This window comes from Citrobacter sp. LUTT5 (assembly GCF_009905315.1).
Taxonomy (GTDB): domain Bacteria; phylum Pseudomonadota; class Gammaproteobacteria; order Enterobacterales; family Enterobacteriaceae; genus Citrobacter; species Citrobacter freundii.
Genome location: NZ_CP047606.1, coordinates 230,685 through 346,027, shown reverse-complemented (window position 1 = coordinate 346,027; position 115,343 = coordinate 230,685). Strand labels below are relative to the sequence as shown.

Annotated in this window: 102 protein-coding genes, 2 pseudogenes and 1 riboswitch (2 of these 105 cut by a window edge); of the genes and pseudogenes, 48 read left to right on the top strand and 56 right to left on the bottom strand. The window is 53.2% G+C overall.

The genetic code is table 11. The features are described 5' to 3' along the window. The 4 genes from igaA to hslO form a co-directional block, all read left to right on the top strand. Nucleotides 1–1,453: the 3' portion of an intracellular growth attenuator protein IgaA gene (gene igaA / locus GUC46_RS01595; RefSeq protein WP_057101800.1), read on the top strand. 683 nt of this gene lie to the left of the window's left edge; the window shows 1,453 of its 2,136 coding nt (coding positions 684–2,136); its start codon lies beyond the left edge, outside the window; it ends in the stop codon at nt 1,451–1,453. A 62-nt stretch (nt 1,454–1,515) separates the two neighbouring features. After that, nucleotides 1,516–2,184 (top strand): GMP/IMP nucleotidase, encoded by a 669-nt coding sequence (gene yrfG / locus GUC46_RS01590; RefSeq protein ID WP_003023533.1) that lies wholly within the window; start codon nt 1,516–1,518, stop codon nt 2,182–2,184. Between the two features lie 10 nt (nt 2,185–2,194). Next, the gene (hslR, locus tag GUC46_RS01585) at nt 2,195–2,596 is read left to right on the top strand and encodes a ribosome-associated heat shock protein Hsp15 (protein WP_121540509.1); all 402 of its coding nucleotides are present in this window, start codon (nt 2,195–2,197) and stop codon (nt 2,594–2,596) included. 24 nt (nt 2,597–2,620) lie between these two features. After that, on the top strand, nt 2,621–3,499 hold the full coding sequence (gene hslO / locus GUC46_RS01580) for an Hsp33 family molecular chaperone HslO (RefSeq protein WP_003023531.1): 879 nt from the start codon (nt 2,621–2,623) through the stop codon (nt 3,497–3,499). A 109-nt stretch (nt 3,500–3,608) separates the two neighbouring features. On the opposite strand, the gene GUC46_RS01575 is transcribed toward hslO, so the two are convergent. Next, nucleotides 3,609–5,327 carry a DUF4153 domain-containing protein gene (locus tag GUC46_RS01575; RefSeq protein ID WP_130715244.1) on the bottom strand — a complete coding sequence of 573 codons (1,719 nt, stop codon included), beginning with the start codon at nt 5,325–5,327 and terminating at the stop codon, nt 3,609–3,611. A 378-nt stretch (nt 5,328–5,705) separates the two neighbouring features. Between GUC46_RS01575 and pckA the strand changes: the two genes are divergently transcribed. Then, nucleotides 5,706–7,328, top strand: coding sequence for a phosphoenolpyruvate carboxykinase (ATP) (gene pckA, locus GUC46_RS01570; protein ID WP_003023529.1), 1,623 nt, complete (start codon nt 5,706–5,708; stop codon nt 7,326–7,328). Between the two features lie 74 nt (nt 7,329–7,402). Here the strand turns inward: pckA and envZ are convergent, their stop codons facing one another. After that, the gene (envZ, locus tag GUC46_RS01565; RefSeq protein WP_003837891.1) at nt 7,403–8,755 is read right to left on the bottom strand and encodes a two-component system sensor histidine kinase EnvZ; all 1,353 of its coding nucleotides are present in this window, start codon (nt 8,753–8,755) and stop codon (nt 7,403–7,405) included. Beyond that, nucleotides 8,752–9,471 carry a two-component system response regulator OmpR gene (gene ompR, locus GUC46_RS01560; protein WP_001157751.1) on the bottom strand — a complete coding sequence of 240 codons (720 nt, stop codon included), beginning with the start codon at nt 9,469–9,471 and terminating at the stop codon, nt 8,752–8,754. Before ompR ends, envZ begins: the two co-directional genes overlap by 4 nt. 225 nt (nt 9,472–9,696) lie before the next feature. On the opposite strand from ompR, the gene greB reads away from it, so the two are divergent. From greB to GUC46_RS01530, 6 genes and pseudogenes are all read left to right on the top strand, one after another. Continuing rightward, the gene (gene greB / locus GUC46_RS01555; protein ID WP_003023524.1) at nt 9,697–10,170 is read left to right on the top strand and encodes a transcription elongation factor GreB; all 474 of its coding nucleotides are present in this window, start codon (nt 9,697–9,699) and stop codon (nt 10,168–10,170) included. Between the two features lie 98 nt (nt 10,171–10,268). Continuing rightward, a complete protein-coding gene (locus GUC46_RS01550; RefSeq protein ID WP_160179684.1) occupies nt 10,269–12,602 on the top strand; it encodes a Tex family protein in 2,334 nt (777 codons plus the stop codon). Between the two features lie 375 nt (nt 12,603–12,977). Continuing rightward, on the top strand, nt 12,978–13,205 hold the full coding sequence (gene feoA, locus GUC46_RS01545; RefSeq protein WP_003023519.1) for a ferrous iron transporter A: 228 nt from the start codon (nt 12,978–12,980) through the stop codon (nt 13,203–13,205). Nucleotides 13,206–13,223: 18 nt separating this feature from the next. Continuing rightward, a complete protein-coding gene (gene feoB / locus GUC46_RS01540) occupies nt 13,224–15,542 on the top strand; it encodes a Fe(2+) transporter permease subunit FeoB (RefSeq protein WP_003023518.1) in 2,319 nt (772 codons plus the stop codon). Between the two features lie 11 nt (nt 15,543–15,553). Next, nucleotides 15,554–15,790 (top strand): [Fe-S]-dependent transcriptional repressor FeoC, encoded by a 237-nt coding sequence (gene feoC, locus GUC46_RS01535; protein WP_003023516.1) that lies wholly within the window; start codon nt 15,554–15,556, stop codon nt 15,788–15,790. A 161-nt stretch (nt 15,791–15,951) separates the two neighbouring features. Further along, nucleotides 15,952–16,695: pseudogene (locus GUC46_RS01530) on the top strand (Rpn family recombination-promoting nuclease/putative transposase); the annotation flags it as partial. Between the two features lie 43 nt (nt 16,696–16,738). Here the strand turns inward: GUC46_RS01530 and bioH are convergent. Beyond that, nucleotides 16,739–17,509, bottom strand: coding sequence for a pimeloyl-ACP methyl ester esterase BioH (gene bioH / locus GUC46_RS01525; RefSeq protein ID WP_130715247.1), 771 nt, complete (start codon nt 17,507–17,509; stop codon nt 16,739–16,741). A gap of 37 nt (nt 17,510–17,546) precedes the next feature. Here bioH and gntX point away from each other — a divergent pair, with 37 nt between their 5' ends. The 3 genes from gntX to gntT all read left to right on the top strand — a co-directional run bounded on the left by gntX (nt 17,547) and on the right by gntT (nt 20,549). Beyond that, the gene (gntX, locus tag GUC46_RS01520) at nt 17,547–18,230 is read left to right on the top strand and encodes a DNA utilization protein GntX (protein ID WP_003023511.1); all 684 of its coding nucleotides are present in this window, start codon (nt 17,547–17,549) and stop codon (nt 18,228–18,230) included. A 58-nt stretch (nt 18,231–18,288) separates the two neighbouring features. After that, nucleotides 18,289–18,864: a Fe-S biogenesis protein NfuA gene (nfuA, locus tag GUC46_RS01515; RefSeq protein WP_160179682.1), complete on the top strand. Its 576-nt coding sequence runs from the start codon at nt 18,289–18,291 to the stop codon at nt 18,862–18,864. A gap of 368 nt (nt 18,865–19,232) precedes the next feature. After that, the gene (gene gntT / locus GUC46_RS01510; protein ID WP_003023507.1) at nt 19,233–20,549 is read left to right on the top strand and encodes a gluconate transporter; all 1,317 of its coding nucleotides are present in this window, start codon (nt 19,233–19,235) and stop codon (nt 20,547–20,549) included. Between the two features lie 137 nt (nt 20,550–20,686). Here gntT and malQ read toward each other — a convergent pair whose 3' ends face one another. Together malQ and malP are read right to left on the bottom strand one after the other, a co-directional pair. Continuing rightward, nucleotides 20,687–22,774 carry a 4-alpha-glucanotransferase gene (gene malQ, locus GUC46_RS01505; protein ID WP_032937252.1) on the bottom strand — a complete coding sequence of 696 codons (2,088 nt, stop codon included), beginning with the start codon at nt 22,772–22,774 and terminating at the stop codon, nt 20,687–20,689. A gap of 9 nt (nt 22,775–22,783) precedes the next feature. Beyond that, nucleotides 22,784–25,177, bottom strand: coding sequence for a maltodextrin phosphorylase (gene malP, locus GUC46_RS01500; RefSeq protein ID WP_160179680.1), 2,394 nt, complete (start codon nt 25,175–25,177; stop codon nt 22,784–22,786). Nucleotides 25,178–25,795: 618 nt separating this feature from the next. Between malP and malT the strand changes: the two genes are divergently transcribed. Then, complete coding sequence (gene malT, locus GUC46_RS01495) at nt 25,796–28,501, top strand: HTH-type transcriptional regulator MalT (RefSeq protein WP_003848003.1); 2,706 nt, start codon at nt 25,796–25,798, stop codon at nt 28,499–28,501. Nucleotides 28,502–28,542: 41 nt separating this feature from the next. Here the strand turns inward: malT and GUC46_RS01490 are convergent, their stop codons facing one another. The 3 genes from GUC46_RS01490 to glpE form a co-directional block, all read right to left on the bottom strand. Continuing rightward, nucleotides 28,543–29,301 (bottom strand): DeoR/GlpR family transcriptional regulator, encoded by a 759-nt coding sequence (locus GUC46_RS01490; RefSeq protein ID WP_003023499.1) that lies wholly within the window; start codon nt 29,299–29,301, stop codon nt 28,543–28,545. Between the two features lie 95 nt (nt 29,302–29,396). Beyond that, nucleotides 29,397–30,227: a rhomboid family intramembrane serine protease GlpG gene (gene glpG / locus GUC46_RS01485; protein ID WP_130715250.1), complete on the bottom strand. Its 831-nt coding sequence runs from the start codon at nt 30,225–30,227 to the stop codon at nt 29,397–29,399. A 75-nt stretch (nt 30,228–30,302) separates the two neighbouring features. Beyond that, nucleotides 30,303–30,629, bottom strand: a complete 327-nt coding sequence (gene glpE, locus GUC46_RS01480; RefSeq protein ID WP_049003361.1) for a thiosulfate sulfurtransferase GlpE — start codon at nt 30,627–30,629, stop codon at nt 30,303–30,305. Between the two features lie 198 nt (nt 30,630–30,827). Between glpE and glpD the strand changes: the two genes are divergently transcribed. Beyond that, entirely contained in the window at nt 30,828–32,336 is a 1,509-nt protein-coding gene (glpD, locus tag GUC46_RS01475) for a glycerol-3-phosphate dehydrogenase (protein WP_003023494.1), read from the top strand. Nucleotides 32,337–32,426: 90 nt separating this feature from the next. Here glpD and glgP read toward each other — a convergent pair whose 3' ends face one another. The 6 genes from glgP to asd all read right to left on the bottom strand — a co-directional run bounded on the left by glgP (nt 32,427) and on the right by asd (nt 43,176). Beyond that, nucleotides 32,427–34,874 (bottom strand): glycogen phosphorylase, encoded by a 2,448-nt coding sequence (gene glgP, locus GUC46_RS01470; protein WP_003023492.1) that lies wholly within the window; start codon nt 34,872–34,874, stop codon nt 32,427–32,429. 19 nt (nt 34,875–34,893) lie between these two features. After that, complete coding sequence (gene glgA / locus GUC46_RS01465; RefSeq protein WP_003023490.1) at nt 34,894–36,327, bottom strand: glycogen synthase GlgA; 1,434 nt, start codon at nt 36,325–36,327, stop codon at nt 34,894–34,896. Continuing rightward, nucleotides 36,327–37,622: a glucose-1-phosphate adenylyltransferase gene (gene glgC, locus GUC46_RS01460; RefSeq protein WP_160179678.1), complete on the bottom strand. Its 1,296-nt coding sequence runs from the start codon at nt 37,620–37,622 to the stop codon at nt 36,327–36,329. The genes glgA and glgC overlap by 1 nt, the downstream gene beginning before the upstream one ends. Nucleotides 37,623–37,636: 14 nt before the next feature. Further along, entirely contained in the window at nt 37,637–39,613 is a 1,977-nt protein-coding gene (gene glgX / locus GUC46_RS01455) for a glycogen debranching protein GlgX (RefSeq protein WP_049014776.1), read from the bottom strand. Then, complete coding sequence (gene glgB / locus GUC46_RS01450) at nt 39,610–41,796, bottom strand: 1,4-alpha-glucan branching enzyme (protein WP_016151109.1); 2,187 nt, start codon at nt 41,794–41,796, stop codon at nt 39,610–39,612. Before glgB ends, glgX begins: the two co-directional genes overlap by 4 nt. Before the next feature lie 273 nt (nt 41,797–42,069). Next, nucleotides 42,070–43,176 carry an aspartate-semialdehyde dehydrogenase gene (asd, locus tag GUC46_RS01445; protein ID WP_003837862.1) on the bottom strand — a complete coding sequence of 369 codons (1,107 nt, stop codon included), beginning with the start codon at nt 43,174–43,176 and terminating at the stop codon, nt 42,070–42,072. A 191-nt stretch (nt 43,177–43,367) separates the two neighbouring features. Here asd and yhgN point away from each other — a divergent pair, with 191 nt between their 5' ends. Further along, a complete protein-coding gene (yhgN, locus tag GUC46_RS01440) occupies nt 43,368–43,961 on the top strand; it encodes an NAAT family transporter YhgN (protein ID WP_003023480.1) in 594 nt (197 codons plus the stop codon). A 1,129-nt stretch (nt 43,962–45,090) separates the two neighbouring features. Further along, nucleotides 45,091–45,537: a hypothetical protein gene (locus GUC46_RS01430; RefSeq protein ID WP_003846194.1), complete on the top strand. Its 447-nt coding sequence runs from the start codon at nt 45,091–45,093 to the stop codon at nt 45,535–45,537. 95 nt (nt 45,538–45,632) lie between these two features. Here the strand turns inward: GUC46_RS01430 and gntU are convergent, their stop codons facing one another. From gntU to GUC46_RS01405, 5 genes are all read right to left on the bottom strand, one after another. Beyond that, complete coding sequence (gene gntU / locus GUC46_RS01425; RefSeq protein WP_003023477.1) at nt 45,633–46,973, bottom strand: gluconate transporter; 1,341 nt, start codon at nt 46,971–46,973, stop codon at nt 45,633–45,635. After that, nucleotides 46,973–47,503, bottom strand: coding sequence for a gluconokinase (gene gntK / locus GUC46_RS01420; RefSeq protein ID WP_048218789.1), 531 nt, complete (start codon nt 47,501–47,503; stop codon nt 46,973–46,975). The genes gntU and gntK overlap by 1 nt, the downstream gene beginning before the upstream one ends. 141 nt (nt 47,504–47,644) lie before the next feature. Then, on the bottom strand, nt 47,645–48,640 hold the full coding sequence (gene gntR / locus GUC46_RS01415) for a gluconate operon transcriptional repressor GntR (protein ID WP_003023473.1): 996 nt from the start codon (nt 48,638–48,640) through the stop codon (nt 47,645–47,647). Between the two features lie 129 nt (nt 48,641–48,769). Next, on the bottom strand, nt 48,770–49,465 hold the full coding sequence (gene yhhW, locus GUC46_RS01410; RefSeq protein WP_003023472.1) for a quercetin 2,3-dioxygenase: 696 nt from the start codon (nt 49,463–49,465) through the stop codon (nt 48,770–48,772). A 123-nt stretch (nt 49,466–49,588) separates the two neighbouring features. Beyond that, entirely contained in the window at nt 49,589–50,626 is a 1,038-nt protein-coding gene (locus GUC46_RS01405; protein ID WP_003837856.1) for an oxidoreductase, read from the bottom strand. Nucleotides 50,627–50,684: 58 nt separating this feature from the next. Between GUC46_RS01405 and GUC46_RS24180 the strand changes: the two genes are divergently transcribed. From GUC46_RS24180 to GUC46_RS01370, 8 genes are all read left to right on the top strand, one after another. After that, nucleotides 50,685–50,816 (top strand): hypothetical protein, encoded by a 132-nt coding sequence (locus GUC46_RS24180; protein WP_256376250.1) that lies wholly within the window; start codon nt 50,685–50,687, stop codon nt 50,814–50,816. A gap of 226 nt (nt 50,817–51,042) precedes the next feature. Continuing rightward, on the top strand, nt 51,043–51,531 hold the full coding sequence (gene yhhY, locus GUC46_RS01400; protein ID WP_003023469.1) for an N-acetyltransferase: 489 nt from the start codon (nt 51,043–51,045) through the stop codon (nt 51,529–51,531). Between the two features lie 46 nt (nt 51,532–51,577). Continuing rightward, nucleotides 51,578–52,462: a hypothetical protein gene (locus GUC46_RS01395; RefSeq protein WP_032937247.1), complete on the top strand. Its 885-nt coding sequence runs from the start codon at nt 51,578–51,580 to the stop codon at nt 52,460–52,462. A gap of 272 nt (nt 52,463–52,734) precedes the next feature. Continuing rightward, on the top strand, nt 52,735–53,868 hold the full coding sequence (tssD, locus tag GUC46_RS01390) for a type VI secretion system tube protein TssD (protein WP_160179676.1): 1,134 nt from the start codon (nt 52,735–52,737) through the stop codon (nt 53,866–53,868). Next, a complete protein-coding gene (locus GUC46_RS01385; protein WP_087879330.1) occupies nt 53,865–54,119 on the top strand; it encodes a MarR family transcriptional regulator in 255 nt (84 codons plus the stop codon). The genes tssD and GUC46_RS01385 overlap by 4 nt, the downstream gene beginning before the upstream one ends. A 212-nt stretch (nt 54,120–54,331) precedes the next feature. Beyond that, entirely contained in the window at nt 54,332–54,592 is a 261-nt protein-coding gene (locus tag GUC46_RS01380) for a hypothetical protein (RefSeq protein WP_121572081.1), read from the top strand. A 37-nt stretch (nt 54,593–54,629) separates the two neighbouring features. Further along, nucleotides 54,630–54,908 (top strand): YrhB domain-containing protein, encoded by a 279-nt coding sequence (locus GUC46_RS01375; RefSeq protein WP_048232943.1) that lies wholly within the window; start codon nt 54,630–54,632, stop codon nt 54,906–54,908. A 22-nt stretch (nt 54,909–54,930) separates the two neighbouring features. Continuing rightward, nucleotides 54,931–55,167 carry a hypothetical protein gene (locus GUC46_RS01370; RefSeq protein ID WP_048232944.1) on the top strand — a complete coding sequence of 79 codons (237 nt, stop codon included), beginning with the start codon at nt 54,931–54,933 and terminating at the stop codon, nt 55,165–55,167. Between the two features lie 61 nt (nt 55,168–55,228). On the opposite strand, the gene ggt is transcribed toward GUC46_RS01370, so the two are convergent. Continuing rightward, nucleotides 55,229–56,974, bottom strand: a complete 1,746-nt coding sequence (gene ggt, locus GUC46_RS01365; protein ID WP_160179674.1) for a gamma-glutamyltransferase — start codon at nt 56,972–56,974, stop codon at nt 55,229–55,231. Between the two features lie 118 nt (nt 56,975–57,092). Here ggt and GUC46_RS01360 point away from each other — a divergent pair, with 118 nt between their 5' ends. After that, nucleotides 57,093–57,533 (top strand): DUF2756 family protein, encoded by a 441-nt coding sequence (locus GUC46_RS01360; RefSeq protein WP_032937241.1) that lies wholly within the window; start codon nt 57,093–57,095, stop codon nt 57,531–57,533. Here the strand turns inward: GUC46_RS01360 and ugpQ are convergent. The 11 genes from ugpQ to livK all read right to left on the bottom strand — a co-directional run bounded on the left by ugpQ (nt 57,530) and on the right by livK (nt 67,986). Next, the gene (gene ugpQ, locus GUC46_RS01355; RefSeq protein WP_044713911.1) at nt 57,530–58,273 is read right to left on the bottom strand and encodes a glycerophosphodiester phosphodiesterase; all 744 of its coding nucleotides are present in this window, start codon (nt 58,271–58,273) and stop codon (nt 57,530–57,532) included. The genes GUC46_RS01360 and ugpQ overlap by 4 nt on opposite strands. Then, the gene (locus tag GUC46_RS01350; RefSeq protein ID WP_044713913.1) at nt 58,270–59,340 is read right to left on the bottom strand and encodes a sn-glycerol-3-phosphate import ATP-binding protein UgpC; all 1,071 of its coding nucleotides are present in this window, start codon (nt 59,338–59,340) and stop codon (nt 58,270–58,272) included. The genes ugpQ and GUC46_RS01350 overlap by 4 nt, the downstream gene beginning before the upstream one ends. Nucleotides 59,341–59,342: 2 nt before the next feature. Then, complete coding sequence (ugpE, locus tag GUC46_RS01345; RefSeq protein ID WP_003837843.1) at nt 59,343–60,188, bottom strand: sn-glycerol-3-phosphate ABC transporter permease UgpE; 846 nt, start codon at nt 60,186–60,188, stop codon at nt 59,343–59,345. Then, nucleotides 60,185–61,072, bottom strand: coding sequence for a sn-glycerol-3-phosphate ABC transporter permease UgpA (gene ugpA, locus GUC46_RS01340; RefSeq protein ID WP_003837841.1), 888 nt, complete (start codon nt 61,070–61,072; stop codon nt 60,185–60,187). The genes ugpE and ugpA overlap by 4 nt, the downstream gene beginning before the upstream one ends. A gap of 100 nt (nt 61,073–61,172) precedes the next feature. Continuing rightward, nucleotides 61,173–62,489, bottom strand: coding sequence for a sn-glycerol-3-phosphate ABC transporter substrate-binding protein UgpB (ugpB, locus tag GUC46_RS01335; protein WP_003837839.1), 1,317 nt, complete (start codon nt 62,487–62,489; stop codon nt 61,173–61,175). A 246-nt stretch (nt 62,490–62,735) separates the two neighbouring features. Continuing rightward, nucleotides 62,736–63,017 (bottom strand): hypothetical protein, encoded by a 282-nt coding sequence (locus GUC46_RS01330; protein WP_160179672.1) that lies wholly within the window; start codon nt 63,015–63,017, stop codon nt 62,736–62,738. 102 nt (nt 63,018–63,119) lie between these two features. Continuing rightward, nucleotides 63,120–63,833 carry a high-affinity branched-chain amino acid ABC transporter ATP-binding protein LivF gene (gene livF, locus GUC46_RS01325; protein ID WP_003827581.1) on the bottom strand — a complete coding sequence of 238 codons (714 nt, stop codon included), beginning with the start codon at nt 63,831–63,833 and terminating at the stop codon, nt 63,120–63,122. A 17-nt stretch (nt 63,834–63,850) separates the two neighbouring features. Next, nucleotides 63,851–64,618, bottom strand: coding sequence for a high-affinity branched-chain amino acid ABC transporter ATP-binding protein LivG (gene livG, locus GUC46_RS01320; RefSeq protein WP_003023438.1), 768 nt, complete (start codon nt 64,616–64,618; stop codon nt 63,851–63,853). Then, nucleotides 64,615–65,892: a branched chain amino acid ABC transporter permease LivM gene (livM, locus tag GUC46_RS01315; protein WP_003023436.1), complete on the bottom strand. Its 1,278-nt coding sequence runs from the start codon at nt 65,890–65,892 to the stop codon at nt 64,615–64,617. Before livM ends, livG begins: the two co-directional genes overlap by 4 nt. Further along, a complete protein-coding gene (livH, locus tag GUC46_RS01310) occupies nt 65,889–66,815 on the bottom strand; it encodes a high-affinity branched-chain amino acid ABC transporter permease LivH (protein ID WP_003023435.1) in 927 nt (308 codons plus the stop codon). Before livH ends, livM begins: the two co-directional genes overlap by 4 nt. A 61-nt stretch (nt 66,816–66,876) precedes the next feature. Beyond that, entirely contained in the window at nt 66,877–67,986 is a 1,110-nt protein-coding gene (gene livK / locus GUC46_RS01305; protein WP_003023433.1) for a high-affinity branched-chain amino acid ABC transporter substrate-binding protein LivK, read from the bottom strand. A gap of 423 nt (nt 67,987–68,409) precedes the next feature. Here livK and panM point away from each other — a divergent pair, with 423 nt between their 5' ends. Both panM and GUC46_RS24205 read left to right on the top strand, forming a co-directional pair. After that, nucleotides 68,410–68,793, top strand: coding sequence for an aspartate 1-decarboxylase autocleavage activator PanM (gene panM, locus GUC46_RS01300; RefSeq protein ID WP_003846184.1), 384 nt, complete (start codon nt 68,410–68,412; stop codon nt 68,791–68,793). Next, nucleotides 68,778–68,905, top strand: a pseudogene (locus GUC46_RS24205) (hypothetical protein). The gene panM and the pseudogene GUC46_RS24205 overlap by 16 nt, the downstream one beginning before the upstream one ends. Before the next feature lie 83 nt (nt 68,906–68,988). Here the strand turns inward: GUC46_RS24205 and livJ are convergent. The 5 genes from livJ to ftsY all read right to left on the bottom strand — a co-directional run bounded on the left by livJ (nt 68,989) and on the right by ftsY (nt 74,721). Next, a complete protein-coding gene (livJ, locus tag GUC46_RS01295) occupies nt 68,989–70,092 on the bottom strand; it encodes a branched chain amino acid ABC transporter substrate-binding protein LivJ (protein ID WP_003023428.1) in 1,104 nt (367 codons plus the stop codon). Nucleotides 70,093–70,362: 270 nt separating this feature from the next. Further along, nucleotides 70,363–71,217 carry an RNA polymerase sigma factor RpoH gene (gene rpoH / locus GUC46_RS01290; protein ID WP_003023425.1) on the bottom strand — a complete coding sequence of 285 codons (855 nt, stop codon included), beginning with the start codon at nt 71,215–71,217 and terminating at the stop codon, nt 70,363–70,365. Nucleotides 71,218–71,472: 255 nt separating this feature from the next. Then, nucleotides 71,473–72,531 (bottom strand): permease-like cell division protein FtsX, encoded by a 1,059-nt coding sequence (gene ftsX, locus GUC46_RS01285; RefSeq protein WP_048217071.1) that lies wholly within the window; start codon nt 72,529–72,531, stop codon nt 71,473–71,475. Next, nucleotides 72,524–73,192, bottom strand: coding sequence for a cell division ATP-binding protein FtsE (gene ftsE, locus GUC46_RS01280; protein ID WP_003023420.1), 669 nt, complete (start codon nt 73,190–73,192; stop codon nt 72,524–72,526). Before ftsE ends, ftsX begins: the two co-directional genes overlap by 8 nt. A 2-nt stretch (nt 73,193–73,194) precedes the next feature. After that, a complete protein-coding gene (gene ftsY, locus GUC46_RS01275) occupies nt 73,195–74,721 on the bottom strand; it encodes a signal recognition particle-docking protein FtsY (RefSeq protein ID WP_096878568.1) in 1,527 nt (508 codons plus the stop codon). A 276-nt stretch (nt 74,722–74,997) separates the two neighbouring features. Here ftsY and rsmD point away from each other — a divergent pair, with 276 nt between their 5' ends. Both rsmD and GUC46_RS01265 read left to right on the top strand, forming a co-directional pair. Next, nucleotides 74,998–75,594 (top strand): 16S rRNA (guanine(966)-N(2))-methyltransferase, encoded by a 597-nt coding sequence (gene rsmD, locus GUC46_RS01270; RefSeq protein WP_130715254.1) that lies wholly within the window; start codon nt 74,998–75,000, stop codon nt 75,592–75,594. Further along, entirely contained in the window at nt 75,584–75,859 is a 276-nt protein-coding gene (locus GUC46_RS01265) for a DUF1145 family protein (RefSeq protein ID WP_003023415.1), read from the top strand. Before rsmD ends, GUC46_RS01265 begins: the two co-directional genes overlap by 11 nt. Nucleotides 75,860–75,911: 52 nt before the next feature. Here the strand turns inward: GUC46_RS01265 and GUC46_RS01260 are convergent, their stop codons facing one another. From GUC46_RS01260 to GUC46_RS01245, 4 genes are all read right to left on the bottom strand, one after another. Then, nucleotides 75,912–76,421 carry a DUF1240 domain-containing protein gene (locus GUC46_RS01260; protein ID WP_099975503.1) on the bottom strand — a complete coding sequence of 170 codons (510 nt, stop codon included), beginning with the start codon at nt 76,419–76,421 and terminating at the stop codon, nt 75,912–75,914. A 1-nt stretch (nt 76,422) separates the two neighbouring features. After that, the gene (locus tag GUC46_RS01255; protein ID WP_225990721.1) at nt 76,423–77,307 is read right to left on the bottom strand and encodes a hypothetical protein; all 885 of its coding nucleotides are present in this window, start codon (nt 77,305–77,307) and stop codon (nt 76,423–76,425) included. A 6-nt stretch (nt 77,308–77,313) separates the two neighbouring features. Next, entirely contained in the window at nt 77,314–77,793 is a 480-nt protein-coding gene (locus tag GUC46_RS01250) for an Hcp family type VI secretion system effector (protein WP_003837826.1), read from the bottom strand. 236 nt (nt 77,794–78,029) lie between these two features. Then, a complete protein-coding gene (locus GUC46_RS01245) occupies nt 78,030–78,389 on the bottom strand; it encodes a DUF2500 domain-containing protein (RefSeq protein ID WP_003837824.1) in 360 nt (119 codons plus the stop codon). Between the two features lie 141 nt (nt 78,390–78,530). Here GUC46_RS01245 and GUC46_RS01240 point away from each other — a divergent pair, with 141 nt between their 5' ends. After that, complete coding sequence (locus GUC46_RS01240; protein ID WP_003846172.1) at nt 78,531–79,157, top strand: lysoplasmalogenase; 627 nt, start codon at nt 78,531–78,533, stop codon at nt 79,155–79,157. Between the two features lie 74 nt (nt 79,158–79,231). After that, a complete protein-coding gene (zntA, locus tag GUC46_RS01235) occupies nt 79,232–81,430 on the top strand; it encodes a Zn(II)/Cd(II)/Pb(II) translocating P-type ATPase ZntA (RefSeq protein WP_160179670.1) in 2,199 nt (732 codons plus the stop codon). A 93-nt stretch (nt 81,431–81,523) separates the two neighbouring features. On the opposite strand, the gene tusA is transcribed toward zntA, so the two are convergent. After that, a complete protein-coding gene (gene tusA / locus GUC46_RS01230) occupies nt 81,524–81,769 on the bottom strand; it encodes a sulfurtransferase TusA (RefSeq protein ID WP_003023404.1) in 246 nt (81 codons plus the stop codon). 168 nt (nt 81,770–81,937) lie between these two features. On the opposite strand from tusA, the gene GUC46_RS01225 reads away from it, so the two are divergent. Beyond that, nucleotides 81,938–82,603 carry a 7-cyano-7-deazaguanine/7-aminomethyl-7-deazaguanine transporter gene (locus tag GUC46_RS01225; protein ID WP_003837818.1) on the top strand — a complete coding sequence of 222 codons (666 nt, stop codon included), beginning with the start codon at nt 81,938–81,940 and terminating at the stop codon, nt 82,601–82,603. A gap of 72 nt (nt 82,604–82,675) precedes the next feature. After that, nucleotides 82,676–83,233, top strand: coding sequence for a DcrB family lipoprotein (locus GUC46_RS01220; RefSeq protein ID WP_003837816.1), 558 nt, complete (start codon nt 82,676–82,678; stop codon nt 83,231–83,233). Nucleotides 83,234–83,236: 3 nt separating this feature from the next. Here the strand turns inward: GUC46_RS01220 and GUC46_RS01215 are convergent, their stop codons facing one another. Next, a complete protein-coding gene (locus GUC46_RS01215; protein ID WP_016151126.1) occupies nt 83,237–84,454 on the bottom strand; it encodes an MFS transporter in 1,218 nt (405 codons plus the stop codon). A 133-nt stretch (nt 84,455–84,587) separates the two neighbouring features. Between GUC46_RS01215 and GUC46_RS01210 the strand changes: the two genes are divergently transcribed. From GUC46_RS01210 to nikR, 3 genes are all read left to right on the top strand, one after another. Continuing rightward, entirely contained in the window at nt 84,588–85,637 is a 1,050-nt protein-coding gene (locus GUC46_RS01210) for an AI-2E family transporter (protein ID WP_160179668.1), read from the top strand. Nucleotides 85,638–85,699: 62 nt separating this feature from the next. After that, the gene (gene acpT, locus GUC46_RS01205) at nt 85,700–86,278 is read left to right on the top strand and encodes a 4'-phosphopantetheinyl transferase AcpT (RefSeq protein ID WP_130715256.1); all 579 of its coding nucleotides are present in this window, start codon (nt 85,700–85,702) and stop codon (nt 86,276–86,278) included. Nucleotides 86,279–86,327: 49 nt separating this feature from the next. After that, nucleotides 86,328–86,729 (top strand): nickel-responsive transcriptional regulator NikR, encoded by a 402-nt coding sequence (nikR, locus tag GUC46_RS01200; RefSeq protein ID WP_003023387.1) that lies wholly within the window; start codon nt 86,328–86,330, stop codon nt 86,727–86,729. Nucleotides 86,730–86,824: 95 nt separating this feature from the next. Here nikR and GUC46_RS01195 read toward each other — a convergent pair whose 3' ends face one another. The 3 genes from GUC46_RS01195 to GUC46_RS01185 are packed head-to-tail and all read right to left on the bottom strand — an operon-like array spanning nt 86,825 to nt 91,760. Continuing rightward, entirely contained in the window at nt 86,825–87,949 is a 1,125-nt protein-coding gene (locus GUC46_RS01195) for an ABC transporter permease (RefSeq protein ID WP_003837801.1), read from the bottom strand. Then, nucleotides 87,949–90,696: a ribosome-associated ATPase/putative transporter RbbA gene (rbbA, locus tag GUC46_RS01190; RefSeq protein ID WP_130715257.1), complete on the bottom strand. Its 2,748-nt coding sequence runs from the start codon at nt 90,694–90,696 to the stop codon at nt 87,949–87,951. The genes GUC46_RS01195 and rbbA overlap by 1 nt, the downstream gene beginning before the upstream one ends. Then, entirely contained in the window at nt 90,693–91,760 is a 1,068-nt protein-coding gene (locus tag GUC46_RS01185; RefSeq protein ID WP_160179665.1) for an HlyD family secretion protein, read from the bottom strand. Before GUC46_RS01185 ends, rbbA begins: the two co-directional genes overlap by 4 nt. 401 nt (nt 91,761–92,161) lie before the next feature. Beyond that, a riboswitch (M-box (ykoK) riboswitch) is annotated at nt 92,162–92,345 on the top strand. Between the two features lie 55 nt (nt 92,346–92,400). On the opposite strand from GUC46_RS01185, the gene GUC46_RS01180 reads away from it, so the two are divergent. Continuing rightward, entirely contained in the window at nt 92,401–93,414 is a 1,014-nt protein-coding gene (locus GUC46_RS01180; protein WP_003837796.1) for a magnesium transporter, read from the top strand. A gap of 38 nt (nt 93,415–93,452) precedes the next feature. On the opposite strand, the gene GUC46_RS01175 is transcribed toward GUC46_RS01180, so the two are convergent. Beyond that, nucleotides 93,453–94,646: an NAD(P)/FAD-dependent oxidoreductase gene (locus GUC46_RS01175; RefSeq protein ID WP_057101814.1), complete on the bottom strand. Its 1,194-nt coding sequence runs from the start codon at nt 94,644–94,646 to the stop codon at nt 93,453–93,455. A 229-nt stretch (nt 94,647–94,875) separates the two neighbouring features. Between GUC46_RS01175 and pitA the strand changes: the two genes are divergently transcribed. Further along, on the top strand, nt 94,876–96,375 hold the full coding sequence (pitA, locus tag GUC46_RS01170) for an inorganic phosphate transporter PitA (RefSeq protein WP_003023373.1): 1,500 nt from the start codon (nt 94,876–94,878) through the stop codon (nt 96,373–96,375). A gap of 64 nt (nt 96,376–96,439) precedes the next feature. On the opposite strand, the gene uspB is transcribed toward pitA, so the two are convergent. After that, nucleotides 96,440–96,775: a universal stress protein UspB gene (uspB, locus tag GUC46_RS01165; RefSeq protein WP_003023371.1), complete on the bottom strand. Its 336-nt coding sequence runs from the start codon at nt 96,773–96,775 to the stop codon at nt 96,440–96,442. Nucleotides 96,776–97,167: 392 nt separating this feature from the next. On the opposite strand from uspB, the gene uspA reads away from it, so the two are divergent. Together uspA and dtpB are read left to right on the top strand one after the other, a co-directional pair. Then, a complete protein-coding gene (gene uspA, locus GUC46_RS01160; RefSeq protein ID WP_003023368.1) occupies nt 97,168–97,605 on the top strand; it encodes a universal stress protein UspA in 438 nt (145 codons plus the stop codon). Between the two features lie 281 nt (nt 97,606–97,886). Continuing rightward, a complete protein-coding gene (gene dtpB / locus GUC46_RS01155) occupies nt 97,887–99,359 on the top strand; it encodes a dipeptide/tripeptide permease DtpB (RefSeq protein ID WP_044702793.1) in 1,473 nt (490 codons plus the stop codon). 48 nt (nt 99,360–99,407) lie between these two features. Here dtpB and GUC46_RS01150 read toward each other — a convergent pair whose 3' ends face one another. Continuing rightward, on the bottom strand, nt 99,408–99,911 hold the full coding sequence (locus GUC46_RS01150) for an Rrf2 family transcriptional regulator (protein ID WP_003023361.1): 504 nt from the start codon (nt 99,909–99,911) through the stop codon (nt 99,408–99,410). A gap of 231 nt (nt 99,912–100,142) precedes the next feature. Here GUC46_RS01150 and GUC46_RS01145 point away from each other — a divergent pair, with 231 nt between their 5' ends. Then, nucleotides 100,143–101,342, top strand: coding sequence for an NAD(P)/FAD-dependent oxidoreductase (locus GUC46_RS01145; RefSeq protein ID WP_130715258.1), 1,200 nt, complete (start codon nt 100,143–100,145; stop codon nt 101,340–101,342). 92 nt (nt 101,343–101,434) lie between these two features. Here GUC46_RS01145 and rsmJ read toward each other — a convergent pair whose 3' ends face one another. Further along, nucleotides 101,435–102,184 (bottom strand): 16S rRNA (guanine(1516)-N(2))-methyltransferase RsmJ, encoded by a 750-nt coding sequence (gene rsmJ / locus GUC46_RS01140; protein ID WP_130715259.1) that lies wholly within the window; start codon nt 102,182–102,184, stop codon nt 101,435–101,437. A 134-nt stretch (nt 102,185–102,318) separates the two neighbouring features. Then, nucleotides 102,319–104,361: an oligopeptidase A gene (prlC, locus tag GUC46_RS01135; RefSeq protein WP_130715260.1), complete on the bottom strand. Its 2,043-nt coding sequence runs from the start codon at nt 104,359–104,361 to the stop codon at nt 102,319–102,321. Nucleotides 104,362–104,569: 208 nt separating this feature from the next. Between prlC and GUC46_RS01130 the strand changes: the two genes are divergently transcribed. Beyond that, nucleotides 104,570–105,412 (top strand): 23S rRNA (adenine(2030)-N(6))-methyltransferase RlmJ, encoded by an 843-nt coding sequence (locus GUC46_RS01130; protein ID WP_102191063.1) that lies wholly within the window; start codon nt 104,570–104,572, stop codon nt 105,410–105,412. Nucleotides 105,413–105,516: 104 nt separating this feature from the next. Then, nucleotides 105,517–106,869, top strand: a complete 1,353-nt coding sequence (gene gorA, locus GUC46_RS01125; RefSeq protein ID WP_003837777.1) for a glutathione-disulfide reductase — start codon at nt 105,517–105,519, stop codon at nt 106,867–106,869. Between the two features lie 66 nt (nt 106,870–106,935). Here gorA and dinQ read toward each other — a convergent pair whose 3' ends face one another. Both dinQ and GUC46_RS01115 read right to left on the bottom strand, forming a co-directional pair. Further along, entirely contained in the window at nt 106,936–107,019 is an 84-nt protein-coding gene (dinQ, locus tag GUC46_RS01120) for a damage-inducible type I toxin DinQ (RefSeq protein ID WP_003837776.1), read from the bottom strand. Between the two features lie 382 nt (nt 107,020–107,401). Further along, entirely contained in the window at nt 107,402–108,796 is a 1,395-nt protein-coding gene (locus GUC46_RS01115) for a cytochrome-c peroxidase (protein ID WP_003837773.1), read from the bottom strand. Nucleotides 108,797–109,223: 427 nt separating this feature from the next. Between GUC46_RS01115 and GUC46_RS01110 the strand changes: the two genes are divergently transcribed. Beyond that, nucleotides 109,224–110,873, top strand: a complete 1,650-nt coding sequence (locus GUC46_RS01110) for an alpha,alpha-trehalase (RefSeq protein ID WP_003846147.1) — start codon at nt 109,224–109,226, stop codon at nt 110,871–110,873. Between the two features lie 27 nt (nt 110,874–110,900). On the opposite strand, the gene GUC46_RS01105 is transcribed toward GUC46_RS01110, so the two are convergent. Beyond that, the gene (locus tag GUC46_RS01105; RefSeq protein WP_048232972.1) at nt 110,901–112,490 is read right to left on the bottom strand and encodes an STY4199 family HEPN domain-containing protein; all 1,590 of its coding nucleotides are present in this window, start codon (nt 112,488–112,490) and stop codon (nt 110,901–110,903) included. A 167-nt stretch (nt 112,491–112,657) separates the two neighbouring features. On the opposite strand from GUC46_RS01105, the gene GUC46_RS01100 reads away from it, so the two are divergent. Both GUC46_RS01100 and GUC46_RS01095 read left to right on the top strand, forming a co-directional pair. After that, complete coding sequence (locus GUC46_RS01100) at nt 112,658–113,197, top strand: GNAT family N-acetyltransferase (RefSeq protein ID WP_160179663.1); 540 nt, start codon at nt 112,658–112,660, stop codon at nt 113,195–113,197. A gap of 86 nt (nt 113,198–113,283) precedes the next feature. Continuing rightward, nucleotides 113,284–113,634 (top strand): glycoside hydrolase family protein, encoded by a 351-nt coding sequence (locus tag GUC46_RS01095; protein WP_003837768.1) that lies wholly within the window; start codon nt 113,284–113,286, stop codon nt 113,632–113,634. An 18-nt stretch (nt 113,635–113,652) separates the two neighbouring features. Here the strand turns inward: GUC46_RS01095 and GUC46_RS01090 are convergent, their stop codons facing one another. Beyond that, the gene (locus GUC46_RS01090; protein WP_003837766.1) at nt 113,653–114,255 is read right to left on the bottom strand and encodes a response regulator transcription factor; all 603 of its coding nucleotides are present in this window, start codon (nt 114,253–114,255) and stop codon (nt 113,653–113,655) included. 361 nt (nt 114,256–114,616) lie between these two features. Continuing rightward, nucleotides 114,617–115,343: the 3' portion of an EAL domain-containing protein gene (locus tag GUC46_RS01085; protein ID WP_003846143.1), read on the bottom strand. The gene runs 122 nt beyond the window's last position; the window shows 727 of its 849 coding nt (coding positions 123–849); its start codon lies off the right edge, out of view; it ends in the stop codon at nt 114,617–114,619.

Genomic DNA, 115,343 nt, shown 5'->3' with positions numbered 1-115,343 from the left:
ATGGGCAGTCGGTGGCGCGGTGTTGCTGTTAGCTGCGGGTCTGTGGGGATTATTCGCCCCGCCGTCCAAAACCGCCCTGCGGGAAATTCATTGTCTGCGCGGTACGCCGCGTCGCTGGGGGTTGTTTGGCGAAAACGACCAGGAGCAAATTAATAATATCTCGCTGGGTATTATTGATCTGATCTACCCACCTCACTGGCAACCTTACATCGCCCAAGACCTTGGCCAGCAAACGGATATCGATATTTATCTCGATCGCCACGTTGTCCGCCAGGGGCGTTTTTTATCTCTGCACGATGAAGTCAAAAATTTCCCGTTGCAACATTGGCTGCGCAACGCCGTCATCGCTGGCGGCTCGTTGCTGGTACTGCTGATGCTGCTGTTTTGGATCCCGCTGGATATGCCGATAAAGGTCACGCTTTCCTGGATGAAGGGCGCGCAAACTATCGAAGCCACCAGCGTTAAACAGCTCGAAAACGCGGGCGTTCGCGTGGGTGACACGCTGCACCTGAGCGGTACGGGTATGTGTAATATTCATACCCAAGGGAGCTGGAATGCGCAGCCCACCACGCCGTTTATGCCTTTCGATTGCTCGCAAATTATCTGGAATGACGCACGCGCATTACCGCTGCCCGAATCCGATCTGGTGAATAAGGCCACTGCGCTCACGCAGGCCGTGAACCGCCAGCTGCATCCCAAACCTGACGATGACTCTCGCGTCAGCGCATCGCTACGATCGGCAATCCAAAAGTCCGGCATGGTGTTACTGGACGATTTTGGTGAGATTGTCCTGAAAACGGCCGATCTGTGTGCAGCCAAAGATGAATGCGTACGCTTAAAGAATGCGCTGGTTAACCTCGGTAACAGCAAAGACTGGGCCGCGCTGGTAAAGCGAGCGAACGCAGGCAAACTGGATGGGGTGAACGTGCTGCTGCGTCCGGTAAGCGCTGAGTCGTTAGATAATCTGGTGAATACCTCTACGGCACCATTTATTTCACGCGAGACTGCGCGAGCGGCCCAGGCGCTGAATAGCCCTGCTCCCGGCGGTTTCCTGATTATCAGCGATGAAGGCAGCGATCTGGTCGATCAGCCGTGGCCGACGACCTCGCTATATGACTATCCTCCCCAGGAACAGTGGAACGCCTTCCAGCGCCTGGCGCAGATGCTGATGCAGACACCATTTCGCGCAGAGGGGATCGTCACCAATATTTCGACTGACGCCAATGGCACCCAGCACATTGGCCTGCACCGTATCCCGGATCGTTCAGGGTTATGGCGCTACCTTGGCACGACGCTGCTGATGTTCTCCATGCTCGGATGCGCTGTCTACAACAGCGTGCAGGCATTCAGACGCTACCAGCGTCACCGCACCCGCATCGCGGAAATTCAGAGCTACTACGAAAGTTGCCTGAATCCAACGCTGATTGACGACCCGGAAAGCCTGATTCGATAACACGCTCGCACGACAGGATATGCTACTCTGTCGCGCATCATGTTTTCTTGTGGGGAGTTTCCATGCATATCAATATTGCCTGGCAGGATGTCGACACCGTGTTGTTAGATATGGACGGCACGCTGCTCGACCTGGCATTCGATAACTATTTCTGGCAAAAACTGGTGCCGGAAACCTATGGCGCGAAGCAGGGTATCTCTCCCCAGGAAGCCCAGGACTATATTCGTCAGCAGTATCATGCCGTGCAGCATACGCTAAACTGGTACTGCCTGGATTACTGGAGCGAGTGCCTGGATCTGGATATTTGCGCCATGACAACGGAACAGGGACCACGCGCCGTTTTGCGTGAAGATACCGTACCGTTTCTTGATGCCTTAAAAGCCAGCGGCAAGCGCCGTATTTTGCTCACCAACGCGCATCCGCATAATCTGGCGGTGAAGCTAGAGCATACCGGTCTGGCCTCACACCTTGATTTATTACTTTCCACCCACACATTTGGTTATCCCAAAGAGGATCAGCGGTTATGGCACGCTGTGGCTGAAGAAACGGGAATGAGTGCAGAGAAGACGCTGTTTATTGACGACAGCGAACCCATTCTCGACGCCGCTGCTCTGTACGGTATTCGTTACTGCCTCGGCGTGACCAATCCCGACTCCGGCATCGCCGAAAAGCAGTACGCACGCCATCCGTCACTGAATGACTACCGCCGACTGATCCCCTCACTGATGTGAAGGAGACGCCATGAAAGAAAAGCCCCCTGCTGAAGTCAGGCTGGATAAATGGCTGTGGGCTGCACGCTTTTACAAAACGCGTGCGCTAGCCCGCGAAATGGTTGAAGGCGGTAAGGTGCACTACAACGGCCAGCGCAGTAAGCCGAGCAAGATTGTCGAGCTGAACGCCACCCTCACCCTTCGCCAGGGAAATGACGAGCGAACGGTCATTATCAAGGCCATTACCGAGCAGCGTCGCCCGGCAACGGAAGCCGTTACGCTGTATGAAGAAACCGCGGAAAGCGTGGAAAAACGCGAAAAAATGGCGCTGGCGCGTAAACTTAACGCGTTAACCATGCCGCACCCGGACAGACGACCGGACAAGAAAGAGCGCCGCGACCTGTTACGATTTAAACATGGCGACAGCGAGTGACTGTCACCTGCAAGAGAGATGATTATGCCGCAACATGACCAATTACATCGTTATCTGTTTGAAAACTTTGCCGTGCGCGGCGAGCTGGTGACCGTTTCGGAAACCCTGCAACAGATCCTCGAAAATCATACTTACCCGCAGCCGGTCAAAAACGTACTGGCTGAGCTGCTGGTTGCCACCAGCCTGCTTACCGCTACGCTGAAGTTTGCCGGTGATATCACTGTGCAGTTGCAGGGTGATGGTCCGCTGAGCCTGGCCGTCATCAACGGCAACAACAATCAGCAGATGCGCGGCGTGGCCCGCATGCAGGGTGATATTCCTGAAGATGCCGATTTGAAAACCCTGGTGGGCAACGGCTACCTGGTGATCACCATTACTCCGGAAGAAGGCGAGCGTTATCAGGGCGTGGTCGGTCTGGAAGGTGACACGCTGGCAGCCTGTCTGGAAGACTACTTCATGCGTTCCGAACAGCTGCCGACACGCCTGTTCATCCGCACTGGCGACGTTGATGGCAAACCCGCTGCTGGCGGAATGCTGCTGCAAGTGATGCCGGCGCAAAACGCACAGGCAGATGATTTCGATCACCTGACCGCCCTGACCGAAACCATCAAGGCCGAAGAGCTGCTGACGCTGCCGGCCAACGAAGTGCTGTGGCGCTTATACCACGAAGAAGAGGTTACTCTCTACGATCCGCAGGACGTTGAGTTCAAATGCACCTGTTCACGCGAACGCTGCGCAGGCGCACTGAAAACGTTGCCGGACGAAGAAGTTGACAGCATTCTGGCGGAAGAAGGCGAGATCGATATGCACTGCGATTACTGCGGTAGCCACTATCTGTTTAACGCCATGGATATTGCAGAGATCCGCAGCAACGCCTCCCCTGCCGATCCACAGGTGCATTAATCACCGTCTTGCCTGAAGGCGCGGCGCTTATCAGGCCTACGGAAAAACTGTCGTAGGCCGGATAAGGCGTTCGCGCCGCTATCCGGCAAAAACGCGGCCGGCAACACACTCACTCGGTGTAATAAGTCATCGGTAGTCTTTTGCCATCAATAGTGATATCCCGCCAGATTCTGGGGGCTGAACCCAGTTGCTGATTCGCCACCGCCTGCAGCAATTTATCCTTATTGAATCCTTCAGGTAGCCTGGCAACAGCTAACAAATCCCATTTGTTTTTCTGCATGCCGAAGACCAGACTCTCCCCATCGCCAAAAGCATATAGCACCTGCTCAGGATGACCATCCGCATTGAGGTCCTGACTCACCAATACGCACGCATTCTGCTCAGCACAAGAGGTGATGCGATACCCCTGTGCTTTGACAAACGACCAGAACGCATCGTCTGGCTTCTCGCTCCCCGGAGCAATCACAACCTTCGATACTAACTGTGTTGCGGTTAGCTCTTTAACCGGATCCCGGCTCCCTTGCAGCAGAGAATTCAAGTCGCGTCTGCGCTTACTGTCTTGATTAAACGCCACATCTTTTTGTAATGCTTCCAACGCTGCGCGCCCCGGTTTTCCGCTGTGATCCAACATATACAGGCTGACCTGATCCGGTTTGATTTTCCCGCTGTGATACAGCCCCATATGGCTGCTAACGCTGATACGCCAGGCATCAATAACCGGCGACGACAGCAGAACTAACAGCCCCAACGCCAGCAACGAAACGCCAAGAATGACCGGCCCCTGAAGCTCAAGCGGATTGCGCCCGCGGCGTAAAATGCTGGCCAGATAGCCAAACGACCATACCAGCAGTACCACGACCACCAGCACGCCATACAAACGCTCAGGCGTCCAACCGTACTGCTGTATTCGCACCCACAGTGACCAACCGGCAATCAGCATATAGATTGGCGCGACAATCAGAGAACATTTGATCAAGTAGCGTAACGCGCCAGGATAGGGTAACGCCTCTTTTTGCGGTTCACGCACGATAGCCATCAACAGCAACAGGAGCAGCGTCAGCGTTGACATCAACCCGGCCGCAGACACGCGTTGCGAAATAGCCTCCAGTCCGGTGAAGGGCAAGGTCAGTATGAACATCAGCGCCAACAGCGCGACCAGAGGTAACAGACCGGTGGCAATAAACGTCAGTAATTTTTGTACCGCCGTGACCAGACGCGACTGTGTACGAGCCAGTACCACTGCCAGTGCGGTAATCAGACCAAAGGCCACATAGCCAAACCAGTCGGTATCAAAGAAGAGCGTGCTGAAGAAGGGAATACCGACCAGCTTAAACATCTCGCTCCATAGCAGGAGCACCAGCCAGAACAGACCGTTGGCGACAAAGACAATCAGCAACGTCAACGCATTAAGCCACAATTGCCGATAAAAATGCGGGTAACGCGCCTGCTCACGAGAGACATGAAGCGAGTACTGAATCCAGGGCAAGGCAAGCATCGCCATCAGCAGTAAGCGCCAACCGTAGAGCATAAAAACTTCATGTTGCCGCCACTTATCACTGTCCTCGACTTGCCACTTTAGCCAGGCGCTCATCGCCAGCACCACAACAAAGATCAGCGCCATCCAGTACCACAGCGCGCGTTGTTTGAAAGAAACGACAGTAAGCAAAAGTGCCGAGGTGATCGCAATCGTCGCAGGCATACCAAAGAACAGCCAGCCGTCGTTATGGGGCACCAGATATGTCATCAGCAGGTAGCATAATGCCCCCTGCAGCAGGCCGATAAATATCATGCCCAAACGCGTCGTACGTGAAATTTCAGCACTATCCATGTCAGTTTCCAGAATGAAGGGAAAAGCTAATTATCGCATCAACTTCACAATTTTGAGCATTGGTAGGCTGATTTCAGACTAACGCGACGGGAAGTGAATCGATATTGTATATGTATGAGTTACGTTATTTTCTTACGTGAATGCGATTACACTCACAAGATTCCCGCCAAAAACACTCTTCATTAACGTTTTAAGAACATTTTCCACAACAAAAAAGGGTTTCCTGCCATAATATCCGCCTCTTTGTGACAGGAGTCGCAGCGTATTCGGTAACCCGTGATTTTCCCGGATGCGTAAATCTATGAGCCTTGTCGCGGTTAGCAATCCCTAAAAAACCTTACTATTCCAGGTAATACATATTGGCTAAGGAGCAGTGAAATGCGTGTGAACAACAGTTTAACCCCGCAAGATCTCAAGGCTTATGGTATCAATGACGTTCAGGATATCGTTTACAATCCAGACTACGACACGCTTTTCCAGGAAGAACTTGATCCAAACCTGGAAGGTTATGAACGTGGCGTGTTAACGAATCTGGGCGCCGTTGCCGTTGATACCGGTATCTTTACCGGACGTTCGCCAAAGGATAAGTACATTGTCCGTGACGACACCACGCGCGACACGCTCTGGTGGTCAGACAAAGGTAAAGGTAAGAACGACAACAAACCGCTCTCCCCGGAAACCTGGCAGCATCTGAAAGGATTAGTTACCCAGCAACTTTCCGGCAAGCGCCTGTTTATCATTGATGCATTCTGCGGTGCTAACGCCGATACCCGTCTTTCCGTGCGCTTCATTACCGAAGTTGCCTGGCAGGCGCATTTCGTCAAAAACATGTTCATCCGCCCAAGCGACGAAGAGTTGGTTGATTTTAAACCGGATTTCATCGTGATGAACGGCGCTAAGTGCACCAACCCACAATGGAAAGAGCAGGGTCTGAACTCTGAAAACTTCGTGGCTTTCAACCTGACTGAGCGTATCCAGCTGATTGGCGGCACCTGGTACGGCGGCGAAATGAAGAAAGGTATGTTCTCCGTGATGAACTACCTGCTGCCGCTGAAAGGCATTGCTTCCATGCACTGCTCGGCAAACGTCGGGGAAAAAGGTGATGTGGCAGTCTTCTTTGGCCTGTCCGGTACCGGTAAAACAACGCTGTCCACCGATCCGAAACGTCGCCTGATTGGCGATGACGAACACGGCTGGGATGACGACGGCGTGTTTAACTTCGAAGGCGGTTGCTACGCGAAGACCATCAAACTGTCTAAAGATGCCGAGCCGGAAATCTACAACGCAATTCGTCGTGACGCGCTGCTGGAAAACGTCACCGTGCGCGAAGATGGTTCCATCGACTTCGACGACGGTTCCAAAACTGAAAACACCCGCGTTTCCTACCCGATTTATCACATCGATAATATCGTTAAGCCAGTGTCAAAAGCGGGTCATGCGACCAAAGTGATCTTCCTGACTGCCGACGCATTTGGCGTGCTGCCGCCGGTTTCTCGCCTGACCGCAGACCAAACTCAGTACCATTTCCTGTCTGGCTTCACCGCCAAACTGGCCGGTACCGAACGCGGCGTTACCGAACCGACCCCAACCTTCTCTGCCTGCTTCGGCGCAGCATTCCTGTCTCTGCACCCAACGCAGTATGCTGAAGTGCTGGTGAAACGTATGCAGGCGGCAGGTGCGCAGGCGTATCTGGTTAACACCGGCTGGAACGGTACTGGCAAGCGTATCTCTATCAAAGATACCCGTGCGATTATTGACGCCATCCTGAACGGTTCGCTGGATGACGCAGAAACGTTCCGTCTGCCGATGTTTGACCTGGCTATCCCGACCGAGTTGCCGGGCGTGGATACGCGCATTCTCGATCCGCGTAATACCTACGCGTCTCCAGAGCAGTGGCAGGAAAAAGCCAATGCACTGGCGAAACTGTTTATCGAGAACTTCGAGAAATACACCGACACCCCTGCGGGTGAAGCGCTGGTTAGCGCCGGACCGAAGCTGTAACGAAAAATGCCGGATGGCGGTTGCCACATATCCGGCCTACAGCAACAAAAAGGGAGGCATTTCGCCTCCCTTTCTTATACGTCTTTCGTGATACCCTGCGCGCGAGTGAAAGGAACCGGAAGCCATGCACGAATCGACAACCCACCACGTTCACTGGTACCAATCTCCAGCATGCCGTTATGGTTATCGATAATACGTTGCACAATCGCCAGACCCAGCCCCGTGCCGCTGGTACTGCGCGCGCTGTCGCCGCGGACAAATGGCTGGAACAGGTGCTTACGCTGCTCCGGCTTGATGCCCGGACCATCATCTTCTACCTGGAACCAGGCGCGATGCGTCTCCGTACCGCTACTGACCTTAATCCAGCCGTTGCCGTAACGGGCGGCGTTAACCACCATATTGGCAACCGCACGCTTGATCGACAGCGGGTGCATTTTCACCTGAATGGCGCCAGGCTGCAGCGCAGTTTCGATTTCACGTTCGTAGCCGCTTTCTGCCGCAACCACTTCACCCAGCACCGAGTTCAGATCCGCCATCTCCATCGGCATCTCCTGACCGGTACGCAGGTAATCGATGAACTGCTCGATGATGGCATTACACTCTTCGATGTCCTTATTGATGGACTCCGCAAGATAACCATCCTCTTCGCCCATCATTTCCGTTGCCAGACGAATACGCGTCAGCGGAGTACGTAAATCGTGGCTCACGCCCGCCATTAACAGCGTACGGTCATCGGCCAACTGCTTCACACCTGCGGCCATATGGTTAAAGGCTCGGGTTACGGAGCGCACCTCTGAAGCTCCATACTCACGCAACGGCGGTGGAATGATACCTTTCCCCACCTGCAGCGCCGCATGTTCAAGATCCACCAACGGTCGGTTCTGGATACGGATAAACAGCCACGCGCCACCGATAGCCAGCAGCATAATCGCCAGCGTATAGCGGAACAGCGGTGAGAAATCGCCTTGATGAATTTCCGTAAGCGGCACACGTACCCAGATGTTGGGCGACAGCCAGGTTTTCAGCCACACAACCGGCGAGCTTTTGTTTACCTCAACGCGGACTTCCGTTGGGCCACCCAACTGCTGCGCCATCTGATGGCTTAAGAATTCATAGTGTTGCGCCCAACGCAGTCCGGCTTCTTCAGCGGCCTCGTTGGAATAGAGGGAAATACCCAGCTCACGATAAATTTCCCGACGGAATGCGGGCGGCACCACCAGTTGCGTACCGTCCTCCAGCTGTAGTTTATCGGTCATCAGCATACGAACTTCGTAGGCCAGGACCTTATTAAACTGCTGGAGGCTCGGCAGAATCGCGAAGTTCAGCACTACCAGGTAAGTCGTCACCAGGCTGGCAAACAGCAAGGTGACGATGAGCAATAACGTGCGGGCAAACGAACTTCGTGGCGAGAAGCGCATTCGCCTCATGCTTTAGAACCGTCCGGAACAAAGACGTAGCCCAGACCCCATACGGTCTGAATGTAGCGTGGATGCGCCGGGTCTTCTTCCACCATGCGACGCAAACGGGAAATCTGGACGTCGATAGAACGTTCCATCGCAGAATATTCACGACCACGGGCCAGGTTCATCAACTTGTCGCGGGACAGCGGCTCACGCGGATGGCTGACCAGTGCTTTCAGCACCGCAAACTCACCGCTGGTGAGCGGCATAGGCTCATCTTCACGGAACATTTCACGCGTCCCGAGGTTCAGTTTGAACTTACCAAACGCAATGACTGCTTCTTCCTGAGAAGGCGCGCCCGGCAGTTCATTCGCCTGACGGCGCAGGACTGCGCGAATACGTGCCAGTAGCTCACGCGGGTTAAACGGTTTCGGAATGTAATCGTCAGCGCCGATTTCCAGTCCTACAATACGGTCCACTTCTTCGCCCTTCGCCGTGACCATAATGATCGGCATCGGGTTGCTTTGGCTGCGCAGGCGACGGCAAATAGACAGGCCATCTTCTCCCGGCAGCATTAAATCCAGCACCATCAGGTGGAAAGACTCACGGGTCAGCAGACGATCCATCTGCTCAGCGTTTGCGACGCTTCGAACCTGGAAGCCCTGCTCGGTCAGATAACGCTCCAGAAGCGCACGTAAGCGCATGTCGTCATCGACCACCAGAATCTTATAGTTCTCTTGCATTGTTATTACTCCCAAAGGTTCGCAACAATTAAGTGTATATTCTTAAGAAAGCTAACGTGAGTCACCAGCGAATTCTGGTATGAATTCCAGGCTAAATTGTTACAAAGCATATTAAACAGCAGCTTAAGTATACAATGTTTCTCGCAATACATTATTTATTCTGTTGATATGCTCACGTAATACTAATTGTGCGCATCATCACAGAGTCGAAGGTAAAACAATAAGATGAAAACGCCCCTGATAACCCGTGAAGGGTATGAAAAACTCAAACAAGAGCTGAATTATCTCTGGCGTGAAGAGCGCCCGGAAGTCACCAAAAAAGTTACCTGGGCCGCGAGTCTGGGTGACCGCAGCGAAAATGCCGACTACCAGTATAATAAAAAGCGCCTGCGTGAGATCGACCGTCGCGTCCGATATTTGACCAAGTGCATGGAGAATCTGAAAATCGTCGATTACTCCCCGCAGCAGGAGGGCAAAGTCTTCTTTGGCGCATGGGTTGAGATTGAAAATGACGATGGCGACATCCGCAAATTCCGTATTGTTGGCTACGATGAGATCTTCGGTCGTAAAGATTACATCTCTATCGACTCACCAATGGCGCGGGCGCTGCTGAAAAAAGAAGTCGGCGATCTCGCAGTAGTAAACACCCCTGGTGGCGAAGCCAGCTGGTACGTGAACGAGATTGAATACGTTAAGTGAGACCGGAACAATCCGAAGCCCCGGCAGATGGCTGGCATTTTTGTCAGTCAATCCGTATAACTATCCCCTGATTTTTTATCCTATAGACGAAGCTATCCATGATGAATGATTCTTTCTGCCGCATTATCGCAGGTGAAATTCAGGCTCGTGCTGAACAGGTAGAAGCTGCCGTTCGCCTGCTTGACGAAGGGAACACCGTGCCGTTTATCGCACGATATCGTAAGGAAATCACCGGCGGGCTGGACGATACGCAACTGCGTAATCTGGAAACCCGTCTGGGATATCTGCGTGAACTGGAAGACCGCCGTCAGGCAATCCTGAAATCTATCGGCGAGCAAGGCAAACTGACCGACGACCTGGCGAAAGCGATCAACGGCACGTTAAGTAAGACCGAACTCGAAGATCTCTATCTGCCGTACAAACCTAAACGCCGTACCCGTGGACAGATCGCCATTGAAGCAGGCCTTGAGCCGCTGGCAGACCTGCTGTGGAACGAGCCGTCTCACGACCCGGAAACAGAAGCCGCTAAATATCTCAACGCCGACAACGGCGTGGCGGATACCAAAGCGGCCCTCGACGGCGCACGTTACATCCTGATGGAACGCTTCGCTGAAGATGCCGCGCTGCTGGCGAAAGTGCGTGACTACCTGTGGAAGAACGCGCATTTGGTTTCCACCGTGGTAAGCGGTAAAGAAGAGGAAGGCGCGAAATTCCGCGACTACTTCGATCACCACGAACCGATCTCTACCGTGCCATCCCACCGTGCGCTGGCCATGTTCCGTGGCCGTAACGAGGGCGTGCTTCAGCTTTCGCTGAATGCCGATCCGCAGTTCGATGAGCCACCGAAAGAGAGCCACGGCGAGCAAATCATTCAGGATCACCTTGGCCTGCGACTGAACAACGCACCGGCAGACAGCTGGCGTAAAGGCGTTGTGAGCTGGACATGGCGAATTAAGGTGCTGATGCACCTCGAAACCGAACTGATGGGCACCGTGCGCGAACGCGCGGAAGATGAAGCAATCAACGTCTTTGCCCGTAACCTGCATGACCTGCTGATGGCGGCTCCGGCCGGCCTGCGCGCCACCATGGGCCTCGATCCCGGCCTGCGTACCGGCGTGAAGGTGGCGGTTGTTGACGGTACCGGTAAGCTGGTCGCGACCGACACCATTTATCCACACACCGGTCAGGCCGCCAAAGCCGCCGTTGCCGTTGCGGCGCTGTGTGAAAAATACAACGTTGAGCTGGTGGCGATTGGTAACGGTACAGCGTCGCGCGAAACCGAGCGCTTCTTCCTCGACGTGCAGAAACAGTTCCCGAAAGTCACCGCGCAGAAAGTGATCGTCAGCGAAGCCGGGGCATCGGTTTACTCGGCTTCCGAGCTGGCGGCGCAGGAGTTCCCGGATCTCGACGTTTCATTGCGTGGCGCAGTGTCTATCGCCCGTCGTCTGCAGGATCCGCTGGCTGAGCTGGTGAAAATCGATCCGAAATCGATCGGTGTGGGCCAGTATCAGCACGACGTTAGTCAGACGCAGCTGGCGCGTAAGCTGGACGCGGTGGTGGAAGACTGTGTGAACGCCGTCGGCGTCGATCTCAATACCGCTTCCGTTCCGCTGTTGACCCGCGTGGCCGGTCTGACACGCTTGATGGCGCAAAACATCGTCGCCTGGCGTGATGAGAACGGTCAGTTCCAGAACCGTCAGCAACTGCTGAAAGTCAGCCGTCTGGGGCCAAAAGCCTTTGAACAGTGCGCAGGCTTCCTGCGCATCAACCATGGCGATAACCCACTGGATGCCTCCACCGTTCACCCGGAAGCCTATCCGATTGTGGAACGCATTCTGGCCGCTACCGAGCAATCGCTGCGTGACCTGATGGGCAACAGCAACGAACTGCGCAATCTGAAAGCCGCCGATTTTACTGACGAACGCTTCGGGGTGCCGACCGTCACCGACATCATCAAAGAGCTGGAAAAACCGGGCCGCGACCCGCGTCCTGAATTCAAAACCGCACAGTTTGCTGACGGCGTAGAAACCATGAACGATCTGCTGCCGGGAATGATTTTGGAAGGGGCTGTCACCAACGTCACCAACTTCGGCGCGTTTGTCGATATCGGCGTACACCAGGATGGTCTGGTGCATATCTCTTCACTGTCGAATAAGTTTGTCGAAGATCCACACACCGTGGTGAAAGCGGGCGACATTGTGAAGGTGAAAGTGCTGGAAGTAGACCTGCAGCGTAAGCGTATCGCGCTGACTATGCGTCTGGATGAGCAGCCAGGTGAAACCAACGCGCGTCGCGGCGGCGGGAATAACGATCGCACTCAGGACAATCGCCCAGCGCCAAAAGCGGCGAAACCGCGTGGTCGTGACGCCCAGCCTGCGGGCAACAGCGCGATGATGGATGCGCTGGCGGCGGCAATGGGTAAAAAGCGCTAAGTTTAAACCGTGTGCCGGATGACGGAATCAATACCTTATCCGGCATATTTAATATATCCCCCGCTTTTCACCACAATATATTTATCACTTTATTAACAGATGAAACCTTAAGTAAACATTAAGATTCTCAATAATTACCTCCGCGAACCATTCTTTCCCTACCAGAATAAATATTGAGGAATATCAAAATTGGCTCAAATTATTATCCAATTGTACATTCCGTCACATTTATTCTATTGATGATAGAAACCATTCTCATTATCATTGTTTTGTTGATTATTTACTCTTTCCTTACGTTGGCTAATCATCTGGTCTCATGCCGCCCTGTCGCCCCATGAGGTAATCATCCAGTTAGCGAGATATAAGTAGGTCCCTATGCAATTCACTCCTGACAGTGCGTGGAAAATTACCGGCTTTGCCCGTGAAATCAGCCCGGCTTATCGTCAGAAACTGTTGTCACTTGGCATGCTGCCCGGCTCCTCCTTCAACGTGGTACGCGTCGCCCCGCTCGGCGATCCTATCCATATCGAAACGCGTCGCGTAAGTCTGGTATTGCGTAAAAAGGATTTGGCGTTATTAGAAGTGGAAGCGGTTTCCTGTTAATACAGTGAGTCTATAAAAATGAAAAAACTAACCATTGGTTTAATTGGTAATCCTAATTCCGGCAAGACAACTTTATTCAACCAACTCACCGGCGCGCGCCAGCGTGTAGGCAACTGGGCTGGCGTTACCGTTGAGCGTAAAGAAGGTCATTTCGCCACAACGGACCATCAGGTCACGCTGGTGGATTTACCCGGCACCTATTCACTGACGACAATCTCATCACAGACCTCTCTCGATGAGCAAATCGCCTGCCACTACATTTTAAGCGGCGACGCGGATCTGTTGATCAACGTGGTCGATGCTTCAAACCTTGAACGCAACCTCTACCTGACGTTGCAACTGCTTGAGTTGGGCATCCCCTGCATCGTCGCGTTGAATATGCTGGATATCGCTGAAAAGCAGCAAATCCGTATTGATATCGACGCCCTCTCAGCACGTCTTGGCTGCCCGGTGGTTCCGCTGGTTTCCACCCGCGCCCGCGGCATTGAAGCGCTGAAGCTGGCGATCGATCGCTACAAAGAAAACGACACTGTCGAGCTGGTCCATTATGCCCAGCCGTTGCTGCAGGAAGCGGACTCCCTCGCCGACGCGATGGCCAAAGATATGCCGCTCAAACAGCGCCGCTGGCTTGGCCTGCAGATGCTGGAAGGCGATATCTACAGCCGCGCCTATGCGGGTGATGCCGCGCAAAATCTCGATGCCTCTATCGCACGCCTGAGCGAGACAATGGACGATCCGGCGCTGCATATCGCCGATGCGCGCTATCAGTGCATTGCCGCTATCTGCGATACCGTCAGCAATACTCTGACGGCAGAACCGAGCCGTTTCACCACCGCGGTAGATAAAATCGTTCTCAACCGCTTCCTCGGGCTACCGATTTTCCTGTTCGTGATGTACCTGATGTTCCTGCTCGCCATTAACATCGGCGGCGCGCTGCAACCATTGTTTGACGTCGGCTCCGTAGCACTCTTTATCCATGGTATTCAGTGGATTGGCTACACGCTGCACTTCCCGGACTGGCTCACTATCTTCCTGGCCCAGGGCCTTGGCGGCGGGATTAACACCGTGCTGCCGCTGGTACCGCAAATCGGCATGATGTACCTGTTCCTCTCCTTCCTTGAAGACTCCGGCTACATGGCGCGCGCCGCGTTTGTGATGGACCGTCTGATGCAGGCGCTGGGACTGCCGGGCAAATCGTTCGTCCCGCTGATCGTCGGCTTTGGCTGTAACGTACCGTCCGTGATGGGCGCACGTACGCTGGACGCCCCGCGTGAGCGTCTGATGACCATCATGATGGCGCCGTTTATGTCCTGCGGCGCACGTCTGGCGATTTTCGCCGTCTTTGCCGCGGCGTTCTTTGGTCAGAACGGCGCACTGGCGGTCTTCTCGCTGTACGTACTGGGTATCGTGATGGCGGTGTTGACGGGCCTGATGCTCAAACACACCATCATGCGTGGTGAAGCAACGCCGTTCGTGATGGAGCTGCCGGTATACCACGTGCCGCACATCAAGAGTCTGATTATTCAGACCTGGCAACGCCTGAAAGGCTTCGTTCTGCGTGCAGGTAAAGTCATCATCATCGTCAGCATTTTCCTCAGCGCGTTTAACAGTTTCTCGCTGAGCGGGAAAATCGTCGATAACATCAACGACTCTGCTCTGGCCTCCGTTAGCCGTGTTATTACTCCTGTGTTTAAACCGATTGGCGTTCACGAAGATAACTGGCAGGCAACCGTAGGTTTGTTCACCGGCGCGATGGCGAAAGAAGTGGTGGTGGGTACGCTGAACACGCTCTATACCGCGGAAAACATTCAGGAAGAAGAGTTCAACCCGGCAGATTTCCACCTTGGTGACGAGCTGCTCGGCGCAGTGGATGAAACCTGGCAAAGCCTGAAAGACACCTTCAGCCTGAGTGTACTGGCTAACCCTATCGAAGCCAGCAAGGGCGACGGCGAAATGGCGACGGGCGCAATGGGCGTGATGGGCGAGAAATTTGGCAGCGCCGCCGCCGCGTACAGCTACCTGATCTTTGTTCTGCTGTATGTGCCGTGCATTTCAGTGATGGGCGCTATCGCACGTGAATCCAGCCGTGGCTGGATGAGTTTCTCGATTCTGTGGGGCCTGAATATCGCCTACTCTCTGTCGACGCTGTTTTATCAGACGGTCAGCTACAAAGAGCACCCGACCTACAGCCTGGTGTGCATTTTAGCGGTCATCCTGTTTAACATCGTGTTGCTGGGCCTGCTGCGTCGAGCTCGCAGCCGCGTGGACCTCGCACTGCTGGCAACCAACAGAACGGCGAGTTCCTGCTGTTCCAGCACGACTGGCGATTGCCACTAAGGTTATCGACAATGGCATCACTTATTCAGGTTCGTGATTTATTGGCTTTGCGGGGGCGCATGGAGGCGACACAAATAAGCCACACGCTGCATACCCCGCAGCCCATGATTGACGCCATGCTGAATCAGTTAGAAAAGATGGGCAAAGCGGTGCGGATTCAGGAAGATGCCGACGGGTGTCTTTCCGGAAGCTGCAAAAGTTGCCCGGAAGGTAAAGCCTGCCTGCGCGAGTGGTGGGCTTTACGCTAATCAGATGCTCTTTGCCGGATGGCGCTACGCTTATCCGGCCTACAAATGATGCAAACGTCCAGGCCGGATAATTCGTTTATGCAGATATCCGGCTTTTTTGCGTAATGGATTCCACATAGATTTCATTATTTCAGCAAAAAAGATCTATCCTCCAGCCAACTACCCGCGAAGGTGATGGTTACATTTACACCATTATTGAACATCAAAGCAGCGCCGATGCTCACATGGCATTTCGGCTAATACGCTATGCCATTGCGGTAATGCAGCGTCATCTGGATGCGGGACATAAGAAGCTGCCTCTGGTAATCCCCCTACTTTTTTATCATGGTGCAGCAAGCCCATACCCCTATTCACTTTGTTGGCTGGACGAGTTTGATGACCCGGAGTCCGCAAGACAACTTTATAGCACCGCGTTTCCACTGATCGATATCACCGTTGTGCCCGATGACGAGATTATGCAGCACCGCCGGATGGCGCTGCTGGAGCTCATCCAAAAACATATCCGTAAACGCGATTTGATGGGGTTAGTAGAAAAACTCGCCATCCTGCTTGTTAAAGGACACGCTAATGACAACCAGTTGAAAGCCCTGTTTAATTACCTGATGCAGGCCGGGGACACCGCGCGTTTTAGCAAATTTATTCACCAGGTCGCCGAACGTTTACCTCAACACAAGGAAAAGTTGATGACTATTGCCGAAAGATTACGTCAGGAAGGGCACCTTAATGGTCTTCAGGAAGGTCACAGGAAAGGGTTACAAGAGGGGTTACGAGAGGGTTTGCAACAAGGCAAACGTGAGGAAGCTCTGCGCATTGCAACAACCATGCAGGTTGATGGCATAGACCCGCTGACTATCTGCAGAATCACCGGCCTGACTGCTGAGGATCTGGCTACGTGCAGCCATTAATCCCCAGCCCGGCAGCATGATTCTACCGGGCAAAACAGCGGATTTATAGCCGCTGTTTTAACGCCACCAGCGCTGAGCAGAACTCCGCCGGATGCGAGATAAACGGCGCATGCGCCGCCTTAGCAAACACCAACGACTCGCTCTGCGGCCACAGGGCATCCAACATCGGGACGACTTTGCGCGGAACCAGCCCATCAAGATAGCCGTACAACCGCAGGAAAGGCATTTCCACCGTGCACAGTGGTTCTCGCAGATCGACCGTTTTCAGGATCTCCAGCCCGCCATTAAGCACCTCGACGTCCGGCATGGGTAAAGCCAGCACCGTTTTCTTCAACGCTCGCGCATCCTGACGCGCGGTTTCCGTACCCATCGTTTGCAATGCCAGAAAACGCTCCACTGTACGCTGGAAATCTTCGCTCAGCTGCTGCTGGAAGCCTGCCAGCACCTCTGGCTTGATACCCGGCCACTCATCCCGCGCGCTAAAGCAAGGGGAAGACGCGACGGTCACCAGCGCCTGAACACGCTCAGGATGCGTTAGGGCTACCTGACTCGCGACCAGCCCGCCCAAACTCCAGCCGAGCCAGATAGCTTTCTCCGGTGCCTGTTTCAATACCCGCTCAGCCATCTCTTCCAGCGACATTGCACCGAAACCCTGGCTACGACCAAATCCCGGTAAGTCGACAAGATGCAGCGTAAAATGCGAACTCAGTTCCTCGCTTATGCAATGCCACACTTGCGCATTCAGTCCCCATCCGTGCAGCAGCACAAGATGGCAATTTCCCGAACCCTGGGTCTGCCACCAGATGTCATTCATCAGTTATTGTTCTCTTTTAGCCTGAAAGGATGCATCTATGCTAACAGTACCGGGATTGTGCTGGCTATGCCGAATGCCCCTGACGTTAGGGCATTGGGGGATCTGCTCAGTCTGTACGCGGGCAACGCGCCAACACGCCAGCCTATGCCCCCAATGTGGACTCCCTGCCGCTCATACCGTCATTCCCTGTGGGCGCTGCCTGCAAAAACCGCCGCCATGGCAGCGGCTGGTCACCGTCAGCGACTATGTTCCGCCGTTGAGCGGGCTTATCCACCAGCTCAAGTTTTCGCGACGCAGCGAAACAGCCTCCGCTCTTTCGCGTTTGCTGTTGCTGGAGGTACTACAGGCCCGGCGCGTCAGCGCCCTTCCTCTGCCGGACAGGCTGGTCAGCGTCCCGCTCTGGCAACGTCGACACTGGCGCAGAGGGTTTAATCAGAGCGATTTACTGTGCCGTCCGCTTGCACGCTGGCTGGGTTGCGACTGGGACAGCCAGACCGTCTCGCGGGTTCGGGCAACCGCCACGCAGCACCATCTCAGCGCCCGATTACGTAAACGTAACCTGAAAAATGCCTTTCGCCTTGAATTGCCGGTGCAGGGACTCCATATGGTTATTGTGGATGATGTCGTCACTACCGGAAGTACCGTCGCGGAAATCGCGCAGCTGCTTTTACGCAACGGCGCGGCGACTGTCCAGGTATGGTGCCTGTGTCGAACCTTGTAGAGCCTCGATGATGGGCGTATTATAACCAAGTAAAATAGTCAACTATTAGGCCATTACTATGATCCATATTTCCGATGCTGCACAAGCGCACTTTGCCAAACTGCTGGCAAATCAGGAAGAAGGGACACAAATCCGCGTATTTGTGATTAATCCCGGCACGCCTAACGCTGAATGCGGCGTTTCTTATTGTCCGCCGGACGCCGTGGAAGCAACCGACACCGCCCTTAAATTTGACCTGCTGACCGCATATGTTGATGAACTGAGCGCACCGTATCTGGAAGATGCAGAAATCGATTTCGTTACCGACCAGTTAGGCTCCCAGCTGACCCTGAAAGCACCAAACGCCAAAATGCGTAAAGTTGCCGATGATGCACCGCTGATGGAACGCGTGGAGTACATGCTGCAATCGCAGATCAACCCACAGCTGGCTGGTCATGGTGGTCGCGTATCTCTGATGGAAATCACCGATGAAGGCTACGCCATTCTGCAGTTTGGCGGCGGCTGTAACGGCTGTTCAATGGTCGATGTGACGCTGAAAGAAGGTATCGAGAAGCAGCTGCTGGCTGAATTCCCTGAACTGAAAGGCGTTCGCGATTTAACCGAACACCAGCGCGGCGAGCATTCTTACTACTAACGACCAGACTTGTAAGCCCGGTAAGATGCATCCGCGTCGCCACCGGGCATCGATGCCGGATGGCAGCGTAAACGCTTTATCCGGCCTACGCCCTTACATTTCTCTGCATGTACCCTGTAATAATCCCCCGCATAATTTGACCAGCCTCTCATAATTTAAATTTTGCCTGCCCAGGTGATTTTCAAGCGCCACATGTTACCCGTATCATTCGTATCAGCACCTAACACACACATAATAGTCCGCTAAACTGATTAGTTTTGCAGGCAACCAGCATTGGTGCTGAGAATACTCTGTTCCCGGTCGGGACAATCGGAATTTGTCATCTAAACACTGACGTTACCCATAACAAAGTTAAGGCCAGGTAAATCATGCCATTAGTCATCGTTGCTATCGGTGTAATCTTGTTACTCCTCCTGATGATCCGTTTCAAAATGAACGGCTTCATCGCTCTCGTCCTGGTGGCGCTTGCTGTCGGATTGATGCAAGGGATGCCACTGGATAAAGTCATCGGTTCAATTAAAGCCGGCGTCGGCGGAACCCTTGGCAGCCTCGCCCTGATTATGGGTTTTGGCGCCATGCTGGGCAAAATGCTGGCGGACTGCGGCGGCGCACAGCGCATCGCAACCACCCTGATTGCTAAATTCGGCAAAAAACATATTCAATGGGCGGTGGTATTAACCGGCTTCACCGTTGGTTTTGCCCTGTTCTACGAAGTTGGTTTCGTACTGATGCTGCCGCTGGTGTTCACCATTGCCGCTGCTGCCAATATCCCGCTGCTGTACGTTGGCGTGCCAATGGCTGCGGCACTGTCCGTAACGCACGGCTTCCTGCCACCGCACCCGGGTCCAACCGCTATTGCCACCATTTTCCACGCAGATATGGGTAAAACCCTGCTGTTTGGTACGATTCTGGCAATCCCGACCGTTATTCTCGCCGGTCCGGTATACGCACGTTTCCTGAAAGGCATTGATAAGCCAATCCCGGAAGGTCTGTACAGCGCAAAAACCTTCACTGAAGAAGAGATGCCAGGCTTTGGCGTCAGCGTCTGGACCTCTCTGGTCCCGGTTATTCTGATGGCGATGCGCGCCGTGGCGGAGATGATTCTGCCGAAAGGTCATGCTTTCCTGACGGTTGCAGAATTCCTCGGTGACCCGGTCATGGCAACGCTGATTGCAGTGCTGATTGCGATGTTCACGTTTGGTCTGAACCGCGGACGTTCGATGGATCAGATTAACGACACACTGGTGTCTTCAATCAAAATCATCGCGATGATGCTGTTGATTATCGGCGGCGGCGGTGCCTTCAAACAGGTCCTGGTTGATAGCGGCGTGGACAAATACATCGCTTCAATGATGCATGGCTCTAACGTGTCTCCGCTGCTGATGGCATGGTCTATCGCTGCAGTACTGCGTATCGCATTGGGTTCCGCAACCGTTGCAGCGATCACCGCTGGTGGGATAGTGGCGCCGCTGATTGCAACAACCGGCGTAAGCCCTGAGCTGATGGTTATTGCGGTTGGTTCCGGTTCTGTCATCTTCTCCCACGTGAACGATCCAGGCTTCTGGCTGTTCAAGGAGTACTTCAACCTAACCATCGGTGAAACCATCAAGTCATGGTCAATGCTGGAAACCATTATCTCCGTCTGCGGTCTGGTAGGGTGTCTGCTGCTGGGTATGGTGGTTTAATCGAGACAGTTTGTAGGCCGGATAAGGTAAAGCCGCCATCCGGCAATGTGCGTCAGAATTACCTGATGGCGCTGCGCTTATCAGGCCTACGTGCTACGAACTATCACCATAAAAAAGCCGGGGAAATCCCCGGCTTTTTACTTCTTCTTCGCGGCCGCTTTTCGCCGCTTATCCAAATCCTTAATCAGCTTATTCACTCTCTCATCGGCAAACATCTGCTCCAGCGTGGCGGTGAGCTTACGCCGCCAGTTTTTGTACTGGTCGCTGGTCCCCGGAATGTTGACCGGTTCAGCCATATCCAGCCAGTCTTCCGGTTGTAGGCCCAGCAGCGCACTGTTGCTGTCAGCGATGTAGCGTTGCATGCCGCGATTAAGAATCGGCGTCATCGACATCAGGGATGCCTTGTGACCGGCACGTTTTGGCAGGCAGCCGTATTTGTGCAGCGCGTCCAGCAGCCCCTGTTTCGCCAGTTCTCGGTCCTGATACAACCCGCGCAGAACGACTTCATCCGGATACAGGCCCAGAGCTTTACCCAGCGTCAAATCGCCGCTATCCCAATAACCTTTAAGCGTAGGAAGGTCATGCGTCGCCGCGACTGCCATTGATTGTTCCGGGTACGCTTTCGGCGTACGGAAGTTTTTCTCATGGTCATTCTCGAAATAAAGCACTTTGTAGGAGTACACGCCGCTGTCGCGCAGCTTGCTGACGATCTCCACCGGCACAGTACCCAGATCCTCACCAATTACCATGCAGTGATGACGTTTACTCTCCAGCGCCAGAATTGAAAGCAGGTCATCGACCGGATAGTGCACGTAAGCGCCGTGATCGGCTGTTTCACCGTAGGGGATCCACCACAGACGCAGCATCGACATAACATGGTCGATACGCAGCGCACCGCAGTTCTGCATATTGGCGCGCAGCAGTTCGATAAACGGTTCGTAGGCGCGTGCCGTAATGATGTGCGGATCCATCGGCGGCAGCCCCCAGTTTTGTCCGAGTGGACCGAGAATATCCGGCGGCGCACCAACCGAGGCTTTCAGGCAATACAGCTCGCGGTCACACCAGGTTTCCGCCCCACCTTCAGCCACGCCAACCGCCAGATCGCGATACAGTCCAATCGGCATCGCAAAACTCTGGCTGGTTTTCCAGCAGTCAGCAAACTGGGTATACGCCAGCCACTGTAACCACAGGTAGAAATCCACATCGTCACGATGTTCTTCGCAGAAGCGTTTTACCTCTGGCGAGTCCACTGACTGGAAAGCTTCCGGCCACACCGGCCATCCCCAGCGCAATGCGTCCTCTTTCACCTGATGCGCATGCAGCGCATCAAAGGCTGCCTGCCAGTAGAGGCTGTCCCCTTCCTGAGACACAAACTGGCGAAATGCCGCCATCTGCTCATCATCACGTGCGGAGAAGCTTTTCCACGCCATACGTAGCGCCGTCATCTTCAGTGCAGTAACGGCAGAATAATCAACCCACTCGGCATCGCGCGCACGTTGCAGAGCTTGCTGAGTCGCGGGTTTCTGCCACCACGCCTGCGCCTCTTTACTCAGGCGGAAATCGTCTACGGCGTTCACATCAATATAAATCACGTTCAACCAGCGGCGTGAAGACGGGCTGTACGGGCTGGCGCTCTCCGGGTTAGCCGGATACAGCGCGTGAATAGGATTAAGCCCGATAAACGCGCCGCCGCGTTGCGCCACATCGACCAGCATGGCGCGGAGATCGCCAAAGTCGCCAATCCCCCAATTCTTTTCTGATCGCAGGGTGTAGAGCTGAACGCATGCGCCCCACAGCTTCTGCCCGGCTAACAGCGCCTGCGGTTCATAGCAGCGCTTTGGCGCCACGATGATACGACAATGGGTACGCAGCTCGCCCTGGGTCAGGGTCAACGTGTGATACCCCTCCGGCAGCTTCGCCGGAAGAGTGAAAGATTTACCGCCGACGGCATGCCCTTTGTGCTGCACGCCCTCTTCGGTGGTCAGCAGCCAGTTAAACTCTCCGCTTCCCTCAACCGCCAGCGGCATTTTCTTGCCAGCGGTGTAGACCATGACATTCGGCACCGGAGTTACCGCCACCTGAGTGGCAGCGGTGGTGCGATGCATGGCGTCAAGCAAACGCCGTTTGGTTTCGGCACCAATAGACTGCGGTTTACCGTGGGCATTAATGTAATTGGGGCTGATCCCCGCCGCCAGCGCGGCATTATCCAGACGTTTGCTTTCCATCGCGATTCCTTAACGTTTCGCCTGCCAGATACGAGCCTGATAATCGCGGATGGAGCGATCCGAGCTGAACATGCCGCAACGTGCGGTATTCAGAATCGCCGCCCGGGTCCAGGCTTCCTGGTCACGATACAACACGTCAACCTGCTTCTGAGCTTCAACGTAGGCCGCGAAGTCCGCCATCACCAGATACGGGTCGCCGCCCTGCTTGCCGATACTGTGCAGCATCTGGTCAAAGGTATGCTTGTCGCCGTCGCTGTATTTCCCGCTTTCCAGCTCTTTCAGGACAGCATCCAGCACTTTGTCTTTTTTACGCCATTTCACCGGGTCGTAGCCTTTGGCTTTGAGCACCTTCACCTCTTCCACGGTATGACCAAAGATAAAGATATTCTCGTCACCCACCTTCTCGGCGATTTCGACGTTTGCGCCATCCAGCGTACCAACGGTTAACGCACCGTTCAGCGCCAGCTTCATGTTACCGGTGCCGGAAGCCTCTTTCCCTGCGGTTGAAATCTGCTCAGAGATATCCGCCGCCGGGATCAGCATTTCCGCCGCCGAGACACAATAATCCGGCAGGAAGACGACCTTCAGCTTGTCGCCAACTTTCGGGTCGTTATTGATAGTTTGTGCAACCTGGTTGATGGCGAAGATGATATTTTTCGCCAGGTAGTAACCTGGAGCAGCTTTTGCGCCAAACAGGAATACGCGCGGCACGCGATCTGCCTGCGGGTTCTCACGGATTTCTTTGTACAACGCCAGAATATGCAGCAGGTTGAGGTGCTGACGCTTGTATTCATGCAGACGTTTAATCTGAATATCAAAGATAGCGTTAGTCGTTATTTCAATACCGGTACGCGCTTTAATAAACTTCACCAGGCGCTCTTTGTTCGCCAGCTTGATGTCGCGATACTGCTGACGGAACTTCGCGTCGTCGGCGTATTTTTCCAGGTTAATCAACTGGTCGAGGTCGTTGGCCCACTCTTTTTTCAGCGTTTTATCCAGCAGTGCGGCAAGCGCCGGGTTGCACTGCTTAATCCAGCGACGTGGGGTAATCCCATTGGTGACGTTATGGAATTTGTTCGGCCAGAGCTGGTGATATTCAGGGAACAGATCTTTCACCACCAGATCGGAGTGCAGCGCCGCCACACCGTTAACCGCAAAGCCGCTGACCACGCACATGTTAGCCATGCGCACCTGTTTGTTGTGCACCACCGCCAGCTTCGCCCAGACTTCAGCATCACCCGGCCAGGTTTTATCGACCAACGCCTTAAAGCGCTCGTTAATCTCTTTGATGATTTGCATATGGCGCGGCAGTAGCGCTTTCACCAGCTTCTCGTCCCAGCACTCCAGCGCCTCTGGCATAAGGGTGTGGTTGGTGTAAGCAAAGGTTTTGCTGGTAATGGCCCACGCATCGTCCCAGCTCATCTGGTGCTCATCAATCAGCACGCGCAGCAGCTCAGGAATGGCAATGGTCGGGTGAGTATCGTTGAGCTGAATAACTTCAAAATCCGCCAGCTCATGAAGTTTACGCCCTGCCAGATGATGGCGGCGCAGAATGTCAGCTACAGAACAGGCACACTGGAAGTACTGCTGCATCAGGCGCAGCTTTTTACCCGCGGTGTGGTTATCGTTCGGGTACAGCACTTTCGTCAGTTTTTCGGCGTCGATGCCCTGCTGCTCTGCGCGCAGGAAATCACCGTCGTTAAATTTGGTCAGGTTAAACGGATGCGCGTGGCTGGCCTGCCACAGACGCAGCGGTTGCGCTACGCCGTTACGGTAGCCGAGAACTGGCAGATCCCAGGCCTGACCGGTGATGGTAAAACCTGGCTCCCAGTGGCCTTCTTTGCTGACCTTGCCGCCAATCCCAACCTGCACATCCAGCGCCTCATTGTGACGGAACCACGGGTAGCTGCCACGATGCCAGTCATCCGGGGCTTCCATCTGTTGCCCATCGGCAAACGACTGACGGAACAGGCCGTACTGGTAGTTGAGGCCATACCCTGTCGCCGACTGGCCGACAGTCGCCATCGAATCGAGGAAGCAGGCTGCCAGGCGCCCCAATCCACCGTTACCCAACGCCGGATCGGTCTCTTCTTCCAGCAGGTCGGTCAGGTTGACATCATGTGCTTTCAGCTCATCGCTCACCTCCTGATACCAGCCGAGGTTGAGTAAGTTGTTGCCGGTCAGACGGCCAATCAAAAACTCCATCGAGATGTAGTTAACGTGACGTTGATTTTTTGCCGGTTTCGCCGCAGGCTGGGCGCTGAGTAACTCAGCCAACGCCCCACTCACCGCCTGCCACCACTGGCGCGACGTCATTTCTTGAGCCGACAGTAAACCGAAGCGCTGCCACTGACGCGTCAGGGCAGCCTGAAATTGATCTTTGTTGAAAGTAGGCTGTGACATAGGGGTTCCAGATCCTTAGGTAATAAAACAACGTTATCGCTAGTTTGCCTGGCTCGTTGTTGACATTCCTCATCCTGGCACGGATTAGGGAGGGAGGAGGAGCGGGGATGAGCATAAAAGTGTGATCTCCGCCACTTAAAGGGGGCGTAATCACCCGTAAATTCGCGCAAACCGTGCATAACGCCCTTTGGATGACGCATTAATAACAAAGGATTAATCCACAATCTCAAATAATGGAGTGACGATGAGAAACAAAATGTAAATAGAGAAATAGTTTCTAACCTGAAATATCTATGCCGGGTAAGATAATTCACATAAAAATTTTAAGTCGGCCACAAAATTCGTCGATTTTGATTAGTCGCCTGAGTAACTATATAAAAACAGAGGGATTTTTCGACACATTAAAAATTACAACGGATCCAGTCGCCACGCCTGTTGCGACTCTTTAAAACAATTATTGCAATAGATGTATAGATTTGTGACATAGTGCAAAATCAGACACACAAAAAGTCCGCTTAGCTTGCATAAAACACCAATCTGGCCGACCTTATATCTATTAATTACGAAGCGCAAAAAAAATCATTCTTCCCTATTTTCACACAGTGAAGTGACTAACTTATGTTGATTCCGTCTAAATTAAGTCGTCCGGTTCGACTCGACCATACGGTGGTTCGTGAGCGCCTGTTGGCTAAACTTTCCGGCGTGAACAATTTCAGGCTTGCCCTGATAACAAGTCCTGCTGGTTATGGAAAAACAACGCTGGTTTCACAATGGGCGGCGGGGAAGAACGACTTAGGTTGGTACTCTCTGGATGAAGGCGATAATCAACAAGAGCGCTTTGCCAGCTATCTGATCGCCGCCATCCAACAGGCAACGGGTGGACATTGCACCACCAGCGAAGCGATGGTGCAAAAGCGCCAGTACGCCAGTCTGACGTCACTGTTTGCCCAGCTATTTATCGAACTGGCCGAGTGGCACCGTCCGCTCTACCTGGTGGTGGATGATTATCATCTGATCTCCAATCCGGCTATTCACGAAGCGATGCGTTTCTTCCTGCGTCACCAGCCTGAAAACCTCACGCTGGTCGTACTGTCGCGCAACCTGCCGCAGTTGGGTATTGCCAACCTGCGGGTACGCGATCAACTGCTGGAAATAGGCAGCCAACAGCTGGCCTTTAACCATCAGGAAGCCAAACAATTTTTCGACCGACGTTTGTCCTCTCCCATTGAAGCGGCAGAAAGCAGCCGGATGTGCGATGACGTTGCTGGCTGGGCCACAGCGTTACAGCTGATCGCCCTTTCCGCCCGCCAGAACAATAACTCTGCTCACCAGTCGGCACGACGCCTCGCCGGGATCAACGCCAGCCATTTGTCCGATTATCTGGTTGATGAAGTGCTGGACAGCGTCGACCTCGGCACCCGTCACTTCCTGCTGAAAAGCGCCATTCTGCGTTCCATGAACGATGCGCTGATCGTCCGGGTTACCGGGGAAGAAAATGGCCAGATGCGGCTGGAAGAAATTGAGCGCCAGGGGTTATTCCTGCAGCGGATGGATGACGTTGGCGAGTGGTTCAGCTATCACCCGCTGTTTGGCAGCTTTTTACGCCAGCGCTGCCAATGGGAGTTGGCGAACGAACTGCCCGAAATACACCGCGCCGCCGCCGAAAGCTGGATGGCGCAAGGCTTCCCCAGCGAAGCTATCCACCACGCGCTGGCGGCCGGTGACGCCCATATGCTGCGCGATATCCTGCTTAATCATGCGTGGGGACTGTTTAACCACAGCGAGCTGACGTTACTGGAAGAGTCGCTGAAAGCCCTGCCGTGGGAAAGTCTGCTGGAAAATCCGCGTCTGGTTCTGCTACAGGCCTGGCTGATGCAGAGCCAGCACCGCTACGGAGAGGTTAACACCCTGCTGGCGCGCGCAGAGCAGGAAATAAAAGGCGACATGGAGCCAACGCTGCACGCCGAATTCAACGCTTTACGGGCGCAGGTAGCGATTAACGATGGCAACCCTGACGAAGCCGAACGCCTGGCAAAACTGGCGCTGGATGAATTACCCATCGCCTGGTTCTATAGTCGTATCGTCGCCACCTCGGTGCACGGCGAAGTCCTGCACTGTAAGGGCGATCTCACGCGCTCTCTGGCGTTAATGCAGCAAACCGAGCAAATGGCACGTCATCATGACGTCTGGCATTACGCACTGTGGAGCCTTATCCAGCAAAGCGAAATTTTGTTTGCCCAAGGCTTTTTACAGGCCGCCTGGGAGACTCAGGAAAAAGCGTTCCAGCTGATCAAAGAGCAGCACCTGGAACAGCTGCCAATGCACGAGTTCCTGGTGCGCATTCGTGCGCAGCTACTGTGGGCATGGGCGCGTCTGGATGAATCAGAAGCCTCTGCCCGTAGCGGTATTGAACTGCTTTCCACTTTCCAGCCGCAGCAACAGCTACAGTGTCTGGCGCTGCTGGTTCAGTGTTCACTTGCGCGGGGCGATCTTGATAACGCTCGCAGCCTGCTCAACCGTCTGGAAAACCTGCTGGGCAACGGTCACTATCACAGCGACTGGATCTCCAACGCCGATAAGGTGCGGGTGATTTACTGGCAAATGGTGAGCGACAAAAACTCTGCCGCCAACTGGCTGCGCCACACGCCGAAACCAGAATTCGCCAATAACCACTTCCTGCAAAGCCAGTGGCGCAACATCGCTCGCGCGCAAATCCTGTTGGGTGAGTTTGAGCCGGCTGAAATTGTGCTGGAAGAGTTGAATGAAAATGCACGCAATCTGCGCCTGATGAGCGATCTGAACCGTAACCTGCTGCTGCTTAATCAGCTCTACTGGCAGGCAGGGCGCAAAAATGACGCCCAGCGTGTGTTACTCGAGGCCCTACAGCTGGCGAACCGCACCGGGTTTATCAGCCACTTTGTTATCGAAGGCGAGGCCATGGCGCAACAACTGCGTCAGCTGATTCAGCTCAATACCTTACCGGAACTCGATCAGCACCGCGCCCAGCGCATTTTGCGTGAAATTAACCAGCACCATCGCCATAAATTCGCCCACTTTGATGAAGGGTTCGTTGAGCGTCTGCTGACTCACCCGGAAGTACCGGAGCTTATCCGCACCAGCCCGCTGACCCAGCGCGAATGGCAGGTTCTGGGACTAATTTATTCGGGCTACAGCAACGAGCAGATCGCCGCAGAGCTGGCCGTCGCGGCAACGACCATCAAGACGCACATCCGCAATTTGTACCAAAAGCTCGGCGTCGCACACCGCCAGGATGCGGTGCAACATGCGCAGAAGCTGCTGAAAATGATGGGATACGGCGTTTAGTTAATGCCTGATACGCGACGCTTATCAGGCCTGGAATTACCTTAGCACAGCTCTAACTGAATATGATGGTCAGCAATCACCTGCATCACACCAGCAGGCGGCAGCGTGTCGGTATACACCGCATCCACCATGCTGATGCTGCCCATATTCACCATCGCGTTACGCCCAAACTTCGAGTGGTCCACCACTAGCATCACATGACGTGAATTCTCAATGATCGCGCGTTTGGTGCGAACTTCGTGATAATCAAATTCCAGCAGCGAACCATCGCTGTCGATACCGCTGATGCCTAAGATGCCGAAGTCCAGACGGAACTGAGAAATAAAGTCGAGGGTCGCTTCGCCCATAATACCGCCGTCGCGGCTACGCAGTTCGCCACCGGCGAGGATTATGCGGAAATCCTCTTTCGCCATCAGCGTATTCGCCACATTGAGGTTGTTGGTCACAATGCGTAAATTGCTGTGATTGAGCAGCGCGTGAGCCACCGCTTCCGGCGTGGTTCCGATATCAATAAACAGCGTAGAACCGTTCGGGATCTGCGTGGCAACTTTGCGGGCAATGCGCTCTTTTTCCGCCGTCTGCGTTGCTTTACGGTCATGCCACGGGGTGTTAACGGAGCTGGATGGCAACGCCGCGCCGCCGTGATGGCGCAAAATCATGTTCTGATCGGCCAGATCGTTAAGATCGCGGCGAATCGTCTGCGGGCTGACGGAGAAATGCTCCACCAGCTCTTCAGTACTGACGTATCCCTGTTTTTTTACCAGCTCGATAATCGCGTCATGTCGTTGTGTTTGCTTCATTATTGTTCCCTGAAATTTTGCCGGATGCGCTGACGCTTATCCGGCCTACAAATTGGTCCAAACGCACACCGCCTTCCGGCACCACAAAACTTGAATCAAGTTCGTTTTCGTACATTTATAGTATCGGCAAACGCCATTGCCAAACCCACGGCCAACCCGGCGATATGAGCGCCATTCGCCATCGACATGCCGAATAGATCAAACCAACCGGCAACAATCCAGATCAAGGCAAAGATAATCAAACCACGCTGCAGGAAAATACCGCTCTGCGGATCGCGCTCGCCGCGCAACCACACGTAGCCCATCAGCGCATACACCACGCCAGACAATCCACCAAACCACGGGCCGCTAAATTTCTGCTGAACATAGCCGCTCAACAGGGCGCTGATCACGGTAATAACAATCAGTTTTCCACTGCCCAGACGCTTTTCAACCGCACCGCCGAGATACCACCACCACAGCAGGTTGAACAGAATATGCATCAGCGAGAAGTGCATAAAAGCGTGGGTGAAATAACGCCAGAATTCAAATTTCAGCGAAGGGTCAAACGGCCATGCCAGCCAGAGCATCACAGCCTGGTCGCCCAGCACGTTCATCGCGACAAACACCAACACACACGCGGCCATCACCAACCAGGTTACCGGACCTGCGCGTTCGCGCAATGTGGCCAGGAACGGATAACGTTGGTAGCGCAGACCGCTGTCGGTCTGACCCGACTGCCAGCTTGCTGCGAGGTAGCGCGGATCGCCCGGATTCTCCAGAAACCGCACCAGTTCAGCGTGCACGCGCTGAGCCTGGGACTCATCCGCCAGCCAGACATCCGTTTGCTGATGTTGTTGAATCGTCAGGATAACGCCCTGTGTCGCCATATAATCAACAAACGCCTGCGCCACGCGGGGGTTAGCAAAAGAGGTAATCATCAACATGGTTGCTGTCGCTTATTCCACACAAAAGAGGACAGTATATCTATCCTGCCCGTTTCAGGCTGCATCTTTGTTAGCTTACGAACCGTATGCCACTTCTGCCGGAAAATGTCGATGCCAGGCATCGAAGCCGCCGTCAACGCTGTAAACCGCGTCATAGCCCTGCTGCAGAAGATATTGCGCCGCGCCTTTACTGCTGTTGCCGTGATAACACATCACCAACACGGCGGTGTCGAAATCATACTCACGCATAAATGATCCCAGCGTGTCGTTCGTCAAATGAAATGCCTGTGGGGCATGGCCCATTGCATAGCTTTGCGGGTCACGAATATCCACTAACACCGCCGCCCCCTGATGCAGCTTCTGATGCGCTTCTTCGACATTAATACATTCAAACTGATCCATTGCTCTCTCTTCTTTATATGGCAGGTGACGCTTTTCGGACATGTTACTGCTTAGTGTACGTCCCGACGGCAGTTAAACGCCATAATGTTATATGTATCACTGTAAATTGTTTATCCGATGTTACCAATGGCGCGATTCTTTGCTATTATGCTCGATAACGAACATTAATGAGCTATAACGAAAGTGCGAGAGGCCAGCATGGAAACCAAAGATCTGATTGTGATAGGTGGAGGCATCAACGGTGCCGGTATCGCGGCAGATGCCGCTGGACGCGGTTTATCCGTGCTGATGCTGGAAGCGCAGGATTTAGCCTGCGCCACCTCTTCCGCTAGCTCCAAACTCATCCACGGTGGCCTGCGCTACCTGGAACACTACGAATTTCGTCTGGTGAGCGAAGCGCTGGCCGAACGTGAAGTGCTGTTGAAAATGGCACCACACATCGCCTTCCCGATGCGCTTCCGTCTGCCCCACCGCCCGCACCTGCGTCCGGCGTGGATGATCCGGATTGGTTTGTTTATGTACGATCATCTGGGCAAACGCACCAGTTTGCCAAGTTCTACCGGTTTGCGTTTTGGCGCAGATTCTGTAATGAAACCTGAGATTGTGCGCGGTTTCGAATATTCTGACTGCTGGGTAGACGATGCACGACTGGTTTTGGCAAACGCCCAAATGGTCGTACGCAAAGGCGGAGAAGTATTAACCCGCACTCGCGCCACCTCTGCTCGCCGTGAAAACGGTTTGTGGATTGTTGAAGCTGAAGATATCGATACCGGCAAAAAACACACCTGGCAGGCGCGTGGCCTAGTCAACGCCACCGGTCCGTGGGTGAAAGAGTTCTTTGACGACGGTATGCACCTGCCATCGCCGTACGGTATTCGCCTGATTAAAGGCAGCCACATCGTGGTGCCGCGCGTCCATACCCAGAAACAAGCTTATATTCTGCAAAACGAAGATAAACGCATTGTGTTTGTTATCCCATGGATGGACGAATTCTCGATCATCGGGACGACAGACGTTGAATACAAAGGCGATCCGAAAGCGGTGAAAATTGATGAAAGCGAGATCAATTACCTGCTGAAGGTTTACAACGCGCACTTTAAGAAGCAGCTGGGCCGTGATGATATCGTCTGGACTTACTCGGGCGTGCGTCCGCTGTGCGATGACGAGTCTGACTCACCGCAGGCAATCACCCGTGATTACACGCTGGATATCCACGACGAAAACGGCAAAGCGCCGCTGCTGTCGGTCTTTGGCGGTAAGCTGACGACCTATCGTAAGCTGGCTGAACACGCGATGGAAAAACTGGCATCGTACTATCAGGGAATTGGTCCGGCGTGGACCAAAGAGTGCATTCTGCCAGGCGGTGACATTGGCGGCGATCGCGAAGACTACGCGGCCAAACTGCGCCGTCGCTACCCGTTCCTGACCGAGTCGCTGGCGCGCCATTATTCTCGCACCTACGGCAGCAACACCGAATGGGTCATCGGCGAAGCCACCTCGCTTGCCGAGTTAGGTGAAGACTTTGGCCATGAGTTTTATGAGGCCGAGCTGAAATACCTGGTCGATCACGAATGGGTTCGTCGTGCGGAAGATGCGTTGTGGCGTCGCACGAAAGAAGGTATGTGGCTGAACGCTGAGCAGCAGTCGCGCATGACCCAGTGGCTGGCTGAATACATTGAGAAGCACCAGCTGTCGCTGGCGTCCTGATAAAAATGCCGGATGGCGGCGACGCCTTATCCGGCCTACAAAGGTGCATAAACGTAGGCCGGGCAAGCGCAGCGCCCCCGGCCTCGTGTTTTACAACCGCACCGAATCAATATGCCAGATGTTTTCGGCGTACTCTTTGATCGTCCTGTCCGACGAGAAGTAGCCCATGTTGGCGATATTAATCATCGACTTAGTAGTCCACTCTTCCGGATGACGATACAGTTCATCAACCTTATCCTGACAATCAACGTAACTACGATAATCCGCCAGCACCTGATAGTGGTCGCCAAAGTTGATCAATGAGTCCACCAGGTCGCGATAGCGTCCCGGCTCCTCTGGGCTGAATACGCCACTGCCGATCTGCGTCAGCACCTGGTGCAGTTCCTCGTCTTTCTCGTAATATTCACGCGGCTTATAGCCCTGACTACGCAAAGCCTCAACCTCTTCCGCCGTATTACCAAAGATAAAGATATTTTCTGCGCCCACATGTTCCAGCATCTCGACGTTGGCACCATCCAGCGTACCAATGGTCAACGCGCCATTCAGCGCAAATTTCATATTACTGGTCCCGGAGGCTTCGGTCCCGGCCAGTGAAATCTGCTCAGACAGGTCGGCAGCAGGAATTATCACCTGCGCCAGGCTGACGCTGTAATTGGGGATAAACACCACTTTCAGTTTGTCGCCAATTTGCGGATCGTTATTGATCACTTTCGCGACATCGTTGATCAGATGAATGATGTGCTTCGCCATGTAATAGGCCGAAGCCGCTTTACCGGCGAAGATATTCACACGCGGCACCCACTCGGCGTCAGGATCGGCCTTAATGCGGTTGTAGCGGGTGATCACATGCAGCACGTTCATCAGCTGACGTTTGTATTCGTGAATACGCTTGATCTGTACGTCAAACAGCGATTTCGGATTCACTACCACGTTAAGCTGCTGGGCAATGAGCGTGGCCAGACGTTTTTTGTTCTCCAGCTTCGCTCGGCGTACCGCCTGGTTCACCAACGGGAAATCGCAGTGCTGTTCAAGCTCGCTCAACTGGCTGAGATCGGTACGCCAGGTGCGGCCAATATTCTCATCCAGCACCTCAGAGAGCGGCGGGTTAGCCAGCGCCAGCCAGCGACGCGGCGTCACGCCGTTGGTAACGTTGCAGAAGCGGGTCGGGAAGATCTTCGCAAAGTCAGCAAATAGCGACTGCACCATCAGGTTGGAGTGCAGTTCAGACACACCATTAACCTTGTGGCTCACCACGACCGCCAGCCATGCCATACGCACCCGGCGGCCGTTAGATTCATCGATAATCGACGTCCGCCCCAGCAGACCGGTATCGTTCGGATACTGCTCCTGCAGCGTTTTCAGGAAGTAGTCGTTAATCTCAAAAATGATTTGCAGATGGCGCGGCAAAATTTTGCCCAGCATATCCACCGGCCAGGTCTCCAGCGCTTCGCTCATCAAAGTGTGGTTGGTATACGAGAAAACCTGACAGCACACTTCAAACGCATCATCCCAACTGAACTTGTGCTCATCAATCAACAGACGCATCAGCTCAGGGATCGACAGCACCGGATGGGTGTCGTTGAGGTGAATGGCGATTTTATCCGCCAGATTATCGTAGGTTTTGTGCAGTTGATAATGCCGATTCAGAATGTCCTGCACCGTGGAGGAGACCAGGAAATACTCCTGGCGCAAGCGCAGCTCGCGTCCTGAATAGGTGGAGTCATCCGGGTAAAGCACGCGGGAGACGTTCTCGGAGTGGTTTTTATCTTCCACCGCCGCAAAGTAGTCGCCCTGGTTAAATTTACCGAGGTTGATCTCACTACTGGCCTGGGCATTCCACAGGCGCAGCGTGTTGGTGGCATCGGTGTCGTAACCGGGGATAATCTGGTCGTAGGCAACCGCGAGGATCTCTTCGGTTTCTATCCAGCGCGTTTTCTTGCCTTCCTGCTGTATACGCCCGCCAAAGCGCACTTTGTAGCGCGTATTGTGGCGTTTGAACTCCCATGGGTTACCGTATTCCAGCCAGTAGTCCGGCGACTCTTTCTGTCGGCCATCAACAATGTTTTGCTTGAACATGCCGTAGTCATAACGAATACCATAGCCGCGTCCCGGCAGTCCCAGCGTTGCCAGCGAGTCCAGGAAGCAGGCCGCCAGGCGCCCGAGGCCACCGTTGCCAAGACCCGGGTCGTTTTCTTCATCGATCAGATCTTCCAGATCCAACCCCATACCTTCCAGCGCATTTTTGACATCGTCATAAATACCCAACGATAACAGTGCATTGGAAAGCGTGCGGCCAATCAGAAACTCCATTGACAGGTAATAGACCTGACGAGTTTCCTGGGATAATTGCGCACGGTTAGAACGCAGCCAGCGCTCCACGAGACGATCGCGCACCGCGAACAACGTGGCGTTCAGCCACTCATGTTTATTGGCAATGACCGGGTCCTTACCAATCGTGAACATCAGCTTGTAGGCGATAGAATGCTTAAGTGCCTCTACGCTGAGTGTGGGCGATGCATAAGTAAATGGAGCATTCATATAGGTGATTCCTGGATAACTATTTCAAGCGATAGTAAAGCTCACGGTATGACTTCGCCGCGACTTGCCAGCTAAAATCCATGGTCATGGCCTGGCGTTGTACAAACCGCCACAGCGAAGGCCGGGACCACAATACGAAAGCACGCCGGATCGCACGTAGTAGCGACCAGGCATTACTATCTTCAAATACAAACCCACTGGCGATACCGTCCGCCAGGTTTTCCAGCGAACTGTCAGAGACCGTATCAGCCAGCCCACCGGTGCGCCGCACCAGCGGCAGCGTGCCGTACTTCAGTCCATACAATTGCGTTAAGCCACATGGCTCAAAACGGCTGGGAACCAATATCACATCGGCCCCACCCATGATGCGGTGCGAGAAGGCTTCGTGATAGCCAATCTGCACGCCCACTTGCCCCGGATGTTCCGCCGCTGCGGCGAGGAAACCTTCCTGCAACACTGGATCGCCCGCGCCAAGTAACGCCAGTTGCCCCCCCTGCTCTAACAGACCCGGCAGAGCCTCCAGCACCAGATCCAACCCTTTCTGACTGGTCAGACGGCTCACGACAGCAAACAGCGGCACTTTGTCGTTAACCTTAAGTCCCATCGCGATCTGCAGCTGACGTTTGTTCTCCGCCTTTTCTTCCAGCGTGTCACGCGTATAGCGCGACGCCAGCAGCAGGTCGGTTTCCGGGCTCCAGATTTTTTCATCCACGCCGTTCAGCACGCCGGAAAGCCGTCCTTCCCGATGACGCTGCTGCAACAGACCTTCCATACCATAGGCAAACTGCGGCTCGGTAATCTCCCGCGCGTAAGTTGGACTGACCGCTGTAATGTGGTCTGCGTAGTACAACCCGGCCTTCAGGAACGAAATCTGGCCGTTAAACTCCAGCCCGTGCACATTAAAGAACGACCATGGCAATTGGATGTCATCCATATGCTTTGCATAAAACATGCCTTGATACGCCAGGTTGTGTACGGTGAACACCGATTTCGCCGGATGGCCGCGCGCCGCCAGATACGCCGGGGCCAGACCGGCATGCCAGTCGTGCGCATGCACCACATCCGGGCGCCAGAATGGGTCAAGGCCGCAGGCCATTTCACATCCGGCCCAGCCAAGCAACGCAAAACGCAGGACGTTATCGGTATACGCAAACAGGTTAGTGTCGTGATACGGGCTACCGGGACGGTCGTAGAGATGCGGCGCGTCAATCAGGTAAATACCCACACCGTTGAAATGCCCGAAAAGCAGCGTGATACGTCCAGCGAAGGTATCGCGACGCGTCACGACCTGTGCATCGGGAATGCCGCGACGAATATCTGGAAACGCCGGGAGCAACACGCGGGCATCCACGCCGTCCGCAATTTGCGCGGCAGGTAACGCCCCAATAACATCCGCCAGTCCCCCGGTTTTTAACAGGGGGAACATCTCTGAACAAACGTGTAAAACCTGCATTATCGCTCCTGTTTGATCTGCAGTTTGCGCAGCATTTCACGCGTGACCAGCACAATGCCTTCCTCTGAACGGTAGAAACGACGCGCATCTTCTTCCGCGTTTTCACCTATCACCATGCCTTCAGGAATAACGCAGGCGCGGTCGATAATGCAACGACGTAAGCGGCACGAACGTCCCACCCACACTTCAGGTAACAACACTGCCGAATCAATGTTACAGAATGAATTCACCCGCACTCGCGGGAACAGAACGGACTGCACCACTACCGAACCTGAAATTATGCATCCGCCAGAAACCAGCGAGTTCAGCGTCATTCCGTGGCTACCGGAACGGTCCTGCACAAATTTCGCCGGTGGCAGCGATTCCATGTGCGTTCGGATTGGCCAGTCCTGGTCGTACATATCCAGTTCAGGCGTCACCGAAGCAAGATCAAGGTTCGCCTTCCAGTAGGCTTCCAGCGTCCCCACATCGCGCCAGTACGGCTCGGATTCCGGGTCAGACTGCACGCAGGACAACGGGAATGGATGTGCATACGCCATGCCAGCTTCGGTGATTTTCGGGATAATGTCTTTGCCAAAATCGTGACTGGATTTTTCATCGAGATCATCTTCCGCCAGCAGTTCATACAGATAATCGGCGTTGAAAATGTAGATCCCCATACTGGCAAGAGATTTGGTCGGGTCGCCTGGCATGGCTGGCGGATTGGCGGGTTTTTCAACGAACTCGATAATTTTATCGGTGTCGTCCACGTCCATCACGCCAAACGCGCTGGCCTCTTCAATAGGCACTGGCATACAGGCCACGGTGCAACGCGCGCCCTTCTCGACGTGGTCGATCAGCATGCGTGAGTAGTCCTGCTTATAAATATGATCGCCCGCGAGGATCACCACGTATTCCGCTTTATAGCGTCGAATGATGTCCAGGTTTTGGGTGACGGCATCCGCCGTTCCGCGATACCAGTTTTCACCCTGCATTCTCTGCTGGGCAGGCAGCAAATCGACAAACTCATTCATCTCTTCGCTAAAGAACGACCAGCCGCGCTGAATATGCTGCACCAGCGTATGGGACTGGTACTGGGTGATCACGCCAATACGGCGGATCCCGGAGTTAATACAGTTGGATAAGGCAAAATCGATAATGCGGAACTTACCGCCAAAGTGCACAGCAGGTTTGGCACGTTTGTTGGTCAAATCTTTTAAGCGGGTACCGCGGCCACCGGCCAGGATCAGGACAACAGATTTTAATGGCAGCTGGCGCGCCAACATTACACGATCGTTCTTCTCTAAACTCACCATGACTAACTCCTTTTTTATCTTCTCTGGAACACACACAGTCCGTGCGCAGGTCCCTGCCAGACAGCCGTAAGCACCGGATTATCCTCTCCGGCAAATGGGGGAATGGCATGCCATTCCCCTTCAGGTAAAACGATATCTGTCACCTCAAGCGTGGCGTTTATTGCAATCAGAAAACGGTCTGAAAGCTGGATTTGCATCTGCCTCGGGCCGTTTTGCCACTCATCCGCACTTAAGGGTTGTGCGTACTTATTCAGCCAACGAACATTGCCATCGCCCTCTTCCCACCAACAATCCCCTGTTAATGCTGGGATTTGCCGGCGCAGATGAATCAGCGCGGCGGTAAATGTGGTTAGCCCACTGTTTGCCTGTTGCCAGTCCAGCCACGTTAAGGCGTTATCCTGACAATAAGCGTTATTGTTGCCGTGCTGGCTATGACCATGCTCATCGCCCGCCAGCAACATCGGCGTCCCCTGGGAGAGCAACAGCGTAGTTAACAGCGCATGAATGCTGTCGCGCCGCCGCTCAATCAGGTCCAGCGTGCCTCCTAATCCTTCTTTACCATGATTGTCGCTGTAGTTATTGCTAGTGCCGTCGCGATTTTCCTCACCATTCGCTTCATTGTGCTTATTTGTGAAGCACACACAGTCGCGTAGCGTAAAACCGTCGTGCGCGGTCACCAGATTGACCGTGGCGCTGGGTTTGCGGCCCTGCCGTTTAAACACATCGCTGGATGCGGCAAAACGCCCGGCAAACTCGCCCAACGAGAGATTACGCTGGAGCCAAAAGCGTCGCGTCGCATCGCGGAAATGGTCATTCCACTCGGCAAACGGAGGGGGGAAATTCCCCACCTGATACCCGCCTTCACCAATATCCCACGGTTCCGCAATCAGCTTCACGCGTGAGAGCAGCGGACAGGTTTGGATCGCGGTAAACAGCGGCGCATCCTGACGAAACGCAGGTGTACGCCCCATGACGGAAGCCAAATCAAAACGAAAACCATCTACATGGCAGGTTTCAACCCAATAGCGCAGGCATTCACATGCGTATTCCACAACGCCAGGATGGCTCAAATTGAGGGTGTTCCCACAACCGGTCCAGTTGTAGTAATCACCATCGTCCCTGATCCAATAATAGCTACGGTTATCAATTCCGCGCAGGGAGAAGACAGGCCCTTCGAGATCCAGCTCGGCGCTGTGGTTCAAAACGATATCGAGAATGACCTCAATCCCCGCTTTGTGCAGCGCTTTTACCGCGTCGCGAAACTCATCAAGCGCACTCTCCGGCGAGCAGGCATAGGCCGGATGCAGCGCGAACATGGCCACCGGGTTGTAGCCCCAGTAGTTCGACAGGCCCAGCCGCTGAAGTCGCGGTTCGCTGGCAAAATGCGCCACCGGCAGCAGCTCCAGCGCGGTAATGCCGAGACGCTTGAAATAGTCGATCATCACCGGATGACCCAGCGCTTTGTAGGTTCCGCGAATCTCTTCCGGCAGGTCAGGATGCAAATACGTCAACCCTTTGACATGCGCTTCGTAAATCACGGTATTGCCCCACGGCGTGCGCGGCGGGGCATCATCCTCCCAGTCATAATGATCGGACACCACCACGCCCTTCAGCGCGATGGTGACATTATCATGGTGATCCGGTTCATTTAGCCCGCCGTGCAGCAGCGGGTTATCTTTTAACTCGCCCTCGACCCGACGGGCGCAAGGGTCGAGCAGCAGCTTGGCTGGGTTAAACCGGTGGCCCTGCTGCGGTTGCCATGGGCCATGGACGCGATAACCATAGCGCAGACCGGGCCGGGCGTTGGCCAGATAGCCGTGCCAGACATCGCCGCTACGCCCCGGCAGGTCGTAGCGGAGTTCGCAACCGTCCTCGTCAAATACGCATAATTCAACGCGTTCAGCGTGGGCTGAGAAGAGAGTAAAATTAACGCCATGGCCGTCATACGTTGCACCATGGGGGGTGGCGTTGCCGGTTGCCAGTTGCGTCATTCCCCCTCCCGAACCAGCCAGATCGTTGCCAACGGCGGCAACGTGAGGCTCAGTGAATGCTGACGACCATGACTGGCGATTTCATCACTGTGCACCGCACCGCCGTTGCCAGTATTGCTGCCGTGGTAATGCATCGAATCGGTATTGAGGATCTCACGCCATTTCCCCGGCTGATTGATACCGAAGCGATAGCCGTGGCGGGGCACAGGCGTAAAGTTACTGACCACGATGATTTCATTGCCGACCTTGTCACGACGCACGAAAGCCAGCACCGAACGTTCTTTGTCATCCACCACCAGCCACTCAAAGCCATAGGCGTCAAAGTCGAGCTCGTGCAGCGCTTTGTGATGACGATAGGTGAGGTTCAGATCGCGCACCAGACGCTGTACGCCGTGATGCCAGTTATCACCGCCTTCCAGCAGGTGCCAGTCGAGGCTGGCGTCGTGGTTCCATTCACGTCCCTGCGCAAACTCGTTGCCCATAAACAGCAGTTTCTTGCCTGGGAAGGCCCACATCCAGCCGTAGTAGGCGCGCAGGTTGGCAAACTTCTGCCACGCATCGCCCGGCATGCGGTCGAGAATCGATTTCTTGCCGTGCACCACTTCATCGTGCGACAACGGCAGGACAAAGTTCTCGGTGTAGTTGTACAGCATGCCGAAGGTCAGCTTATCGTGGTGATGTTGGCGATAAACCGGATCCAGTTTCATGTAGTCCAGCGTGTCGTGCATCCAGCCGAGGTTCCACTTATACCAGAACCCTAAACCGCCCATGTCCTGCGGTCTTGAAACGCCAGCAAAATCAGTGGACTCTTCCGCCATGCTCACCGCACCAGGCACCTGTTCGCCAAGAATACGGTTGGTATTGCGTAAAAACTCAATGGCTTCGAGGTTTTCACGACCGCCAAATTCATTTGGGATCCATTCCCCTTCTTTACGGCTGTAGTCGCGATAAATCATCGATGCCACGGCATCCACGCGCAGCGCGTCGATACCAAAGCGCTCAATCCAGTACAGGGCGTTGCCCACCAGATAGTTGCTGACTTCACGGCGACCGTAGTTGTAGATCAGCGTGTTCCAGTCCTGGTGATAGCCTTCACGCGGATCGCTGTGTTCATACAGCCTGGTGCCATCAAACTCTGCCAGACCAAAGTCGTCCGACGGGAAATGGCCCGGCACCCAGTCAAGAATGACGTTCAGCCCCGCCTGATGCGCGGCATTCACAAAATAGCGGAAGTCATCGCGCGTACCAAATCGACGGGTCGGCGCATACATGCCGGTAGGTTGGTAACCCCAGCTACCGTCGAACGGATGCTCGTTAATCGGCAACAGTTCAAGGTGGGTAAAGCCCATCCACTTGGCGTAAGGCACCAGTTGATCCGCCAGCTCGCGGTAGCTCAGCCAGAAGTTGTTATCGGTATGACGACGCCATGACCCCAGGTGCACTTCATAGATAGAGATTGGCGCATCAAACTGGTTGGCTTTTTTACGCTCCTCGCTTTGCACCACTTTTTCCGGCAGACCACAGATAAGCGACGCGGTTTCCGGGCGCATTTGCGCTTCGAAGGCGTAAGGGTCCGCTTTGATTCGCAGCTTACCGTTGGCATCGATCATCTCATATTTATACAGCTGACCATGCTGCGCACCGGGGATAAACAGCTCCCAGATACCGCTTTCTTTGCGCAGGCGCATCGGGTGGCGACGGCCATCCCAGTAGTTGAACTGCCCAACCACTGACACGCGTTGAGCGTTAGGTGCCCAGACAGAGAAGCGCGTGCCGGTTACGCCATCCATGGTATCCGCATGCGCGCCCAGCGTTTCGTAAGGTCGCAGGTGCGTACCTTCAGATAACAGCCAGGCATCCATATCCTGGATCAGCGGGCCAAAACGATAAGGGTCATCAATCAGATTCTGCTGTCCATGCCAGACAACGGCCAACTGATAGCGAAAGAAATTTTTACGGCGGGGAAGTACTGCACAGAAAAAACCGCGAGAGTCGAGGCAGTCCAGCTTGCCGACTTTGCGTCCGGTTTTGGGTTCGATCACCCACACTTCGGTGGCGTCAGGTAATAGGGCGCGGACTTCAAGTCCAGCGTCAGTTTGGTGCATACCGAGTACGGAAAAAGGATCCGCAAAATGGCCTGCAATTAGCGCATTAATCACGTCTCTATCGATACGAACGGACATGGTTGTCATCCTGTTTTATGGTGTCACCCCTTCCAACTGATTTTCGACATCAGGTAGCGACACTTTTTTTGACCTGAACGGCGCAGCACAATTGTGCATCCTCTCTGCGTCGTCCCACCTTCAGGCAACAACTTAATACCTCCGGTACTAAGTCACCCTTAAAGAATAGCCAATGCTTTATCTTACTCCTGGTAAAAAATGAAACATCTGCGCTTACTCCTGTATTACGCAAAAAAAAGGGTGACTCAGCACCCTTTGATCATTAACAAACCATTACGCCAGTTGACGTAACATGCGGCGCAATGGCTCCGCAGCACCCCAAAGCAGCTGGTCACCTACGGTAAAGGCTGACAGGAACTCCGGTCCCATATTCAGCTTACGCAGACGACCTACTGGCGTGGTCAACGTGCCGGTAACGGCCGCCGGGGTTAACTCACGCATGGTGATTTCACGATCGTTTGGTACTACTTTCGCCCACGGGTTGTGCGCCGCCAGCAGTTCTTCCACGGTCGGAATAGACACATCTTTTTTCAGTTTGATGGTGAACGCCTGGCTGTGGCAGCGCAGCGCGCCGACGCGCACGCACAGACCATCAACCGGGATCACGGAAGACGTGTTGAGAATTTTGTTGGTCTCCGCCTGTCCCTTCCACTCTTCACGGCTCTGACCGTTATCGAGCTGTTTGTCGATCCACGGAATCAGGCTACCGGCCAGCGGTACGCCAAAGTTATCAACCGGCAGTTCACCGCTACGGGACAGGGTCGTCACTTTACGTTCGATGTCGAGAATAGCAGAGGATGGGGTCGCCAGCTCCTCGGCCACATGGCCATACAGATGGCCCATCTGAGACAACAGCTCGCGCATGTGACGCGCGCCGCCGCCGGAAGCCGCCTGATAGGTCGCCACGGAGACCCAGTCGACCAGGTCGTTGGCAAACAGGCCACCGAGGGACATCAGCATCAGGCTAACGGTGCAGTTACCGCCGACAAAGGTCTTAATACCTTTATTCAGGCCATCGGTGATGACATCCTGGTTAACCGGATCGAGAATAATGATGGCGTCGTCTTTCATACGCAGCGAAGAGGCCGCGTCAATCCAGTAACCCTGCCAACCGCTTTCACGAAGCTTTGGATAGATTTCGTTGGTATAATCGCCGCCCTGACAGGTCACGATGATATCGAGCGCCTTCAGCGCATCCAGATCAAAAGCGTCCTGAAGCGTGCCGGTCGCGGTTCCACCGAACGTCGGTGCCGCCTGCCCGAGCTGGGAAGTAGAAAAGAAAACAGGGCGAATGGCGTCGAAGTCACGCTCCTCAACCATGCGTTGCATGAGAACAGAGCCGACCATACCGCGCCAGCCGATAAAACCAACATTTTTCATAGCGTTTTTTTCCTGCAGAGATGTGTGCTGTGTATGTATGCCAGTGTCCTGGTGGCATATCCTTCACCATACAAAATGCAGCCAAAGTCGCAAGTGAAATTAATCAATGATAGCGAAGCCATCAGTAATGCGACTTATCCCGCTGCGCAAGCAAGCAGAAAGTCCGTGGTAATTATCAGGGAATTTGAGTTATGAATGAAATCATTTCAGCGGCAGTTTTATTGATCCTGATTATGGATCCACTCGGAAATCTGCCCATTTTCATGTCCGTATTGAAACATACCGAACCAAAACGCCGCCGCGCGATTATGATTCGCGAGCTGTTCATTGCGCTGTTGGTGATGCTGATATTCCTGTTTGCGGGCGAGAAAATTCTGGCATTTCTTAACCTGCGCGCGGAAACCGTTTCTATCTCCGGGGGCATCATTTTGTTCCTGATCGCCATTAAGATGATTTTCCCCAGCGCCACCGGGAATAGCACCGGGCTTCCGGCGGGTGAAGAGCCGTTTATCGTGCCGCTGGCGATTCCGCTGGTAGCCGGTCCGACAATCCTGGCTTCACTAATGCTGTTGTCGCATCAGTATCCTAATCAGATGGGGCATCTGGTAATCGCCCTGCTGATCGCCTGGGGCGGTACGTTTGTGATTCTGTTGCAGTCGTCGCTGTTTTTGCGTCTGCTGGGGGAGAAAGGGGTGAACGCGCTGGAGCGCCTGATGGGGCTGATTCTGGTGATGATGGCCACCCAGATGTTCCTCGACGGCGTACGGATGTGGATGAAGGGGTGATGTACTCGTTTCACGCCGGGTGGCGGCTTCGCCTTACCCGGCCTACGATGTGGATGTGTGCTCATTTGTAGGCCCGGTAAGCATAGCGCCACCGAGCAATGGTGTTGAAACTGGAAGAACATGGCATTTCAGAGAACGGTTCCGTTCACGTTATGTTCGTTGCTTCTCTGGAGTTTCTTCATCGGTGAACGTGTTAAGGGGGCTACGCAGCCCCCTTAACAATCCCGGCTCTCCGGCAGGAAAATTGTTGCTGCGCAATACCCTCCGCTTATTCCTCCAGGCTACCGGGCCGGGCGCGAGGAAACGTCCCTGTAAAACGCGCCCTGAGCCAGCATCCATGCTGGCTCCCCCGGCCTTACGGAAACACGTCGGCAATTTTCAGCCGGGCCAGCCCACACCTGACCATCTGCGTTTTTATTTGAACAGGTTTGGACAGCAAAACAAATTTAACTGGAAGTCAGAGCGTTGAAGCGATGACACCGGTCCGGCTGAAAATCGATGAGGCGTTGACGGCTGACCGGGTCTGCCCGCAGGGATGCGGGCAGAGGGGACGGCCTGCAGGGACGCAGGCTCGGCCCCGACCCGACAGGCAGACGGAATAAGACGAATAACTCGCGCAGCGACGATTTTCCCGCCGGGAGCCTGGGTTGCAAGGGAGGCGGCGGTGAGCCTCCCTTGCACGTTCACGGGTATCAGCGCTTCAAAGAAATGACACCACTGAGGTGAACGGAAACCTGAGCAATAATCACATGTTCACCCTACATGCTTAACTGAACGGCATTGCGCTGTAATTTCAGGTATTCCTTATGCTTTTAAGTCGCTGATATAACGTATTTTCATTTCTGCGAAGCGCCTTCCGGAATGCCCTCTTGTCAGCATCGTGAATTAGCCTTATCTTCTCGCTGCACCTGCAAAATCAGGTGTCAGAATTAGCCTTCTGAAAATCATACTGGCGACATATACTTCTATGTCGTGCGACCGATTTCGTCTCAATGGCGGGTCGAGCGGGGGCGTCGCAAGACGCGCCGGTATCCAGTATGACCGGTAAGGCTAACTCCGCTCGATTCTGCCACCCGCGAGATTAGCCTCTCCGGTGGTGGTTTAAATAAAACATACTGGAGGCTGCCCTATGGCGACTACCCCTCTCTTTTCACACTCTTTATTTACCCTGCCCTTTAGCCATGCCACGGACTTCACCGAACTGGCGGATAACTGCGAGCGTTTTGTCGAAGGGCTGGTTGAATGCCATGACCCGGTTGAAAAACTGGCGATTTGTGCACGTCTGTCGGCCTGTCTGGCGTTATTACAACCGACCTTAACGGAGCCTGTACCGCAGCATCTACAGGCCAGCCTGACGGTAGAAACCTTACCGACCCGTTTTCCCCTTTTCGAGCCTGAGCCCGACCAGATGGGGCGTTACTGCCAGCTTTTGACGCATTTGCTGATGAGCAAAACGCTTTCTGATGATATGGAGCGAGTAGCGGGTGATTTGTTGCAGGATTTGGTGGGGTATTTCGCCGACACGCTGAAAGCGCCGCGTTGGTTGAAAACAGAGGATGGTGTGATGGTGCTGTAAAAAAGCCGGGTGGCGCTTGCGCTTACCCGGCCTACGATGCGGATGTGTGCTCGTTTCCAGGCCCGGTAAGCGCAAGCGCCACCGGGCAACAGGACTCAGCTCAACAGCTGGAAGGCAATCATACCGACAATTGCGCCAACCGTACCGAGGATGGTTTCCATCATCGTCCAGGTCTTCAACGTTTGTGCTTCCGTTGCGCCGGTAAATTTACCGAACAACCAGAAACCGGCGTCGTTAACGTGGCTGACCACGATCGAGCCGCCTGCGATACAAATAGACAGTGCCGCCATCTGTGCGCCGGAGAAGTTTAGCTGTTCAATCACCGGCATCACCAGACCGACCGCCGTTAAGCACGCCACGGTCGCAGAACCCTGAATGATACGCACCGCTGCCGCCAGCACGAAGCAGGTAATGGCAATCGGCAGACCCATTCCGGTTAACGCTTCGCCCAGCGCCGGACCGACGCCGGAATCAACCAGCACTTGTTTAAACACGCCACCTGCACCGATCACCAGCAGGATAATCCCCGCCGGTTGCAGCGCATGACCGCAGATCTCCATCACTTTGTCTTTTGGCATACCCTGGCGAATCGCCAGACCGTAAATCGCCACCAGACAGGCAACCAGAATCGCGGTAAACGGGTGGCCGATAAACTCAAACCATTCGTAAGTTGAAGAACCAACCGGCACAAAGCGCGCGGCGATGGTTTTCAGACCAACCAATACCAGCGGCAGCAGGATCAGCGACAAGCTAAAGCCGAAGGACGGCATTTTACCTTCGCCCAGATGCGGCTCGGTAATGTCATCAGGAATGTTCAGCTCAACGTAACGGCTGATGAAATTACCCCACAGCGGCCCGGCGATAATCATGCCCGGAATCGCGGCACACAGGCCAATCAGGATCATCCAGCCAAAGTCAGCGTGCATCTGCGAAGCCAGCAACATCGGCGCTGGCCCCGGCAGTAAAAACGCCGCAGCCGCCGCTACGCCTGCAAACAACGGAATGACTAATTTAACCAGGTTGGTACCGGTGTGACGCGCCATCGAGAACGCTACGCTAATCAGCAGCACAATCGCCACCTCAAAGAACAGCGGTAGCGCGCAAATCAGACCGGCCAGGCCAATCGCGTAATGTGCGCGGCTGTGGCCGAAGGATTTCAGCATTTTGACGGCAATTTGATCGACTGCGCCGGTCTCATGCAAAATCTTGCCGAACATCGCCCCCAACGCCACAACAATCGCCAGGAAACCGAGCGTGCCTCCCATCCCTTTTTCCATAGTCGCGGCGATTTTATCGAGCGGCATACCGGAAAAGAGACCTGCACCAATAGACACCACCATCAAAGCAAGGAAGGCGTGCATACGCGCCTTCATCACTAAAAACAGCAGTAATAAAACGGACCCTACTGCTGTTAAAACAAGCGTTAATGTACTCACTACTTACTGCCCTGGTTAATAACCTTAATGGTGCTGGCGACCACACCGTCCAGTGGTTGATCGATATCGACCACCAGTACATCGTTTTCATTCGCACCTGGTTCTTCCAGCGCTTCAAACTGGGTCACCAGCATCTGCGTTTTGAAGAAGTGGCCTTTACGCGCTTTCAGACGGCTTTCGATAACGTCAAAATCCCCTTTCAGATAGATGAAAGAGAGGTTCGGGTTACCGTCGCGCAGCTGGTCGCGATAGACTTTTTTCAGAGCGGAACAGACGATCAGCGAAACCTTGTTGGTACGCTGCATCGCAAAGGCGGCGTCATTCAGCGCCTGTAACCACGGTTTACGGTCATCATCGTTGAGTGGCTCACCAGAAGCCATTTTCATGATGTTGCTGCGCGGATGGAGAAAATCGCCATCAAGAAACGCGGCCTGTAGTTGATGCGCCACTTCGCTGGCGACAGCAGATTTACCGCTGCCCGATACGCCCATCAGAACGTAAACGTGGTGATCATGATTAGTCGTGCTCAAAGCGTTGCCCCCACTGGTACAAGAATCTGGAAATTGTTACGGGTAACTGTTATCGGTAACATTGTCCAGCCGGATAAATAGAGAAGCAATATCCATTCGTGCTCGAAGTGTATAAGTGTGAGCTACTTCAAACTTGTTGGCTTAAATAGATCCGCCCGGTGACAAGGTGAAACCTAAATCTAACATTTTAGGTGTGACTGCTTCACCACGGATGCGCGCCAGCAGGCGTTCAGCACCAATGCTGCCCATGCGTTCACGCGGCGTGAGCACGCTCGCCAGACGCGGCTCCATCACCTGTCCGATGTCGTGACCGTGGAATCCGGCAATCGCCATGTCATCCGGGATTTTTAGCCCTAAACGCTGGCATTCGAAGGCCGCCCCTACCGCCAGGTCATCGTTGGTACAGAAAATGCCGTCGAGCTGCGGGTATTCGCGCCGCGCCTGACGGATGAGTTCAATACCGGAGGAGTAGGAAGAAGACTGTTCCACCATCACGCTGTACGGCACCAGGTTGGCATCGCGCATTGCCTGCTCGTAGCCCCTCTGTTTGATGATAGTACGTTCATCAAGACGTGCGCCAAGATAGGCAACATGACGGTGCCCGCGGGCGATGATAGCGGCAGTCATCTGGCGCGCGGCTTCAAAGTTGTCGAAACCGACGGCGATATCCAGGCACGGGGACTGGCTGTCCATCAGCTCAACCACCGGGATACCGGCGACCTCAATCATTTTCAGCGTACGAGGCGTATGGCTACGTTCGGTGAGGATCAGGCCATCGATATTCCACGACAGCATCGATTCCAGGCGCTCTTGTTCCATCTCTGGCTTATAGCCGTAGTGCGCGAGCATAGTTTGATAACCATGGGCGTCGGTGACGGCCTCAATGCCGCGTAACACTTCAGCAAAAACCTGGTTAGTGAGAGACGGTAACAACACGCCGATAGCGCGACTGGTGGCGTTAGAAAGGATATCAGGAGCGCGATTGGGAATATAACCCAGCTCATCAAGTGCAGCGGCAATTTTGCCCCGCAGCGCCACGGAGACCTGCTCCGGGTTACGCAAAAAGCGACTGACCGTCATTTTGGTCACGCCCACGCGGTCGGCTACATCCTGAAGTACGGGTCTTTTCTTTTTCATCGTCCTGAAGCGTTAAAAAGGGATAGATTCCCCCAGTTTACCACGGACGCACGGAATTAATGACAAACGATGAAAAGCCGGATGGCAACGCTTTCGCGTCTTATCCGGCCTACATCAGGTTACAGCACGTTAGACTGGCGGCAGATCAAACAATAACACTTCGCTGTCGCTGTCGGCATGAATAGAAATTGCCTGTTCATCCCAGATTGCCAGACCGTCACTGGTGGTCGCTTTGGTTCCGTTAATGGTGACGTTGCCTTTAACGACCTGGATCCAGACGCGACGTTCAGCGGCAATCTGATGTACCGACTGCTCATCTTTGACCAGCGCCCAACGGTACAGCTCCATATCCTGGTACACTTTCAGTGAGCCATCGCGGGCATCAGGCGACAGCACCAGTTGTTTACCCTGAGCGGCATCGAAACGGCGCTGTTCATAGCGCGGCGTAATACCGTTTTCCTGCGGCATGATCCAGATCTGATACAGATGCAGCTTCTCAGTATTACTCGGGTTGTACTCCGAGTGACGGATCCCCGTCCCGGCGCTCATAATCTGAAACTCTCCGGCCGGCACCTGCTCTTTGTTGCCCATGCTGTCCTGATGTTCCACCGCGCCTTCCAGCACGTAGGTCAGGATTTCCATGTCTTTATGGGGGTGAGTGCCAAAGCCCTGACCTGCGTCGATCACGTCATCGTTAATCACGCGCAGTGCCGAGAACCCCATAAAGTTCGGGTCATAGTAGTTGGCAAAAGAGAAAGTATGCCAAGAATCGAGCCAGCCATGATTCGCATGACCGCGGTCGTTCGCTTTGCGTAAATAGATCATTATGTTCACCCCCAGATGTTTTCGATGGAGTAAGTGTGGACTCATTCCTCCCGGGATCATAGAGGGTGAAAATTGACTCCTCTGTTCAAAAAATATGAACAAGCCCAGAGGAGTCGGTAAAGGCTATTTGGCGAGGGTTATCGTCGCCGGAGAGGCCTGTTCGAAGGCGCGTTCGAGAATCTCCAGGTTGGTTAGAACTTCAGATTCCTTGACGTAATTAGGCGTACCGGCGGTCAGCGTCTGGTACAGCGCATCATAGACGCGACCGTAATCCCCCACCTCCGGCTTCACCTCTTCTTTTACTGTGATGCCGTCATCGTTGACATACTCCAGCATTCCGATGGAATCATCAGCAGCGAAACCTGGCTCACCCGGCATGATATTGGCCTTCAGACTGGTTTCCTGCTGGTCGATGCCGTACTTCACAAACGAGCCTTTGGTGCCATGGACGATAAACTTCGGATAGTCGATTTTCACCAGATGACTGGTTTTAACAATGGCTTTCAGGTCGCCGTAAAACAGCTGCGCTTCAAAGGTATCGTCCGGGTTCGCTTTATTACGCAGGCTGCGGATGTCATAGGCCACATGATCGGGGCGTCCGAACAGCGAGATAATCTGATCCATGGTGTGTACGCCCAGGCCATAAAATGCGCCATCCTGCGGCAGTCCCGGCTTAGTTTCCGCCTCGGGACGGTAGTAATCGAAATGGCTTTCAACCTCAACAATTTCGCCGAGCTTGCCGCTCTCAATCGCTTTTTTAGCAGTGAGAAAGCAGGAGTCAAAACGGCGATTCTGATACGGCGTAACGGTCAGCCCTTTGCTTTGCGCCAGTTCGAACAGCACTTTTGCTTCTGCCAGCGTCGGCGTGAACGGTTTCTCAACCAGCACGTTTTTACCCGCCTCAAGCGCACGTTTGGCGTAGTCGAAATGGCTGTCAGCATGGGTACAGACGATCACCAGTTTCACCTGCGGATCGTTTAAGATCTCGTCGAGGTCGCTGGTGAAGTGGATATGCGAATACTGCGGCGCCTGCTCTTCCGGCCTGGCGTTACGGCGGAAAATATGCGCGACATGCCAGCTATTTTTGCGGTTGAGGACGTACGGCAAATGGTAGCGAGTGGTACTTTTACCAAAACCAATAAATGCGCAGTGTAAGGTCATGAGACAGTCCTTTTGAAGGTGATTGTCTACACCATAGCGCAAAGCGGCTGGAGACTGAATGTTGGATTCTTTGCCGGATGCGGCGTTGCCTTATCCGGCCTACAAAACCCAGGTCTCAGCCGTAGGCCGGATAAGCGCAACCGCCATCCGGCATCATCCCGGGGACAAAATGACAAGTAAGCCAGGCTGAAACAAAACCCCAAAAAAAAAGCCAGCAAAAGCTGGCTAAAGTAATACTGGAAGCAATGTGAGCAATGTCGTGCTTTCAGGTTCTCCGTAGGGGTTCCCCTGAACGCAGAGCAATAATAATCATTCTCATTCGCACTTGTCTACTTCTTTTTGCAAAAAAATGCAGTTGACGGAATTTTCTTTCTCAGCGAGGGTAAAGACTCAATTAACCCTGAAGGAGATAAGGAATGAGTGAGATAGTGATACGCCACGCTGAACCGAAAGATTACGACGCAATTCGTCAGATCCATGCCCAGCCAGAGGTGTATCACAACACGCTACAGGTTCCTCATCCTTCCATGGAGATGTGGCAAGAGCGACTAACCGAACGGGTCGGAATCAAACAACTGGTCGCGTGCATTGATGATATCGTCGTCGGACATCTCTGTATTGAGGTCGCGCAGCGCCCGCGCCGCAGCCACGTGGCCGATTTTGGTATCTGCGTTGATGCCCGCTGGCAGAATCGCGGCGTTGCCAGCGCGCTTCTCCGTACGATGATCGACATGTGCGACAACTGGCTGCGCGTCGACCGTATCGAGTTAACAGTGTTTGTGGATAACGAACCTGCGGTTGCGGTCTATAAAAAGCATGGCTTTGAGATCGAAGGGACAGGTAAGAAATACGGCCTGCGCAACGGCGAGTACGTGGATGCATATTTTATGGCACGCGTGAAATAAATTTAAGGGCGAGTCTTATCGCCCTGCTTATTGAAAGGACGCAATAGTGAAAAAGTTTGTTCCCCTGGTTTTACTGGCCTCGCTCTCCCCAGCTTTTGCCACTACCGTACAAAATCTCGATGCCGTACCCGGCGTTATTCAACATACTGAAGGTAAACAGATTTTTGCTGAGCAAATGGCAGGGGCAACACCTGCGAAAGGATTTGGTGAACTTCCACAGGGATTATCAGAGAACCAGTGGATTGGCTGGGTTGCGCCGAACGAAAATCCTAATAATCTGATCCTCACCGGCGCCAAAGCCTGGGGAAAAGAGGGTAAATATATTGGCATTGCCTGTTTTGCTGACAATCAGGCCGATGCCGGGCAGGCAAAAAAGTACGCGGATAACACCTGTCCGGAAAACTACAACAACGGACGCGCCAATAAATTATATCTCGGCGTTTTCTCCTGGCAGAACCAACAGCTGCAGCCGATTGCCCGCTCGGAAAAACCATTAAACCAGATTTCAGCGTGGAATAAAGCTGCCGAGAAAGAGAGCGATGATGAGTCCGTCAGACCGCTGGCTTATTATACAAAATTGGATCTGGCACCGTACCGGATCGCTCCCGATACTCTGGCGTTCGGGGTGCGCGGTGGCTACTCCGATGCCTACTCCGGCGGCGGGGCGTTTTATGAAGTGCTGGAACTCTACACCATCAAAGACAGCAAGATAATCAACGTGTTTTCTGACCTTGTTTATTACTATTCGGATATCGCCGGAGACTGGAATAAAGACGGCACAAGGCAGCACGACATCAGCGAGAGTAAGTACATCCTGAAATTGCGGTCGGCAAAGACGCAGGGATTTTATGATTTAGAGGTCGTGAACCTGCAGGATAAAAGCAGCCAAATATTTCACTGGTCTGAATCACTGCAACAGTATGTTCCTTAAGGAACTAATAAGACCTGCAACGTTCAGAAGGCTGTAGGTCATCAATATGGAATAAAAAACATCAACACATATTCAATTAATAATTCACAGTTATTAAATATACAAATATTTACCCCACAAATTATTTATATTCAGATTACCCTCAACAAAATCCAATTGAAATGAAACGTTTTGTTTCTGCTATATACGAACACCATCAAAAAGCGTAATTAAAAATGGAAGAATAAAAACCTCCGTTTTACGATAATACGTAATAAAAGGATAAGGATGTCATGAGTGATATCGTCTATCTGATGGTTTCAGGACAGCAACAAGGCGCCATTTCTGACGGATGTGGAACCCTTGCATCTGTGGGTAATCGCTGCCAAATCGGACACGAGGACGAAATCTTTGCCTTTTCGCTCGCTAATAGTATAACCAGTACTGGCAAAGGCTCTCAGTTGCAAGGGCTACGCTTTTGTAAGCTGATCGATAAAAGCACGCCGTTGTTTGTTAATGCGATTAACAACAACGAACAGTTGTATATGGAGTTTTATTTCTACCGCATTAATAGATTCAGTAGATGGGAGAAGTATTATTATATTCAACTGCGGGGAGCATTCTTATCCAGTATTCAACACCAGTTCAGTGAAAATAGTTTAGATACAGAAACAATAACCATCAGCTATGAATACATCCTCTGCAAACATCTTATTGCCAACACTGAGTTCAGTTACCTGGCGTTGCCCGCGAACTACAACCGCCTGTTTATCCCCCCTCCAAAAACGCCCGCAGACAACGGCCTCAAAACGCTAAACAGCAAAGGGATTGGCAGACTGCTTGCCGCCGGAGGGATCTACAACGGGAATATCGACGGCTTTAGGGAAACGGCGGAGAAGCTGGGAGGCGATGCGCCTGCGGGTTACGAGCAGGTCATGGATAACAAAGGATTACTCATTCTTGGCGCTTCAGTAGTTGCTGGATTAACCATGGGCAGAATGAAATTTCCTGAATTAGAAGAACTGGAGCATTTTGGAGCTAGGGGAGCCGTATCAGGACGAACATTCAATCCCGAGCTTGCAGGGGGGCCAATAGAGAACCTGACAACTGGTGGTGTTAAGATTACGCATGAGGGTATCGCAATTGTAGAAAAACATATCTCTCGTTTCGATCACGATCCTGCGAATGACGTGATGATTGAAAGATTAAAGAAAATAGTTAAAAAAGAGTTACTTCCGGAACAAACTGACGTCAATTATTATACTCACGAATGTCGGGAGTATCAGCGTTACTGCAACTTAGGGTGGGAAACAGGTGAACCAAAAGGTATAGATGGATATAATATGTGGAATAATGCCCATACAGCAACACTAGAAGATTTTAAAATCTCAGATTATGATTTATTTCATCCGGATGCGAAAAAATGACAATAGATAAAATTGAACTTAACGTATTGAAAGTAATGGCAGAAAAAGATATTGATTGGAACTGGATGGTTCTGGATCGTACTCTTGCTGTGAGAAACATTCCTGGATTTAGTAATGTCGCGAATATCGTAACCAGCCTTGTTAATAATGGATTAGTTGATATTGTCTATAATGAGGACAAATCGAGACAGCGTTACAGAGTTTCCGAAAATGGTTTTAAATTTCTCAAACACCACTCAGAGTCGCTCTAGTGTAGCATTTACAATACTTGTTTTTAAACTGCTAAAGGTTGGCGATGGTCCAGCCATATTCATCCGGATGGGACATTCAGACCTTCAGATGGAGACATGTTTGTAATAAAATTCTTTCGTAACGAAAAAAGTGCTATATCAGATCCGTATGGAAAGAGAAATATGTTTAATCAATATGGTACATATGGTCACACCAGAATGGACGCCTTAATATGAAAAAAATTCCGTTAGATATTTTACAAGAAAAAGCTCGACTACTTACTAAAGAAGAGTTGAGCAACTATATTCTTCCAAAGAACTTAAAAGATAAGCTAACCCTCGTCGTCGAACAAGATGGTGATGACAGAGTTTTTATATTGTTCGTGCCTGGGCACACACCTAAAGATGGGAAAGATATTTCTAGAGTTCGCATAAACGAATACTCTGGTAAAGCTATCATCGAATATATTGGGCTTGAGCGAAAAAATAATTAGACCAACGATAACACTTCGTACCGCCAGGAAGATTTCTATGTTTACTTATGAAGAAGCCATAAACAAAGCTAATACGTACCTTAGCGAGGCGGATGCTTCCGTCGTCATCACACTCCACGGACGGTTTGCAGAAGGTTGGTTTTTTTGCTTCGAATCGAGGGAATACCTCGAAACCGGAGACAACGCTTCCCGCCTGGCAGGAAATGTGCCTTTCATCATCGATAAAGATAGCGGTGAAATCGTTGATTTAGGTACTGCCTGGCCGCTGGAGAAATATTTAAAAGACTACGAAACGAGCAAAACAACACGAAGCTAAGCTTACTCGGACGCGATAAACCATGATAACTGAAACAGAACTTAACGTACTGAAAGTTATGGCTGAAAAAGATATTAACTGGAACTGGATGAATCTGGATCGCGCACTGTCCTTTAAAGGAATACCTGGTTTCAGCAATGTTGTTAATATTGTCAATAAATTGGCCAGTGAGGGATTGGTAAATATTGAAGATAGCGGACATAAATCCATGCCTTACTACCGCGTTTCAGAGCAAGGATACAAGCTACTGAAAAAATAACTCTGATCGAGGCTCAGCGCAGAAACAGCAAGCCCTCTTCCACCGAAGAGGGCCTCTCAAATCAGTATCCCGCCGTTAAATCATCCACGGAACGTGGGTCGGACGCGCCATACAGTGCACCATCCGGTCCAACCATAATGCTCTGCGTACTGCCCATCGCCTCTTTTAGCACGACTTTTTGCCCTTTTTGCTCCAGCAGTTTAATAGTATCCGGGCTAAACCCTTTCTCAACGCGCAGTTCATCGGGCAACCACTGATGATGGAAGCGCGGCGCGTTGGTCGCTTCGGCAACGTTCATTCCAAAATCAATGCTGTTGACTACCATTTGCAGCACGGTGGTGATGATTCGGCTCCCGCCAGGGCTGCCGGTAACCAGCCAGGTTTTCCCGTCTTTTACCACGATAGTCGGCGACATTGATGACAGCGGACGCTTCTTCGGCCCAACCGCGTTAGCATCGCCACCCACCAGCCCATAAACGTTTGGCACGCCCGGCTTGGCGGAGAAATCGTCCATTTCGTTATTAAGCAGAATGCCGGTGTTACCCGCCACAATCCCAGTGCCGAAGGTGGTGTTCAGCGTATACGTCACCGCCACGGCATTACCGTCTTTATCCACCACCGAGAAATGGGTGGTCTGATTGCTTTCATACGGCGCGAGCTTGCCAGGTTTGATCTGGCTGGAAGGCTTAGCCTTGTTGATATCAATTTGATCGGCAAGCGATTTGGCATAGGCTTTATTGGTCAGCGCCTGCCACGGTACTTTCACAAAATCCGGGTCGCCCAGATACTCCGAGCGGTCGGCGTAGGCATATTTCTCCGCTTCAGCCATTACCTGCATGGCATCAGCGCTGCCAAACCCGTACTTCTTCATATCGAAGTTTTCGAGAATATTGAGGATCTGTACGATGTGAATACCGCCAGAGGACGGCGGTGGCATGGAGAAGACCTGATATCCGCGATAGTCGCCGCTAATCGGCGTACGCTCCACGGCTTTATAGCTGGCTAAATCCTCTTTGGTCATCAACCCGCCGTTTTTCTGCATTTCCTCCGCAATCTGATCGGCAATTGCCCCTTTATAAAACGCATCCGGACCGTTCTCAGCAATCATCTCCAGGCTTTTCGCCAGGTTCGTTTGCACCAGCTTGTCGCCCTTTTTCAGCGGCTCGCCGTCTTTCCAGAAAATGGCTTTGCTGTTCTCGTGATTAGGGAGCACTTCGCTGCCATAGGTTTTCAGATCGTCAGCCAGCGCGTCGTTAACCACAAAGCCTTCTTCCGCTAGCTTCATTGCCGGGCGCACGACTTTGTTCAGCGGCATCGTGCCGTATTTCTCCAGCGCCAGCGAGAAACCCGCCACGGTACCCGGCGTACCGGATGCCAGATGTGAGGTTAGCGACTTTTTCGCATCGGCGTTGCCCTGTTCATCGAGGAACATGTCGCGGGTCGCGCCAGCGGGAGCCATTTCACGAAAATCGATCGCCGTGGTGTTACCGTCTTTGGTACGCAGCAGCATAAACCCGCCGCCGCCCAGATTGCCCGCCTGCGGATGCGTCACCGCCAGCGCGTAGCCAACGGCTACAGCGGCATCAACGGCATTCCCTCCCTGTTTCAGAATATCCACCCCAACCTGGGTGGCTAAAGCATCTACGGAAGCCACCATCCCCTGTTGCGCGCGAACGGGATGGAACACATCTTCCTCGACACCGTAGGATACCGGCGGTGGCGCAGCCGGCGCGGCAGCCACGCTAAAACAACTTCCTGAGAGCAGAGCAGCAATGGCTACCCGGCGTAAAAACGTCGGTTTTATCATCGTTATTCTCCAGATGTACGGGGGTCGGCCCCCACTAAGCCTGGTGCATAACTCTGAAATAATCATCGTAACGGCAAGAAAGGAGTAAACTTAAATGATCCCCGAGAGGAGAAAAGCGATGAAACGACTCTTACTTTTAGCCATGCTCTTGCCGTTTGCAGGCTTTGCACAGCCCATCAACACCATGAATAACCCGAATCAACCCGGTTATCAGATCCCGAGTCAGCAGCGTATGCAAACCCAAATGCAATCACAGCAGATTCAGCAGAAAGGGATGCTCAACCAGCAGTTGCAAACGCAGACGCGCATGCAGCAACAGCATATGGAAAACCAAATCAACACGAACACCCAGCGCGTGCTGCAGTCTCAGCCGGGCGAGTTGAATTCTGGACAGCAGCAAATGCTGCCTAACAGCAACGGAGGGATGTTGAGTGGAACCCGTAATCCGGACAGCTCGCTCAATAAGCAACATATGCTGTCGGAGAAAAAGAACGGCGACATGCTGAAGCCCTCCAGCACGCCGCAACCTAACGTTCCGTTAAAAACGATTGGGCCTTAACTGGGCTGGAAATCCGGACCAATGGTATCAATGGCATCAGTACAGATGCTGTCTACGCCCCAGCGCAGCAGTTCTGCCGCGCGCTGGGGTCGGTTGACGGTATAAACCAGAATACGTAGCCCAGCATCGCGCAGCGCATCCACGCGCGCCTCATCCAGCAGCTTATGATTAAGATGAATAGAGACGCAGCCAAGCCGCGTGGTCAGCTCACGCCAGTCCTCGCGCCATTCATCCAGCAGCAAACCTCTCGGCAGTTCAGGCACCGCCTGCTGCGCCGCTTCTAGCGCATCAATTTCAAAGGATGACAACAGCGGTGACGTCATTCCCGCCCACAATTCACGTGCGGCCAGCGCCACGACCTTCCCGGTGAGCGCCCCCGTCCCGGTGGTGGGTTTGATCTCAATATTTGCCATCATGCCGTGCTGGCGACAGCGCTCAGCAACTTGCGAGAGCAGCGGCAACGGTTCGCCTTTAAACTCACCGCTAAACCAGCCGCCGGCGTCCACGCGCAATAGATCCTGCCAGTTCAATTCGCCAGCCACGCCCCAGCCGTTACTGGTGCGTTCCAGGTTGTCGTCATGCAGTAAGAAGATCTCACCGTCTTTCGACAATTTAGCGTCAAACTCGATCATGGTATGCCCATATTGCGCCCCCATGTCGATTGCCGCCAGGGTGTTTTCCGGGGCTAACTTACCGCCGCCGCGATGGGCGACAATATGGGGGTAAGGCCAGTTATTCATACGCGTTGTCCTGTTTCGCCATCAAAAAGATGCAGATGATGTTCTGGCAGATGCAGCCACAGCGTACTGCCTGCCGTCGGGCGATGCTGATGCGCCAGTCGCACCACCAGCTTTTGCTCACCCCAACGTCCATGTGCCAGATTATCCGCACCCAGCATTTCCAGCGTGTCGACGACCAGCGGCACGCCGCCTTCGGCCTGCGAGCTTAGCGCAATATGCTCCGGGCGGATACCCAGCGTCATGTTACGCCCAATACACTCCCTGGCGCTTCTGCCAATGGGTAACGTCATGCCGCCCTCCAGCTCAAAATGGCTGCCCGTGGCGCCGATCTGCCCGTCCAGCAGGTTCATGGCCGGACTGCCGATAAAGCTCGCCACAAAGCGACTGGCCGGTTTTTCGTACACCTCAACCGGCGTACCGATTTGCTCCGCCACACCTTTATTCATCACCAGTACCCGCTGGGCAAGCGTCATGGCCTCAACCTGATCGTGGGTCACGTACAGCGAGGTGGTTTTCAGTCGGCGATGCAGATGTTGTAACTCCAGACGCATCTGTACGCGCAGCTTGGCATCAAGGTTAGAAAGCGGCTCATCGAACAGGAATACCGCCGGGTCACGTACAATCGCTCGTCCCATCGCTACGCGCTGGCGCTGGCCGCCGGAAAGTTCGCGCGGACGACGTTTGAGCAGCTCACCCAGCTCGAGAATACGTGCCGCCTCTTTTACCCGCTCAGCAATATGCTCCTTGCCCATCCCGCGGATTTTCAGCCCCCAGGCCATGTTTTCTTCCACGCTCATATGCGGGTAGAGAGCATAGTTTTGAAAGACCATCGCAATGCCGCGATCCTTCGGCTCCATCTCGGTGACGCGTTTATTATCAATCCAGATATCGCCGCCGCTTACCCGTTCAAGCCCGGCCACCATCCGCAGCAGCGTAGACTTACCGCAGCCGGATGGCCCAACCATCACAATAAATTCCCCGTCCGCGACATCCAGCGTCAGCGGTTTAATCACCTGGGTTTTACCGTCCCAGCTTTTGGTTACTGCCTGTAGTTTTAAACCAGCCATTTTTATTTCTCACTGTCCACTAAACCACGCACAAACGCGCGCTGCATGGCTAACACGATGATTACCGGAGGGATGAGCGTTAGCAGCATGGCGGCCATTACCTGGTTCCACTGCGTGGTGCCTTCACCGGTGGCAATCATGCCTTTGATACCCGCCACCGCAGTGCCCAAATTGACGTCGGTAATAATTAACAACGGCCACAGATACTGGTTCCAGCCGTAGATAAAGGTAATAACGAACAGCGCCGCCAGATTGGTTTTTGACAGCGGTAGTACGATATCGCGGAAAAAACGCATTGGTGACGCGCCGTCAATACGCGCCGCCTCAACCAGTTCATCCGGCAGGGTCATAAAGAACTGACGGAACAGGAAAGTCGCTGTCGCAGATGCCATCAACGGCAGTGTCAGACCCGCATAGCTGTCGAGCATCTTCAGATTGGCGATCACTTCTACCGTCGGGAAAATACGCACCTCAACCGGTAGCATCAGGGTGATAAAAATCATCCAGAAGAACAGGTTGCGCAGCGGAAAGCGAAACCAGACGATGGCGAATGCGGAGAGCATAGAGACGGTAATTTTCCCTACCGTAATGCTGAACGCCATGATGAAACTGTTGAGCATCATCAGCCAGAACGGCGCGCTGTTGACGCCCACGCCGTTGACCCAGATGTATTTCATGTTTTCCAGCAGCTGCGAGCCGGGAACCAGCGTCATCGGCGTCTCAAACACCGCTTTGTTGTCCAGCGTCGCCGCGACAAACGCGACGTACAACGGAAACAGGATCACCATGATCCCCATAATCAACATGGCATGGCTGAATATTGTCAGCCCACGACGGTTCTCAATCATTGGTAACGCACCTTACTTTCCACATAGCGGAACTGCACCACCGTCAAAATAATGACCAGGAACATCAGCACCACCGATTGTGCAGCGGAAGAAGCCAGATCCAGCCCGACAAAACCTTCGCGATAGATCTTATAAATCAGCGTCGTGGTCGCCTGTACCGGCCCGCCTGCAGTGGCAGCATCAATCACCGGGAAGGTGTCAAAGAAGGCATACACCAGATTCACCACCAGCAGGAAGAAGCTCACCGGGGCAATGAGCGGCAGCGCCAGTTTAAAGAAGCGGCGAACCGGCCCCGCACCGTCAATCGCGGCGGCTTCGATCAGCGAGCGAGGAATAGACTGCAATGCGGCAAAGAAGAACAGGAAGTTGTAACTAATCTGCTTCCAGACCGACGCAAACACCACCAGGAACATTGCCTGACCGCTGTTTTGCGCATGGTTCCAGTCATAGCCAAACTCACCGAGAAAATGGGTAATCAGCCCGCGCCCGGGGTTAAACAGGAAGATCCACAATACGGCGGCAACGGCGGGCGCAACCGCGTAAGGCAACAGCATCAGCGTTTGGTAAAAACGGCTGCCGCGCACCACGTAATTCACCAACGCCGCAAAAAATAACGACACCAGCAGACCGCTTACCGTGACTAACGTACTGAACTTAATGGTGGTCCAGAATGAGTCGAGGTAGTACGGGTCATGAAACAGCGCGACAAAGTTTTCCAGTCCGACAAACTGGCTGGAAAGACCAAACGGATCAACGGATTGTAGCGAGTACCACAGCGCTTCACCGGCAGGCCAGATAAAGAAAATAACGGTGATAACCAGCTGCGGAGCCACCAGTAAATAGGGAAGCCAGCGCGAACGGAACACCGGACGAGATGAAGACATGGAAGTTTGATTCCTGAACAGCGCCGGATGGCGCTACGCTTATCCGGCCTACGCGCATTTGTAGGCCGGGTAAGGCGCAGCCGCCACCCGGCATTTCACATTACGATTTGGTCGATTGCTCAAAGCGGCGCAATAACTGATTGCCACGCTCAACGGCGGCATCCAGCGCCTGCTGCGGGGTTTTCTTCCCGGTCCAGACGCTTTCCAGCTCTTCATCCACAATGGTACGGATCTGCGGCATGTTGCCCAGACGCAGCCCTTTGGTGAACGGCAACGGCGGCTTGTTCAGCATCTGGCGGGTGGCGATATCAGCCCCAGGGTTCTTATCATAGAAGCCCTGCTCACGGGTCAGGTCGTAGGCAGCTGTGGTGATCGGCAGATAGCCGGTCTTCTGGTGCCATTCAGCAGCAATTTCAGGCTTCGCCAGGAAGTTGAGGAACTTCGCCACGCCTTCGTAGGTGGCTTTGTCTTTGCCCTGCATCACCCAAAGACTGGCCCCACCGATAATTGCGTTCTGCGGCGCGCCCTTCACATCGGCATCGTACGGCATCATTCCGACGCCATAGTTGAATTTCGCGTAATGGCGGATATCAGCCAGCGAACCGGAAGAGGCGGTGGTAATGGCACAATCCCCGTTATAGAACTTCTCAGTGGATTCGTCCTTACGCCCGAAGTAGCTGAAATCGCCTTTTTTGTTCAGCTCTTCCAGCAGAGCGATATGTTTTACCTGTTCCGGTTTATTGAACTCCAGCACTGCGTCAGTACCGTCAAAACCGTTGTTTTTGGTAGCGACCGGCAGACCGTTCCAGGCGCTGAAGTTTTCAATCTGAATCCATCCCTGCCAGCCGCTGGCGTAACCGCACTTCATGCCTGCCGCTTTCAGCTTCGCGGTGTACTCCGCCAGGTCCTGCCAGGTTTTCGGCGGCTGCTCAGGGTCTAAACCAGCTTTTTTAAAGGCATCTTTGTTGTAGTACAGCACCGGAGTGGAGCTGTTAAACGGTTGAGAAAGCAAATGTCCGCTTTTAGAGTCGGTGTAATAACCGGATACCGTCGGTACGAACTGAGACTCATCGAAGTTAATACCAGCCTCTTTGAATACTTCATAGACCGGTTTAATGGCTTTCGAAGCCATCATCGTTGCCGTACCCACTTCATAAACCTGTAGCAGCGCAGGCGCGTTTCCGGTACGGAAAGCGGCAATTCCTGCACTCAGGCTCTGCTCGTAGTTGCCTTTGTACTGCGGAACAATTTTGTAGTCGGGATTGGCGGCATTAAAACGTTGCGCCAGAGAATCAACTTCTTTACCCAGTTCGCCTTCCATTGAGTGCCAGAATGGGATGGTGGTGACCGCCAGTGCCTGACCTGCAAACGCCAGGCTAAGTGCCAGTCCTAAAGCTGTATGTCGTAACGATATCATCGGTTATCTCTCTTGTTGTGCCGGATGCGCGATATCACGCGTTTTATGCTCGCGGGGGTAACATGACATGCTCGAATGACAGAAAAATAACTTTTTTATTACAAAAAAAAGATAGTAAGGCGACAAACAGATGGCAAGGCGGTGAAAGCGTAGTGACAGGAAAATGCGGAGTGGTGCACAACAAAGCCGGGTAGCGGTATGCCTTACCCGGCCAGGATGGCGTTATCTGTTGCTGCAGGAGAAAGATTAATCTCTGCGCCAGCGTCGTTCGTACTCATTCTTTAAACGCTGCTGCTCTCGTCGCTCACGTTCACGTTGGATATCTGATTTATCATCTTCCCAGCCCGGGCATACCGAGCTGGTAAACACTTCGCAGGGCGAGTCGGATTGCGCTAACGGGTTGTCCGATTTCTCTTCCCAGATTGCGGGATCGCGCGGGTCAAACGCTGGCGGTGTCGAGGCCAGGGTAGTTAAAGAAAGCGTCAAAAACAAACTGCCAATCATCATGCAAGTACCTGAACGAATCATCCTTTCTCCATGTTCATTTTTTATTATTGATAACTATTCTCAATAATAACATGGCGCAATAAAAAGGGGCCACAGCGGGCCCCTTGTCTATTCAGAGAATGATTAACCGCCAAGATACGCACTGCGCACCGCTTCGTTAGCCAGTAGCGCATCGCCGGTGTCTTCCAGCACCACATGACCGTTTTCCAGCACGTAGCCGCGATCGGCGAGCTTCAGCGCCTGGTTAGCGTTCTGTTCGACAAGGAAAATGGTCATCCCCTGCTCGCGCAGTTGCTCAATGGTGTTAAAGATCTGCTGGATGATAATCGGCGCCAGACCCAGCGATGGTTCATCAAGCAGTAGCAGCCTCGGCTGGCTCATCAGCGCACGGCCTATCGCTAGCATCTGCTGTTCACCGCCGGACATCGTTCCCGCACGTTGAATACGACGCTCATGCAGGCGAGGAAACAGGTCATACACCCACTTGATGCGTTCCTGAAACTGGTCTTTCTCGGCAAAGAAACCGCCCATCGCCAGGTTCTCTTCCACCGTCATACGGGAAAACACGCGACGCCCTTCCGGCACAATCGCTACCGCTTCGCGCATGATTTTCGCCGTCTGCCAGTCGGTAATGTCTTTACCATCAAAGACGATTCGCCCGCTGGTCGCTCGCGGGTCGCCACACAATGTGCCGAGCAGCGTGGTTTTTCCCGCGCCGTTGGCACCAATCAGAGTAACGATTTCACCCTGGTTGATATACAAGCTGACGTCATGCAGCGCCTGTATCTTGCCGTAGTGGGCGTTGACTTTGTCGAACGATAACATCGCCTTATCCATATTAATCCTCGCCCCCATTATGCTTCACCTAAATAGGCGCGGATAACATCCGGGTTATTACGAATCTGTTCCGGCGTCCCATTCGCCAGCGGCGTGCCCTGGTTCACCACGTAAATACGATCGGAAATACCCATCACCAGCTTCATGTCGTGCTCAATCAACAAAATGGTGGTGTTGTGATGGTTACGCAGTTCAGCAATCAGCTCGTCCAGCTCTTTGGTCTCTTTCGGGTTGAGTCCCGCAGCGGGTTCGTCGAGCATCAGAATTTCCGGCTGGGTCACCATGCAACGGGCAATCTCCAGACGACGTTGATCGCCATAGGCCAGGTTACTCGCCTGACGGTTGGCGTGCTCCAGCAAACCAATACGCTCCAGCCAGGTGGCGGCACGATCCAACGCTTCACTCTGCGCGCGACGGAACGACGGAGTTTTCAACAGGCCGGAGAAGACGCCGGTTTTCAGTTGCTGATGTTGCGCCACCAGCAGGTTTTCAATCACCGTCATTTCGCGAAACAGACGTACGTGCTGGAAAGTACGCACCACGCCCATACGCGCGATTTGCTGACCCGGTAGTCCTTCCAGGTGCTGGTCGCGCAGCTTAATCGTCCCGCCGGTCGGCTTATAAAAACCGGTCAGACAGTTAAAGACCGTGGTTTTTCCCGCGCCGTTTGGCCCGATTAACGAAACTATTTCCTGCGGCCGCAGTTCCAGTTCAACGTTGTTTACCGCCAGCAGACCGCCGAAGCGCATCATCAGGCCGTTAACGGATAATAATGGCTGACTCATGCCTGCTCTCCTTTTGCTTCCCCGTTTTTCAGCTTCAACTGTGGACGGGTCATCGGCAACAAGCCCTGCGGACGCCAGATCATCATCAGTACCATTAAACCACCCAGCATTAACATGCTGTATTCGTTGAAATCACGCATCAGCTCGCGTGACACTACCAGCAGGATGGCCGCGAGGATCACCGCAAACTGTGAGCCCATTCCGCCCAATACCACAATTGCCAGCACAAAGGCCGACTCGGCAAAGGTGAAGGATTCCGGGCTGACGAAGCCCTGGCGCGCGGCAAACAGCGTACCGGCAAAACCGGCAAACGCGGCGCTGATGGTAAAAGCTGTCAGTTTGATGCGCGTAGGGTTTAAGCCCAGCGAGCGACAGGCTATTTCATCTTCACGCAGCGCTTCCCACGCACGGCCCAACGGCATACGCAGCAGACGGTTAATCACAAACAGCGAGAAGACCACCAGCAGCAGCGCCACCAGATAGAGGAAAATGACGCGGTCAGAGGGATCGTACTTGACGTTAAAGAAGTTGCTGAAGGTATCCCAGCCGCCTTCACGAGCGGTACGGCTAAACTCCAGACCGAAAAAGGTCGGTTTCGGGATCTGGCTGATACCGTTCGGGCCACCGGTCACTTCGGTGTTGTTGAGCAGCAGGATACGGACGATTTCACCGAAGCCTAAGGTCACAATAGCCAGATAATCACCGCGCAGGCGCAGTACCGGGAAGCCGAGCAGGAAGCCCGCAGCAGCGGAAACCAGCCCCGCCAGCGGCAGACAGGTCCAGAAGCCGAGTCCGTAATAGTGGTTCAGCAGCGCGAAGGTGTAAGCGCCGATGGCATAAAAGCCGCCGTAGCCCAGCACCAGCAGGCCGGAAAGCCCCACCACCACGTTTAAGCCGAGGCCGAGGATGATATAAATCATCGTCAGCGTGGCGATATCCACCGTACCGCGCGAGACCATAAACGGCCACGCCACGGCAATCACCAGCAACGCCACCAGGAACAGCTTCTGTTTAACGGTGGAGCCGTCAATCGCCGGCAGAATAAACTTCGGTCCGGAGACGCTCTTCAGGCCCTTCTGGAAAGCTGGACGCAGCAACTGAAAGAGGAAGACCACGCCAGTACCAATAAACACCCACTGCCAGCGAATATCCGCCGCGGAATCCACCACCAGTTTGGTGCCGTCAAGCTCTAACTGAACGCCCATAAAGACGCCCGCCAGGACAAAGAACATGGCGGCAGAGAGCAGCGCCATTGCAAAATGCATCGGTTTCATACTTTCTCTACCTCCGGGCGACCCAGAATACCGGTCGGCATCACCAGCAGCACCAGAATCAGCAGCGCGAATGAAACGACGTCTTTGTATTCAGTACTCAGATAAGCAGAGGAGAGCGCTTCCGCGACGCCCAGAATCAGGCCGCCGATCATCGCCCCAGGAATGCTGCCGATGCCGCCAAGCACCGCTGCGGTAAAGGCCTTCATCCCGGCCATAAAGCCGATGTACGGGTTAATTACGCCATAGAATTGACCAAGCAGCACGCCCGCGACCGCCGCCATTGCCGCGCCAATCACAAAGGTCAGCGCAATCACGCGATCGGTGTTGATGCCGAGCAGGCTGGCCATTTTCAAGTCTTCCGCGCAGGCACGGCAGGCGCGACCCATACGGGAGTAACGGATAAACAGCGTCAGCGCCAGCATCGCCAGGAAGGTTACAATCCAGATAACCAGCTGCATGGTGGTGATGGAAGCAGAGAAGTTTTCGCTACTGCCAACGGTCCACTGGCCATTAAACAGGCTGGGCAGTGCCACATCGCGCGAACCTTCCGTCAGGCTGACGTAGTTTTGCAGGAAGATGGACATCCCGATGGCGGAAATCAGCGCGATCAGGCGCTTAGAGCTGCGCACGGGTCGATACGCCACGCGTTCAATGCTCCAGCCGTAGGCGCTGGCAATCACAATCGCGCCGACGAAGCCCGCCGCGACCAGTAGCCAACTGGAATCAATGCCCATCATCATTAGCGCGGCGATGATCATAAAGGAGACATAGCTGCCGATCATATACACCTCGCCATGGGCGAAGTTGATCATGCCGATAATGCCGTACACCATCGTGTAACCGATGGCGATCAGCGCGTAGGTGCTTCCCAGCGTGACGCCGTTAAACATCTGCTGCAAGAAATAGAGGAACTGCTCGGACATAAGGTAACCTTTTTATACCCGCCCATTTTACGCGGGCGGTGGGATAACTCGTCTTCAGGTATTACTTCGCAACGGTCGATGAACCGTCCGCATGCCACTGGAAGACACCAAACTCAAATCCCTTCAAATCGCCTTTTTCGTCCCATTTCAGCGGCCCAATCACGGTATCAGCCCCGTGTGCTTTCAGATCTTTCACCAGGTCCAGCGGCTCTTTGCTACCGCTGCGATCCATTGCTGTCGCCAATGACTGGACGGCTGCATAAGTGATCCACACGTACGGTCCAGTTGGATCTTTCTTGTCAGCTTTGAGCGCATCGACGATAGCTTTATTCGCCGGATCCTGGTCATAGCGTTTTGGCATGGTCACCAGCATGCCTTCAGCGGCATCACCAGCAATGTTAGACAGCGACGCATTGCCGACGCCCTCTGGTCCCATAAACTGGGTTTTCAGCCCGACGGAACGTGCCTGGCGCAGCATTTGCCCCATTTCCGGGTAGTAGCCGCCGTAATAAACAAAGTCGATATTTTCTTTTTTCAGGCGAGCGATCAGCGCAGAAAAATCTTTTTCCCCGGCGGTGATACCGTCAAAGAAAACGATGTTGGCTTTGCCCGCTTTCAGGCTGTCCTGCACTGAACGCGCCAGGCCTTCACCGTATTGCTGTTTATCGTGAATGATGGCAATGCGCTGCGGCTTCACCTTCTCCAGAATGTATTTCGCGGCGGTCGGCCCTTGAGAGGAGTCCAGGCCCGCTGTACGCATAATGTGAGCGTAACCGCGCTGGGTCAGTTCCGGGTTTGTGGCGCCCGGAGAAATCATCAGAATGCCTTCATCTTCATAGATATCTGATGCGGGCTGCGTGGAAGATGAGCACAGATGTCCAATAACGTACTGAATGCCGTCATTGACGATTTTGTTCGCTACCGCAACGGCCTGTTTCGGATCGCAGGCGTCGTCATATTCCACAGCGACCAGTTTGTCGCCTTTGACCCCGCCTTTGGCATTGATATCTTTAATGGCCTGACGTGCGCCATTAAATTCCATATCACCCCACTGCGCGACCGGACCTGACATCGCGCCGACAACAGCGACCTTGATATCTTCCGCCATGACCGCGTGTGACATTGCCAGTGCTATCACCCCTGCGATGATTGTTTTCGCATTCCGTTTCATTACCTGAATCCCCATTCGTGACGTAATTAATATTTTGTATTTATGTGGTTAAAAAGCAGTCTGTGCTTTTTTTGAACTGCACTATTTTTACCAGTCTCATTAATGGTTTAGCGCAGTCATTTAAGCAAAATCAGGCTAAAATCTCTATTTTTCAGTCGATTAAGAAAAGATAATATTCTGCTTTTCACTATAGATAAACAAAAAAAAGCATGTTTGTCAGCATAAAATAACGGTACAAAGAGCCGAATAAAATGCTGCATTCCAGGGTATTATTCTGCCTGTTTTTCAATCTCTACGGTTTCAAACTGTCATTACTGTTGTTACAAAATTATTAATCTGGTTATTCACATAAAAAAGAGAAAGCATCCGGGTGAATTATTTCGGTACACTCATTCCATCTTTTGTGATTTGGACATGCTGTTAATGAAGCTGACCATCGTTCGTTTAGAGAACTTTAGCGACCAGGACCAGATTGATCTGGGCAAAATCTGGCCGGAATATTCCGCCTCATCATTAAGCGTAGATGAAACGCACCGGATCTACGCCGCGCGCTTTAACGAGCGTCTGTTAGGCGCAGTTCGCGTAACCCTGAGCGGCACGCAAGGCGCATTGGATTCCTTGCGCGTACGCGATATCACCCGCCGCCGCGGCGTCGGGCAGTATTTGATCGAAGAAGTGATCCGGGAAAACCCTGACGTGAGTTCATGGTGGATGGCCGACGTCGGCGTTGAAGACCGCAGCGTGATGGCCGCGTTTATGCAGGCGTTAGGGTTTACGGCCCAGGAAAATGGCTGGGAAAAAAGATAAAAAAGCCGGATGGCGCTGACGCTTATCCGGCCTACATGCTGGGAGCAAAAAATAAAAAACCACCTCGCAATTTTCCAAGAATTTCACGTTGCAGGAAGGCGGCAAGTTATGAAGTCCCCGGAAGCTTACATAAGTAAGTGACCGGGGTTGAATAACGCAGCCAACGCGTCTGCAGCGCGAAAGGCGCCAGGAAAATTATTTGGCGTCGGTCGCCGTCCCGTTTGCATGCCAGTCAAACACGCCGAATTCGAAGCCTTTCAGATCGCCCTTCGCATCCCATGACAGCGGCCCCATTACGGTTTCCACTGAGTTTGCTTTCAGGTATTTGGCAATTTCAGCCGGGTCGTCAGACTGGTTCAGACCGGCCTGCAAGGATTGCAGCGCGGCGTAGGTGGTCCATACGAATGCACCGCTCGGATCCTGTTTCTTGGCTTTGATCGCGTCCACAATCGGTTTGTTCGCCGGAACCTGATCGTAGTTTTTCGGTTTCGTTACCAGTAAGCCTTCTGCAGACTCACCCGCGATGTTAGACAGCGACACGTTCGCTACCCCTTCTGGTCCCATAAACTGGGTTTTCAGACCCGCAGCGCGTGCCTGGCGCAGAATCTGCCCCATTTCCGGGTGGTAACCACCGTAGTAAACGAAATCGATATTCTCTTTCTTCAGACGCGCCACCAGCGTAGAGAAATCTTTCTCGCCAGCGGTGATCCCATCGAAGAACACCACGTCAGCGTTGGCTTTCTTGAGGTTGTCCTGCACGGAACGCGCCAGGCCTTCACCGTACTGTTGTTTGTCGTGAACGATCGCAATGCGCTTCGGCTTCACTTTTTCAACGATATATTTGGCAGCAGTCGGGCCCTGATCGGAATCCAGACCGGTGGTACGTAACACCAGGTTATAGCCGCGTGCGGTCAGCTCTGGCGCCGTTGCCGCTGGGGTAATCATCAGAATGCCTTCGTCTTCATAGATATCTGACGCAGGCTGAGTGGAAGATGAGCACAGGTGGCCGATAACATATTTAATCCCGTCGTTGACCACTTTGTTAGCTACCGCTACCGCTTGTTTCGGGTCACAGGCATCGTCATATTTCACCATGACAAGTTTGTCGCCTTTCACGCCGCCTTTGGCATTGATATCTGCAATCGCCTGCTCTGCGCCAGTAAATTCCTGATCGCCATACTGCGCTACCGGACCGGACATCGCGCCGACGACAGCAACTTTAATATCCTTAGCAAACGCCATATTGCTCAAAGACAGGGCGATACATCCTGCCAATAACGCTTTACCCTTCATATTCATCCTGACAATCCCCATTATTGTGGTTATTACGTGTGTTGTGATGTTGTTGTTCAGCACTTTATTTCGATTATTGGATAGCCACCCGTGCTTTAGCAGCATACTCTGCTAAAACATACCCGATTTTTATTATTTTGGAATAGCTAAATTTGACATGCAGATAACAACTTGATGACAAAAAGCATAAACGTCAGGAGAGAGGGGGAGAGATAAAAACAAAAAACCCCGGATTTTCATCCAGGGTTTATCAGCATTTCCAGGTCGGCTGGAAGATTATGCTTCGATCGCCGCGCGCAATTTTTTCATGGCGTTCTTTTCAAGCTGACGAACACGTTCAGCGGAAACGCCGTAGCGATCGGCCAGTTCCTGCAACGTCGACTTGTTGTCTTCGTCCAGCCAACGAGCACGAATGATGTCCTGGCTACGCTCGTCCAGACCTTCCATTGCGTGGGTCAGTTTGTTCGCGGCCTGATCTTCCCAGTTATCTTCTTCAATGCCGTCGGCAAAGTTAGAAGATTTATCCTGCAGATACAGCACCGGGGCCATCGGCTGGCTGTCAGACTCATCGTCTGAAGACATGTCAAACGTCATGTCCTGCGCCGCCATACGGGATTCCATTTCGCGCACGTCTTTGCTGGAAACACCCAGCTCGCGAGCAACCATTTCAACTTCGTCCTGGTTAAACCAGCCCAGACGCTGCTTGGTTTTACGCAGGTTAAAGAACAGCTTACGCTGCGCTTTAGTGGTCGCGACTTTAACGATACGCCAGTTACGCAGAACGTATTCGTGGATCTCAGCTTTGATCCAATGCACAGCGAAGGAAACCAGGCGCACACCCACTTCCGGGTTGAAACGGCGCACGGCTTTCATCAGGCCGATATTACCTTCCTGAATCAGATCCGCCTGCGGCAGGCCATAGCCCGCATAATTACGAGCAACATGAACAACAAAGCGCAGGTGAGACAGGATCAGCGTTTTAGCTGCTTCCAGATCGCCCTGGTAATGCAGCTTTTCAGCCAGTGCCCGCTCCTCGTCAGCCGACAACATCGGCCACGCGTTCGCAGCCCGGATGTAAGATTCCAGGTTACCAACAGGGGCTAAAGCTAAATTTTGCATTTCTTTGGTCATTCAAATCCTCTCAATCTTTTCATCTGGCGCATTGGCTAAAACCAATAGCAACAACCATGCCAGAGCTTATGAGCAACGAGAATATCATTCAATCTTTTATCAGACAGTGATTTTATCCACAAGTTCCATGTCGTAATGTGTATAGATTACGCACAAAATGTGACATCACAATGAATACGCCGGGAAGAGATCACAGGGACTCTTTCCCTGCAGAGCGAACTACTCAGTGCAGGGAAAGATTATACCAGAGATTTTTTAATCGGGGGTAAAGTGGCGTAAATGTTGAACCGTGGCAAGCCAGGCTGCCACCCAGCCAATCATCGAGCACACCAGCAGCAATAACAGGCATTCATCGAATGATAAGCCATTGATATCAAACTTGGTTCCAAATACCTGTGCCACTTCAGTCACCGCTGACGACAGACGCATCACCAAAATTTCTGACAAAATCAGTGAAAGAAATGCACCGGAAAAACCGAGCAGTGCCCCGCCGTAGAGGAACGGACGCAGGATAAATCCATCCGTCGCGCCAATCAGTTTTTGCACGTTAATGGTATCGCGACGCGCAAAAATACTCAGACGCACGCTGTTACCGATGACGAGGAAGACCGCCGCTACCATCAGCACGCCAATCATCGCGGAAACGCGTCCGACAAGGCCCGTCAGCGCCGCCAGGCGAGCGAACCAGCTGTCATCCATCCGCACTTCATCAATACCATTGATTTGTGCGATGCGGTCACGCAGCGTGTTTAGCGACTCCGTACCCTGGAAATCCAGTTTCGGGATCACCACCGCCACGGCCGGCAGCGGGTTCTCTTCCAGCATATCCAGCGCACCGCCAAATCCAGACCAGTTACGGAATTCGCCCAGCGCGTCGTCACGGGAAAGATAATTCACTTTATCCACGCCCTGCTCGGCCTGCAACTGACCAACCACCCGCGCCGCCGCATCATCATCCAACGTTTTTTGCAGGTAAACGGTGATCTGCGGGGACGGATAATACTGACTTGCTGCATGGTTTACGTTCTTATAAACCATGTAGCACACGCTTGGCAGCGTCAGGGAGATGGCAATAACCATCACCGTCAGGAACGTCGCCAGCGGCTTGCTTTTCAGGTCCTGTAACGCGCCCTGGAACGCATAACGTACCTGCTCATTAAAGACATTGGTTTTACGCGAGTTCGGCTTTGGCGCGGCCTTCGCACGCTTAGGCGCGTTGCGACCGCCATCACCCGGCGCACCGCCCGATTTACGAAAGCGATCCAGTCGGCCACCGAACTGTTTGATTTGGTTAATAGCGTCACGTCTATTCATGCGCCAGGCCTCCATGCAGATGTCCATCGCTCAGAACCATTTGGCGATAGGAGCGACGGGAGATCAGGCCAATATCGTGCGTGGCCATTAATACCGTGACCCCGACGCGGTTAAACTCTTCGAACAGTCGCAGGATCCCTTCCGACAGCGCGTCATCCAGGTTCCCCGTTGGTTCATCCGCCAGCAGCACCGCTGGTTTATTCACCACCGCACGGGCAATGCCGACGCGCTGTTGTTCACCGCCAGAGAGCTGAATCGGGAAGTTTTTCGCTTTGTCCAACAGCCCGACCTTATCCAGCGCCGCTGACACGCGACGACGAATATCGTCCCCGCTGGCGCCCGCGATGATCAGTGGGATTGCCACGTTGTCAAACACGGTTCTGTCCATTAGCAGGTGGTGATCCTGAAAAATCATGCCAATCTGACGACGCAGAAACGGCACTTCGCGGTTTTTCAAACGGCTGATGTCATGCCCGCTAAAGTAGATTTTCCCGGCGCTGGGCCGTTCAATTCCACAAATCAGCTTCAGCAGGGTACTTTTCCCCGCGCCGGAGTGGCCGGTCAGAAACGCCATCTCGCCAGGCTGCATATGGAAGGTCACTCCCTGCAGCGCTTGTCTCCCACCGAGATAGGCCTTGCTGACATGTTCAAAGCGAATCATTGTTAATCCTCTCGGGCAAAAAGTGCCTCTATAAAATCGTCCGCTTTAAACGGACGTAAATCCTCGATACGTTCGCCCACACCGATATAGCGGATAGGGATGCCAAACTGATCGGCAACCGAGAAGATAACCCCACCCTTCGCCGTACCATCCAGCTTGGTCAGAGTGATACCGGTTAAGCCCACCGCTTCATGGAACAGTTTGGCCTGGCTTATCGCATTCTGCCCGGTGCTGGCGTCGATAGTCAGCATAACTTCATGCGGCGCATCTTCGTCCAGCTTCTTCATGACGCGAACGATTTTTTTCAATTCTTCCATCAGGTGCGATTTATTCTGCAAACGCCCTGCGGTATCAGCGATCAGCACATCTACGTTACGCGCCTTCGCCGCCTGGATGGCATCAAAGATAACGGACGCGGAATCCGCACCGGTATGCTGAGCAATCACCGGAATATTATTACGCTGACCCCAGACCTGCAGCTGTTCTACCGCCGCCGCACGGAAAGTATCGCCCGCCGCCAGCATTACTGATTTACCCTGCTGCTCAAACTGACGCGCCAGCTTACCAATAGTGGTGGTTTTGCCCACACCGTTGACGCCAACCATTAAGATAACAAATGGTGTTTTGCCCTCAACATTCAGCGGTTCGTCAACCTTCGCCAGAATCTCGCCCATCTCTTCTTTCAGCAGGCCGTACAGCGCTTCCGCATCTTTAAGCTGCTTGCGGCTGGCACCTTCTGTCAGATTCGCAATGATCTTACGGGTCGTTTCTACGCCCACATCGGCGATCAGCAGTTGCTCTTCCAGCTCTTCAAACAGATCATCGTCGATCTTTTTACCACGGAACAGACTGATAAATCCGGAACCGAGGTTTTCTTTTGTTTTCAGCAGGCTGCGTTTCAGTCGCGCAAAGAAACCTTCTTTGGTTGGTTTTTCCTGCTCCTGGACTACCTCTTCTTCTACTGGTTCTTCTACAGCAGGTTCTTCTACCGGCACCACCATAACCGCTTCTTCAGCAACCTCAGCGGCCAGCGCCTGTGCTTCCAGCTCTTCGTCGGTCAGTTGCGGCTCGTTTTCAGCTTCTTCTTCAGCCGCCTCAACGATTTCCACGGTTTCCGCTTCGGCCTGCCACTCTTCGGCAGAAACTTCTTCGGTTTTCACCTCTTCCGGCAGCGGCAATTCTTCGCGTTCGATAACCACCGCAGCTGGCGTTTCCACTACAGTTTCAGCAACGGGTTCAGCAACCGGCTCAATTTCCGGCTGCGCTTGTTCGGCGACAGGTTCTTCTTCCGGCTGCAGTTTCTCAATTTCCGCAACCTGTTCAGTTACTTCAACGACTTCAGCAGCAAAGGCTTGCGTTTCCGCCTCGCTACGGGTTTCCTCGGCGCGCGGCTGTTCTTCAACGACAGTAGTTTCTTCAGCAACCGGTTGTTGTTCTTCGTTTTTTACTTCTGTCTCGTTTTCCGGTGCCTGCTCTTTTTGACCAAAGCCCAGCCAGGAAAAAAAGCCACGTTTTTTCTCTTTCGCCATTTGCGACTACACTCCCCCGCTGTTGCTTCATGGCACAGCGTCAACGCTATGTACATAGCAGCTAAAAAAATGATGAAATAGTCTATCACTTATACCCAATGAATTTCGAGTTACGTCAAGGCGGCAAGCGCACGAATCCCGATGAGCTTACTTTTAGTAAGTGATTCGGGTGAGTAAGTGCAGCCAACGAAGAGGTAACTTGAAAGGCGACGGGTTAACTTAACTCACTTCACCGCCTGGAATGACATGCTATAGGCGGATTGAGCAATAATAGAAATGAAAAAACCGAATCACTCTGGTAGCGGCCAGATCCGCATTATTGGCGGGCAATGGCGTGGCCGTAAACTCCCGGTTCCGGACAGCCCCGGCCTGCGTCCGACCACCGACCGTGTGCGCGAAACGTTGTTTAACTGGCTGGCCCCGATAATGGTCGATGCTCACTGTCTGGACTGCTTCGCCGGCAGCGGCGCGCTGGGGCTGGAAGCCCTCTCTCGCTATGCGGCAAATGCGACGCTTCTGGAGATGGATCGCGCGGTATCTCAGCAGCTACAAAAGAACCTCGCCACCCTGAAAGCCTCCCATGCCCGCGTCGTCAATACCAATACGCTGACATTTTTGGCTCAGACGGGTACGCCGCATAACGTGGTATTTGTGGATCCGCCGTTTCGCAAAGGGTTACTGGAAGAAACATTAACACTTCTGGAAACTCATGGCTGGCTGGCAAATGAAGCGTATATTTACGTTGAAAGCGAAGTAGAAAACGGTTTGCCGCCGGTTCCGGTGAACTGGTCGCTATACCGTGAGAAAGTTGCCGGACAGGTCGCCTATCGCCTGTACCAACGTGAAGCACGAGGAGAACACGATGTTGATTAACCTGGGACGCCTGCTGATGCTGTGCGTCTGGGCATTTTTACTACTGAATATTTTCCAACCTTTTCCACGCCCGCTTAACATCTTCGTTAACGTCGCACTGATATTTATGGTGCTGATGCATGGCATGCAGCTGGCGCTACTAAAAAGCACCATGCCTAAAGATGGCCCGCAGATGACCAACGGAGAGAAAATCCGTATTTTTCTGTTCGGCGTCTTTGAGCTACTGGTGTGGCAGAAGAAGATTAAAGATCAGCTGAAGAAGTAACTGCGATCTTTTCGCCCGGCGGCGCGTTGCGAGCCGGGCCTGTTAAACACCATCACGGTGGTGATACGCCGTCCAGCTGATCTTTCAGTTTTGGAATATCTCTACTGGCTCTTGTTTTCCGCAGGTGTTTCACCTGCTCGCAAATCTCTTCGGTCCGGGTGTAATAGGTGCCAGACGTCGGGCCTGGACGCTCGCATAAAACATAGTTAGTACCAAGAGGATAAAAAATAACAATAAAAGAGAGGATATTTCCAACAACAAACCCTACACCCGCAACATGGATACCGATAGTAAATACCCTGTCGAAGAATTTGGGCGGCTGCATGCTTTTCGTAAAGGTCACGTAGGCAATACATAAAGTAAAGAAAAAACCCACAGGAAACATCAGCAGCAGAGAAAATGACCCCCAGAAAAAATAAACAATGCTCCTGGATTCAATAAGATCGGTAATGTCTGGCACACTGGCGTGATAAAACCCCCAACTAATCCCACCAACAAAAAGCATAAAAAAAAACGACTTACATCTTTTCTTAATATTCTCCAGATTAATATTAAAGCTCATATCAATAAATTCCGCCGTAAAGTGAACCGCTATATCCCGAGTGTCGAGAGTTCCACTCTGCAATTTTTTGCTGCTCTTTCATCCCCTCACAAATACACGCTATAAGTTTGTCTGACAGCTCGTATTTTTCGTCCACTTCATTGAGGATATAAGCAATAAAGAAACCTAATGCAACAGCACAAACAATTTCTCCCCAAACCGGAACTGCTGCGCTCGTTACAATAAATGAAGATAAGAACAACACAGGGGTTCTCCCAGCTAATTTGGAGGCAAAAACACTCACAATCACCTTCGCCACATCCATCGTCACGTTTCCCAGCAATGCGGCAACGTCATGTTCGGATTTAAACACCAGCTCAATGAACCGCCAGCATGCGGAAAACCAGATGCAGAATCTGGCCCCTGACATTATGCCATTTCGAAACCCGGCGCTGCCAATGCCCACTTCAAGTACTTTAGGATGATTTATCCGGTAACGGGTGCCGTTAAGAATGCGCCGCAGAGAAGGGTAGCCCGTAATCTTCACATACAGCTTTCCCTGATAAGCATATTGCGTTGCTTTAATCCCAAGGCCTTTTAAGGTAAAGACAATCTTCCCGGCCTGCTGATAAGAAAAAAGCTTTAGCAGTTTTTTCGTCGCATCAGCCGTATCTTTGATATTACCGGCATAATTCGTCGAAAAACTGACGGGTTTACTGCCCAGCAAATCATCAATCACGCCCTGAGCCTCTTCAAGCGTTAGCAGCATAATGTGTTGTGTATTGCTATTCAGGTTATTTTTCAGCGTTCTGATTTCGTTCTCGATACGCTGATTACGCTGCCAGTTATTTCCTCTAAGAATATCTTCACGATGATTCCCTATCCAGTCATAATAGCTTTCCATCATTGCTCCTTAAAAAATTCGCTCATCCCAAAGGCTGTATGCGCTGGTTCCAGCAATAAGATGTTCCCAGGAAATAGACTCGTAAGACAGTTCAATGATTTCTTCTGGCTGACCCGCACTGTCATCGATGGTATGAGGCACCTGCAAATGGATGCTGGATATTCTGGCATTGATAAGTTTTAGTACGTAATAACACTCGTTTAAACCCGCCGGACTCGTGCGATAGAAGCTAAATTCACAGCTCAATATTTCATTGTCTGTTATGGCTTTTCCTAACAAAGGCGAGGATTTATCTACCGGCTTAATAAATGTCAAACATTGATGGTTCACATTTTGCACCCGGCTCATGCCATGGTTAACTGTCATTACCATTATCTGGTCACGATGGGCAGGTTGTGATTTATTTCCGATTGAACTTACCGAAGCACATCCAGCAGAAATCAAACCCTGCGCCTGCCCATTTAAGGCCAGCCACATTGTATTCGCCATATAAATTCCTTAGTCTATTTTTTAAAACATTTATATATACGATGAAGTTGAAATAGCAGAATAGTGAAAGGCGGGTGGAAAAATAGTGATGCAATCGATGTTTTTAGGTAAGCAATAAATATGTAACCTACAAAATAATTATCGAGAAATTAATAAAAAATATACTTCATAAGCATTATATATTTAATTTAAATTTATTGTCGGCGCTGACGCGATAAACACAGCGCCGATCGGCATTATTGCACCGGCGTAAACCCCTCAAAACGCGAACCTTTGTAACTTAGCGTGCCTTTATCCCCGACCGTTAGCGCATGGTACTGCTGAGCATCCAGACGAAACGTCTGCTCCAGGCCGCCGTTTTGTGGCTTAAAGCTGGCTTCATAGCGCATGCTGGTTCCCGCCGGGCTCACTTCCTGTTGACGGGATCGTCGATCGTTAAGCGGTTTTTCCCGTTTGTTACTCACCACCACCTGCTTTTGCACCAGCGGCGCCGCATCATTATCGGCTTTTTCACGCCGCTGCTGAACAAAGCGAAACGACGCGGCGACAACAATTAAGATAATGATAACAATGAAAAAAAGTGGTGGTTTGCTCATAGTATTAACCCATCAGAAAATGCGGAAATAAGCATACATTGCCCGTTATGGTGTTGTCATCTGGCAGTGTCGACCTCTACACTGGACAGTAGAGCCGTAAGCACCCCGCTTACGAAAAAATAACGAATTCAAGGAACTAAGATGCTTTGGTCGTTTATCGCTGTCTGCCTTTCCGCATGGTTGTTCGTGGATGCTTCCTATCGTGGGCCCGCCTGGCAACGCTGGGTCTTTAAACCCCTGACGTTACTCCTGCTGGCGCTGCTGGCCTGGCAGGCGCCAATGTTTAACGCTATCAGCTATCTGGTGCTGGCTGGTCTGCTGGCCTCGCTGCTGGGCGATGCGCTGACGTTATTGCCGCGCCAACGCCTGCTGTACGCCGTGGGGGCATTCTTCCTGTCGCATCTGCTGTATACCATTTACTTCGCCAGCCAAATGACGCTGTCGTTCTTCTGGCCTTTGCCGTTGGTGCTGGCGGTACTGGGGGCGTTGCTGATCGCCGTGATCTGGACGCGTCTGGAAGAGTTGCGCATTGCTATTTGTACCTTTATTGGCATCACGCTGATGATGGTCTGGATGGCTGGCGAACTGTGGTTCTTCCGCCCGACCGCTCCGGCGCTGTCGGCATTTATGGGCGCATCGCTCCTGTTCATTGGCAATATTGTTTGGCTGGGTAGCCATTACCGTCGTCGCTTTCGCGCCGATAACGCCATTGCCGCCGCCTGCTACTTCGCCGGACATTTCCTGATTGTTCGTTCGTTGTATCTTTAAAATGCTTGACTCTGGAGTCGACTCCAGAGTGTATCCTCCGGTTAATACGAAATGATTATCAACCGGAGGATGCCATGTCGACACCTGATACCAATGGCAAAAAGGCCCCACAATTTTCTTCTTTCAAGCCAGCGCCTGCGCCACAAAAGGCGGATGACTGCTGCTGCGAAGGAAGCTGCTCCACTACACCGCCCGTATCCGATACCGTACTAGGTACCCGCTATTCCTGGAAAGTGGCGGGCATGGACTGTGCAGCCTGCGCCCGCAAAGTAGAAAATGCGGTCCGCCAGGTCAGCGACGTCAACCAGGTCCAGGTTCTGTTCGCCACTGAAAAACTGGTGGTCGATGCCGGTTCCGATATCCGCCAGCAAGTTGAAAACGCGGTGCAAAAAGCAGGTTATACCCTGCGCGATGAGCACGCGACGGACGCCGCCCGCGAGTCACGTTTTAAAGAAAACCTACCGCTGATTTCGCTGATTATCATGATGGCGATTAGCTGGGGGCTGGAGCAGTTCAATCATCCCATCGGTCAGATAGCGTTTATCGCCACCACGCTGGTCGGTCTGTATCCCATTGCCCGTCAGGCCCTGCGTCTGATGGAAACCGGCAGCTACTTTGCCATTGAAACGTTGATGAGCGTGGCCGCCATCGGCGCACTGTTTATCGGCGCGACGGCGGAAGCCGCCATGGTGCTGCTGCTGTTTTTAATTGGCGAACGCCTGGAAGGATGGGCCGCCAGCCGGGCCCGTAAAGGGGTCAGCGCACTGATGGCGCTCAAACCGGAAACCGCCACGCGCCTGCGTAACGGCGAGCGCGAAGAGGTGGCTATTAATAGCCTCCGCCCTGGCGATGTTATTGAAGTTGCCGCGGGTGGGCGTTTACCTGCCGACGGCAAACTGGTCTCCGGGTTTGCCAGTTTTGATGAAAGCGCCCTGACCGGCGAATCGATCCCGGTTGAACGCGCCACCGGCGAGAAAGTCCCGGCAGGTGCCACCAGCGTGGACCGTCTGGTTACACTGGAAGTGCTCTCCGAACCGGGCGCCAGCGCCATTGATCGTATTCTGAAGCTGATTGAAGAAGCGGAAGAACGTCGCGCCCCCATTGAGCGCTTTATTGACCGTTTCAGTCGAATTTACACTCCAGCCATTATGGCGGTTGCGCTGCTGGTCACCCTCGTACCGCCGCTGCTGTTTGCCGCATCCTGGCAGGAGTGGATTTATAAAGGACTGACGCTGCTGTTGATTGGCTGTCCTTGCGCACTGGTGATTTCAACCCCCGCAGCCATTACCTCTGGTCTTGCCGCCGCGGCGCGTCGTGGGGCGTTAATCAAAGGCGGGGCCGCGCTGGAACAGTTGGGTAGAGTCACGCAGGTGGCGTTTGATAAAACCGGCACTCTGACCGTGGGTAAACCGCGCGTCACTGCGATTCACCCGGCGAGTGGTATTGGCGAAGCTGAACTGCTGGCGCTGGCGGCAGCGGTAGAGCAAGGTGCGACACACCCGCTGGCACAAGCGATTGTCCGGGAAGCACAAACACGCGAACTGACTATTCCTGTCGCAAGAGAGCAACGGGCTCTGGTTGGCTCTGGAATTGAAGCGCTGGTCAACGGCGAACGCGTGCTGATTTGCGCCGCCGGTAAGCAGCCTGCTGATGCCTTTGCCGGGCAGATAAGCGAGCTGGAAAGCGCGGGCCAAACGGTGGTGCTGGTGCTGCGTAACGATACTGTACTCGGCGTGCTGGCCCTACAGGACACGCTGCGCGACGACGCTCGCAGCGCTATCGCCGAGCTTGATCAGATTGGCGTGAAAGGCGTGATCCTGACCGGTGATAACCCGCGTGCGGCGGCCGCCATTGCCAGTGAACTGGGTCTCGAATTTAAAGCAGGACTCTTGCCGGAAGATAAGGTGCAGGCCGTTACCCATCTCAACCGACAATCGCCGCTGGCGATGGTTGGCGACGGTATCAACGACGCTCCGGCAATGAAAGCGGCTACCATCGGCATTGCGATGGGAAGCGGGACCGACGTCGCGCTGGAAACCGCCGATGCCGCCCTGACCCACAACCGCCTGCGCGGTCTGGTGCAAATGATTCAATTGGCGCGGGCCACCCATGCCAATATTCGCCAGAACATTGCGATTGCGCTGGGCCTGAAGGGGATTTTCCTCGTCACCACGCTGCTCGGGATAACCGGATTGTGGCTGGCAGTGCTGGCCGATACGGGGGCAACGGTACTGGTGACCGCTAACGCGCTGCGGTTGTTACGTAAAGGATAGTTTTTTGCCGGATGACGGCGTGGCCTTATCCAGCCTACGGGTTACACGTTCTTTGTAGGCCGGATAAGCGTTAGCGCCATCCGGCAAACAAAACTAGTGACCTTTACGCAGCAGATAGCGGTACGGCAGCGAGTCGGTCTCTTTGGCCACCAGCTCATGCTCCATAAAGGTACAGAAGCCAGGAATATCGCGGGTTGTTGCCGGATCGTCGGCGACAATCAGCAGTGTTTCACCGGCCTGCATGCCACGTACGGTTTTACGCACCATCATCACCGGTTCCGGGCAGCGCAGTCCCTGGGCATCAAGAGTATGGTCGGGGGAAGTAAACAGGTCGCTCATCGTCGTCTCATTCATACAAAAACGGCGTTATTTTACGCTCTGTTGTGGCGTAAGCCAATCAGGTTAACGATTGCGTGAAAAACAACCATTGCAATGTGCTCTTAAAGCAGTATCATGCGACGGTTTTTTATTGGGTTCCCTCACCCCATCCAACAAAAAGGTCACAATATGACTCCGTTTACACAAACTCAGCGCGTAAAAGCGTTGTTCTGGCTATCGCTATTTCATCTGCTGGTGATCACCTCCAGCAACTATCTGGTGCAGCTTCCAATCTCCATTTTTGGTTTCCATACCACATGGGGCGCGTTTAGCTTTCCGTTTATTTTCCTCGCGACCGACCTGACCGTGCGTATTTTTGGCGCGCCGCTGGCTCGACGTATCATCTTTGCGGTGATGATCCCCGCGTTGCTGATCTCCTATGTCGTTTCGTCCCTGTTTTATATGGGATCGTGGCAGGGATTTGGCGCACTGCTGCACTTTAACCTGTTTGTTGCCCGTATCGCCGCCGCCAGCTTTATGGCTTACGCGCTGGGACAAATTCTGGATGTGCATGTCTTTAACCGCCTGCGCCAGAACCGTCGTTGGTGGCTGGCACCGACAGCGTCCACACTATTTGGCAATATCAGCGATACGTTGGCCTTCTTCTTTATCGCTTTCTGGCGTAGTCCGGATGCCTTCATGGCCGAGCACTGGATGGAAATCGCGCTGGTCGATTACTGTTTCAAGGTGCTGATCAGCATTATTTTCTTCCTGCCAATGTACGGCGTGCTGCTGAATATGTTGCTGAAAAGGCTGGCAGATAAATCCGAAATCGCTGCATTGCAGACGAGTTAAAGGTTCATTTTCCGAGTTGTGATAAGATGGACGAATGAGCCGTTATGGCCGTTTATCGAAAGGAAGAAGTCAATGCGCAATCTGGTTAAATATGTCGGTATTGGCCTGCTGGTTATGGGGCTTGCAGCCTGTGATAATAGCGATACAAAAGCGCCAGCCGAGGGTGCTGCCGCAGAAAGTAGCGCCAGCGGACAACCGGTCAGCCTGCTGGACGGCAAACTCAGTTTTTCCCTGCCAGCGGATATGACCGATCAGAGCGGCAAGCTGGGCACCCAGGCGAACAATATGCACGTCTATTCTGACGCAACCGGCCAGAAAGCGGTGATTGTGATTGTTGGCGACAACACCAACGAAGACCTGGCCGTGCTGGCAAAACGTCTGGAAGATCAGCAGCGTAGCCGCGACCCACAACTGCAGGTCGTCACCAATAAATCTATTGAGCTGAAAGGCCACACGCTGCAGCAGTTAGACAGCATCATCTCAGCCAAAGGCCAGACCGCTTACTCTTCCGTAGTGCTGGGTAAAGTGGACAATCAACTGCTGACCCTGCAAATCACGCTGCCTGCTGACGATCAGCAAAAAGCGCAGACTACCGCAGAAAACATCATTAACACGCTGGTTATCCAGTAACGGTTAAGACGATGACGCGGCCTCCGGTGACACCACCTGAGGCCGTTTTTTTAGCCGCCAGGTCAGCAATAGCGCCACCGCCACCAGCCCAGCGGCCGCCAGATAGATAACCGGCACGCCCGCCCACGTCATTATCAACCCGGCCAGCGGCCCGGTAACCCCCAGCGATAAATCCATAAACACCGTGTAGGTCGCCAGCGCAGCGCCCTGATTTTGCTGCGGGACGGCTTTTACCGCGACCACGCCCAGCGCCGGGAAAACCAGTGAGAACCCAGCCCCAGCCAGCAGAACGCCGATTTTCGCCATCCACGGCATGGAAGCCATCCCGACCAGCAGCAGCCCGACAATCTCGACGCTAAAGCAAATCATCGCCACATTCAGCCCGCCTAAACGGTTGATACCATTTGGGAACAACAGTCGAGTGCCGACAAATGTGCAGCTAAAAAGCGTCAGCGCGAAAGCTGCGCCGTCCCAGCCTTTGGCATCATAAAACAGGGTAATAAACGTAGCGATCACCCCAAATCCAGCGGAGGCCAGGGCCAGCGCCATACCGTACAACCAGACACGCCCGAGCACCGCGCGAAACGGCAACGGTTTGCCTTTGCTGGCCTTCACCGCAGGACGAGGGAGCGCCAGCAGTATCGCCACCAGCGCCACGCCCATCACGGTCAGCGCCAGCCCCTGTAAGCCCCCCCAGGCATAAAACAGAACGCCCAGCGGCGCGCCTATCGCCATCGCGCCATAGGTCACGATGCCATTCCAGGAAATCACCCGTCCGATGTGCATTGAGCCAACCACCCCCACGCCCCACAGCGTAGAGCCAGTTCCGGCAAAGCTCTGCCCAATCCCGAGAATCACCCGCCCCAGACACAGCAGCAGCAGACTAGCCAACGGCCAGCCGTTCGTTGATCCTGCCAGCAAATAGCCCAGACCACTTAAAAAGCAGCCACATAGCCCGAATACCACAATTTTCTTTGGCCCCAGCAGGTCAGCATAGCGACCTGCATGCGGACGGCTCAGCAGCGTAGCGAAATATTGCAGGCTGATAACCAACCCAGCCCAGAAGGCGCTGAACCCCATCACATCGTGGACGTAGCCCGGCAATACCGCGAGCGGCAGGCCGATGGTCAGATAGCTGGCGAAGTTGAACATCACCACAGAGACAATGCGCAGGTTAAGGCGTAAACCGCTCAGCGTCGGTTCAGCGACGGGTTCGGGCATGGAGGGTCACCACGTTTTCACAACAGTGTTTCATTTCTACCATGTTGCCGCGCAGAAATCAGCAGTCAGTTTAGGAATCTCAGCCGCAAGCCAGCCGCTACACTTAATGCAAAAACGCAAACAGGAAGAAAATATGACAACCGCTCAGCCCGATAAAACGGGTTTGCACATTTTACTCAAACTGGCTGCTCTGGTGGTGATCCTCGCCGGTATTCATGCCGCGGCGGATATCATTGTGCAACTGCTGCTGGCCCTCTTTTTTGCCATTGTATTGAATCCACCGGTCGCCTGGTTTATTCGCCGGGGAGTACGTCGCCCGGTTGCCATTACGCTCGTAGTGGTGGTGATGCTGTTCGTCCTCACGGCACTGATCGGCGTCCTCGCATCTTCGATCACGGAATTCATGGCCATGCTACCCAAATACAACAAGGAGCTGACACGTAAGGTCCTGCATCTGCAAGAGATGGTTCCCTTTTTAAATCTGCATATGTCCCCGGAGCGCATGCTACAACGCATGGACTCCGACAAAATAATGACCTTCACCACCACGCTGATGACAAGTCTTTCCGGCGCCATGGCCAGCGTCGTTCTGCTGGTGATGACGGTCGTCTTTATGCTGTTTGAGGTACGTCATGTTCCTTATAAGCTGCGCTTTTCGCTGAACAACCCACAAATCCATATTGCGGGGCTGCATCGGGCGCTCAAGGGCGTATCTCACTATCTGGCACTGAAAACGTTGCTCAGCTTATGGACCGGTGCCATCATCTGGCTGGGTCTGGCGCTGATGGGGATTCAGTTTGCTCTGATGTGGGGCGTGCTGGCCTTCCTGCTAAACTACGTGCCCAACATTGGCTCGGTCATTTCCGCCGTCCCGCCCATGATCCAGGCGCTGCTGTTCAACGGCATTTACGAATGCGTACTGGTTGGTGCGCTGTTCCTGGTGGTGCATATGGTTATTGGCAATATCCTCGAACCCCGCATGATGGGGCATCGGCTGGGATTATCGACGCTTATCGTCTTCCTCTCTTTGCTGGTATGGGGATGGCTGCTCGGCCCGGTAGGCATGCTGCTCTCTGTGCCGCTAACCAGCGTGTGTAAAATCTGGATGGAAACGACCACAGGCGGCAGCAAACTGGCAATTTTACTGGGACCCGGCAGGCCCAAAAGTCGATTACCGGGATAAACTTGCAAACAGCATGTGAAGAGTGGTACACAACCCCATTATTACTAAAGGTTAGTCCTGATATGTACCGGATCGTTCTTGGGAAAGTTTCTGTTTTAAGCGCTGGCGAACTGCCTGCCGCGATGAAAGAGCAAGCGCCGCAAGGTGTTCGCCGTGCGCGCTGGCTGGCAGGTCGCGTGCTGCTTTCCCATGCCCTTTCGCCATTACCGAACATCATCTATGGCGAGCAAGGAAAACCGGCCTTTTCCGCCGACACGCCGCTGTGGTTCAATCTCAGCCACAGCGGCGATGACATCGTCCTGCTGCTCAGCGACGAAGGGGAAGTCGGCTGCGATATTGAAGTTATTCGCCCGCGCGATAACTGGCAAACGCTGGCAAATACGGTATTCAGTCTTGGGGAACACGCTGAAGTTGAAGCCGAACACCCGGAGCAACAGCTGGCGGCGTTCTGGCGCATCTGGACGCGTAAAGAAGCTATCGTGAAACAGCGCGGCGGCAGTGCCTGGCAAATCGTCAGCGTCGACAGTACCGCGCTGACCTCCTCACTCTCCGTCAGCCAGTGCCAGATCGATACTCTGAGCCTGGCGGTTTGCACCCCCACGCCATTTACCCTGACCGTCGACGCCGTACACAGGCTGTAATGTTTTCATTCCCGTGCGCCGCCGCGCAATATCGTAAGGTTGAAATCTGATGCAACGTATCACCATCACACTTGATGACGATTTATTAGAAACGCTCGACGGCCTGAGTCAGCGCCGTGGCTACAACAACCGTTCCGAAGCGATCCGCGATATTCTGCGCGGCGCACTGGCGCAGGAAACCACTCAGGAGCACGGCACTCAGGGCTTCGCGGTGCTTTCGTATGTTTATGAGCATGAGAAGCGTGACCTGGCGAGCCGCATTGTTTCTACCCAACACCACCACCACGATTTATCGGTCGCCACGCTGCACGTGCACATCAACCATGACGACTGCCTGGAAATCGCCGTACTAAAAGGCGACATGGGCGATGTACAGCATTTTGCCGATGACGTGATCTCCCAGCGCGGCGTGCGCCACGGTCATTTGCAGTGCCTGCCGAAAGAAGAGTAATTGCCTGTTTCGTTGCCGGATGGCGGCTACGCATTATCCGGCCTACTCCGTTACCGTTTGTAGGCCAGGCAAGCGAAGCCCCCTGGCAATAATGTTTACGCCATCGTGCCAATCGTCTTTCTAAAGCGCAGCAGCGCTATCAGGAAGAACGCGCTGCCAATCGCCAACAGCGTCAGGAACTGCGGCCAGACGATGCCAAACCCAGCGCCGCGGTAAAGTATCGCCTGCGCGAGGCTGACAAAATGGGTAGTTGGCATAGTCAGCATTATGTCCTGCACCGCCTGCGGCATGCTTTCACGCGGTGTAGAACCACCAGAGAGCATCTGTAGCGGCAGCAGTACCAGAATCATCAGTAACCCCAGTTGCGGCATAGAGCGCGCCAGCGTGCCCATAAAAATTCCGATCGAGGTGGTGGCGAACAGGCTCAGCGCCACGCCCAGCATAAACAGTGGTATCGAACCTTCAATGGGTACGCCGAGCACGCCTTTTACCATCAGCATCAGCGATAAACCGGAAACCACCAGCACCACCAGACCCATCGACCAGATTTTTGCCATCATGATCTCAAACGGCGTCACCGGCATAACCAGCAGATGTTCTATTGTCCCGTGCTCGCGCTCGCGGATCAGCGCCGACCCGGTAAGCACGATCGCCAGCATGGTGATGTTGTTGATAATCGCCATCACCGCGCCAAAGCGGGCAGGTTCCAGATTAGGGTTAAAGCGCATACGCATTTCCAACGCCACCGGCGGCTCATTGTTGTCACGGTAACGCGCCACAAAGCTGTTCACCTCGCCGCTGATGATATTCTGGATATAGCTGTTGCCGGTAAAGGCCTGGCTCATCCGCGTGGCATCGACGTTAACCTGTATATCCGGCTGCCGACCGGCCAACACATCACGCTGAAAATCAGGTGGAATGTTCACGGCGAAGGTGTAGCGCCCGGCGTCCAGTCCGGCATCCATCTCATCAGCGGTGATCATCTCCGGCGGTAAAAACCACGGGCGATAAAAGCTGTTCACAATCCGGTTCGACAACTGCGACTGGTCCATATCGGCAATAGCAATCGGAGCCAGATGCAGCGAACCCGGCAGGACGGTCGCGGAAGAATAAACCGAAATCGTGAAGGCAAAGACGATCAGCGTCAGCATCGCTTTGTCACCCAGCAAGCTGCGCAACTCTTTGATACCGAGGTTATAAATATTGCGTAATCGGCGCATCACCCCTCCTGTTTTTTCAGCAGTAATACGCTCAGACCAATAACCACCGGAATGGCTACCGCCAGCGGAATAAACAGCTGCCAGAGATCGGTCAGATCCAACGCTTTAGAAAACGTCCCACGCGCGATGGTCAGAAAATGGCTGGTCGGGTAAATTTCACCAATCCAGCGTCCAGGCCCTTCGAGCGAGGCGACCGGATCGATCATCCCGGAAAACTGCGTCGCCGGGATCAGCGTAATAATCGCCGTACCAAAAATGGCCGCGATCTGGCTTTTCATAAACGTGGAAATTAACAGACCCAGCCCGGTGGCAATGGTGACGTACAACAGCGCGGCCAGCGTCAGGGTTAAAAAACTCCCCTTATGCGGGACGTCGAACACAAAAACTGACAGCGCACACAGCAGCAGGAAGTTCAGCATGCCCAGCACGATGTACGGCAACTGTTTGCCGAGTAAAAACTCGCTGCGAGTCGTGGGCGTAACGTACAGGTTGATAATCGACCCCAGCTCTTTCTCACGCACTACGCTGAGGGCGCTGAGCATCGAGGGGATCATCATCAGCAGCAGCGGGATCACCGCCGGAACAATCGCCGGCAGACTCTTTACATCCGGGTTGTAACGATAGCGAGTTTCAATGGTCATCAGCCCGTTTTGCCCACTGGAATTGGGTTGCCGCGCCATCACGTCCTGCAGCCAGGTCTGGTGCATCGCCTGTACGTAGCCTCTGACCGTTTCAGCACGGCTCGGCATTGCGCCATCGACCCAGACGCCAATCTTCACCGGCGTGCCACGCGCGATATCGCGGCCAAAGTTTGGCGGGATCTCTATTGCTACCGCCACTTCGCCCGAACGCATCCGTTTGTCCAGCTCGTCATAACTGGTGAGCGGCGGCTGTTCGATAAAATAGCGCGATCCCGCCAGATTCAGCGTCCACGCCTGGCTGCTGACGGTCTGGTCACGATCGAGCACCGAAAAACGCAGATTTTCCACATCCATGCTGATGCCGTAGCCCATGATCAGCATCAGGATCACTGTGCCCATCAGCGCCAGCGTTGAACGTACCGGATCGCGTCGTAGTTCCAGCGCTTCACGGCGGCTGTAGCTGAACAACCGCCGCAGGCTAAAGCCCTGCCGCGGCGGCTGACTATTTTCATGCGCTATCGGAACATTGGCTGGCGGTAACTGAGCTTCCGGTGCCGGGCCTGCCGCTTCCTGTAACCAGGAGATAAACGCCTCTTCCAGACTGGCAGCGCCACGCTGTTTCACCAGTTCCTGCGGCGTGCCGCTGGCCAGCACTTTTCCGGCGTGCATCAGCGACATCCGGTCGCAGCGCTCCGCTTCGTTCATAAAGTGGGTGGAGATAAAAATGGTCACTTTGTCCTGCCGCGACAGATCGACCATCAGTTGCCAGAACATGTCCCTCGCCACCGGATCGACCCCGGAGGTCGGCTCATCAAGAATGAGCATTTCCGGGCGATGGATCACCGCCACCGCCAGCGACAGGCGTTGACGGATCCCCAACGGCAGCGCGCCGGGCAACGCGTCTTCGACATCGGTCAGCGAAAAACGCTCGCTCATCTCTTGTACACGCCCGGGGATTTCCGCTTCGGGGATATGGAACAGCCGCGCGTGTAGTTCGAGGTTTTGCCGGACGGTCAGCTCGCTGTAGAGCGAAAACGCCTGCGACATATAGCCCACCCGGCGGCGGGTATCGATATTCTTCGGGTCAACCGCTTGCCCAAACAACCAGGCCTCACCTTCGCTTGCGGGTAGCAGACCGGTGAGCATCTTCATGGTGGTGGATTTACCGCAGCCGTTGGAGCCGAGAAAACCGAAGATTTCCCCGCGCGGAATACGAAAGTTAACGTGGTCAACGGCGACAAACTTACCGAAGCGCATAGTCAGGTCTTTCGCCTCAATGGCAATCTCTTCCTGCTCAGCGTGATACGGCGGGATCACCACCGGCTTATGTGCCTGGCGCTGGGCTTCAGGTAGCAGCGCGATAAACGCCTGCTCCAGCGTGTTGCTGTTGGTTTGTTCGCGTAGCTGCTGGGCGCTCCCGGTGGCTAACACCTCCCCGGCGTTCATCGCTACCAGCCAGTCAAAGCGCTCGGCTTCTTCCATGTAAGCGGTCGCAACCAGCACGCTCATGTTGCTCTGCCGCTGGCGAATGCTGTTAATTAGATCCCAGAACTGGGCGCGGGACAGCGGATCGACCCCGGTGGTGGGTTCATCGAGAATTAACAGTTCCGGGTCGTGGATTAACGCGCAGCACAGCCCCAGTTTTTGCTTCATCCCGCCCGAGAGTTTCCCGGCGGGACGGTCGCGAAACGGTGCCAGGCCGGTGCTGTTCAGCAGCTCGGTAATCCGCGCTTCGCGTTCCGCTTTATCATGACCAAACAGCCGGGCAAAGAAATCGACGTTCTCATACACCGACAGCGTATGGTACAGGTTTTTCCCTAACCCCTGCGGCATCCAGGCAATGCGCGGGCAGACATCCCGTCGATGTTTTGGGTCGCGCATATCGCCGCCCAACACCATCACGTTGCCGTGTTCAATGACCCGCGCGCCGGAGATGAGCGACAGCAGGCTCGATTTTCCGACGCCATCCGGGCCAATAAGCCCCACCATACAGCGGGCAGGGATATCCAGCGTGATGTTGTTCAGCGCGACCGTTTTCCCGTAATGCTGACTCACGCCGTCAAGGTGCGCCACGGGAGGAACGGGAACCAGCGCCAGATGCGTCATTGCGGCAACCTCACCACCAGGTCGTCAGGCCAGGGGCGATTTTCATCAACACGCACCCACGCCATGCCCGGCAGACCGGTTTTCACGTACTCCAGATGCTGCTGCAACAGCTCTGGCGGGATACGCGCTTTAACGCGGAACATCAGCTTCAGCCGTTCATCACTGGTTTCGACCGTTTTCGGTGTGAACTGCGCGACACTAGCCACAAAGCTAATGGTCGCCGGAATACGCAGATCCGGCGCGGCATCCAGCACCAGGCGAGCTTCACCACCAATCTTCAATAAACCAGCCTGTTCGGTAGGTAAGAAGAACGTCATGTAGACATCGCTGAGATCGACCATATTCAGTACGCGACCGCCCGCGGAAAGCACCTCGCCCGGTTCGGCGACACGGTACTGCACGCGACCATCGCGCGGGGCTTTCAGCTCGCTGTCATCAATATCAGCGGCAATGCGACGTTCGGTGGCCTGCGCGGCTTCTACACGGGTTTGGGTCTGAATGATGCTGGTACGTGCGGCTTCAATTGCGGCTTTTGCCGCAGAGACCTGCGCCTTGGCGGATTCCAGTGCCGCGCGAGCGCTTTCAGCCGCGGCCCTGTCGTCATCCAGCTGTTGCTCGGATACAGCCCCACGCAGGGATAGCGAACGGGAGCGAACGTGACGTTTAGAGACCGACTGCAGTTCCGCCTCGCGCTGTTTTACCACCGACTGCGCGGCGCGCATTTCACTTTGCCGCTGCTCTAACAGCGCTCGCGCCGCCGCCACCGCGCTTTCGGCTTCTTTGATTTGCGCGACAGCTTCCAGTCGCTGCTCCTGCAGCACGCGGGTATCCATTTTCGCCAGCACCTCGCCCTGACGAACGAACTGTCCTTCCGATACGAGGATCGTATCGATACGCCCGGCAATTTTGGTGGCAATATCCACTTCGGTAGCTTCTATTCTGCCGTTGCTGGCCGCGAAACCTTCCGGAATCCCCGCAGGACGCAACATCCACCATGCTATTGCAGCAACCACCACCACAATACCCGCGCCCCACCACACCAGATGACGCTTAATCTTTTCCATATCCGACCCGCCGTAATCCCTGTTATCAAACGATGCGTGTCACAAAGCCCACTGAACAGCTATTCAGCGGGAGATTCCATCCGGGATGAGAAGGAATGAGAAATAATGGCCAGAGTGCGGACAGGCGTTATAGCAACGCACACCGCGAAGGAAGTGAGTGACGAAAATGCTGCGAAATCGGGTACTAATGTTGTCATCATCAGCGTTCCTGGCCGGAAATGAAACACGCATACTCATAACTGCTGTCTATTGAATACTAACACCTGGATTCAATATGTCTATTCGGTTGTCGTTTCCAGTTCAGCCCTGGCACAAGAAATATTTCGTATATCAACGATTGATAAACAATCGCAACTATAAACCTAATCAATGATTAGGCATCCCTATAATAGCGGCTCATTTACCGATCTCGTTATGGCGAGGCTCCTGTACAAATACAAGTTACCGCCCTGCTGGTATCGAGAGAGACCACTCAGGGAAATACAGGCATCCATCGAATCAAGGTGTTGCCAAGGTAACTTCTGACGATTTCACCATCGGACAGATACGTTGTTCAGTGCTAAAACTAGGACGTAGGGATCTGCCTGTGCTAACCCTGTCTTGTTCGCCCCTATGAGAGATTTTTATAGGGAATTACACCATGTCATCTATGCCACTCTGCGCCGCTCATCATCCTATGCCGGATTTCAATGGCGACGCTATCGCCCAATATATGCGCACCGATTTTATTACTCTGCCAGACCATCTCAGCGTGAACGGCGCTCGCGAGTACTTTGTCTCCCAACTCACAACGGATGACATCCCAGGCCAGGTCTTTGTTGTGGCTGGAAAAGCGCTGCGCGGGGTGTTATCCATCAAGCGCTTATTGCAGGAAAAAGATACGTCGCTGAACATCAATCATCTTACGGACAGCTGTTTATTTCATGTAAAGCCTGATGATGAACGGGCGCAGGTCGTTGCCGAGTTAGCCGAACGCGAAGTCGATCTGGTTGCTGTCGTTGAGAGAGGTGAGCTGGTCGGTTGTCTGATGGAAAAAGAGATCGCTCATCTACAGGAAGATGATGTTACCGAAGACGTTCAGCTTCAGGGCGCCACGCTACCGCTGGAAAAACCCTATCTGGAAATTAGTCCGTGGACATTGTGGAAAAAGCGTTCGGTCTGGCTCCTGCTGCTGTTTGTCGCAGAAGCCTATACCAGCAGCGTGCTTCAGCATTTTGAAGAGGCGCTGGAATCTGCAATTGCCCTGGCCTTTTTTATTCCGCTATTAATTGGTACTGGCGGCAACAGCGGTACGCAGATCACTTCGACGCTGGTACGTTCAATGGCGCTGGGAGAAGTGCGGCTGCGCGATATGGGTCGGGTGATCCGCAAAGAAGTTTCAACTTCGCTGCTGATCGCTCTGACGCTGGGCCTGGCAGGGTGCTTGCGCGCGTGGATGATGGGCATCGGTATGGAAATCACGCTGATCGTCAGCCTGACGCTGGTTTGCATTACGCTGTGGAGCGCCGTGGTGTCATCAGTGATCCCCATGGTGCTCAAGCGTATCGGCATTGATCCCGCCGTGGTTTCAGCCCCGTTTATCGCCACGCTTATCGACGGTACCGGGTTAATTATCTACTTTAAAATCGCCCAGCACTTTCTTGGTCTGAACTAATGATAACGCCCGGCAGCTCAGGTTGTCGGGCGTCACAGTCAGGCTGGCGCTAAATCTTGCGCGCACGCCCAGGCACTCGACCATGCCCACTGGAAGTTATAGCCTCCCAACCAGCCGGTAACGTCCATAACTTCGCCGATAAAATAGAGTCCCGGCACTTTACGTGCTTCCATCGTGCGCGATGAAAGCTCATTGGTATCAACGCCGCCCAGCGTGACTTCAGCGGTACGATACCCTTCTGTACCGTTCGGCTGCACCCGCCAATCGGTCAGCGTCTCAACCAGCGTTTGTTGATCACGCACATTAAGCTGTTTCAGCGAGACGTCCGGGATTTGCCCTAACTGCTGTAAACATTCCACCAGCCGTTTTGGCAACTGCATAGCAAGCGTATTCTTTAAGCTCTGATTAGGGTGGGCGCTGCGTTGGTCATCGAGGAAGCTCGCAAGGTCAACATCCGGCAACAAATTAATGCTGACAAATTCGCCTGGCTGCCAAAAACTGGAAATCTGCAGTACGGCCGGACCAGAAAGCCCGCGGTGCGTAAAGAGCAGATTTTCACGAAAAACGGTGCCGTCCTCGGCGGTGATAACAGAGGAGACCGACACGCCAGAGAGCACCTGAAGCTGCTCCAGCAGTGGCTTATGCAACGTAAAGGGCACCAGTCCTGCGCGCGTTGGCAATACGTTCAGACCGAACTGTTCGGCAATTTTATAACCAAACGGCGTCGCGCCCAGCCCCGGCATAGAGAGACCACCAGAGGCAATAACCAGCTTTTTCGTGCCCACGGTCATCCCGTTCAATTCGAGAATGAAATCATCACCCTCTCGCTCGACGCTCAGGACTTCGCTACGTAACCGCATAGTTACGTTACCTTTTTCACACTCGGCCACCAGCATATCGACAATTTGCTGTGCGGAATCATCGCAGAACAGCTGACCCAACGTTTTTTCGTGCCAGGCAATACCGTGTTTGCCCACCAGGTCGATAAAATCCCACTGCGTGTAACGCGCCAGCGCCGATTTGCAAAAATGGGGGTTTTGGCTCAAATAGGCGGCAGGCTCGACATAAAGATTGGTAAAGTTGCAGCGTCCCCCGCCAGACATGAGAATCTTACGCCCCGGCTTTTTACCATTATCAATCAGCAGTACGCGACTACCTGCTTGTCCTGCCTGCGCGGCACAAAACATACCCGCTGCGCCAGCGCCTATAATAACGGTATCAAACCTTTCCACGTTGCGATCCTCTCTAAAAAGCGGGTGTGAATTGTAAAGATTCCTCAGTGGTCGCACCAGCACCAAACTACCGATAAAGGGTATTTAACTGAAATATATAGGATAATTCTTTAGTGGTGTAAAACAAAGCAGGAGACAAATCAAAAAAACTCTATATTTCACTTTGCCCGCGCCGCCAAAGTCACTGATAATGCGCCGCGTTCATGTCCTCAAAATGGCGTAACGTCCTATGCTACATTTGTTTGCTGGCCTGGATTTACATACCGGGCTTTTACTATTGCTTGCTCTGGCTTTTGTGCTGTTCTACGAAGCGATTAACGGCTTCCATGATACAGCCAATGCTGTCGCAACCGTGATCTATACCCGTGCAATGCGTTCGCAATTGGCGGTGGTCATGGCTGCGGTGTTCAACTTCTTTGGTGTTTTGCTGGGCGGTCTCAGCGTGGCGTATGCCATCGTGCATATGCTGCCAACGGATCTGCTGCTCAATATGGGATCGTCACATGGCCTCGCCATGGTGTTCTCCATGCTGCTGGCGGCAATTATCTGGAACCTGGGTACCTGGTACTTTGGTTTGCCTGCATCCAGCTCCCACACGCTAATTGGCGCCATTATCGGTATTGGTTTAACCAATGCGCTGATGACCGGCACTTCTGTGGTAGATGCACTTAACATTCCGAAAGTTATCGGTATTTTTGCCTCGCTTATCATCTCGCCAATTGTTGGTCTGGTGGTTGCAGGCGGTCTTATTTTCATTCTGCGTCGCTACTGGAGCGGTACAAAAAAACGTGCCCGTATCCACCTGACGCCAGCAGAACGTGAAAAGAAAGACGGTAAGAAAAAGCCGCCGTTCTGGACGCGTATTGCACTGATCCTCTCCGCTATCGGCGTGGCGTTCTCTCATGGCGCTAACGACGGGCAGAAAGGCATTGGTCTGGTGATGCTGGTGCTGATTGGCGTAGCGCCTGCGGGCTTCGTGGTGAATATGAATGCTTCCGGTTACGAGATTACCCGTACCCGTGATGCCATCAATAACGTCGAAGTCTTCTTCCAGCAGCGTCCTGACCTGCTTAAACAGGCTACAGGCGTAGACCAGTTGATTCCGTCCCCGACGGACGCGGCACCAGCGACGACGACAGAGTTCCATTGCCACCCGGCGAATACCATCAACGCGCTGGAACGTGCGAAAGGTATGCTGGCGAACCTGGAAACCTACGACAAGTTAAGCGTCGAACAGCGTGGTCAGCTGCGTCGCATTATGCTCTGCATCTCTGATACCACCGATAAAGTGGTTAAGCTGCCTGGCGTAAGCACTGACGATCAGCGTCTGCTGAAAAAACTGAAAGCTGACATGCTGAGCACCATTGAGTATGCGCCTATCTGGATCATTATGGCCGTCGCACTGGCGCTGGGCATTGGTACCATGATCGGCTGGCGTCGCGTAGCCACCACCATTGGTGAGAAAATCGGTAAGAAAGGCATGACCTATGCCCAGGGGATGTCGGCACAGATGACCGCCGCAGTCTCTATCGGTCTCGCCAGCTACACCGGTATGCCTGTTTCCACCACCCACGTTCTCTCTTCTTCCGTTGCGGGGACGATGGTTGTTGATGGCGGCGGTTTACAGCGTAAAACGGTGACCAGCATTCTGATGGCCTGGGTCTTCACCCTGCCAGCCGCAATTCTTCTTTCCGGCGGGCTTTACTGGCTCTCTCTGAAGCTTATCTAAGCGAATGCACGGTAAAAAAGCGGGTCAGTTTTCTGACCCGCTTTTTTTGTATCTGTCGTTGGCATCAGTGCCAGATAATCAGCGCAACCATGCTGATTAGCACCAGGCCACATAGCGCGCTGGTGAGGATGAACTGACCGCGAACCCGCTCACAGCGGCGAATAAACTCATCATCATGATGATCGCGGTAACGCTGAGCGTAGATATACCACACCAGACGCATCTGCTTGTTCGGTTGCCCATGCGAGGTAAAAAAGCCCCCACCATCTACATACTGGTAAAGCAATGGATCGCAACCACGAAGTACCACTAACAGTGCGCGTAGCGAAGAAAAATAGCGCGCCATATTAACAATGCAAACGACACATAAAGCCCAGAACAATGCAATGGTGCTTATCATACCTCCTCCCCGGCGACCCGCCCACGGAACTCCTTTCCGGGACTACCGCTCCCCGATACCCTGCCAAACCATTCAGTGAAGAGTACAGCCGAACCGTTCGTATTAGTATCACGCATCCGAACGCCTCTCTAGATAGTGTAGGAGATTAGTTAATTTTTTTGCCAGAAGGTTAATCGCTATCAATGCAATTAACTAAAAAATTTGTTTAACTGCTTGGCAAGCAAGGCGGATTGACGGATTATCCTGGTCGCTATAATGTAAGGATAGTCCTTATATGGTACGTTTTTACGACTGGGCTAGCCCCGCGCGCAAGGTTCGCAGGATGCGGATGACGCGGCGGCAGGTAAACGCCAGCAGGCTAGTCATCGACAACTTATGGAAGGAGTAACACTATGGCTTATAAACACATTCTTATCGCGGTTGATCTTTCTCCGGAAAGCAAAGTTCTGGTTGAAAAAGCGGTCTCTATGGCGCGGCCTTACAATGCTAAAGTCTCCCTTATCCACGTTGACGTAAACTATTCCGACCTGTACACCGGGCTTATCGACGTGAATCTGGGCGACATGCAGAAACGCATTTCTGAAGAAACCCACCACGCGCTAACCGAGCTTTCCACCAACGCAGGCTACCCTATCACCGAAACCCTGAGCGGTAGCGGCGACCTGGGTCAGGTTCTGGTTGATGCCATCAAAAAATACGACATGGATCTGGTCGTTTGTGGTCACCACCAGGATTTCTGGAGCAAGCTAATGTCCTCCGCGCGCCAACTGATCAACACTGTCCACGTCGACATGTTGATTGTTCCGCTGCGTGACGACGAAGAAGCATAAAACGCTGGCCGTCGGGAGATAACCCGACGCGCTACCAGTCGTTAAGCCTGTAAACGCCCGCCTTTGCGGGCGTTTTTGTTTTTATCATTCAGACACAATTAGTACATCAATCCAACAAATAAATCATAATTAGTGTGATCAACTAATTGGATCGAAAACTATCTCTATAATACTCTACACCTGCGGCCAATAACCGCAGTCTATAACAAAATAAGACTTTTTCGGCGCGTTTAAGCATACGCGTTCATACTTTTCGGGATGGCTTTGAAAGGCGATGGAATATGAATAAAACTGCACCTACGGGCTTGCTGCAGCAACCTCGTCCGTTCTTCATGATCTTCTTTGTGGAATTATGGGAACGATTTGGCTATTACGGCGTTCAGGGCATCCTGGCGGTATTTTTTGTTAAGCAGCTCGGCTTTTCGCAGGAACAGGCATTTGTCACCTTTGGTGCATTTGCCGCGCTGGTCTACGGCCTGATCTCGATCGGCGGCTACGTCGGCGACCATCTGTTAGGTACCAAGCGCACGCTGGTACTCGGCGCCATTGTGCTGGCGATCGGCTACTTCATGACCGGGATGTCACTGCTTAAGCCCGACCTGATTTTTATTGCTTTGGGTACCATTGCCGTCGGTAATGGGCTGTTTAAAGCCAACCCGGCAAGCCTGCTGTCAAAATGCTATCCACCGAAAGACGCCCGTCTGGACGGTGCTTTCACCCTGTTTTATATGTCGATTAACATCGGTTCACTGCTGTCGTTGTCGCTGGCACCGGTGATTGCCGATAAGTTTGGCTACGCGGTGACCTATAATCTGTGCGGGGCCGGGCTTATTGTCGCGCTGTTGGTCTACTTTGCCTGCCGTGGAATGGTGAAGAATATCGGTTCAGAGCCGGACCATAAGCCGCTGAATTTCCGTAATCTATTCTGCGTGCTGGCTGGAACGATAGTGATGGTATTTATCTGCGCCTGGCTGATGCACAACGTGCAGATTGCCAACCTGGTGCTGATCGTCCTGTCAATTGCCGTGACGATCATCTTCTTCCGTCAGGCCTTCAAACTGGATAAAACCGGGCGCAACAAAATGTTCGTGGCCTTTATCCTGATGCTGGAAGCGGTGGTGTTCTACGTGCTGTACGCGCAGATGCCAACTTCGCTGAACTTCTTTGCTATCAATAACGTGCACCATGAAATTCTTGGTTTCGCCATCAACCCGGTAAGCTTCCAGGCGCTGAACCCGTTCTGGGTGGTACTGGCGAGTCCGGTACTGGCTGCAATCTATACCCGCCTGGGCAACAAAGGTAAAGACCTGACCATGCCGATGAAGTTTACGCTCGGTATGTTCCTGTGCTCGCTGGGTTTCCTGACCGCCGCTGCAGCCGGAATGTGGTTTGCCGATGCGCAGGGGCTGACGTCGCCGTGGTTTATCGTGCTGGTGTATCTGTTCCAGAGCCTGGGTGAACTGCTGATTAGCGCCCTGGGGCTGGCTATGGTCGCCGCTCTCGTGCCACAACACCTGATGGGCTTTATCCTCGGGATGTGGTTCCTGACCCAGGCAGCAGCCTTCCTGATGGGGGGTTATGTCGCGACATTCACCGCCGTACCAGAGAACATCACCGACCCGCTGCAAACGCTGCCTATCTATACCAACGTCTTCAGTAAGATTGGTCTGGTGACCCTGGCCGTAACGGTGGTGATGGCGATTATGGTGCCATGGCTGAACCGCATGATTAATACGCCGAGCACCGAGCAATAACCTTCAGTGCCGGATGGCGGCTATTGCCCTATCCGGCATTTTCACTCGCTACCCTTTACGCGCGTCTATCCACTCCTGCACTTCCACCACAAAGGTGTCCGGCGCTTTGCGGTACATTTTGCGCGCCAAGTCCAGAATCGTATGCTGACCGAGCGCTTCTTCCATCCGCTGCTGGGCCATGTCCATTACCGAACGCACACCACAAATGCCTTCACAGGCCCACTCTGGTGGATGTTCCTCAAATACCGCCAACCGCTGGCGAATTTCACGACATTCAAAGATGCGCTTATCACCATCAATAGCATTCACCACATCCAGCACAGTGATGTGTTCAGCAGGTTTAGCTAACTGGAAACCACCGCCCTTGCCTTCAATGCTGCGCACCAGACCCGCTTTGGACAGACGGGTGAAAATTTTTGCCAGATAGTCATATGGCACACTTTGCAGTTCGGCAATTTCCCGCACGCTCATATCCCTCGCGTCGCCCTTACTATCGACCATACACATCAGGCTATGAATGCCGTACTCAACCCCAGAACTGTAGAATGCCATTCTCTTATCTCAGTCAAAATTAATCTGAGTTTATTGTAGCTTTTTCGTTTCACTCATTCCAGACAGCAAAGTAACCCCTCTTCACAATAAAAATTTAAATACATATTTATCAAATAGATAATAAAAACCCTCACCCTTTGAAGCAAAAAGGATCTCGATCGCATTGCAATTCTTAACTACGACAAATAAAATCCGAGTAAATAATTCGTAGTCACCAGTGAGAAAACTCCAATGCGTAAACAAATTCTGATCGTGGGCGCCGGCTTTGCCGGTATGTGGGCAGCATTAAGCGCCGCACGACTGGCGGATAAACATCAGCAGGCCATTGATATTACAGTAATTGCGCCACAGCCAGAGCTGCGTGTCCGCCCACGTTTTTATGAAAGCGCCGTTCATACGCTGGTCGCACCACTGCAACCGCTGTTTGACGTTACCGGCGTCAACTTCCTGCAAGGTCACGTCGAGCAAATCCTCCCGGACTCTAAAGAGGTGAGCTGGAAAGATGCCAACGGTGACATTCATCTGCGCCGCTACGACCGCCTGGTGCTTGCCAGCGGAAGTCACGTAAACCGCGACGCCGTCACCGGTGCCGCCGAGCACGCGTTTGACCTCGACCAACTTGAGAGCGCCGCCGTACTGGAGCAGCACATTAACGATCTGGCATTACAACCGGAGAGTGAGGCTCGCAATACGGTAGTGGTCTGCGGCGGCGGCTTTACCGGCATTGAAATGGCGCTGGAATTACCAGGTCGTTTGCGCGAAATATTGGGCACTGATGCTAAGACCAGAGTTGTCGTAGTTGAGCGCGGCGCTCAACCGGGCGGACGCTGGAGCCAGGAATTACGCGACGTGATTATCGAAGCCTCTGCTGAACTGGGCGTTGAATGGTTGGTCAATGCGGAAGTCGAAAGCGTTGATGCCTGCGGCGTAACGCTGAAAGATGGACAGGTGATTTCTTCCCAGACAGTTATCTGGACCGTCGGCGTTCAGGCTAATAGCCTGACAGCACAGATTAACGCCCCGCGCGATCGCCAGGGCCGTCTGCATGTCAATGCCAATCTACAGGTTGTGGGTCACGATGATATCTACGCCACTGGCGATGTAGCCTACGCCGCCACCGACGACAAAGGCAATCATGCGCTGATGACCTGCCAGCACGCCATCTTGCTGGGTAAATTTGCCGGTAATAACGCCGCGGCAGACCTGTTAAACATAACACCACTGCCATATCGTCAGGAAAACTACGTCACCTGCCTGGATCTTGGTGCCTGGGGTGCGGTGTATAGCGAAGGATGGGATCAGCAGGTGAAACTGACGCGCGCAGAAGCGAAAAAGCTGAAGGTGTCGATTGTCAGCGAGCTGATTTACCCGCCGAAGGCGGACCGCGCGGTAGCGTTTGAGATTGCCGATCCGCTGGCACCGTTTGTTTAACCCGTGATGCCGGATGCGGCTACCGCCTTATCCGGCCTACTAACGGCACCGAGCTGTAGACCCGATAAGGGCACTATAGCTGACCATCTGGCCTATGCCGTTCCCGCATAAATATCGAACCGATGCCCTTTTGTAACTACCGCGTTCGGCGTTGCCACGTCGGCCAGCGGCGGCGCGTAGTCCGGACGTTTCACCACCACTCGTTTGGTGGCTAACTGACGAGCAGGCTCCAGCAGCCCATCCGCATCCAGATCCGGCCCCACCAGCGACTGAAACACACGCATCTCTTTTTTCACCAGCGCGCTTTTCTGCTTATGCGGGAACATCGGGTCGAGGTACACCACCTGCGGGCGCGGTGTGATATCGGTTAACGCCGTCAGGCTCGACGCGTGAATCAACTGCAAACGCTCCTGCAGCCACGGACCGATTTCCGGGTCGGCATACCCGCGCGCCAGGCCATCGTCAAGCAGCGCAGCAACCACCGGGTTTCGTTCCAGCATTCGTACGCGACAGCCTACCGAGGCCAGTACAAACGCATCGCGCCCCAGCCCTGCGGTTGCATCGACCACATCCGGCAGGTAATCGCCTTTAATGCCGACCGCCTTCGCCACCGCTTCACCACGGCCACCGCCAAATTTGCGCCGATGGGCCATCGCACCGCCCGCGAAATCCACGAAGATACCGCCGAGTTTAGGTTCGTCACGTTTGCGCAGTTCCAGATGTGCTGTCGTCATCACCAGCGCCATCAGGTTATCTTCATCGTGTTCCAGTCCCCAGCGGGCGGCCAGAACAGATAAGGCGCTGTCTCCGGCGCCTGTTTCATCAATTAAGCAGATTTTCAATTCCGCTTTACCCTAAATAATTCGAGTTGCATCAAGACAACAAGTGAAGGAATCCCTGGGAACGTACAAATAGTACGTGACCAGGGTGAGTGAGCGCAGTTGCCGAAGAGGCAGCTTGAAGTATGACGGGTAAATCAGCCTTTAATCCCGTAATGCTCCAGCATCGCATCCAGCTGTGGCTCGCGGCCACGGAAGCGTTTGAACAGTTCCATCGGCTCTTCAGAACCGCCACGGGTGAGGATGTTATCGAGGAACGATTGTCCGGTTTGACGGTTGAAAATCCCTTCATCTTCGAAGCGAGAGAAGGCATCCGCCGCCAGCACGTCGGCCCACAGATAGCTGTAGTAACCCGCCGCGTAGCCCCCTGCAAAAATATGGCTGAAGGCATGCGGGAAGCGGCCCCAGGTTGGGCCCGGCACCACGGCGACCTGTTTCTTGATTTCCGCCAGCGTGTCGAGGATTTTCGCCCCTTGCTGCGGGTTAAATTCCGCGTGCAGACGGAAATCAAACAGACCGAACTCCAGTTGACGCAGAATAAACAGCGCCGCCTGGTAGTTTTTCGCCGCCAGCATTTTATCCAGCAGTTCCTTCGGCAGCGGTTCGCCGGTTTCATAATGGCCGGAGATAAACGCCAACGCTTGTGGCTCCCAGCACCAGTTTTCCATAAACTGGCTCGGCAGTTCGACCGCATCCCATGGCACACCGTTGATACCGGAAACGCCCGCGGTTTCGATACGGGTCAGCATATGGTGCAGACCGTGGCCGAACTCGTGGAACAGGGTAATCACTTCATCGTGGGTAAACAGCGCAGGTTTACCGTTCACCGGACGGTTAAAGTTACAGGTCAGGTAGGCAACCGGTTTTTGCAACGTGCCGTCGGTTTTACGCATCTGGCCGACGCAGTCGTCCATCCACGCCCCGCCGCGTTTATGTTCACGGGCATACAGGTCGAGGTAGAAGCTGCCGCGCAGCTCGTTGTTTTCGTCATACAACTCGAAGAAACGAACTTCCGGGTGCCAGACGTCAACATCGGTGCGCTCTTTGGCAGTGATGCCATAAATACGTTTAACCACTTCAAACAGACCGTTAACGGCTTTGTTCTCCGGGAAATAAGGACGAAGCTGCTCGTCACTGATGCTGTAGAGGTGCTGTTTTTGTTTCTCGCTATAGTAGGCGATGTCCCACGGCTGAAGCTCATCAACGCCAAATTCCGCTTTCGCGAAGGCGCGCAACTGGGCCAGCTCTTTCTCACCCTGCGGACGGGCACGTTTCGCCAGATCGGTCAGGAAGTCGAGGACCTGCTGCGGGTTTTCCGCCATTTTGGTAGCCAGAGATTTAAAGGCGTAGCTTTCAAAGCCCAGCAGCTGTGCCAGTTCGTGGCGCAGCGCAAGGATCTCTTCCATTATCGGGCTGTTGTCCCATTTGCCAGCGTTCGGCCCCTGGTCAGACGCGCGGGTGGAGTAAGCGCGATACATCTCTTCACGCAGTCCCTGGTTGTCACAGTAGGTCATCACCGGCAGGTAGCTTGGGATATCCAGCGTTAACAGATAGCCTGCCTGCTCTTTGGCTTCCGCCTGGGCCTTCGCCGCAGCCAGCGCGCTTTCCGGCATACCAGCCAGCTCGGCTTCATCGGTGACTAACTTCGTCCAGCCCATCGTGGCATCAAGGACGTTATTGCTGTACAAGTTGCCGAGCTCAGACAGACGGGTGGCGATTTCACCATAACGCTGCTGTTTTTCCTTCGGCAGACCGATACCAGAAAGCTCAAAATCGCGCAGCGCGTTATCGACCGCTTTTTTCTGCGCGGTACTCAGGGTGGCGTAATGATCGCCATCACGCAGGTCGCGGTACGCTTTGTACAGGCCTTCATGTTGTCCAACCCAGGTGCTGTATTCAGACAGCAGCGGCAGCGTTTGTTCGTAGGCTTCACGCAGTTCCGGGCTGTTTTTCACCGAGTTCAGGTGGCTAACAGGAGAGAAAATACGCCCCAGCACATCGTCAACTTCCGCCAACGGCTGGCAGAGATTTTCCCAGGTGTACGGCGCGCCCTGCGCAACCACTCGCTCAACGTTTTCGCGGCAATCGTTCAGCGCCTTAGTGACGGCAGGCACGACATGCTCAGGCTGAATTTTAGAAAACGGCGGCAGTGCGAAGGGAGTCAGCAATGGATTGGTCATTAGCGCGGTCCTGTTGAAAAGAGTGAATGAAGCGCGTATCCGGCGCTGTGCATATTAATTTGTACAATGGGGTTAAGTGTAGAGGATTTCAATGCTAACCGTGACGGAAAGACGCCCGGTGGTGCTGCGCTTACCGGGCCTACGGGTAATCTGTGCCGATCTGCTGTAAACTGTGGCAAATCGTCATTTCAGCGGAATTTCATTACCCATGCTCAGTTATCGCCACAGTTATCACGCAGGCAACCACGCCGACGTCCTGAAACACACCGTCCAGAGCCTGATCATTGAATCGCTCAAAGAGAAAGAAAAACCGTTTCTCTATCTGGACACCCATGCTGGCGCTGGCCGTTATCAGCTGAGCAGTGAGCATGCCGAACGTACCGGTGAATATCTGGAAGGGATCGCCCGTATCTGGCAGCAGGACGATTTGCCTGCCGAACTGGAACCCTACATTGGCGTAGTGCAACATTTCAACCGTAGCGATCAGTTGCGCTACTACCCGGGCTCTCCGTTAATTGCTCGCCAGCTGCTGCGCGAACAGGATAGCCTGCAATTAACTGAACTGCACCCGAGCGACTTTCCCCTGCTGCGCGGCGAATTCCAGAAAGATGAGCGCGCACGCGTGGCCAAAGCCGATGGTTATCAGCAGCTGAAAGCAAAATTGCCGCCGGTTTCACGTCGTGGGCTGATCCTTATCGATCCACCCTACGAAATCAAAAGCGACTACCAGGCGGTGGTCACCGGTATTAACGAAGGCTACAAGCGTTTCGCGACCGGCACCTATGCGCTGTGGTATCCGGTGGTTCTGCGCCAGCAAATCAAGCGCATGATCCACGATCTCGAAGACACCGGCATCCGCAAAATTCTGCAAATTGAACTGGCGGTGCGCCCGGACAGCGATCAGCGCGGTATGACAGCGTCTGGCATGATTGTGATTAACCCACCGTGGAAGCTGGAGCAGCAGATGAACAACGTTCTGCCGTGGTTGCACAGCAAACTGGTTCCGGCAGGAACCGGTCATACCTCGGTAAGCTGGATCGTGCCGGAGTAATCGCAGCCATCGGTGGAACCTTTTAATATCAGGTATACAATCGCGAATATTTTGGCGGATGGCGTAACGCTTCTCCGCCCTACAATGAACATGAAGGAGCGGTCATGACCAAGCACTATGATTACATCGCTATTGGCGGCGGCAGCGGCGGTATTGCCTCCATTAACCGTGCAGCAATGTACGGCCAGAAATGCGCACTGATTGAAGCCAAAGAGTTAGGCGGAACCTGTGTTAACGTGGGCTGCGTACCAAAGAAAGTGATGTGGCATGCCGCCCAGGTTCGCGAAGCGATCCACATGTACGGCCCGGATTACGGTTTCGACACCACCATCAATAAGTTCGACTGGGATAAACTGATCGCCACGCGTACCGCTTATATCGATCGTATTCATACCTCGTATGACAATGTGCTGGGCAAAAATAATGTCGATGTGATTAAAGGTTTTGCCCGCTTTGTGGATGCCAAAACCATTGAAGTGAACGGTGAAACCATTACTGCCGATCATATTTTGATTGCTACCGGCGGTCGCCCGAGCCATCCGAACATTCCGGGTGTGGAATACGGGATCGACTCCGATGGCTTCTTTGAGCTGCCCGCACTGCCGAAGCGCGTTGCGGTCGTCGGCGCAGGTTACATCGCCGTTGAGCTGGCAGGCGTGATTAACGGCCTGGGTGCCCAAACGCATCTGTTCGTGCGTAAACACGCGCCGCTACGCAGCTTCGACCCGATGATCGTCGACACGCTGGTTGAGGTGATGAACGCCGAAGGCCCGACTCTGCATACTCACGCGATTCCGAAAGCGGTCGTTAAAAACGCTGACGGCAGCCTGACCCTGCAACTGGAAGATGGTCGTAGCGAAACGGTAGATTGCCTGATTTGGGCAATTGGTCGTGAACCAGCCACCGATAACTTCAACCTGGCAGTTACTGGCGTGAAAACCAACGAAAAAGGCTACATCGTCGTTGATAAATATCAGAACACCAGCGTGCCGGGAATTTATGCCGTCGGCGATAACACCGGTGCCGTTGAGCTGACGCCGGTTGCTGTTGCCGCGGGCCGTCGCCTGTCTGAGCGTCTGTTTAACAACAAACCGGACGAACATCTGGACTACAGCAATATCCCGACCGTGGTCTTCAGCCATCCGCCAATTGGCACCGTCGGCCTGACCGAGCAGCAGGCTCGCGAACAGCACGGCGATGACCAGGTAAAAGTGTATAAATCATCGTTTACCGCGATGTATACCGCTGTCACTTCACATCGTCAGCCGTGCCGCATGAAGCTGGTTTGCGTCGGTCCGGAAGAGAAGATTGTCGGTATTCACGGTATTGGTTTTGGAATGGATGAAATGCTGCAAGGCTTCGCGGTCGCACTGAAAATGGGCGCAACCAAGAAAGACTTTGATAACACCGTTGCGATTCACCCAACGGCAGCAGAAGAGTTCGTTACCATGCGTTAATCGCACTTCATGAGTGTTAAAGGGCAAAGAGGGGTTAGCTCTTTGCCCTTAGTTACGTTTCCGCTATCAGTTCAAAAGTTGCAGCAGATAGCGGATCAGCTCCAGCAACGCAATTAACGCTCCCAGAACGATGATTGCTTTATCAATCACCCGTTTTCTCCATCAGGTGGAGTGAGAATGCACCCGCTTACTCATCCATTGCCTGTCACGGGGCATGCTCCATTGTTAGATGATAACTATCTCACCCCGGCCAGAGCATCGGCCAACGGCACCACCCGTTTCGCCGATCAGGACTTAGAAAGCGTTTAGCGCGCGTCCGGAAGGGATAAGTTACAGAGCTAACTGGATAAGTATACAGTTCTTTTAATCGTAACTGCCAGCGCATTCTTGCAATAGCACCGTTAAGGTAATAGGATTGAAGCGTTAGATGATAACTATCTCACTTCGGCCAGAGCCACCAACTCGGGCTGAAGCGTAAAAAAACCGACGTGAAGTCGGTTTTTTTACGTCCGAATCAGGACCAGGGCAAAGTCTATTTACCCTGCATATATGGCGTATACACGCCGTTTAAGCTTTCGAGGAACGCCACGATATCGTCGATATCTTCCTGCGGCAGTTCTTTACCCACCTGATAACGCAGCATCAGTTTTACCGCACCGTCGAGCGTAGGCACATCACCTCGATGGAAATAAGGCGCGGTCAGCGCAACGTTACGCAAGCCAGGGACTTTTTGACGCAGCTTGTCACGTAATTCATTAGTGACGTTCATGCGGCCAATATCTGCAGCAGTGACCTCGCCGAAATTAAAGTCCTTTTTCAAACCCAATGGCTCAAATGAACGCCCGCCTAAAATAATACCGCCATGACAGGTCGCGCACTTATTATCTTTAAACAACTGATAGCCATGTTTCTGCTGGGCAGTTAACGCCGCTTCATCGCCGCGTAGCCATTTATCAAACGGCGAATTTGGCGTAATTAGCGTTTTCTCAAACTCAGCAATCGCATCGGTAATATTATCTCCGCTGAATCCCTGCGGATAAACCGCGATAAACTCTTGTTTGAGTTGCGGATCTTTATCCAGTTTCTGAATAATTTCATCCCAGGATTTAGACGCCATCTCGATAGGGTTCAACGGCGGGCCGCCTGCCTGCGCCTGCAATGTTGGTGCTCGACCATCCCAGAATTGTTCCACGTTGAAGACAGAGTTAAATACCGTCGGCGCGTTGATAGGACCAACCGCGCCGCCTACGCCGATTGACGTTTTGCGACCATCTACGCCCCCCGCATTCAGGGCATGGCAGTGCGCGCAAGAAATCGTGCTGTCACCGGAAATACGCGGGTCGTGGTAAAGCGTAAAGCCCAGCGCCACTTTACGGGCATCGGTCGGAATGCTTTCCGGTATCGGCTGCACAGGCTCGTTACGATGCTGCGCGGCGGTATCGTTACTGGCGTAATACTGCTCGCGCTGTTTCGCAATCCAGCCCAGGATCTCTGCTCGCTCCGTATCGCTTACCTTGCCAGCCCAGTGCAGTGCGGTATAACGCGTCGGCGGCATGGTGTCGTACTGCATCACCCATTCAATTTTATTCAGGTCGCTTTGCGAAACGGGTTTATCTGCGACCAGCGCCGCACGAACGGCCTCAAGATTGAATGATTTGTATCCCAGTTGAATATCGTAATTCATCAACTGCTTAGCGACAGGAAAAGAAGAATAGAAAGGTAATTCAGCTGAAGGCGTGTGACAATAATCGCATCCTTTTTCGCGTAAAAAACCTAATACTTTATTATTTTCTTCCAGCGTAGAGGCCTGAACATCTGCCTGTTTACTACGTTGATTATCGTGATACCACACATAACCGGATAATCCAAAATAACAAATCACGACGCCAGCTATGGCTATCGCGGTAAGACGGGTAATGATTTTCATTATTTTACCCTCACCGTTGTGAGTTATTGTGACCCAGAAAAATTAGAATAATGAGTGCATAGTCTTTGTCAGACTTAACCATCATAGAAAGTAAGGGATTTATTATTTTGATAAGTATCAAGCAATTACATGGGGGATAACTATCGATAGAATAGCCTGTGCCTATTACGGAGATAAGCCGTTATGGTTTTCCGTTCACACCTCGTTGCAATCGAATGTTCTGAAAATAAAATATCTTCAGGTCACGCAGAATTATGAATTCTTCATTATATTCATTGGGATAGTCTTATTTTCTAAATAATATGCAGCACTAAAACGTGATCAACCGCACGCTTTACTCACCAGACACCGAAGCGAATGTCTACGCTTAACTGACGACCGGGCAATAGCCTTAATCTTTCAACGTCCATCGGAGGTCTTTCTCATTATGCTCAACCAGAAACTACCCCACGCCCCTTCAGAAGAAATGACGATCGATATCGATCTGCTTTATGAAATGGATCCGTGCGAGTTAAAGCTGGATGAAATGATTGAGGCAGAGCCTGAGCCGGAGATGATTGAAGGGCTGCCCGCCTCAGATGCGTTAACCCCGGCCGATCGTTACCTTGAGCTGTTCGAACACGTCCAGTCGTCGAAACTGTTTGCCGATAGCAAAACCTTCCCCGACTGTGCGCCCAAAATGGATCCGCTGGATATTTTGATCCGTTATCGCAAGGTCAAACGCCACCGCGACTTTGATCTGCGACGTTTCGTCGAGAACCATTTCTGGCTACCGGAAACGCCCTCCAGTGAATATGTGTCCGATCCGGCAAGCTCGCTGAAAGAGCATATCGATCAACTGTGGCCTGTGCTGACGCGCGAGCCGCAGGATCACATTCCCTGGTCCTCGCTGCTGGCGTTACCGCAGTCATATATTGTGCCCGGTGGACGTTTTAGCGAAACCTACTACTGGGATTCCTACTTTACCATGCTGGGTCTGGCAGAGAGCGGCCGCGAAGATCTGCTGAAGTGTATGGCGGATAACTTTGCCTGGATGATTGAAAACTATGGTCACATCCCCAACGGTAACCGTACCTACTACCTGAGCCGTTCGCAGCCACCGGTTTTTGCGCTGATGGTGGAACTGTTTGAAGAAGATGGCGTGCGCGGCGCGCGTCGCTACCTTGAACATCTAAAAATGGAATACGCATTCTGGATGGATGGCGCCGATTCCCTGGTGCTCAACCAGGCCTACCGTCACGTGATCAGAATGTCGGACGGCTCTCTGCTCAACCGCTATTGGGACGATCGTGATACCCCGCGTGATGAATCATGGCTTGAAGACGTTGAGACCGCCAAGCATTCGGGTCGTCCACCCAATGAGGTGTATCGGGATTTGCGCGCGGGCGCGGCCTCTGGCTGGGATTATTCCTCGCGCTGGCTACGCGATGCAGGCCGCCTTGCCAGCATACGCACCACGCAGTTCATCCCGATTGATCTGAACGCATTCCTCTACAAGCTGGAAAGCACTATCGCCAATATTTCCGCGCTGAAAGGCGACAAAGAAACGGAAGCGCAGTTTCGCCAGAAAGCCAGTGACCGTCGCGATGCGGTAAACCGCTATCTGTGGGACGATGAAAACGGCTGCTATCGCGATTACGACTGGCGGCGCGAACAAATGGCCCTGTTCTCTGCCGCCAGTATTGTGCCGCTATATGTCGGTATGGCAACACATGAACAAGCCGACCGGCTTGCTAACGCGGTTCGCAGTCGCCTGCTCACGCCCGGTGGTATTTTAGCCACGGAGCATGAAACTGGGGAACAGTGGGATAAACCGAACGGCTGGGCGCCGCTGCAGTGGATGGCGATCCAGGGCTTCAAACTGTACGGTGACGACCATCTCGGGGATGAAATCGCCCGTAACTGGTTGAAAACGGTGAATCTCTTTTATCAGGAACACCACAAGCTTATCGAAAAATACCACATAGCCGACGCAGCGCCGCGCGAAGGCGGCGGCGGGGAATATCCGTTGCAGGACGGCTTTGGCTGGACCAATGGCGTGGTGCGCCGACTCATCGGTTTGTATGGCGAACCCTAGCGGTTGACGGTCTGATTCATCAGGATGTCAGTTAATCGCATCGTACAACTCGGCGTGAATTTTCTGCCATTTCTTGTTCTCAGGGCTTGGCTGGGCGCGAACACGCAGCTCGGCCTGCTCAAGATTATATTGCTGACGCGCAACGACCGCAGGCACCGAACAAAAACTTTGCAGATAACTTTTATGCAGCGATGTGAGTGACGCCCCATTCGACATCGCATGGCTGAGCGTAGTCATAAACTGTCGGCATGGTTTGCTTTCATCCATCTGCGAAGGGTAACGCAGCAGCAGTCTCAACACCTCGGTATTGCCCGCTGAGAACGCCTGCTCCGTCCACGCCAGCTTCCAGTCCATCCCACCCTGCAGGAACAGTGACGTCACGCGAGTGTCATTGCGATCGATAGCCGCCCGCATGTTAAAGGCATCCCAGGTGATACCCATTCGGGTCACCGCCTCCCGCGCGCTGGGGGCGTCACGTCGCGGTTCCTCCTGCACAATTTCAACGGATTGTCCGGATGACGCCTGTGGCGCTGGCGAAGTGAATAACCAGAACGCACCCAGCGAAATCGCCAGCACCATCACGCCGACCGCTACCCACAACATGCCGGAAATTAGCTGTTCACGTTCTTCTGCCGAGCGTTTGGCTCGCTTCTCCGGCGGATCAATACTGTCTGCGATTTCATGCTTATCGCCTCCCGCTTGCTCGTCTTTTTGCTTTGCCGTTTCCCAAAACTGGCGGACCATGGACTCATCAGATTCCAGATACGACGCAGGATTAATGCGCGTACGTCGTTCTTCAAACGCCCGTTGCACAGGATGAGTTATCTGCCGGTACTGGTAGTCCAGCAACAGCAATTGTACTGAGGTTAGCGGTTGTTGCGCGATAACACAGTTACGAGCCAGGCGGCAATCATCCAAAAACATGCGTAGCGTGATGCGCGGCTCAACAAACGACATCAGCACCGAGGTATCGTTAAAAATCTGTGTAAAGTGGCGAACAAATAATTTCTTATCGACGACCATCAGTGCCAGCTCGCTAAACATCATACCGTCCAGCGCATCTCGTCCTTCGCCCAACTTTAGCCAGCGACGCAGACGTTCACCGCCAAAGTGCTGTTTCAGAAAGCTGTTGAGAGGATGTTGATCCGGCCATACCCGCGCAATCAGGGATTTGAGGGTTAATTCTATTGCGCGAAGTTGACGCTGCGCCCGCATCTGAGCATCCGGCTCTACAGGTGTAATTTCGGTTTGATACTTCAGGATGGGCTGTTGCTGGCGTAATTGTTCCAGAGAGGCCACAAAGCGCAGCGCTGAAATCAGCTGGTTTTCACTGACGTCCTGACCATTTTCATATTGGGGTACACTCTGTTGAAGATGGCGTAGCCGCAGAGTGAACTGGCTCAATTGCGCATCATTCATCTGCAACCGTCTGGCGACAGCCCCCCAGCCGCCCAGATTCAGTCGAGCCTGATCCAGTTGTTCGAGAAACCACCGAGGGTCTTTGCCTTCTGTGACATGTACGCCTAACAGCAATAATATTTCTATCGACGCCTGACGGATAATCCCCAGACAATGTTCAAAGGGTGTACATGTCGCTTGTAACGCGCTATTGGTCATCATCTTCCCTAAAAGGACCCAAAACGTGCGGCCTCATCATGGTATGTAATTATCTTTTTTAAACGCAACGTTGTGCCGATGTAGACTAAAACACATTCATATAGCAAATAAATAAGTTTTACAGTGACTTCCGCACAATCATTGAAAATTATTCTGGAGATAAGCCTGTGCCTGTATTGCAAACATCACGTCTGCTCTGCCGCCCACTGACAGAAAATGACTGGACGTTCTTCTTAACGCTACAGAAGAATCCAGATGTGATGCGCTTTGTCGCTGACACGCGTACTGAAGAGGAGATACGGACAGCCTTCAACTCCCGCCTGCCTGAATGGTCTCCCGGCAGCCCGCACTGGCTATGTCTGGTCCTGTGCGATAAGGCATCGGGAGCACCGCTTGGAGTGACTGGATATATTCATGAAAACAATGAATGTGCCGAGGTCGGTTTTCTGCTCGCCCCTGAAGCGCAGGGGAAAGGTTATGGTACTGAATCTCTGCATGCAGTTTGCGATTTTGCATTTACCACCGGAGGGCTACGCCGGCTTACGGCTTGCGTCACCGCAGGAAACGAAGCCTCACGGCGTCTGTTGGAAAAGGTCGGGTTCATTCACGAAGGCACGCTGCGGGAAAGCTACTGGTTGCATCAAACCTGGAATGATGACTGGATTTTCGGCCTGTTAAAACACGACTATCAGCCACCCGCAGAATAAGACGTTTTGCTGAAAAAACTGGCTGTATGACAACTGGCGTAACGGAGGCGGTTTCTTAAAATAGGTCTCTTTGTACAGAGATGAATATGCCACTCCATTCAACGTATTTCACGCCCGCCTGTGTTGCATTTATTAAACAATGGCAAGGCCTGTCACTGGAAAAGTATCAGGACAAAAATGGTGTCTGGGTGATTGGCTACGGGCACGAAATCACATCCGATGAAAGCTTTCCTGCGCCTGTTTCGGTAACGCAGGCAGAAACACTACTGCTCGCGGATCTGGAAATCTGCGAGGAATTCATACACCAGAAAATGCCGCAAATAAAAGAAAGGTTTCAACAGGAAGCGTTAATTGCGTGGATGCTCAGCGTGGGGATAAGCCGGTTTTGTGCTGCAGAATTCTGCTCGGGGGTTATTTCACAGCCAGAATCGTTCTGACTGTGAAATATTCGCCCGTTAAATAGCGTCGTTTAACATCATTGCCGCCTGCGTACGGTTTTTTACCTCGAGGCGCTGATACAGCGATTCAAGATGGGCTTTGACCGTTCCGGTGCTGATATTTAACAATCGACCAATTTGTTTATTTGATTCTCCGGCGGCAAGCATAGTCAGAATCTCTCGCTGACGCGCACTAAGCGATCTGATATTTTGCCCGCTGCTCTCGGGGGTTGTCATACAATCTCTGGGGATAAATACCATTCCCATCGCAATGCTATTGAGAGCCAGCGTGAAGGTTTCCGCGTCAGAGTCGCGTGGAACAATGGCCAGCACATTCAATTGCGTAACCTCCTGCAGCCATTTTTTACGGCAGTCCGTTGCTGTTACCAGCACTTTTACTGTCGAAAAGCGTTGCGCTATCTGCTGTAGCAAGTTACGGCAGAACTCGGCGTCCTGGTCGCCATCCAGCATTATCAGTGCATCAGGGGTGTCTTCCAGTTTCTGCCAAAGGTCATCTGCCTGACTGACACCCTGAACATCCACTCCTGGAATACGCTCTTGTAAACTTACATTCATTCCATGAATAAATATCGACTGCCTGTCAAACATTATTACCTGCATTACTTATCTCCGTCTGAATAAGATACTAGCCTTAACACGCGGAAGGGTATTACCCGAGGGGTAAAATAAGAAGTCACCATTTGGCGGGGGCCATTTTACCGATAGACGGAGAAGAAAAAAGTAGAAATCGCAAATAGTTACAGCTCAAACCAAATAATCACACAAAGGGACAAAAGTGGCGCTAAACATTAAGGAAATCCTTAATATCCAATACTCAAAACTAGCTTATTAATATTAATTTTTTGGAGTCTATATTTTCTAATAAAAATAAGGAACTCACAGTAACAGACAAATATGTTACAAAATAAAATGTCGCATCAATTGATCATCACCTGTGGTTTCCCCAGGCAGTATTGCTGTATCAATCGACACTAAAGGTTGCGGGCGATTGCATCACTCCGATCAGATCTTCAAGTGGAACGGGTCTGCATAAATAATACCCTTGTAAAAAATCACAGCGTTTCATGCGCAGATAATCGGCCTGAGCCTGAGTCTCAACGCCCTCGGCAATCATTCGCAGACCCATCTTCTGCGCCAGCTCAATAAGCGTATCGACAATGCGGGTATCGCCCCCCTCACCAATCTGGCTGACAAACAGTTTATCTATCTTAATAAACTCCGGTTCCAGCGCGTGGAGGTAACACAGATTCGAGTATCCTGTCCCGAAATCATCTAACGCTACGGCGATATTGGATTTTCTCAACGCGGCAAACCACTCGCTTAGCTGAGGGGTAAAGTGCAGAGGGCGTCTTTCGGTAATTTCGATAACCAGTTGAACCTGAACCGGGGCAAGCTTTTGCATGAGCGCCACGACGTCCGACTCAAAGCGCGGATCGAGGCAGTTTTCGGGGCTCAGATTTAGGTTAAGGTAAAGTCCATTTGGGAAAAGGGGGAGCCGCGACTGCAGGTCGGCAATGACTTGCTGAATAAGTTGATGCGTCAGCGAGGCGATAAGACCATGCTCTTCCGCAAGGGGAATAAATATATCAGGGGGAATAGCGCCATACTGGGGATGCGTCCACCTGGCGAGTACCTCAATACCTGCAATTTCACCCGTCTGGCTGTTAAAAATGGGTTGATACACCGGT

Coding starts and splice junctions, on each gene's coding strand:
- yrfG (WP_003023533.1), top strand. CDS start 1,516: ATGCATATCAATATTGCCTGGCAGGATGTCGACACCGTGTTGTTAGAT.
- hslR (WP_121540509.1), top strand. CDS start 2,195: ATGAAAGAAAAGCCCCCTGCTGAAGTCAGGCTGGATAAATGGCTGTGG.
- hslO (WP_003023531.1), top strand. CDS start 2,621: ATGCCGCAACATGACCAATTACATCGTTATCTGTTTGAAAACTTTGCC.
- GUC46_RS01575 (WP_130715244.1), bottom strand. CDS start 5,327: ATGGATAGTGCTGAAATTTCACGTACGACGCGTTTGGGCATGATATTT.
- pckA (WP_003023529.1), top strand. CDS start 5,706: ATGCGTGTGAACAACAGTTTAACCCCGCAAGATCTCAAGGCTTATGGT.
- envZ (WP_003837891.1), bottom strand. CDS start 8,755: ATGAGGCGAATGCGCTTCTCGCCACGAAGTTCGTTTGCCCGCACGTTA.
- ompR (WP_001157751.1), bottom strand. CDS start 9,471: ATGCAAGAGAACTATAAGATTCTGGTGGTCGATGACGACATGCGCTTA.
- greB (WP_003023524.1), top strand. CDS start 9,697: ATGAAAACGCCCCTGATAACCCGTGAAGGGTATGAAAAACTCAAACAA.
- GUC46_RS01550 (WP_160179684.1), top strand. CDS start 10,269: ATGATGAATGATTCTTTCTGCCGCATTATCGCAGGTGAAATTCAGGCT.
- feoA (WP_003023519.1), top strand. CDS start 12,978: ATGCAATTCACTCCTGACAGTGCGTGGAAAATTACCGGCTTTGCCCGT.
- feoB (WP_003023518.1), top strand. CDS start 13,224: ATGAAAAAACTAACCATTGGTTTAATTGGTAATCCTAATTCCGGCAAG.
- feoC (WP_003023516.1), top strand. CDS start 15,554: ATGGCATCACTTATTCAGGTTCGTGATTTATTGGCTTTGCGGGGGCGC.
- bioH (WP_130715247.1), bottom strand. CDS start 17,509: ATGAATGACATCTGGTGGCAGACCCAGGGTTCGGGAAATTGCCATCTT.
- gntX (WP_003023511.1), top strand. CDS start 17,547: ATGCTAACAGTACCGGGATTGTGCTGGCTATGCCGAATGCCCCTGACG.
- nfuA (WP_160179682.1), top strand. CDS start 18,289: ATGATCCATATTTCCGATGCTGCACAAGCGCACTTTGCCAAACTGCTG.
- gntT (WP_003023507.1), top strand. CDS start 19,233: ATGCCATTAGTCATCGTTGCTATCGGTGTAATCTTGTTACTCCTCCTG.
- malQ (WP_032937252.1), bottom strand. CDS start 22,774: ATGGAAAGCAAACGTCTGGATAATGCCGCGCTGGCGGCGGGGATCAGC.
- malP (WP_160179680.1), bottom strand. CDS start 25,177: ATGTCACAGCCTACTTTCAACAAAGATCAATTTCAGGCTGCCCTGACG.
- malT (WP_003848003.1), top strand. CDS start 25,796: ATGTTGATTCCGTCTAAATTAAGTCGTCCGGTTCGACTCGACCATACG.
- GUC46_RS01490 (WP_003023499.1), bottom strand. CDS start 29,301: ATGAAGCAAACACAACGACATGACGCGATTATCGAGCTGGTAAAAAAA.
- glpG (WP_130715250.1), bottom strand. CDS start 30,227: ATGTTGATGATTACCTCTTTTGCTAACCCCCGCGTGGCGCAGGCGTTT.
- glpE (WP_049003361.1), bottom strand. CDS start 30,629: ATGGATCAGTTTGAATGTATTAATGTCGAAGAAGCGCATCAGAAGCTG.
- glpD (WP_003023494.1), top strand. CDS start 30,828: ATGGAAACCAAAGATCTGATTGTGATAGGTGGAGGCATCAACGGTGCC.
- glgP (WP_003023492.1), bottom strand. CDS start 34,874: ATGAATGCTCCATTTACTTATGCATCGCCCACACTCAGCGTAGAGGCA.
- glgA (WP_003023490.1), bottom strand. CDS start 36,327: ATGCAGGTTTTACACGTTTGTTCAGAGATGTTCCCCCTGTTAAAAACC.
- glgC (WP_160179678.1), bottom strand. CDS start 37,622: ATGGTGAGTTTAGAGAAGAACGATCGTGTAATGTTGGCGCGCCAGCTG.
- glgX (WP_049014776.1), bottom strand. CDS start 39,613: ATGACGCAACTGGCAACCGGCAACGCCACCCCCCATGGTGCAACGTAT.
- glgB (WP_016151109.1), bottom strand. CDS start 41,796: ATGTCCGTTCGTATCGATAGAGACGTGATTAATGCGCTAATTGCAGGC.
- asd (WP_003837862.1), bottom strand. CDS start 43,176: ATGAAAAATGTTGGTTTTATCGGCTGGCGCGGTATGGTCGGCTCTGTT.
- yhgN (WP_003023480.1), top strand. CDS start 43,368: ATGAATGAAATCATTTCAGCGGCAGTTTTATTGATCCTGATTATGGAT.
- GUC46_RS01430 (WP_003846194.1), top strand. CDS start 45,091: ATGGCGACTACCCCTCTCTTTTCACACTCTTTATTTACCCTGCCCTTT.
- gntR (WP_003023473.1), bottom strand. CDS start 48,640: ATGAAAAAGAAAAGACCCGTACTTCAGGATGTAGCCGACCGCGTGGGC.
- yhhW (WP_003023472.1), bottom strand. CDS start 49,465: ATGATCTATTTACGCAAAGCGAACGACCGCGGTCATGCGAATCATGGC.
- GUC46_RS01405 (WP_003837856.1), bottom strand. CDS start 50,626: ATGACCTTACACTGCGCATTTATTGGTTTTGGTAAAAGTACCACTCGC.
- GUC46_RS24180 (WP_256376250.1), top strand. CDS start 50,685: ATGTTGGATTCTTTGCCGGATGCGGCGTTGCCTTATCCGGCCTACAAA.
- yhhY (WP_003023469.1), top strand. CDS start 51,043: ATGAGTGAGATAGTGATACGCCACGCTGAACCGAAAGATTACGACGCA.
- tssD (WP_160179676.1), top strand. CDS start 52,735: ATGAGTGATATCGTCTATCTGATGGTTTCAGGACAGCAACAAGGCGCC.
- GUC46_RS01385 (WP_087879330.1), top strand. CDS start 53,865: ATGACAATAGATAAAATTGAACTTAACGTATTGAAAGTAATGGCAGAA.
- GUC46_RS01380 (WP_121572081.1), top strand. CDS start 54,332: ATGAAAAAAATTCCGTTAGATATTTTACAAGAAAAAGCTCGACTACTT.
- GUC46_RS01375 (WP_048232943.1), top strand. CDS start 54,630: ATGTTTACTTATGAAGAAGCCATAAACAAAGCTAATACGTACCTTAGC.
- GUC46_RS01370 (WP_048232944.1), top strand. CDS start 54,931: ATGATAACTGAAACAGAACTTAACGTACTGAAAGTTATGGCTGAAAAA.
- ggt (WP_160179674.1), bottom strand. CDS start 56,974: ATGATAAAACCGACGTTTTTACGCCGGGTAGCCATTGCTGCTCTGCTC.
- GUC46_RS01360 (WP_032937241.1), top strand. CDS start 57,093: ATGAAACGACTCTTACTTTTAGCCATGCTCTTGCCGTTTGCAGGCTTT.
- ugpQ (WP_044713911.1), bottom strand. CDS start 58,273: ATGAATAACTGGCCTTACCCCCATATTGTCGCCCATCGCGGCGGCGGT.
- GUC46_RS01350 (WP_044713913.1), bottom strand. CDS start 59,340: ATGGCTGGTTTAAAACTACAGGCAGTAACCAAAAGCTGGGACGGTAAA.
- ugpE (WP_003837843.1), bottom strand. CDS start 60,188: ATGATTGAGAACCGTCGTGGGCTGACAATATTCAGCCATGCCATGTTG.
- ugpA (WP_003837841.1), bottom strand. CDS start 61,072: ATGTCTTCATCTCGTCCGGTGTTCCGTTCGCGCTGGCTTCCCTATTTA.
- ugpB (WP_003837839.1), bottom strand. CDS start 62,489: ATGATATCGTTACGACATACAGCTTTAGGACTGGCACTTAGCCTGGCG.
- GUC46_RS01330 (WP_160179672.1), bottom strand. CDS start 63,017: ATGATTCGTTCAGGTACTTGCATGATGATTGGCAGTTTGTTTTTGACG.
- livF (WP_003827581.1), bottom strand. CDS start 63,833: ATGGATAAGGCGATGTTATCGTTCGACAAAGTCAACGCCCACTACGGC.
- livG (WP_003023438.1), bottom strand. CDS start 64,618: ATGAGTCAGCCATTATTATCCGTTAACGGCCTGATGATGCGCTTCGGC.
- livM (WP_003023436.1), bottom strand. CDS start 65,892: ATGAAACCGATGCATTTTGCAATGGCGCTGCTCTCTGCCGCCATGTTC.
- livH (WP_003023435.1), bottom strand. CDS start 66,815: ATGTCCGAGCAGTTCCTCTATTTCTTGCAGCAGATGTTTAACGGCGTC.
- livK (WP_003023433.1), bottom strand. CDS start 67,986: ATGAAACGGAATGCGAAAACAATCATCGCAGGGGTGATAGCACTGGCA.
- panM (WP_003846184.1), top strand. CDS start 68,410: ATGAAGCTGACCATCGTTCGTTTAGAGAACTTTAGCGACCAGGACCAG.
- livJ (WP_003023428.1), bottom strand. CDS start 70,092: ATGAATATGAAGGGTAAAGCGTTATTGGCAGGATGTATCGCCCTGTCT.
- rpoH (WP_003023425.1), bottom strand. CDS start 71,217: ATGACCAAAGAAATGCAAAATTTAGCTTTAGCCCCTGTTGGTAACCTG.
- ftsX (WP_048217071.1), bottom strand. CDS start 72,531: ATGAATAGACGTGACGCTATTAACCAAATCAAACAGTTCGGTGGCCGA.
- ftsE (WP_003023420.1), bottom strand. CDS start 73,192: ATGATTCGCTTTGAACATGTCAGCAAGGCCTATCTCGGTGGGAGACAA.
- ftsY (WP_096878568.1), bottom strand. CDS start 74,721: ATGGCGAAAGAGAAAAAACGTGGCTTTTTTTCCTGGCTGGGCTTTGGT.
- rsmD (WP_130715254.1), top strand. CDS start 74,998: ATGAAAAAACCGAATCACTCTGGTAGCGGCCAGATCCGCATTATTGGC.
- GUC46_RS01265 (WP_003023415.1), top strand. CDS start 75,584: ATGTTGATTAACCTGGGACGCCTGCTGATGCTGTGCGTCTGGGCATTT.
- GUC46_RS01260 (WP_099975503.1), bottom strand. CDS start 76,421: ATGAGCTTTAATATTAATCTGGAGAATATTAAGAAAAGATGTAAGTCG.
- GUC46_RS01255 (WP_225990721.1), bottom strand. CDS start 77,307: ATGATGGAAAGCTATTATGACTGGATAGGGAATCATCGTGAAGATATT.
- GUC46_RS01250 (WP_003837826.1), bottom strand. CDS start 77,793: ATGGCGAATACAATGTGGCTGGCCTTAAATGGGCAGGCGCAGGGTTTG.
- GUC46_RS01245 (WP_003837824.1), bottom strand. CDS start 78,389: ATGAGCAAACCACCACTTTTTTTCATTGTTATCATTATCTTAATTGTT.
- GUC46_RS01240 (WP_003846172.1), top strand. CDS start 78,531: ATGCTTTGGTCGTTTATCGCTGTCTGCCTTTCCGCATGGTTGTTCGTG.
- zntA (WP_160179670.1), top strand. CDS start 79,232: ATGTCGACACCTGATACCAATGGCAAAAAGGCCCCACAATTTTCTTCT.
- tusA (WP_003023404.1), bottom strand. CDS start 81,769: ATGAGCGACCTGTTTACTTCCCCCGACCATACTCTTGATGCCCAGGGA.
- GUC46_RS01225 (WP_003837818.1), top strand. CDS start 81,938: ATGACTCCGTTTACACAAACTCAGCGCGTAAAAGCGTTGTTCTGGCTA.
- GUC46_RS01220 (WP_003837816.1), top strand. CDS start 82,676: ATGCGCAATCTGGTTAAATATGTCGGTATTGGCCTGCTGGTTATGGGG.
- GUC46_RS01215 (WP_016151126.1), bottom strand. CDS start 84,454: ATGCCCGAACCCGTCGCTGAACCGACGCTGAGCGGTTTACGCCTTAAC.
- GUC46_RS01210 (WP_160179668.1), top strand. CDS start 84,588: ATGACAACCGCTCAGCCCGATAAAACGGGTTTGCACATTTTACTCAAA.
- acpT (WP_130715256.1), top strand. CDS start 85,700: ATGTACCGGATCGTTCTTGGGAAAGTTTCTGTTTTAAGCGCTGGCGAA.
- nikR (WP_003023387.1), top strand. CDS start 86,328: ATGCAACGTATCACCATCACACTTGATGACGATTTATTAGAAACGCTC.
- GUC46_RS01195 (WP_003837801.1), bottom strand. CDS start 87,949: ATGCGCCGATTACGCAATATTTATAACCTCGGTATCAAAGAGTTGCGC.
- rbbA (WP_130715257.1), bottom strand. CDS start 90,696: ATGACGCATCTGGCGCTGGTTCCCGTTCCTCCCGTGGCGCACCTTGAC.
- GUC46_RS01185 (WP_160179665.1), bottom strand. CDS start 91,760: ATGGAAAAGATTAAGCGTCATCTGGTGTGGTGGGGCGCGGGTATTGTG.
- GUC46_RS01180 (WP_003837796.1), top strand. CDS start 92,401: ATGTCATCTATGCCACTCTGCGCCGCTCATCATCCTATGCCGGATTTC.
- pitA (WP_003023373.1), top strand. CDS start 94,876: ATGCTACATTTGTTTGCTGGCCTGGATTTACATACCGGGCTTTTACTA.
- uspB (WP_003023371.1), bottom strand. CDS start 96,775: ATGATAAGCACCATTGCATTGTTCTGGGCTTTATGTGTCGTTTGCATT.
- uspA (WP_003023368.1), top strand. CDS start 97,168: ATGGCTTATAAACACATTCTTATCGCGGTTGATCTTTCTCCGGAAAGC.
- dtpB (WP_044702793.1), top strand. CDS start 97,887: ATGAATAAAACTGCACCTACGGGCTTGCTGCAGCAACCTCGTCCGTTC.
- GUC46_RS01150 (WP_003023361.1), bottom strand. CDS start 99,911: ATGGCATTCTACAGTTCTGGGGTTGAGTACGGCATTCATAGCCTGATG.
- GUC46_RS01145 (WP_130715258.1), top strand. CDS start 100,143: ATGCGTAAACAAATTCTGATCGTGGGCGCCGGCTTTGCCGGTATGTGG.
- prlC (WP_130715260.1), bottom strand. CDS start 104,361: ATGACCAATCCATTGCTGACTCCCTTCGCACTGCCGCCGTTTTCTAAA.
- GUC46_RS01130 (WP_102191063.1), top strand. CDS start 104,570: ATGCTCAGTTATCGCCACAGTTATCACGCAGGCAACCACGCCGACGTC.
- gorA (WP_003837777.1), top strand. CDS start 105,517: ATGACCAAGCACTATGATTACATCGCTATTGGCGGCGGCAGCGGCGGT.
- GUC46_RS01115 (WP_003837773.1), bottom strand. CDS start 108,796: ATGAAAATCATTACCCGTCTTACCGCGATAGCCATAGCTGGCGTCGTG.
- GUC46_RS01110 (WP_003846147.1), top strand. CDS start 109,224: ATGCTCAACCAGAAACTACCCCACGCCCCTTCAGAAGAAATGACGATC.
- GUC46_RS01105 (WP_048232972.1), bottom strand. CDS start 112,490: ATGACCAATAGCGCGTTACAAGCGACATGTACACCCTTTGAACATTGT.
- GUC46_RS01095 (WP_003837768.1), top strand. CDS start 113,284: ATGCCACTCCATTCAACGTATTTCACGCCCGCCTGTGTTGCATTTATT.
- GUC46_RS01090 (WP_003837766.1), bottom strand. CDS start 114,255: ATGCAGGTAATAATGTTTGACAGGCAGTCGATATTTATTCATGGAATG.